The sequence below is a fragment of the Sorangium sp. So ce394 genome, assembly GCF_051474665.1.
GTDB lineage: Bacteria > Myxococcota_A > Polyangia > Polyangiales > Polyangiaceae > Sorangium > Sorangium cellulosum_D.
In genome coordinates this window covers 12,527,959-12,643,301 of sequence record NZ_CP150339.1, presented here as the reverse complement: position 1 = coordinate 12,643,301, position 115,343 = coordinate 12,527,959, and the positions used below count along the sequence as shown (strand labels likewise).

87 protein-coding genes and 3 pseudogenes (2 of these 90 only partly in view) are annotated in these 115,343 nt (G+C 72.5%); 54 read left to right on the top strand and 36 right to left on the bottom strand.

Features of this window, described 5'->3' with window-relative positions:
* A protein-coding gene (locus WMF33_RS46685; RefSeq protein WP_437334609.1) for a M16 family metallopeptidase crosses the window boundary here: on the bottom strand, positions 1 to 1,095 show its 5' portion. 558 nt of this gene lie to the left of the window's left edge; only the first 1,095 of its 1,653 coding nucleotides appear in the window; it begins with the start codon at positions 1,093 to 1,095; its stop codon lies beyond the left edge, outside the window.
* A gap of 4 nt (positions 1,096 to 1,099) precedes the next feature.
* A complete protein-coding gene (locus WMF33_RS46680) occupies positions 1,100 to 3,118 on the bottom strand; it encodes a M16 family metallopeptidase (RefSeq protein ID WP_437334608.1) in 2,019 nt (672 codons plus the stop codon).
* A gap of 175 nt (positions 3,119 to 3,293) precedes the next feature.
* Here WMF33_RS46680 and WMF33_RS46675 point away from each other — a divergent pair, with 175 nt between their 5' ends.
* The 3 genes from WMF33_RS46675 to WMF33_RS46665 all read left to right on the top strand — a co-directional run bounded on the left by WMF33_RS46675 (position 3,294) and on the right by WMF33_RS46665 (position 5,466).
* The gene (locus tag WMF33_RS46675) at positions 3,294 to 3,494 is read left to right on the top strand and encodes a DUF350 domain-containing protein (RefSeq protein ID WP_020741644.1); all 201 of its coding nucleotides are present in this window, start codon (positions 3,294 to 3,296) and stop codon (positions 3,492 to 3,494) included.
* Between the two features lie 16 nt (positions 3,495 to 3,510).
* Positions 3,511 to 4,824 (top strand): hypothetical protein, encoded by a 1,314-nt coding sequence (locus WMF33_RS46670; protein WP_437334607.1) that lies wholly within the window; start codon positions 3,511 to 3,513, stop codon positions 4,822 to 4,824.
* Between the two features lie 231 nt (positions 4,825 to 5,055).
* Positions 5,056 to 5,466 carry a response regulator gene (locus tag WMF33_RS46665; RefSeq protein WP_020741642.1) on the top strand — a complete coding sequence of 137 codons (411 nt, stop codon included), beginning with the start codon at positions 5,056 to 5,058 and terminating at the stop codon, positions 5,464 to 5,466.
* 247 nt (positions 5,467 to 5,713) lie between these two features.
* Here the strand turns inward: WMF33_RS46665 and WMF33_RS46660 are convergent, their stop codons facing one another.
* Positions 5,714 to 5,989 carry a hypothetical protein gene (locus WMF33_RS46660; protein WP_437334606.1) on the bottom strand — a complete coding sequence of 92 codons (276 nt, stop codon included), beginning with the start codon at positions 5,987 to 5,989 and terminating at the stop codon, positions 5,714 to 5,716.
* A 201-nt stretch (positions 5,990 to 6,190) separates the two neighbouring features.
* Between WMF33_RS46660 and WMF33_RS46655 the strand changes: the two genes are divergently transcribed.
* Complete coding sequence (locus WMF33_RS46655) at positions 6,191 to 6,751, top strand: hypothetical protein (protein ID WP_437334605.1); 561 nt, start codon at positions 6,191 to 6,193, stop codon at positions 6,749 to 6,751.
* Between the two features lie 114 nt (positions 6,752 to 6,865).
* On the opposite strand, the gene WMF33_RS46650 is transcribed toward WMF33_RS46655, so the two are convergent.
* Both WMF33_RS46650 and WMF33_RS46645 read right to left on the bottom strand, forming a co-directional pair.
* Positions 6,866 to 7,930: a hypothetical protein gene (locus WMF33_RS46650; protein ID WP_437334604.1), complete on the bottom strand. Its 1,065-nt coding sequence runs from the start codon at positions 7,928 to 7,930 to the stop codon at positions 6,866 to 6,868.
* A 342-nt stretch (positions 7,931 to 8,272) separates the two neighbouring features.
* A complete protein-coding gene (locus WMF33_RS46645) occupies positions 8,273 to 11,272 on the bottom strand; it encodes a trypsin-like serine protease (protein WP_437334603.1) in 3,000 nt (999 codons plus the stop codon).
* Positions 11,273 to 11,924: 652 nt separating this feature from the next.
* Here WMF33_RS46645 and WMF33_RS46640 point away from each other — a divergent pair.
* The 5 genes from WMF33_RS46640 to WMF33_RS46620 all read left to right on the top strand — a co-directional run bounded on the left by WMF33_RS46640 (position 11,925) and on the right by WMF33_RS46620 (position 20,961).
* Entirely contained in the window at positions 11,925 to 13,016 is a 1,092-nt protein-coding gene (locus WMF33_RS46640; protein ID WP_437334602.1) for a glycosyl hydrolase family 18 protein, read from the top strand.
* Between the two features lie 166 nt (positions 13,017 to 13,182).
* Entirely contained in the window at positions 13,183 to 13,782 is a 600-nt protein-coding gene (locus tag WMF33_RS46635) for a DUF4360 domain-containing protein (protein WP_437334601.1), read from the top strand.
* 314 nt (positions 13,783 to 14,096) lie between these two features.
* Positions 14,097 to 16,847: an AAA family ATPase gene (locus tag WMF33_RS46630; protein ID WP_437334600.1), complete on the top strand. Its 2,751-nt coding sequence runs from the start codon at positions 14,097 to 14,099 to the stop codon at positions 16,845 to 16,847.
* A gap of 105 nt (positions 16,848 to 16,952) precedes the next feature.
* The gene (locus WMF33_RS46625) at positions 16,953 to 19,208 is read left to right on the top strand and encodes a protein kinase domain-containing protein (protein ID WP_437334599.1); all 2,256 of its coding nucleotides are present in this window, start codon (positions 16,953 to 16,955) and stop codon (positions 19,206 to 19,208) included.
* Positions 19,209 to 19,296: 88 nt separating this feature from the next.
* Positions 19,297 to 20,961: an ABC transporter substrate-binding protein gene (locus tag WMF33_RS46620; RefSeq protein WP_437334598.1), complete on the top strand. Its 1,665-nt coding sequence runs from the start codon at positions 19,297 to 19,299 to the stop codon at positions 20,959 to 20,961.
* A gap of 114 nt (positions 20,962 to 21,075) precedes the next feature.
* On the opposite strand, the gene WMF33_RS46615 is transcribed toward WMF33_RS46620, so the two are convergent.
* Both WMF33_RS46615 and WMF33_RS46610 read right to left on the bottom strand, forming a co-directional pair.
* Positions 21,076 to 21,459: a nuclear transport factor 2 family protein gene (locus WMF33_RS46615; RefSeq protein ID WP_020741633.1), complete on the bottom strand. Its 384-nt coding sequence runs from the start codon at positions 21,457 to 21,459 to the stop codon at positions 21,076 to 21,078.
* A gap of 107 nt (positions 21,460 to 21,566) precedes the next feature.
* Positions 21,567 to 24,389 carry a hypothetical protein gene (locus WMF33_RS46610; RefSeq protein WP_437334597.1) on the bottom strand — a complete coding sequence of 941 codons (2,823 nt, stop codon included), beginning with the start codon at positions 24,387 to 24,389 and terminating at the stop codon, positions 21,567 to 21,569.
* Between the two features lie 259 nt (positions 24,390 to 24,648).
* On the opposite strand from WMF33_RS46610, the gene WMF33_RS46605 reads away from it, so the two are divergent.
* From WMF33_RS46605 to WMF33_RS46570, 8 genes are all read left to right on the top strand, one after another.
* The gene (locus tag WMF33_RS46605; protein ID WP_437334596.1) at positions 24,649 to 24,855 is read left to right on the top strand and encodes a hypothetical protein; all 207 of its coding nucleotides are present in this window, start codon (positions 24,649 to 24,651) and stop codon (positions 24,853 to 24,855) included.
* A gap of 66 nt (positions 24,856 to 24,921) precedes the next feature.
* Entirely contained in the window at positions 24,922 to 25,611 is a 690-nt protein-coding gene (locus tag WMF33_RS46600; protein ID WP_437334595.1) for a sterol desaturase family protein, read from the top strand.
* 48 nt (positions 25,612 to 25,659) lie between these two features.
* Complete coding sequence (locus WMF33_RS46595) at positions 25,660 to 26,823, top strand: hypothetical protein (protein ID WP_437334594.1); 1,164 nt, start codon at positions 25,660 to 25,662, stop codon at positions 26,821 to 26,823.
* Positions 26,824 to 27,065: 242 nt separating this feature from the next.
* The gene (locus WMF33_RS46590) at positions 27,066 to 28,733 is read left to right on the top strand and encodes an ATP-binding protein (protein ID WP_437334593.1); all 1,668 of its coding nucleotides are present in this window, start codon (positions 27,066 to 27,068) and stop codon (positions 28,731 to 28,733) included.
* On the top strand, positions 28,730 to 29,911 hold the full coding sequence (locus tag WMF33_RS46585) for a response regulator (RefSeq protein WP_437334592.1): 1,182 nt from the start codon (positions 28,730 to 28,732) through the stop codon (positions 29,909 to 29,911). The genes WMF33_RS46590 and WMF33_RS46585 overlap by 4 nt, the downstream gene beginning before the upstream one ends.
* A gap of 187 nt (positions 29,912 to 30,098) precedes the next feature.
* Entirely contained in the window at positions 30,099 to 31,115 is a 1,017-nt protein-coding gene (locus tag WMF33_RS46580) for a hypothetical protein (protein WP_437334591.1), read from the top strand.
* 227 nt (positions 31,116 to 31,342) lie between these two features.
* Positions 31,343 to 32,005 (top strand): superoxide dismutase family protein, encoded by a 663-nt coding sequence (locus WMF33_RS46575; RefSeq protein WP_437334590.1) that lies wholly within the window; start codon positions 31,343 to 31,345, stop codon positions 32,003 to 32,005.
* 753 nt (positions 32,006 to 32,758) lie between these two features.
* A complete protein-coding gene (locus tag WMF33_RS46570; RefSeq protein ID WP_437334589.1) occupies positions 32,759 to 33,529 on the top strand; it encodes a PAS domain-containing protein in 771 nt (256 codons plus the stop codon).
* Positions 33,530 to 33,575: 46 nt separating this feature from the next.
* On the opposite strand, the gene WMF33_RS46565 is transcribed toward WMF33_RS46570, so the two are convergent.
* The 5 genes from WMF33_RS46565 to WMF33_RS46545 form a co-directional block, all read right to left on the bottom strand.
* A complete protein-coding gene (locus WMF33_RS46565; RefSeq protein ID WP_437334588.1) occupies positions 33,576 to 35,522 on the bottom strand; it encodes a protein kinase domain-containing protein in 1,947 nt (648 codons plus the stop codon).
* 131 nt (positions 35,523 to 35,653) lie between these two features.
* Positions 35,654 to 39,193, bottom strand: a complete 3,540-nt coding sequence (locus tag WMF33_RS46560) for a protein kinase domain-containing protein (protein ID WP_437334587.1) — start codon at positions 39,191 to 39,193, stop codon at positions 35,654 to 35,656.
* A 67-nt stretch (positions 39,194 to 39,260) separates the two neighbouring features.
* Positions 39,261 to 44,219 (bottom strand): FIST N-terminal domain-containing protein, encoded by a 4,959-nt coding sequence (locus tag WMF33_RS46555; RefSeq protein ID WP_437334586.1) that lies wholly within the window; start codon positions 44,217 to 44,219, stop codon positions 39,261 to 39,263.
* 19 nt (positions 44,220 to 44,238) lie between these two features.
* Positions 44,239 to 45,492, bottom strand: a complete 1,254-nt coding sequence (locus WMF33_RS46550) for a PP2C family protein-serine/threonine phosphatase (RefSeq protein WP_437334585.1) — start codon at positions 45,490 to 45,492, stop codon at positions 44,239 to 44,241.
* 48 nt (positions 45,493 to 45,540) lie between these two features.
* On the bottom strand, positions 45,541 to 46,566 hold the full coding sequence (locus WMF33_RS46545; RefSeq protein WP_437334584.1) for a hypothetical protein: 1,026 nt from the start codon (positions 46,564 to 46,566) through the stop codon (positions 45,541 to 45,543).
* A gap of 506 nt (positions 46,567 to 47,072) precedes the next feature.
* Between WMF33_RS46545 and WMF33_RS46540 the strand changes: the two genes are divergently transcribed.
* Positions 47,073 to 48,482: a hypothetical protein gene (locus WMF33_RS46540; RefSeq protein ID WP_437334583.1), complete on the top strand. Its 1,410-nt coding sequence runs from the start codon at positions 47,073 to 47,075 to the stop codon at positions 48,480 to 48,482.
* Positions 48,483 to 48,501: 19 nt separating this feature from the next.
* On the opposite strand, the gene WMF33_RS46535 is transcribed toward WMF33_RS46540, so the two are convergent.
* The 5 genes and pseudogenes from WMF33_RS46535 to WMF33_RS46515 form a co-directional block, all read right to left on the bottom strand.
* Positions 48,502 to 49,725 carry a cellulase family glycosylhydrolase gene (locus WMF33_RS46535; protein WP_437334582.1) on the bottom strand — a complete coding sequence of 408 codons (1,224 nt, stop codon included), beginning with the start codon at positions 49,723 to 49,725 and terminating at the stop codon, positions 48,502 to 48,504.
* Positions 49,726 to 49,802: 77 nt separating this feature from the next.
* Positions 49,803 to 50,111 (bottom strand): annotated as a pseudogene (locus WMF33_RS46530) (ABC transporter substrate-binding protein); the annotation flags it as partial.
* A 383-nt stretch (positions 50,112 to 50,494) separates the two neighbouring features.
* Complete coding sequence (locus tag WMF33_RS46525; RefSeq protein WP_437334581.1) at positions 50,495 to 51,478, bottom strand: lamin tail domain-containing protein; 984 nt, start codon at positions 51,476 to 51,478, stop codon at positions 50,495 to 50,497.
* An 11-nt stretch (positions 51,479 to 51,489) separates the two neighbouring features.
* Positions 51,490 to 53,535, bottom strand: coding sequence for a PEP/pyruvate-binding domain-containing protein (locus WMF33_RS46520; protein WP_437334580.1), 2,046 nt, complete (start codon positions 53,533 to 53,535; stop codon positions 51,490 to 51,492).
* Between the two features lie 281 nt (positions 53,536 to 53,816).
* A complete protein-coding gene (locus tag WMF33_RS46515) occupies positions 53,817 to 54,101 on the bottom strand; it encodes a hypothetical protein (RefSeq protein WP_437334579.1) in 285 nt (94 codons plus the stop codon).
* Positions 54,102 to 54,603: 502 nt separating this feature from the next.
* Here WMF33_RS46515 and WMF33_RS46510 point away from each other — a divergent pair.
* The 5 genes from WMF33_RS46510 (at position 54,604) to WMF33_RS46490 (ending at position 59,960) form a co-directional block, all read left to right on the top strand.
* The gene (locus WMF33_RS46510; RefSeq protein WP_437334578.1) at positions 54,604 to 57,165 is read left to right on the top strand and encodes a transglutaminase-like domain-containing protein; all 2,562 of its coding nucleotides are present in this window, start codon (positions 54,604 to 54,606) and stop codon (positions 57,163 to 57,165) included.
* A gap of 172 nt (positions 57,166 to 57,337) precedes the next feature.
* On the top strand, positions 57,338 to 57,727 hold the full coding sequence (locus tag WMF33_RS46505; protein WP_437334577.1) for a hypothetical protein: 390 nt from the start codon (positions 57,338 to 57,340) through the stop codon (positions 57,725 to 57,727).
* A 455-nt stretch (positions 57,728 to 58,182) separates the two neighbouring features.
* Complete coding sequence (locus tag WMF33_RS46500; RefSeq protein ID WP_437334576.1) at positions 58,183 to 58,905, top strand: hypothetical protein; 723 nt, start codon at positions 58,183 to 58,185, stop codon at positions 58,903 to 58,905.
* A gap of 37 nt (positions 58,906 to 58,942) precedes the next feature.
* Entirely contained in the window at positions 58,943 to 59,458 is a 516-nt protein-coding gene (locus WMF33_RS46495) for a hypothetical protein (RefSeq protein ID WP_437334575.1), read from the top strand.
* A 4-nt stretch (positions 59,459 to 59,462) separates the two neighbouring features.
* Positions 59,463 to 59,960 (top strand): hypothetical protein, encoded by a 498-nt coding sequence (locus WMF33_RS46490; protein ID WP_020741611.1) that lies wholly within the window; start codon positions 59,463 to 59,465, stop codon positions 59,958 to 59,960.
* Between the two features lie 105 nt (positions 59,961 to 60,065).
* On the opposite strand, the gene WMF33_RS46485 is transcribed toward WMF33_RS46490, so the two are convergent.
* Positions 60,066 to 60,476: a peptidase inhibitor family I36 protein gene (locus WMF33_RS46485; protein ID WP_437334574.1), complete on the bottom strand. Its 411-nt coding sequence runs from the start codon at positions 60,474 to 60,476 to the stop codon at positions 60,066 to 60,068.
* A gap of 145 nt (positions 60,477 to 60,621) precedes the next feature.
* Here WMF33_RS46485 and WMF33_RS46480 point away from each other — a divergent pair.
* A pseudogene (locus tag WMF33_RS46480) lies at positions 60,622 to 60,822 on the top strand (HNH endonuclease); the annotation flags it as partial.
* Positions 60,823 to 60,856: 34 nt separating this feature from the next.
* Here WMF33_RS46480 and WMF33_RS46475 read toward each other — a convergent pair.
* Positions 60,857 to 61,447, bottom strand: coding sequence for a Uma2 family endonuclease (locus WMF33_RS46475; protein ID WP_437334573.1), 591 nt, complete (start codon positions 61,445 to 61,447; stop codon positions 60,857 to 60,859).
* A 223-nt stretch (positions 61,448 to 61,670) separates the two neighbouring features.
* On the opposite strand from WMF33_RS46475, the gene WMF33_RS46470 reads away from it, so the two are divergent.
* Entirely contained in the window at positions 61,671 to 61,925 is a 255-nt protein-coding gene (locus WMF33_RS46470; protein ID WP_437334572.1) for a hypothetical protein, read from the top strand.
* Complete coding sequence (locus WMF33_RS46465; protein WP_437334571.1) at positions 61,922 to 62,287, top strand: type II toxin-antitoxin system VapC family toxin; 366 nt, start codon at positions 61,922 to 61,924, stop codon at positions 62,285 to 62,287. Before WMF33_RS46470 ends, WMF33_RS46465 begins: the two co-directional genes overlap by 4 nt.
* A gap of 1,519 nt (positions 62,288 to 63,806) precedes the next feature.
* On the opposite strand, the gene WMF33_RS46460 is transcribed toward WMF33_RS46465, so the two are convergent.
* Positions 63,807 to 65,012 carry a glycosyltransferase gene (locus WMF33_RS46460; RefSeq protein ID WP_437339585.1) on the bottom strand — a complete coding sequence of 402 codons (1,206 nt, stop codon included), beginning with the start codon at positions 65,010 to 65,012 and terminating at the stop codon, positions 63,807 to 63,809.
* Positions 65,013 to 65,512: 500 nt separating this feature from the next.
* Positions 65,513 to 66,742, bottom strand: a complete 1,230-nt coding sequence (locus WMF33_RS46455) for a winged helix-turn-helix domain-containing protein (protein ID WP_437334570.1) — start codon at positions 66,740 to 66,742, stop codon at positions 65,513 to 65,515.
* Positions 66,743 to 67,155: 413 nt separating this feature from the next.
* Here WMF33_RS46455 and WMF33_RS46450 point away from each other — a divergent pair, with 413 nt between their 5' ends.
* A complete protein-coding gene (locus WMF33_RS46450; protein ID WP_437334569.1) occupies positions 67,156 to 68,352 on the top strand; it encodes an FAD-dependent monooxygenase in 1,197 nt (398 codons plus the stop codon).
* A 29-nt stretch (positions 68,353 to 68,381) separates the two neighbouring features.
* Here WMF33_RS46450 and WMF33_RS46445 read toward each other — a convergent pair.
* A pseudogene (locus WMF33_RS46445) lies at positions 68,382 to 69,457 on the bottom strand (NtaA/DmoA family FMN-dependent monooxygenase).
* Between the two features lie 147 nt (positions 69,458 to 69,604).
* On the opposite strand from WMF33_RS46445, the gene WMF33_RS46440 reads away from it, so the two are divergent.
* The 6 genes from WMF33_RS46440 to WMF33_RS46415 all read left to right on the top strand — a co-directional run bounded on the left by WMF33_RS46440 (position 69,605) and on the right by WMF33_RS46415 (position 76,844).
* The gene (locus WMF33_RS46440) at positions 69,605 to 69,871 is read left to right on the top strand and encodes a hypothetical protein (RefSeq protein WP_437339605.1); all 267 of its coding nucleotides are present in this window, start codon (positions 69,605 to 69,607) and stop codon (positions 69,869 to 69,871) included.
* Positions 69,861 to 70,427, top strand: coding sequence for a nucleotidyltransferase (locus tag WMF33_RS46435; RefSeq protein WP_437339584.1), 567 nt, complete (start codon positions 69,861 to 69,863; stop codon positions 70,425 to 70,427). Before WMF33_RS46440 ends, WMF33_RS46435 begins: the two co-directional genes overlap by 11 nt.
* A 276-nt stretch (positions 70,428 to 70,703) precedes the next feature.
* Positions 70,704 to 71,810, top strand: a complete 1,107-nt coding sequence (locus WMF33_RS46430) for a hypothetical protein (protein ID WP_437334568.1) — start codon at positions 70,704 to 70,706, stop codon at positions 71,808 to 71,810.
* Positions 71,811 to 72,062: 252 nt separating this feature from the next.
* On the top strand, positions 72,063 to 73,451 hold the full coding sequence (locus WMF33_RS46425; protein ID WP_061623990.1) for a DUF1552 domain-containing protein: 1,389 nt from the start codon (positions 72,063 to 72,065) through the stop codon (positions 73,449 to 73,451).
* Positions 73,448 to 75,076: a DUF1592 domain-containing protein gene (locus WMF33_RS46420; protein ID WP_437334567.1), complete on the top strand. Its 1,629-nt coding sequence runs from the start codon at positions 73,448 to 73,450 to the stop codon at positions 75,074 to 75,076. The genes WMF33_RS46425 and WMF33_RS46420 overlap by 4 nt, the downstream gene beginning before the upstream one ends.
* Before the next feature lie 79 nt (positions 75,077 to 75,155).
* A complete protein-coding gene (locus WMF33_RS46415; RefSeq protein WP_437334566.1) occupies positions 75,156 to 76,844 on the top strand; it encodes a DEAD/DEAH box helicase in 1,689 nt (562 codons plus the stop codon).
* 253 nt (positions 76,845 to 77,097) lie between these two features.
* Here the strand turns inward: WMF33_RS46415 and WMF33_RS46410 are convergent, their stop codons facing one another.
* Positions 77,098 to 78,252, bottom strand: coding sequence for a family 16 glycosylhydrolase (locus WMF33_RS46410; RefSeq protein ID WP_437334565.1), 1,155 nt, complete (start codon positions 78,250 to 78,252; stop codon positions 77,098 to 77,100).
* A 665-nt stretch (positions 78,253 to 78,917) separates the two neighbouring features.
* Between WMF33_RS46410 and WMF33_RS46405 the strand changes: the two genes are divergently transcribed.
* Positions 78,918 to 80,675: a DUF1592 domain-containing protein gene (locus WMF33_RS46405; protein ID WP_437334564.1), complete on the top strand. Its 1,758-nt coding sequence runs from the start codon at positions 78,918 to 78,920 to the stop codon at positions 80,673 to 80,675.
* Positions 80,672 to 82,036, top strand: a complete 1,365-nt coding sequence (locus WMF33_RS46400) for a DUF1552 domain-containing protein (RefSeq protein WP_437334563.1) — start codon at positions 80,672 to 80,674, stop codon at positions 82,034 to 82,036. The genes WMF33_RS46405 and WMF33_RS46400 overlap by 4 nt, the downstream gene beginning before the upstream one ends.
* Positions 82,037 to 82,048: 12 nt before the next feature.
* Here WMF33_RS46400 and WMF33_RS46395 read toward each other — a convergent pair whose 3' ends face one another.
* A complete protein-coding gene (locus tag WMF33_RS46395; RefSeq protein ID WP_437334562.1) occupies positions 82,049 to 82,603 on the bottom strand; it encodes a hypothetical protein in 555 nt (184 codons plus the stop codon).
* 227 nt (positions 82,604 to 82,830) lie between these two features.
* On the opposite strand from WMF33_RS46395, the gene WMF33_RS46390 reads away from it, so the two are divergent.
* Complete coding sequence (locus WMF33_RS46390; RefSeq protein WP_437334561.1) at positions 82,831 to 83,922, top strand: aldo/keto reductase; 1,092 nt, start codon at positions 82,831 to 82,833, stop codon at positions 83,920 to 83,922.
* A gap of 48 nt (positions 83,923 to 83,970) precedes the next feature.
* Here WMF33_RS46390 and WMF33_RS46385 read toward each other — a convergent pair whose 3' ends face one another.
* Positions 83,971 to 85,218, bottom strand: coding sequence for an MFS transporter (locus WMF33_RS46385; RefSeq protein WP_437339583.1), 1,248 nt, complete (start codon positions 85,216 to 85,218; stop codon positions 83,971 to 83,973).
* Between the two features lie 74 nt (positions 85,219 to 85,292).
* Between WMF33_RS46385 and WMF33_RS46380 the strand changes: the two genes are divergently transcribed.
* The 7 genes from WMF33_RS46380 to WMF33_RS46350 all read left to right on the top strand — a co-directional run bounded on the left by WMF33_RS46380 (position 85,293) and on the right by WMF33_RS46350 (position 91,277).
* Entirely contained in the window at positions 85,293 to 86,243 is a 951-nt protein-coding gene (locus tag WMF33_RS46380) for a LysR family transcriptional regulator (RefSeq protein WP_437334560.1), read from the top strand.
* A 129-nt stretch (positions 86,244 to 86,372) separates the two neighbouring features.
* The gene (locus WMF33_RS46375; RefSeq protein WP_437334559.1) at positions 86,373 to 86,969 is read left to right on the top strand and encodes a DUF4291 domain-containing protein; all 597 of its coding nucleotides are present in this window, start codon (positions 86,373 to 86,375) and stop codon (positions 86,967 to 86,969) included.
* Positions 86,966 to 87,142 (top strand): hypothetical protein, encoded by a 177-nt coding sequence (locus WMF33_RS46370; RefSeq protein WP_437334558.1) that lies wholly within the window; start codon positions 86,966 to 86,968, stop codon positions 87,140 to 87,142. The genes WMF33_RS46375 and WMF33_RS46370 overlap by 4 nt, the downstream gene beginning before the upstream one ends.
* A gap of 283 nt (positions 87,143 to 87,425) precedes the next feature.
* Positions 87,426 to 88,004: a hypothetical protein gene (locus tag WMF33_RS46365; RefSeq protein ID WP_437334557.1), complete on the top strand. Its 579-nt coding sequence runs from the start codon at positions 87,426 to 87,428 to the stop codon at positions 88,002 to 88,004.
* Between the two features lie 627 nt (positions 88,005 to 88,631).
* The gene (locus WMF33_RS46360) at positions 88,632 to 90,062 is read left to right on the top strand and encodes a non-reducing end alpha-L-arabinofuranosidase family hydrolase (RefSeq protein WP_437334556.1); all 1,431 of its coding nucleotides are present in this window, start codon (positions 88,632 to 88,634) and stop codon (positions 90,060 to 90,062) included.
* A gap of 252 nt (positions 90,063 to 90,314) precedes the next feature.
* A complete protein-coding gene (locus WMF33_RS46355; protein WP_437334555.1) occupies positions 90,315 to 90,605 on the top strand; it encodes a hypothetical protein in 291 nt (96 codons plus the stop codon).
* Between the two features lie 12 nt (positions 90,606 to 90,617).
* On the top strand, positions 90,618 to 91,277 hold the full coding sequence (locus tag WMF33_RS46350) for a GIY-YIG nuclease family protein (protein ID WP_437334554.1): 660 nt from the start codon (positions 90,618 to 90,620) through the stop codon (positions 91,275 to 91,277).
* A gap of 255 nt (positions 91,278 to 91,532) precedes the next feature.
* On the opposite strand, the gene WMF33_RS46345 is transcribed toward WMF33_RS46350, so the two are convergent.
* A complete protein-coding gene (locus WMF33_RS46345; protein WP_437334553.1) occupies positions 91,533 to 91,691 on the bottom strand; it encodes a hypothetical protein in 159 nt (52 codons plus the stop codon).
* A 65-nt stretch (positions 91,692 to 91,756) separates the two neighbouring features.
* On the opposite strand from WMF33_RS46345, the gene WMF33_RS46340 reads away from it, so the two are divergent.
* Positions 91,757 to 92,092 carry a hypothetical protein gene (locus tag WMF33_RS46340; protein ID WP_437334552.1) on the top strand — a complete coding sequence of 112 codons (336 nt, stop codon included), beginning with the start codon at positions 91,757 to 91,759 and terminating at the stop codon, positions 92,090 to 92,092.
* A 91-nt stretch (positions 92,093 to 92,183) separates the two neighbouring features.
* Here the strand turns inward: WMF33_RS46340 and WMF33_RS46335 are convergent, their stop codons facing one another.
* Positions 92,184 to 92,831 (bottom strand): TetR/AcrR family transcriptional regulator, encoded by a 648-nt coding sequence (locus tag WMF33_RS46335; RefSeq protein WP_437334551.1) that lies wholly within the window; start codon positions 92,829 to 92,831, stop codon positions 92,184 to 92,186.
* 130 nt (positions 92,832 to 92,961) lie between these two features.
* Here WMF33_RS46335 and WMF33_RS46330 point away from each other — a divergent pair, with 130 nt between their 5' ends.
* Entirely contained in the window at positions 92,962 to 93,732 is a 771-nt protein-coding gene (locus WMF33_RS46330) for an SDR family NAD(P)-dependent oxidoreductase (RefSeq protein WP_437334550.1), read from the top strand.
* A gap of 323 nt (positions 93,733 to 94,055) precedes the next feature.
* The gene (locus WMF33_RS46325; protein WP_437334549.1) at positions 94,056 to 94,481 is read left to right on the top strand and encodes a hypothetical protein; all 426 of its coding nucleotides are present in this window, start codon (positions 94,056 to 94,058) and stop codon (positions 94,479 to 94,481) included.
* Positions 94,482 to 94,590: 109 nt separating this feature from the next.
* Here WMF33_RS46325 and WMF33_RS46320 read toward each other — a convergent pair whose 3' ends face one another.
* The 7 genes from WMF33_RS46320 to WMF33_RS46290 form a co-directional block, all read right to left on the bottom strand.
* Positions 94,591 to 96,786, bottom strand: coding sequence for a hypothetical protein (locus WMF33_RS46320; RefSeq protein WP_437334548.1), 2,196 nt, complete (start codon positions 96,784 to 96,786; stop codon positions 94,591 to 94,593).
* A 9-nt stretch (positions 96,787 to 96,795) separates the two neighbouring features.
* Complete coding sequence (locus tag WMF33_RS46315) at positions 96,796 to 98,841, bottom strand: DCC1-like thiol-disulfide oxidoreductase family protein (protein WP_437334547.1); 2,046 nt, start codon at positions 98,839 to 98,841, stop codon at positions 96,796 to 96,798.
* Complete coding sequence (locus WMF33_RS46310) at positions 98,838 to 99,938, bottom strand: tryptophan 2,3-dioxygenase family protein (RefSeq protein ID WP_437334546.1); 1,101 nt, start codon at positions 99,936 to 99,938, stop codon at positions 98,838 to 98,840. Before WMF33_RS46310 ends, WMF33_RS46315 begins: the two co-directional genes overlap by 4 nt.
* Before the next feature lie 282 nt (positions 99,939 to 100,220).
* Positions 100,221 to 100,916, bottom strand: coding sequence for a hypothetical protein (locus WMF33_RS46305; RefSeq protein ID WP_437334545.1), 696 nt, complete (start codon positions 100,914 to 100,916; stop codon positions 100,221 to 100,223).
* Positions 100,917 to 100,980: 64 nt separating this feature from the next.
* Positions 100,981 to 101,595, bottom strand: a complete 615-nt coding sequence (locus tag WMF33_RS46300; protein ID WP_437334544.1) for a hypothetical protein — start codon at positions 101,593 to 101,595, stop codon at positions 100,981 to 100,983.
* 136 nt (positions 101,596 to 101,731) lie between these two features.
* Positions 101,732 to 102,064, bottom strand: coding sequence for a hypothetical protein (locus WMF33_RS46295; protein ID WP_437334543.1), 333 nt, complete (start codon positions 102,062 to 102,064; stop codon positions 101,732 to 101,734).
* 112 nt (positions 102,065 to 102,176) lie between these two features.
* The gene (locus WMF33_RS46290; protein WP_437334542.1) at positions 102,177 to 103,652 is read right to left on the bottom strand and encodes an MBOAT family O-acyltransferase; all 1,476 of its coding nucleotides are present in this window, start codon (positions 103,650 to 103,652) and stop codon (positions 102,177 to 102,179) included.
* Positions 103,653 to 103,828: 176 nt separating this feature from the next.
* On the opposite strand from WMF33_RS46290, the gene WMF33_RS46285 reads away from it, so the two are divergent.
* The 4 genes from WMF33_RS46285 to WMF33_RS46270 are packed head-to-tail and all read left to right on the top strand — an operon-like array spanning position 103,829 to position 106,626.
* A complete protein-coding gene (locus WMF33_RS46285) occupies positions 103,829 to 104,386 on the top strand; it encodes a hypothetical protein (protein ID WP_061626845.1) in 558 nt (185 codons plus the stop codon).
* 3 nt (positions 104,387 to 104,389) lie between these two features.
* A complete protein-coding gene (locus WMF33_RS46280; RefSeq protein ID WP_437334541.1) occupies positions 104,390 to 105,199 on the top strand; it encodes a polysaccharide deacetylase family protein in 810 nt (269 codons plus the stop codon).
* A gap of 46 nt (positions 105,200 to 105,245) precedes the next feature.
* Positions 105,246 to 105,989: a SirB1 family protein gene (locus WMF33_RS46275; RefSeq protein ID WP_437334540.1), complete on the top strand. Its 744-nt coding sequence runs from the start codon at positions 105,246 to 105,248 to the stop codon at positions 105,987 to 105,989.
* A gap of 52 nt (positions 105,990 to 106,041) precedes the next feature.
* On the top strand, positions 106,042 to 106,626 hold the full coding sequence (locus WMF33_RS46270; RefSeq protein WP_061626834.1) for a Uma2 family endonuclease: 585 nt from the start codon (positions 106,042 to 106,044) through the stop codon (positions 106,624 to 106,626).
* Positions 106,627 to 106,788: 162 nt separating this feature from the next.
* On the opposite strand, the gene WMF33_RS46265 is transcribed toward WMF33_RS46270, so the two are convergent.
* Positions 106,789 to 106,941 carry a hypothetical protein gene (locus tag WMF33_RS46265; protein ID WP_437334539.1) on the bottom strand — a complete coding sequence of 51 codons (153 nt, stop codon included), beginning with the start codon at positions 106,939 to 106,941 and terminating at the stop codon, positions 106,789 to 106,791.
* 100 nt (positions 106,942 to 107,041) lie between these two features.
* Here WMF33_RS46265 and WMF33_RS46260 point away from each other — a divergent pair, with 100 nt between their 5' ends.
* Complete coding sequence (locus WMF33_RS46260) at positions 107,042 to 107,440, top strand: hotdog domain-containing protein (protein WP_061626844.1); 399 nt, start codon at positions 107,042 to 107,044, stop codon at positions 107,438 to 107,440.
* Between the two features lie 8 nt (positions 107,441 to 107,448).
* Positions 107,449 to 108,429 (top strand): alpha/beta hydrolase family protein, encoded by a 981-nt coding sequence (locus WMF33_RS46255; RefSeq protein WP_437334538.1) that lies wholly within the window; start codon positions 107,449 to 107,451, stop codon positions 108,427 to 108,429.
* Between the two features lie 14 nt (positions 108,430 to 108,443).
* Here WMF33_RS46255 and WMF33_RS46250 read toward each other — a convergent pair whose 3' ends face one another.
* Complete coding sequence (locus WMF33_RS46250; RefSeq protein WP_437334537.1) at positions 108,444 to 109,988, bottom strand: ATP-binding protein; 1,545 nt, start codon at positions 109,986 to 109,988, stop codon at positions 108,444 to 108,446.
* A gap of 256 nt (positions 109,989 to 110,244) precedes the next feature.
* Between WMF33_RS46250 and WMF33_RS46245 the strand changes: the two genes are divergently transcribed.
* Positions 110,245 to 112,830 carry a PAS domain S-box protein gene (locus tag WMF33_RS46245; RefSeq protein WP_437334536.1) on the top strand — a complete coding sequence of 862 codons (2,586 nt, stop codon included), beginning with the start codon at positions 110,245 to 110,247 and terminating at the stop codon, positions 112,828 to 112,830.
* A 152-nt stretch (positions 112,831 to 112,982) separates the two neighbouring features.
* Positions 112,983 to 115,343, top strand: the 5' portion of a protein-coding gene (locus WMF33_RS46240) for a diguanylate cyclase (RefSeq protein WP_437334535.1). The gene runs 135 nt beyond the window's last position; 2,361 of the gene's 2,496 nt are visible here — the first part of the coding sequence; the start codon lies at positions 112,983 to 112,985; its stop codon lies beyond the right edge, outside the window.

Below are 115,343 nucleotides of genomic sequence, written 5' to 3'. Positions count from 1 at the left end.
GCGCGGCTCGAGGAGGTCCTGCGAGAAGCGCCCCGAGGGGCCGCCGAGCACCTCGCTCGCGACCGCGAGCGCAGGAAAGTCCTGGGCGCCGCGCTCGGGGCCGAGGACGCCGAGGAAGAGCTCGGTCTCCGCGCTCTTCGGGCGATCGACGACCGTGAGCTTGAGCGACCCCCGGGGCATGGGATCGGTGAACGAGAGCGCCGGCGGCTCGTCGGCCCTCCGGTCGGCGAACGCCTTCTCGACCGCGGCGCGCGCGGCCTCGGGCGTCGTGTCGCCCGCCACCACGACCACGGTGTTCTTCGGGACGTACCACGCCGTGTGGAACGCGCGGCAGTCGGCGGCGGTGATCTTCGCGAGCTCCGCCGTGGTCGCGCCGAACGAGGCGTACGGGTGCAGCTCGGTCGGGAGCGCGTAGAGGTCGCGGAAGAGGACCATCATCGCGCCCCAGCGGCCGTCCGCGTGCGCGCGGTCCCGCGCCGCCTCGGCCGCGCGGGCCTTCAGCTTGGCGAGCTCCGCGGCGTCGAGGCGCGGCCGCTGCACGACGAGCCCGAGCAGCTCGATCGCCTCGGCGAGGCGATCGCTGGTCGTGCGCAGGCGGATCACCGTGGCGTCGAGGCCGGTGTCCACCGACACGGAGGCGCCGAGCGACTCGAGCCGCGCGAGCAGCTCGCGGCCGGGGAGGTGGCCGGCGCCGCCGCGCAGCAGGAGCTGGCCGGTGAGCGCGGCGAGCCCCGTGCGCTCGCCGTCGGCCGCGGACCCGCCGTGGACGACGACCCGGACCTCCACGAGCGGCAGCGCGCGGTTCACCGCGGTGGCGACGCTCAGGCCGCTCGGGAGCTCGGCCCACGCGATCGGGGGCATGCGCGCGGGCCGCGCGGGGCCGGACGGCGGGGGCTGCTCCCGGCGCGCGGCCTCGGGGGGCGGCGCCTCCGCCGCCCCCTTGGCCGGCGCGGCCGCGTGCGCGGGCGGGCGCGGGGCGCGCGCGGCCGGAGCGCAGCCGCACGCCACCGCCGCGGCGAGCGCCGCGGCCCAGGAGAGATAGGGGCGCGCTGTCCGTCGGGCGCGCCGTCCGCGTCGGTGGATTCCCTCGCTCATGCCGTCACTTCTTCCTGGGCTTCGCCGTCTTCGCCGGCTTCTTCTTCGCCGCGGGCCGGGCCGCCGCGCCGCGCGCCTTCGCCGGGCCCTTGGCCAGCGTCGCCTTGTCCTGGCCCTTGCCCGGGGCGGCCGCGGCCCGCGGCGCGCCGGCCGACGCGCGCGGCGGCGGGGCGGCTCCCGGGATCCCGGGCGGGTAGGTCTCCACGATGGTCCGGCGCGTCGGGCCGAGGTGATCGCGCGCGGCGCGCTGCACGTCCTCCCGGGTCACGGCGAAGTAGCGGGCGAGCTCCCCGTTCAGGCGGCTCGCGTCCCCGAAGAGGAGCTCGTGCTCGGCGAGCGCCCGCGCCCGCGCGCTCGCGCCCGCGAGGCCCGACACGAACGCCGACTGGAGCTGCCGGCGCGCCCGCGAGAGCTCGGCCGCCGGCGGCCCCGCCGTCGCGAGCGTCCGGATCTCGCCCTCGATGAGCTTCTCGACGTCGCCGACGCGGGCGCCCTCGGCGAGCCGCACGTCGATGGAGAAGAGGTCGGGCCCGCGGTGGCGGTCGATCGCGACCCGCACCGACTGCGCGACCGCCTTGTCGCCGACGAGGAGCGCCTCGAGGCGCGAGCTCTCGCCGCCGCCGAGCACGAAGGCCGCGAGCGAGAGCGCGTGGTGATCCGGGTGCCCGAGCGGCGGCACGGCCCACCCGTAGAGGATGGCCGGAGCGCGGGCGGCGGCGTCCCTCACGACGCCGGTGCGCTGGCTCGTCTGCTCGGGGAACGGGACGTCCTTGAAGGGCGCGGCGGAGACGGCGGGGATGCCGTCGAAGTACCGGCGCACGAGCTCCATCGCCTCGCCGGGGTCGAAGCCGCCGGCGATCGCGAGCACCGCGCGGTTCGGGCCGTAGTGGGCGGCGTGGAAGTCGCGGGCCCAGGAGAGCTCGGCGCCGGCGAGGTCGTCCGCGTCGCCGAGCGCGGGGTGCTCGTGGGGCCAGTACCCCTGGAAGACGAGCTCGCGCAGCCGGATGCCGCTCTGGCCGTAGGCGGCGCCGAGGATCGCGCCGCGGCGCTCCTGCGCGTCCCTGCGCTGCGCCTCGAAGGCCTGCGCGCTCAGATCGAGCGACCTCATGCGATCGGCCTCGAGCCACAGGGCCAGCGCGAGCTCGTTCGCGGGCAGGGTCTCCGCGTAGGTGGTGCGGTCGACCTCCGTCTCGGCGTGGAGCTCGCCGCCGCGCTCGGCCACGAGGCGCAGGTGCTCGCCGGCGGCCACGTTGCGGCTGCCGCGGGCCATCAATCCCATCACGAGGCGCGCGACGCCGCTCCTGCCGTTCGGCTCGTCGCGCGAGCCGGCGTCGTAGGTGACGGCCACCGCGACCGTGGGCGAGCTCTCGTCGGGGCTCATCACGACGCGCAGGCCGTTCTGGAGGGTGGCGCGCTCGACGGGGATCGCGAGCTCGATCGGCGCGTCCGAAGGCGGCGCCGCGGCGCCCTTCGGCGAGGCCGCGGCGGCGCGCGGCGGGCGCGCGGGCGCGGGCTTGCTGGCGGGCGGTGTTGCGGCGATGGGCGCGGGCTTGCTGGCGGGCTTCGCCGCGGCGGGCTGCGCCGCGGCGGCGGGCGCGGGCTTGTCGGCGGGCTTCGCCGCGGCCGGCGCGGGCTTGTCGGCGGGCTTCGCCGCGGCCAGCGCGGGCTTGTCGGCGGGCGGCGCCGCGGCCGGCGCGGGCTTGTCGGCGGGCGGCGCCGCGGCCGGCGCGGGCTTGTCGGCGGGCGGCGCCGCGGCCGGCGCGGGCTTGTCGACGGGCTTCGCCGCGGCGGCGGGCGCGGGCTTGTCGGCGGGCTTCGCCGCGGCCGGCGCGGGCTTGTCGGCGGGCGGCGCCGCGGCGGCGGGCGCGGGCTTGTCGGCGGGCTTCGCCGCGGCCGGCGCGGGCTTGTCGGCGGGCGGCGCCGCGGCGGCGGGACACGGCGCGCCTGCGCTCAGCAGGCCGAGCGCCGCGAGCCCGGCCGTGAGGGCGCCGCGGAGCAGGGTTCGGCTCGCGGTCGTGGACACCGCAGGGCGATAGCACGTCGCCGGCCGGGCGCGCCCGCCGCGCGACGCGGCGACCGCGCTTCACGCTGCCGGCGGTCTCGCGTAGGCTCACGCCGCAGCTTCCGAGGTCGCGAGCGCGCGCCGCGCGCCGCCCCGCGCTCAGAGAGAACCGCCGATGCCCGACGCTCAAAACCTGATGAAAGCCGTAGTCGGAACGCTGATCTTCGTCGCCCTGGGGCTGCTCGTCTTCCTGCTGGCGTTCGTGCTGATCACGAAGCTGACCCCGTTCTCCATCCGCAAGGAGATCGAGGAGGACCAGAACACGGCGCTCGCGATCGTGATCGGCTCGGTGATCCTCGGCCTCGCCTGGATCATCTCCGCGGCCATCCACGGCTGACGCGCGGGTCTCGGCGTTGGCCACGGCCGGGCCCGACCTCCTCGGCGCGCTGCCGGCCGCGCCCGCCCCCGCGGCCCGCGGCGGCTTCCTGTGGGGCCGCGGCGTCGACCTCGCGGTCTTCGGCGGCTCCGCGGCGGTCGCGCTCGCCCTCGCGGCGCTCTCCTCGGGCGGCGCGCTCCCCGCGTGGGGCTTCCTGCTGTTCGTGGTCGGCGTCGACGTGGCCCACGTGCACACGACGCTCTTCCGCACCTACCTCGATCCCGAGGAGCTCCGCCGCCACCCCGCGCTCTACGCCGCCGTGCCGCTCGCCTGCTACGCCGCCGGCGTCGCGCTGCACCTCGCCTCCGAGCTCTCGTTCTGGCGCGCGCTCGCCTACGCCGCCGTGATCCACTTCGTGCGCCAGCAGATCGGGTGGGTCGCGATCTACCGCGCGCTCGCGGGCGAGCGCTCGCGCGTCGATCGCCTCCTCGACGACGCCCTCATCTACGCGGCGACGGGGTGGCCGCTCCTCTACTGGCACGCGCACCCGCCGCGCGCGTTCACGTGGTTCGTGGACGGCGACTTCGTGAGCTCGCCGCGGCTCGCGGCCGCGGTGGGCCCGCTCGGCGCCGTGTACGCCGCGCTCGCCGTCGCGTACGTCGCCCGCGCGGTCCACCGAGCCTGCGTCGCCCGCGCGCCGCTGAACCTCGGCAAGCACGTGGTCGTGGGCACGACCGCGGCGACCTGGTACGTCGGCATCGTCGCGACCGACAGCGACTTCCAGTTCACGGTCACGAACGTGATCGTCCACGGGGTGCCGTACATGGCGCTCGTGTTCGCGTACGCGCGGGAGCGGGCCCGCGAGGCGCCGCGCTCGCTGCTCGCGCGGGTCCTCGCCGGCGGGCTCCTCGCCTTCCTCGGGCTCGCGCTGGCGCTCGCGTTCGTCGAGGAGATGCTCTGGGATCGGCTGGTCTGGCACGACCGGCCGGAGCTCTTCGGCGGCGCCGTGGACGAGCCGCTCCTCGGCCCGCGCGCGCGGGCGCTGCTCGTGCCGCTGCTCGCGCTCCCGCAGGCGACCCATTACATGCTCGACGCGGTGATATGGCGCCGTCGCCACACGCGCCCCGCCCAGGCGCGCGCGCTCGGGTTCCGGTCCGGCTCGGCGGAGGGCGCGGGCGGCGGGGGCGAGCGCGGCGGGGGCAGCGAGGGCAGCGGGCGCGGCGGCGCCGGCGAAAGCGGCGGCAGCGGGCGCGGCGGCGCCGGCGAAAGCGGCGGCGCTGGCGGGCGCGGCGGCGCCGGCGAAAGCGGCGCGGCGGGCGCCGTGTCGCTCTCGGCGAGCCGAGAAGCTTGACCCGCGGCGCAACTCCCGTAACCCTCGGCGCTTCGCATGGCTTCGCTCGCGGCGCCCGCGCTCCCGCCACGCCCCTTGCCCTCCGATGGGGCGTGGAGCCGGAGCCGCCTCGCGCAGCCCGGGACCATGGATCCGGAGAAGATCCGAAGATGCTGAGACCATGCAATGCGTGCGCGGCCTGCGCCTGCTATCGCTTCGACATGCTCGCGCAGCCTGGGAGAGGTGACAGAAATGAGTGAACCACGGCCAACCGACGGGCCCGGCGCGCCGCGCCTGACGCCGATTCCCCCGAATCCGCGCGCCCCCGTCCTCCTGGTCGACGACGACGCCGAGCTCCGCGAGATGCTCCGCGAGATGCTCGAAGCCTCGGGCTACGATGTCTACTGCGCCAGCAACGGCAGGGAGGCGCTCGATCTGCTGCACGAGGCAGATCCGCCGCCCGGGCTCATCCTGCTCGATTTGATGATGCCGGTGATGACCGGCGAGGAGATGCTCGCCGCGTTGAAGCAGGTGCACGCGCTCGCGGCCATTCCGGTGACCATCGTCTCCGGCCACGACGGCCCGCCCGAGGGCACGGCCTACCTGAAGAAGCCTGTCGACTTCGGGGCGCTGCTCGCCATCGTCCAGAAGACCTGCGGCTAGCCCGCGCTGCAGCCGAGCGCACCCAGCAGTCGAGCACAGCAGCAGCCGAGCACACCAGCAGCCGAGCGCACCCAGCAGCCGAGCGCGCGCGGCGGTCACGCTTCCGCACAGCAGCCGAGCGCGCGCGGCGGTCTCAGCCCCGCGCGGCAGCCGAGCGCGCGTGGCGGCCACGCTCCCGCGCAGCGCCCAGTTCGCGCGGCGTCGTGGTCCGTGCAGCAGCCGAGCGCGGCGCCACGCCCGCGCACCCTCAGACGGCCCGTGAAGCGTCGCCGCGCAGGAGGGGCGCGACGCAGACCCGATCGCCGAGCAGCGCGGCATCGGCGCCGTCCCGCTCGCCGCGCAGCGCGGGCGGCGCCGGCGACCGCGGGCTCATCGCCGCGAAGGCGAGGAGGCCCACCACGGTCAGCAGCAGCGCGAGCGCGAACGCCGCTGCGAGGAACAAGATGCCGAGCGACGCGCGGTCCGTTCCGCCTTCGCCCGCGCCCTGCTCCGGGTCCTCGTCGCGTCGCTCCGGCTCATCCACGCTTCAGCCTCCAGTCCGTGGTTGTGCTTACCGCCTCGCGCCGGATGGCGCAACGGACGCAGCGAGCCCTGGCAGCTCTCACGCGTTCGCCCGGGGCAGCAGCGTCCCGGCGGACCTGATGGTCAGGACATTGTCTGTCCGGTGGACCTATCGCCGTCCGCCTCCGGCGGCGATAGGTTCGCCTCCTCGGAGGGCGTGCGAATGGCAGAGAGCCGCACCAGCGACGCTGTGGAGAAGAGCGGGCAGGCGAGCTCAGATCGCCTGTGGATCCTCGTCAACACAAGTCAGCGTGAGTCAGCGCCAGAACGCGTGAGCGGCCGACATCCGCGCGAAACCGTGGTGGTACGCGACGGCGACACTCTCCTTGTCAGCGTCGATGTCGGCAGGGGCTCGTCGCTCGCGGTGCCGTTCGACAAGGCAGAGCTCGCCTGTCCGGAGGCGACGCTCATCGTGCGGCTCGCGGCGAGCTCCACGCCGTGCGCCCGATGCGTCGACGAGCGCCTCGCCAGGGCGGCAGAGGAGCTCGGCGGGCTCGACGCGGAGAGCGTCTTCCGCGCGGTCCGCGCCGCGATCGCCGGCTGCGCGAACCGCGGGCACGGCGAGCGGCGCGGAGGCCAGGCCGACGCCGGCGGGGCTCCGCCCGAGAGCTCGGTGACGCGGTCGTGCGGCGCGCTCCGCCTGGCGCCGGCCAATGCGCCTCACGTGCCCGCGGGGGTGGCGCTCCCGGGCGACGGCGATATCGATGTCATTCTGATCATCTGAGGCCGGTCTGCTGAGCCCGTCACGACGGTGCGCTCAGCAGCGCCGCAGCAGTGAGCCCGCCACGGGCAGGCGGACCCCGCCATGGCGCGTGCCGCTGGGTGTGCGGGCCGGACATCACGGGGCGGGATCGCCGGGGCCGAGCTCCGAGATCGCCTGGCGCACGATGCCGCCCGGGACCCAGACCCAGACCTCGCGGGAGTCCACGTGAGCGATGTCCTGGATGTCGAAGAGCTCGGGGGGCGTCTTGAACGACCAGTGATGGGCGTCGGACAGGCGGTAGACGTGGATCACCTTCTCGCCGATCGCGTAGACGGCATAGAAGCCTTCCCCGGCGGCCGAGAGGGGGTATCCGATGATGGGGCCCGCCCGGCGCTTCTTCGGCGCGAGATCCGCCTTCGTCGCCGCGAAGGGGCTGGTCCAGAGGCTGGACGCCCCGTAGAGCCCGTCGTCGGAGTAGGGCTCCGCTTCCAGCCACACGAGCGTCTGCCCGTCGCTCTTGATGTCGGCGACGACCCGAGGCGGCTCCGCCCGGAGCAGCGGTTCGATGGTGTGGGTCCGGCGGTTCCAGATCCACCCCTCGGACGTACCGACCTCGAAGACCGCCAGGCCGAGCGCATGATCGCCGACTGGATACATCTGGCGGAACGATGGCGCGTCGTTGCCTGACTGGCGGCCGAACGTCTTGGCCTGGTTGCTGATCCTGTCGTAGATGTTGATCGTGCCGGGCCCGGGCCCCGAGAGCGCGAAGGTGTCGTCGCTCGTGTGGAGACCCTGGCTCAGCGCGTCGACCGGGATGGGTTGGCTCGCGGTGGCGAGCGCGTCGTAGCCGGAGACGAGGTAGGCCGCGGCGGGCGCCCCGACGCTCACCCTCATCGCGCCGAGCCAGACCCGCTCATGACCGACGCTGGGCACCGTCGGTATGCAGTACTCCGGTTGCGGGTCGGCCGCGGGCACGGTCGGCTCGAGGTCTCTGTAGCGCCACGCGGCGAGTGGTCTCCCGTCGGCGTCGTAGACGCCGGTCCGTCGCTCACCCCGGTGTTCGAAGTACAGCCCGACGCGGTAGCCGTCGCCCCATCGAACGACGCTCGGCGAGGCGGTTTTTGGATACTTGCCGGCGTCCCAGTCGACGACGAGCGACGTGCAGCCCGGAGCGTTCCCCGGGCACTGCTCCCAGCGCAAGTGCGGCAGCGCCTTGCTGGGCTCGTCGGCGACGTCGATCTGGCACCGGTCGAGCCAACCCGTGGCCCTCCAGGTGCTGTCCCCTGGATGTTCAGACGCATCAGGGGGAGCGCCCGGGCCAGCGTCACCCGGGACGCTGGCGCCGGTCGCCGCCTCGCCTGCAGTCCCGGACGCGTGCGTGCTGCCCTGGCTCGCGTCACCGGCCGCCGTATGTCCGCCGGTGCCGTCGAGGCTCGGAGGCTCCGGCGCGCCGCGAGAGCAGCTCGCCGAGAGGGCCGAGAGGGAGAAGAAGAGCGGCACGGCGCGCGCCGCGAGACTCGCAAGGAGGTCGTATCGCATGGCTCAGAAGACCGTGGGCATCTTGGTGCTCGAGGGCGTGACGAAGTCGGTCATCAGCGACACCTCGGTCGTAGAGATGCTGCTGTCCGGATGCAAGCGGGACACGGCCATGGTGTCCACACCCACGATCGGGGCGCCTTTGAGATAGATCGCCATCTCCTTGAGGCCGGCGAATCCGAGCTCGCCCGCGTTGACGGTGAACCGAGCGAACGCCGCCCGCGATGCCGTATTCCACGGGGAGGTGATGGGGGAGGTCGCGGCCAGGATCAGATCGCCCGCCTCGCCCGGGGCCAGCCAGTACTTCTGAAAGTCGTTCCACCACACAGGGAACTGTGCCAGCGTCTCGACCTCCTTTTGCGGCTGCCACCGCCTCAGCCTGAGGACGCCGCCGACCTTGTCGAGCAGGTAAACGGAGCGGTCTTCCAGGCGGTAGGTCGCGCTGATCACGGCGCCAGGCAGGGTGCTCCCTGGGATCGGGATCTCGGTCCAGAGCTCCGAGTCGACGTCGAACATCCAGGCCGAAGGGTTGGGCTGCGACGCGGGCTGGCCGTCGACGGTCCCGCCGATGACGAGGAGCCGGCGGGTGGTCGCCGAGAGCACGCGCGCCTCGTTGCCGTGCAGCACAGGCGCGTTCAACGGGATGGAGCTGCCCTGGCCAGCGGAATACGAGACGAGCGGCGGTCCGTCGAACTTGGTGCTGAAGACCTGAGCTACGAGCTCGCTTTCATCGGCGCCGTCGAGCGCGACGGCTCTCAGGAGCGTATCGCCGGGGATCTGGTCGCGGAGGAGCCGCCGGAACGGCTCGGCGACGGTGACAAGGTTGACGTCTCCGCTGGCGGCGTCGGCGTAGAGGCTCGTCGCGTCGGCGTTGAGGCCGGACACGAGCGCCAACCCCGTGGGCGTAGCGCGGTAGATCCGGGGCAGGTTGATCACGGGGTCATGGGACTGATACAGGTCGGTATAGCCCAAGGGGCACTCGGGGCAGAAATACTTGTCTTTCAGGTTGATGGCGTCGGGCGGGATGATCGGCCTGCTCGTGGCGACGAGCGAAGCGTTGCCGGAGAAATAGTAGTTGCCGAACTGGATGGCCTGGGTCTGGTTGTACCCGGCCACCGGGGAAAAGCTGGTCAGGTGGCTGAAGAGCACCCCCTGGACGCGGCGGCTATAGGTGGTCGTCTCCACGTGGTTGGCCCCGAGATCGAGGAAGTCCCAGTCGACGGTCCGCTTGATGTGCTCCGGATTGTGGTCGAACGGCAGAGTGTACGAGATGCCGAGGCTCTTTCCGTTCGCCCACCCGTTGTCGGCGGTGCTCGATCCGCTCGCCTTGGTGGAGAGATTGTGCCACTTGGGGTGCGAGGCGAACTCTGCGGACTCTCGTTTGCAGTCGGTCTGCGAGTCGAGATCGCAGGCGAGCCGCCCCGCCAGCGTGTCGGTGTCGTGCTCGCGGCAGTCGCACCACTTCAGTTTGAGTGTCCCGCTCGTGTTATTGGCGCCGACGTTGCCGATTACCGGCTTCAAGTTGATCCGGTTGCGCAACTCCCAGTGGCAGGGCTCCCACACGGGGCACTCGGTCTGGCCGTTCGGCACAGGAGGGATCTCGGCCGCGGGCAGCGAGCCGCCGTCGGTCAGGTCCGCCTTGGTGCAAGGTACGGGGTCGCACGCGTTCGGGCGGAACGTGTCCCTGTACAGCTGCAGATCGGCCGCGAGGGTAGGCGAGTCGGCGCGGATGATGGGCGGCTCGGTCGCCTCGGGATAAGAGACGGCGAGCTCCGCCTCGAAATTGCAGTTCGTCGCCGGCCCTACCCACTGATTGGTCACCTGGGTGGGGCACATGTCGCACGCGTTGCCGAGGCCGTCGCCATCCGCGTCATCGTTGGGATCGGTGGCCTGCTCCGGGTTGGCGATCGTCGGGCAGTTGTCGCAAACGTCGATGATGCCGTCGACGTCCGTGTCGGCCTCGTTGCAAAAGCCGAACCTGTCGCACTCGTCGACGAACCTCGCGCACTCACCGTCGAAGTTGCCCTTCGCGTCGATGATGCTGTTGCCGGCGGGGGTCACCGCGCCGAGCAGGAAGTCTCGCGCTTGGTTGCTGTCGAGCGCGGCGAAGACGTTCTCCATGACCCACGTGCCCGGCCATATCGACCCTAGCGTCTTGCCGCTGACCGCGCCGCACAGGCGGCCTTCGTCGTCGAGGAGAGCTCCGCCGGAGTCCCCGTTGTAGCTCCCGTCGAACTCGTCGCAAATGAAAGGCCAGTTGACCAGCGTCCAGATCGTCTCATCGTAGAAGAGGTCGCCGTAGTCCTCGTGCGAGCGGTCGTACTCCAGCGGATAGCGGCTGTACCTGCGGATGGGAGGGACATCGTCGCAGATGAGCAGATCGTCCGCCCCGCTCCCGAACCCCACGATTGTACCGTCGAAGCTCGAGCCGCACGCGTCCTCGTCCGGGAGGTGGAGAGGCTTCGCCAGCGTGCGCGGGACGCGCGTGTCCAGGCGAAACACGGCGATATCGCGCGACCGCTCGTCGTCGTCGAAGTTATCGTTCGGCACGGTGGACGCGACGAATACCGGGCCCGACACCGCCATGGTGTGCGCGAAGGAGGGCTGGCTGCTCAGGGGGTTCGTGCCCAATTCGACGACGAAGTTCTGATTTTTGGGGTTCCCGTTGTCGTCGATGAAGCAGTGCTTCGCCGATACCACCCAGAGCGGCGTGATCAGCGTCCCGCTGCAGAAGGGTCTGTCCTGCTCCGGGTTCGAACTCGGGACGGTCAGGCTCACGACGTAAGGATACTGGTTACCCGTGTCCGTGATGCCGTTTCCGACGGCGTACGCTGGACTGCTGAAGCACACGCCGAGCACCGCGAGCGTGCCGGCGAGTGAACTATTTCTAAATGCTGCTCTCACTGACTTCGATATTCCCTTCTCGGCAGCGGGGCGCTCCTCCTGCTCTGGTTCCAGACACCCTGCTTCGCAGGTAGAGCCATGCACGATGCGCCGAACTGCCATCGTGGGACGCAGGCGGCCCGTCGCCGGAGATCGTCTCGACGACGCCGGACAGCGACGGGCTGAGCTCTCGGTGGGAGCGATGATGAGTCCGCTTCCTCAACCGTCCGTCGTCAGCAAAAGCCGTGCCGGCCGTGGCTCCCCGGCGGCTTCAGCGGACCTGGCGAACCCGCTCCGGGGGCCGCGTGCCGCGGATGCCGGGAATATCGGCCAATGACGGCGCTTTCCATTGCGCGCGCGGGGCCAGGGCGCTGTCGGCGCCTCGGGGGTGACCGCGGCGCTCTTCGCGCCACGACCGTGACATGTCACGCTTCGACCGTGACATGTCACGCCGCGACCGTGACATGTCGCCGGGCGCGCGACGCCACCGCTCGAGCTCGGAGATGCGGCGCCAGCGCGGTGAACCTGGTTTCGTCCAGGCGGACCCCGCCATGGGGCTTGCACATGGTTCACCCGTTCGTAACCGCATCATCGCGCGGCGGACGAGCGAACGGGCAGAACAAGCCCTGATCAAATAATCTGAAGGGCTGGTCCCCGTCGCGCCATCAAGTCCATGAGCTGCCCGGATCCGGGAGGCGAGCTGTCCTGTGTGCTCTGGGCCGATGTGCGAAAGGGTTCTGCCATGCTGCATAATTCTATCTTCACTGCTACCAGGATGTCTTTTCTCCTTGTCGCCATCGCCACGGGCGGGATCGGATGCCTCGATTCCGGCTCGTCGCAGGGCGAGGCCGATGTAGGGCACAACGAATCTGCCGTGTGCGCTGACTATCCGGAATGGCACGAAGGTCAATGGTACGCGGAGGGCGCCATCGTGAATTACCAGGGGTCGGCCTACATCGCCGAGCACGACAATCCCGGCTATATCCCGACGGTCAGCACGTACTTCTGGGAGCCTTACTCCGCCTGCGCCGACACCCCCGAGCCCGGCGCGGTCGGCCCGCTCCCCGCGAAGGTCGTCGCCGGCTACTACCCCAACTGGACGCCGTCGCCCGTCCGCATCCGCGACATCAACAGCAATTACAACCTCATCTACCTCTTCGCCGCGCATCCCGTGGGAGGGCCGCCCGGCACCACCGGCGCCGTCACCTGGACGCCGCCGGGCGACGACAGGGGAGCGGCGACGCACCTCAAGGAGGACATCCAGTACGCCCGGACGACCCAGGATCGCAGGATCATCCTCTCCATCGGCGGCGCCGGCCAGGGCATGAGCTTCCCGGACCGAGGCAAGTCGCAGACGTTCGTCGACAGCGTGGTCGGCATCTACAACGACCTGGGTGGGTTCGACGGGATCGACTGGAACACCTTCGAGGCCAACCAGAACCCCGACACCGAGGAGATGATCTGGATCAGCCTGGAGCTGAAGCGGCGCTTCCCCGGCTTCATCATCACCGCGCCTCCGGCGCCCTGGAACCAGCGCGACAAGGATTTCTGCAAGGCGATGGTGGACGCCGGCGCCATGGACTACGCCGCCCCGCAGTACTACGACGGCCCCGACCTCGACCAGCAGTCCTACGTCGTGAACAACGTGGACCAGTGGGTCCGGCTGCTCGGTCCCACGCACGTCGTCGTGGGCTTCGGGATCTGGGACGAGCAGCACTACATGTCGATCGACGAGGCGATCCCCACGTGGAACGAGGTCGAGGGCAACCACCCGACGCTCCGCGGGGCGTTCGACTGGCAGATCCACATCGACGAGAGCCAGGGGTGGCCGTTCGCCGACCGCATCGGGCCTCTGGTCACGGACTGAAGCGACGCCGCGCGGCCCCGCGGGGGGAACGCACCGTCGCCGCCGCGACCCGGATGGCGCGCGGTTTGCGATGGGCCGAATTTTCCGGTCACCGTGAGAGGACGTTATGAGTCGATTCCAACTTACCAGCGAGCTTTTGAACCGTCATGTTCGGTCGTGCCTTGCGATGCTGATTTGTTCCTCCCTGTGCGTCGCGTGCGCCGACGCCTCCGACGAAGGCGAGATGGTGGAAGGCCAGCCGGCCGCCCTCGACGGCGGCGACGTGCCCGACCCGAGCCAGGTCTCGATCACGGCAACTGCCTCCGGCTGCGGAACCATGGATACGCAGATCGGGGCCCTCAACACGGAATACGCGCTCACGTTCGACGACGCTCGCGGGGGCCGCGACGACTTTGGCACGTACGACGTCGCTTGCGACGTCGAGTTCGCCTACACGTTTCCAGCGGGCTACACGTTCGATGCGCCGTCCCTGGATGTGTTTGGTGACGTGTATACCGAAGACGCAGCTGTCGTCACGGTTCAAGCAAGCCGATCACTGGCCGGCACGGCCAGCGTCTCCAAGACGTTCGAGAACATCGACACGGACGTCGAAGGGGTGTTCGAGCTGCTCTCCATCCCTGCCGGGGGACAAGCGGGCAGCGCCCCGTGCGGCGCCACCTCGGCGACGGTCAACGTGCAGCTCCGCGCCACGATCGGCGGCACGGGAAGAGCCTCCGTCGAGTTTAACTACATCGATGGGCTGATCCCCTGGCGCCGCTGTCAATGAACCGACCCAGGGCCTGCCGCGTGCGCCGGGTGGAGGCCGAGGTCCGGTACCACGCTCCGGGGGCGCGTAGAGCTCGGGGTGCCTGGCGCGTAGAACCTGGACGAGGGGTCGGCTGAGCGTCTCCGGCGAGCCGCCGACCTCCGTCGTGTCGCATGGGACAGGGCGGCGCGCGCCGGGCACAACCGCGGGCCGGCCCGAGCGGCGCCGCGCGAGCTCGTCCTGGCGGACGCCGGGGCGGGCAAGGGACCTCCGATCCGAAATTTGGCCCTCCCGCCCCCGGCATGCGAACCCGGGGCCTGGAGACCTCTGCAAGGATGACCAGCCCTCGCTCCCACGCCGAGCTCGTCACGCTGCGCAAGCTCGCGCAGGACCTCGCCGCCCAGCGCAAGGAGCGCCTGTCGAGCGTGCACCTCCTCGCCGCCATCGCCCTGAGCGGAGGCCCCGCCGCGGAGCTGCTCCGCGATCGGCGGCTCGACGACGAGGCCCTGCTCAAGGCGAGCCGATCGGTCGACGACGAGGGCCCCGACCCGATCGGCAGGGCCATGGGCGGCGCGCGCGACGTCGCCAAGCGCGCGACGGCCAAGGAGCCCGCGGCGCTCCACCTGCTGCTCGCGCTCCTGTCCGACCGCAGCTCCGCCGCGCACCGGGCCCTCACGCAGTCGGGCGTCGACCTCGCGCGCCTCAGGACCGCCGCGCTCCAGATCGCCCTCGGCGTGGTCCAGGCGCGGCGGACGCCCATCCGGGTGGTCCACGACGGCGGCGCGCCGGAGAAGCCGGCCGCGCCGGCCAAGACGGCGCCCGCGCGCCGCGCCCGCGGCGACGTCGAAGGTCCAGAGCGCACGCCGCGCCCCTCGGCCGAGCTGCGGCCGTCCAAGGCCACCGGCATCGCCGTGCCGGAGCTGCGGCCCTCCAAGGGCGCCGGCGTCGCCGTACCGGAGCTGCGGCCCTCGAAGGCTGCCGGCGTCGCCGTGCCGGAGCCGCGGCCCTCGAAGGGCGCCGGCCCCGGCGTCACCGTGCCGCTGTTCCCGCCGCCGCGCCGGCCCATCGCGGCCCCGAGCGCCGGCGAGGCCCCCCTCCCCGCCGAGCCGACCGCCCTCACGCCCGCGCCCCGGCGCGCCCTCGCGGCGGACGACGCGGCCGCCTCGCCCGTCCCGCCCTCCGTGGTGCGGTCGCTCGCAGGGCTCCCGGCCGCCGCGAGCTCCGTCGCGGCGCGCTTCACCCTCGACCGCGCGCGCTTCCCGGCCCTCGCCTCGCTCGGCCACAACCTCTCGCTCGCCGCGGCCCAGGGCGAGCTCGAGCCGATCGTCGGGCGCGAGCGCGAGATCGAGCAGGCGCTCGACGTCCTCGCCAAGCGCCACGCGAACAACCCCTGCCTCCTCGGCCCGGCGGGCGTGGGGAAGACCTCCGTCGCGCGCGGCATCGCGCACCGGCTCGCGTTCGAGGAGCGGGAGCCGCGCATCGTCGTCGAGCTCGTGCCGTCGGAGCTGCTCGCCGGCACGGGCGCGCGCGGCGCGCTGAGCGAGCGCCTGTCCGCGCTGCGGGCGGAGCTCCGCGAGGCCGGCGGGCGGGTCATCCTGTTCATCGACGGCATGTCGGAGCTCTTCGGCAGCGGCGCGCTCGACGAGGCGATGGCCGAGCTCAAGCTCGCGCTCGCCCGCGGCGAGCTCACCCTGATCGGCACCGCCACGCCCGAGGAGTACCGGAAGAGCATCGAGGTCGACCCGGCGCTCGCGCGGCGCTTCACCGTCGTCGAGATCGACGAGCCCGAGGAGGACGAGGCGTTCCTGCTGCTCCAGAGCGTCGCCGTCGGGCTCGGCGCGCACCACGGCCTCGCGTTCACCGACGAGGCGCTCGCCTCGGCCGTCGCCTGGTCGGTGCGCTACCTGCCCGGCCGCGCGCTGCCCGACAAGGCGCTCTCGATCCTCGACCTCGCGGGCGCCCGCACGCGCCGGCGCGCGCGCCCGCCCGAGAGCGCCCGCGCCGAGCTCCGCGACCCCGCGCGGCAGGTCGGGCCCGCCGAGGTCGCCGAGGTGGTCGCCGAGCTCGCCGACCTCCCGGTCGAGCGGCTGCTCGAGACCGACCGCGAGCGGATGCTCGCGCTGGAGACGCTGCTCGCCGACCGCGTCGTCGGCCACGGCGAGGCGCTCGCGCGCATCGCCCGGGTGCTGCGCCGGAACGCGGCCGGCCTGCGCGCGCGCCGGCCGATCGGCTCGTTCCTCCTGCTCGGCCCGACCGGCGTGGGCAAGACCGAGACGGCGAAGGCGATCGCCGAGGCGCTGTTCCACTCGCCGGACGCCATGACGCGGCTCGACTTCTCCGAGTACGCCGAGTCGCACGCGGTCGCGCGCCTGGTCGGCGCGCCGCCCGGCTACGTCGGCCACGAGGCGGGCGGCCAGCTCACCGAGGCGGTGCGGCGGCGGCCGTACCAGGTGGTGCTGCTCGACGAGATCGAGAAGGCGCACCGCGACGTGCTCGAGGCGTTCCTGCAGGTCTTCGACGAGGGCCGCCTGACCGACGGCCGAGGCCGGCGCGTCGACTTCACGAACACCGTCCTCGTGATGACCTCGAACCTCGGCGCGGCCGAGGCCGGCGCGCTCCGGTCCGAGCGCGCCGTCGGCTTCGCGCGCGCCTCCGGGGCCGTGTCGCCCGAGCGCCTCGGCGAGGCGATGCTCTCCGCCGCCCGCGCCGCGCTCCCGCCCGAGCTCTACAACCGCATCGACGAGGTCCTCTGCTTCTCGCCGCTCACGCGGGCGGACGTCGCCGAGATCACGCGCCGCCTGCTGGGCGGCCTGGAGCGCGAGCTCGAGGCGCGCGGCGTGGAGCTCGAGGTCGAGCCGGCGGCGATCGACGCGCTGCTCGACGCCGGCGGGTTCGACCCCGAGCTCGGCGCCCGGCCGATGAAGCGCACGATCGCGCGGCTCATCGAGGCGCCGCTGGCCGAGCTCATCCTGCGCGGCCAGCTGGAGGAGGGGTCCGCGGCGCTCATCGGCGTCGAGCAGGGCGAGATCGTGGTGGACGCGATCGCGCGGGCCGGCGAGCGGCGCTACGCCGCGTGCTCGAGCTGAAGCAGAGATCCGGCGGAGATCCGCGCGTCGAGGCGCCGCGCGGAGCACGCTCCGCGCGCGCGAAAGGGTCTCCTCCGGCCGATCGCTCGTGTAAGCTGCCCGTCAATGAGCAGCGCGGGAGGCGGCCCTCACCGACCGGGCTCGCTGCGGGGGATCCCGGGACCCGGTGAGATCGTCGGGGGCAAGTACCGCATCGAGCACGTCATCGGCCAGGGAGGCATGGGGGTCGTCGTCGCGGCGCGCCACACCACCCTGAAGCGGCGCGTGGCGCTGAAGTTCCTGCTCCCCGAGGAGAACCGCGACGCGCAGGACGTGACGCGCTTCCTCCGCGAGGCGCAGGCGGCGGCCGCCATCACGAGCCAGCACGTCGCCCACGTCATCGACGTCGGCACGACCGAGGCGGGCGTGCCGTACTTCGTCATGGAGCTCCTCCGCGGGATCAACCTCGCCGAGCTCATCGAGCAGCGCGGGCCGCTCTCGATCGAGGACGCCGTGGGCTACGTCCTCGAGGTGTGCGAGGCGATCGCCGAGGCGCACGCGCTCGGGATCGTCCACCGCGATCTGAAGCCGAGCAACATCTTCCTCGCCGAGCGGGAGGACGGCTCGAGCCAGATCAAGGTGATCGACTTCGGTATCTCGAAGACCCTGGACGCGGGCGCGCTCGGCGCGGACAGCAAGCTGACCGCGACGCGGATGATCCTCGGCTCTCCGCCGTACATGTCGCCCGAGCACGTCCGCAGCGCGCGGAACGTCGACACCCGGACCGACATCTGGGCCATCGGCGTGATCCTCTACGAGATGCTCACGGCCAGGCGGCCGTTCGAGGCCGAGGCGGCGTCCGCGATCTTCGCGAGCATCGTGGCCGATCCGCCCGCGCCGCCGCGCCGCCACCGCGCGGACATCCCGGACGAGCTGGAGCGCGTCATCCTGAGCTGCCTGGAGAAGCGCCCGTACCTGCGCCCTCAGACCGTCGCCGATCTCGCGCGGTCGCTCGCGCCCCTCGCGCCGGAGCGCGCCCGCGCGCCCCTGGAGCGGATCCTCTGCAGCGGCCCGGGCGTCCCGACCGCCCGGACGGCGCCCGCCGGAGCCCACGAGCCCGTCAACGTCGAGGGCCCCACGCTCACGATGGAGCTCGCCGAGCCACGGGGCGCGGCGTCCAGGAGCACCCCGCCCGCGGCGCCGCTGCCGGAGCCGCGGGCCGAGCCGGCGCGCGACGCGGCGGAGCCGGACCCGCCGCGGGGGGCCGCCGCGGGGGGCGCGCCGGCGCGGCGGTACGCGACGACGGTGAGCACGGCGAAGCTCTGGGAGAGCGCGACGCCAGCGCGGCGCGCGCCCGAGGACCGCGGCGGCGACGAGGACCGGGCGAGCGCGACGACGCGGAGCCGGCGCCCGTCCATGGGCGCGCGCCGCGCCCTCCTCGGGGCCGCCGCCGTCGCGCTCGCGGGGCTCGGCGTCCTCGCGCTCCGGAGGTCGGGGGAGCGCGAGCCGAACCCGAGGAGCGAGCCGCACCACCGGGAGCAGCAGCGCCAGCTCGTCAGCGAGGCGTGCAAGCAGAGCCGCGTACGCCTCCAGAGCGGCGCGGCGCTCGGCCCCCTGGAGGGCGTCGGCTGGGAGGTCGATCTCTGGCTCGCCCGCGGCGGCGGCGAGCCGGGCGCCGAGGAGCGCCCCTCGCCGGACGGCGCTGCAGAGGCGCCGTCGCGCTCGCGCGCCAGCGACGCCGCCCCGGCGCTCGGCGCGGACGCCCCGCCGCTCTCCGCCGCGTCCCTTGGCGACATCACGGCCGGCCGGCGGCTCACGCCCGCGCTCGACGCGGCGCTGAGCCGCGTGACCGATGGAACCGTCACGGTCAAGGAGGGCAGCCCCTCGAGCTCCCGCGCCTTCAGCCACATCACCGTGACCTTCGGCGACGGCTATGGCCGCGCCTTCTTCGACGCGCAGGTCCGGCCCAGGTTCATCGCCGTCGCCGAGCGCCTCTACCAGGCCGCCGGCGCGGAGCTCGGCGCGCTCTACGCCCGCTGCGCCGCGCTCGAGGTGGCGGACCTGGGCGTCTGGTTCCGCGGCCGCGACGCGAGCGGCGCCGCCGCCGCGCTGCTCTATCACATGGAGATCCGCGCAGAGCCGGCGCCGTCGGCGTTCGCCGCCCTCGCCCCGCTGCGGGTCCGCGCGCTCCGGGCCAGGGTGAGCGGCGCCGGGCTCGACGACAAGGCGCTCCAGGACCTCCTCGATCGGCTGGGCGCCGACGTCGCGCCGTCGCAGACGGGCACCGCCGTGACGTTCCCGGCCGAGGCGCCGCTCCGCGCGAGGATCGTCAGCCGCGAGCTCTCGGATGCGCTCACCGCCGCCGAGCGCCGCGCGCCCTGAGCTCCCGCGCCCGCGGCCTGCGCCGCCCGCGTCGAGGCCTCGCCCGGTGAGCCGGTACCCTCGACCGGGCTCGTGTATCATGCCGCGCATGGGGGAGCTCACGCGCGCAGGAGAGGAGCGGGGACGCGCGTCCTTCGGGCAGCGCGCCGGGCTCCTGTCCAGGGTCGCGCTGCGCGTCGGCGTGCTCTTCGTCGCCTTCCCGCTCGTCGTCGCCGGGGCGGCGTACCACCAGGCGCGGCAGGAGGAGGCGGCCGCGCTGGCGCGGCACGGGGACGCCATCGCCGACCTCCTCAACTACAGCGCGCGGGCGCTCCTGGAGCAGGGGGCGCCGCACGCGATGCAGCGCGTGCTGGCGAACTGCGCGCTCGTCACCAGCGTGCGCCGGGTGCGCCTCACCGACCTCTCCGGCAACATCCTCGCGAGCAGCTATCGTCCCGAGGTCGGGACGTCGAGCGCCTCTCCGCTGCTGCGCAGCTTCCTCGACGAGGGCGCCAGCCGGCCGATGGTCCAGCTGCTGGACGAGCGGAGCGAGCTGACGATCGTCCGGCCCATGTACCATAGCCCGGCGGGGGGCATCACCGCCCAGCACGTGGTCGGGGCCATCGAGCTCGTCATGCAGCGGCGGGACGTCGACGCGATCGCGACCGCCGCCGCGCTCCGGATGCTCGCGATCGCCGGCGCCGCGTCGCTCGGCCTGTTCGCGGCCGTGCTCCTCGTGCTGCGCGCCACGCTCGCGCGCCGCGCGAGCGCGCTCCTCGCCCCGGCGCGCTCGCGCGGCGGGGACAGCCTCCGGCGCCTCGCCTGCCTCGCCCTGCTCGCGCTCCTCGCGGCGGCGTGCAGCGAGCCTGCGCCCGCGCCGCTCCGCGTGGGGCTGCTCGTCTGGGTGGGATACTCGCCGCTCTACATCGCGGCCGAGCACAAGATGAACGCGCCCGTCGAGGCGGAGATCATCACCTTCAGCACCGGCGTGGACATGGAGCGCGCGTTCATCGACGGGAAGCTCGACATCGTCGCATCGACCTTGTTCGGCGCCCTCCGGCTGGCAGACCAGGGGATCGATCTGCAGACCGTCATGGCGCTCGACACCTCGGACGGCGCCGACGGCATCGTCGCCCGCGACGGGATCGCGAGCATGCGCGACCTGAAGGGCAAGCGCGTGGCGGCCGACCTGGCCACCATCAGCCATCTCGTGCTGATCCGGGCGCTCGACAGGTCGGGGATGTCGACGTCCGACGTCGAGATCGTCAACCTCACGCTCGAGCAGACCACCGACGCGCTCCGGACGGGGAACGTCGACGCCGCCGTCAGCTGGGAGCCCTTCCTTTCCCAGGCCGTCGCCGACGGGGCCAAAAAGATCTTCTCGAGCGCCGAGCTCCCGAACGAGATCACGGACGTGCTCCTCATGACCCGGGAGGCCACCGCGCGGCGCGGACGGGACACTGTCGCATTTCTGCGCGGATGGGACCGAGCGCTCGAGTTCTGGCGGGCCCGGCCCACGGAGGCGCTCGGCCTCATGGCGCGAGCCCAGGGGATGAAGGTCGATGAGTTCGAGAGCAGCATGACCGGCCTGAGCCTCCTCGACCTCGCGCGCAATCGGCAGCTCTTCGACCGATCCGCCGGGGGGCCGTCGCTCTGGGCCGCCTACGACGCGACGGCCCAGGCGATGAACAAGGCGAGGATGCTCGAGAACACCCCGGCTCCCGCGGAGGCGCGGCTGAACCCGGGGCTCGTCGCCGCCGCGCTCCAGAAGTGACGCCCTGGCGCCGCGCCCAGCGGTTCGATCCCGGCGGCGAGCCGGGCGGCCGCGGCCCGCGATCGCCCCCGCGCGCCATGGCATTCCGCGGCGCGCTCCCGCGGAAGCGAGGCGTTATGCCGCGCGCCCCAGCTGGAGCCCGAGCGCCCTCGGATCGAAGTACGCCTTGAACCGCTTGATGAGGCCGGCCGGGTGCTCGATGACGCTCACGCCCTCGTACGAGAACACCGCTCCATGGGCCAGCGTTCCGTGGCTCTTCCACTCGAGGAGAGAGGCCCTGTCGGACTCGGCGATGCACCGGAACTCGGATCGCACCTCGCCAAAGGTGTGGCGGTAGCCGCGCCAGAACTCGCGGGCTCCCTCCGGGCCGTGGAGCGGCCTCGAGATCGTCGGATTGCTGAGCTCGGCGTCGGGCGCGAACAGCCGCGCCATGGGCTCGACGTCGCCGCTCTCTTCGAGTCGGCGCAGGGCTTCGATGAATGCGCTCGCCTTGGACATGATGCCTCCTGCAGCGCGGGCGCTTGCAAGGGGCGGACCTCGGTCCGCTCGACGAGCGGCGACGCTGCCTCGATCGCCCGCTACGGCGGCGCTGCCTCGATCGCCCGCTACGGCGGCCCCGCCTCGATCGCCCGCCGGTACCGCTCCCGCCGGTGCGGCTCGCGCAGGATCTCGTAGGCCTCGTCGAGCACCTCGATGACCAGCCGCACGTCGTCGAGCAGGTCCACGGTCGCGGCGGTCAGCAGGGTCGACGGCTCGAACGCCTTCCGGAGCGCGAGGTACGCGCGGCGGATCTCGTAGTTCGTCGCGTCGCGCGGGATGCCCAGGATCGAGAAGTAGTCCCCGTCCTCCACCAGCGCGAGCCGCGCCCGGACGCGCTGCCGGATCGCCTCCTCGTCGAGCGGATCCTCGACCGGCGGGGGCGGCGCCTCGGTGATCGACGGCGGGATGAGGACGTCGAGCACCTCCAGGCAGACGAGCGCGTAGAGCACGCTGGCGTTCTCGGGCTCCGCCGCGTTCACGAGCTCGCCGACGCTCCGGCCGCGCGCGGTGCGCACGAGCTCCTCCTCCTCGCGCCGGAGCGCGCACTCGCCGAGCAGGTTGCGCCGGGCCCCGTCGTCGAGGCGCGCGCCGGGGCCGCCCAGGCGGCGCAGGGCGACCTCGGGGGCGATCACGCGGCGGATCGTCTCGACGAAGACCTCGGCGCCGGTCGCGCCGCCGAAGACGTTGGGCTCGGCCTTGAGGCGGCCCGGCGGCTCGGCCTCCAGATCGCACGTGCCGGCCTCGACGAGCACGACGTGGCCGATGACCCACTCGGCGTGCGCGCGCAGGACCGGCCAGAGGTCGTCCTGGCCGAGGTGGCCGTGCGCGATGAGCGCCGCGCCGGCGTGCCGGCCCGACGCGGGGAGCTTGCCCGCGAGCCGCGCGGCGACCTCGCGCTCGAGGTCGCCGCGCCCGACCAGGAACGCGAGCAGCGTCTCCTCCGGGACGCTCGAGCCGGCCGTGACGAGATCGCCCTCGTGCAGGACGATCCGCCGCGCGCCCTCCTCGGTCGCGATCGCGAGGGAGCCGGAGGCGCGGCTGCCCACCGCGCGGGCGAGCGCGCGCGGCGCGTCGCCCGGGCCGAGCACCGTGGTCGAGGAGGCGTCGCTCGAGATCGGCGCCTCCTCGACGATCTGCGGCGGCGGCGCGTGGCCGAGCGCGCCCGTGCTGACCGTGGCGGGCCCGGAGGGCACGGGCGGCATCGGCGGCGAGGGCGCGGGCGGCATCGGCGGCGAGGGCGCCGGCCCGCGGAAGGCCGCGCCGGAGATCGCCACGGAGGGCGGCGCCGGCAGCGGCATGCGGCCGAGCGCGCCCGGCGTGCTCGGCGGGATCGGCGGCAGGAGGCCGCGCCCGAGCGTCCCCGCGCCCAGCGTGGCGGGCCCGCCCGGGGGCGTCGGCGCGCGCGCCCCCGCGGCGGAGCGGACCTGCGCGGGCGGCAGCGGCTCGGGCTCGGCCCCGCCGCCCGGCGGCAGCAGCGCGGTCCTCACCTCGACCGAGGGCGGCGACACGAACGCGACGCCCGGCGGGGGCGGCGGCGGCGGGGGCGGCGGCGGAAAGCCGGGCGCGCGCGGGTCGCGGGCGCCGCGCGACCGGGTCGGCGGCGGCTCGGTGTAACGCTGGCGCACGCTCGGCTCGAGGCGCGCCGACGGGGCGCGCCAGTCGAGGTCCTCGCCGCGCGCGGCGGACGGCAGCGCGCGGTCCCACGCGGGCTCCTCGCGCGGCGCGGGCGAAGGCGCGGGCGAGCGCTCCCACGGGGACTCCGTGCGCGGCGGCGGCGACCCGAAGCCGTGGGGCCGGCCCGCCTCGCGCGGGGTCGGCGGCGCGGCGTCGCGCCCGCCGCTCCTGCGGGCCGGGGCGCCGTGGTCGCGCTCTTCCCTGCCCGGCAGGTCGATCGAGAGCGCCGCGAGCTCGAGCCCGGCGCGCTTCGTCGCGAACGGCGCGTCGAGCGACGGATCGGCGTGGAGCTCGCCGTCGCTCTCGTCCTCGCCCGGCTCGGCGAGCTCGGCGAGGAAGTCGCCGGGCCCGGTGTGCTCGGCGCGCGTGGCCGGCGGGTGCAGCGCGGCCGCGGCGCCGTGCGGATCGGAGCTGGTCCTCGGCTGCGACGCCGCGCCGGCGCCGAGCGGCGCCTGGCCCGCGCTCGCGCCGGTGTGCTGCTCGTCCTCCTCCGGATCGAGCGGCTCGTCGAGCGCCGAGAGCAGCTCCGGCGACAGCATCAGGTCGACGTCCTCCTCGGCCGCCGGGATGCTCGACGGGTGCGCCTTCGCCGTGACCCGCTGCTCGGCGGCGACGAGGATCTCCTCGAGCTCCGGGCTGATCCGCGCCGGCAGCAGCCGCGGGCCGACCGCGTCGCCGTCCTCCGGCGGCGGCAGCACCGAGCCGACGTCGAGGGGGTCGAGATCGCTGGCGAAGTCCGGGTTCGACGGGACCTCGCTGTCGACCGGGCTCGAGTAGCCCGACGGCATCCGCGCCGCGGCGGCATGATCCCCGCGGAAGCGCCCCGGCTCCGCGACCGCGCTCACGTGCGCGGCGAGCTCGGCGATGTCGACCGGACGCTCGAACACCTGCCCGAACAGCTGCGGATCGAGCTCGGCGGAGCGGACCGGATCGCCCACGAGGAGCACGGACGCGGCGACGCCGCCCGCCCGGAGGTAGAGGCGCTCGAGCGCCTCGATCGCGCCGGGCTCGTCGATGTCGACGATCACGACGCGCGGCGCGTCGCTCGCGAGGCGCGCCTCGAGCGCGTCGATCGGCGCCGCGATCACCTCGAAGCCCCGGGCCCGCAGCGCCGCGCCGATCGCCGCCCCTTCCGCCGAGGCGTCGGCCAGGAGGATGGCGCCCGCGCGCAGGCGCGCCTGCACGGCTTCGTGGTCGTCGCGGAGCTCGGACACGGCGGTCATCTCGTGGCGGCGGCCCAGCGGAGCAGCACCCAGGCCCCCGTATCGCCTGGACTCTCAACGGTCGCAGGCGGGCTGTCAAACGGGTTCGCGGCGCCTCGGGTGTTCCCGCCGCGCAGCGGCTCTTCCGCCGCAGATCGCCGGCGCGTGAGCGGGCGCTCGCGGCGCGTGGGCGGGCGCTCGCGGCGCGTGGCGCGCCCCGCCGAGCGCCGCGCGGGCCCCGCGGCGCGCGCAGCGTGGTAGACCTCGCCACATGGTGCTCGGCGCTTCCCCGAACGAGATCGCCCTGACGGCCTTCCTGCTCATCGTGGTGCTGCTCGCCGCGAAGATCGGCCGCATCGGCGAGGCCATCGGCGGGCTGTTCGAGCGGAACGCGCCCGCGGCGGACGGAGACGCGCCCGAGGACGGCGCGGAGCGTGCGGATCGTGCGGATCGTCAGGAAGAGCGCCAGGAAAGCTGAGCGCGCCACCGCGCCGGCGCCCCCGCCCGCGCTTGCGTTCTGTTTTTTTGAAATTCATAGTCTTCGATGGCTGTGAACGAGCCGGCTCCGCCGCGGCGGCCGCGGCCGCCGCGGCGCGCGGCGATCGCGGCGCGGATCCCGCGCGGGTACTCCCCGGCGCTCCACCTCGCGGCGCCCACGGCGCTCGGCGCGCTCGTGCTCGCGGCGGCGGTGTGGCTCCTCGACGCCGTCGAGGCCGTCGAGCTCCTCGCGGTGCCGGCGACGCTGCTGCTCGCCTTCGCCTTCGAGTGGTGGGCGCACCGGTCGGTGCTGCACCGCCGGGCGCCGCTGCTCGGCGTGCTCTGCGAGCGGCACGAGCGCGAGCACCACCTCGCCTTCACCGCCGACGACATGGCGCTGCGGAGCGCCCGCGAGCTCTGGCTGGTGCTGACGCCGCCCTACTCGGCGCTCCTGCTCCTCGCCCTGCTGCTGCCGCTCGCCGCGGGCGCGGCGCTCCTGTTCTCGCGCGACGCGGCGCTGCTCGGGCTCGCGACGGCGATGGCGTTCTTCGTCGGCTACGAGTGGCTGCACCTCGCGTATCACCTGCCGGCGGAGAGCCCGGTGTACCGCGTCCCGGGGCTCGCGCGGCTCCGCGAGCACCACCGGCGGCACCACGACCCGCGGCTCATGAAGCGCTGGAATTTCAACGTGACCGTGCCCGTGTTCGACATCGTCCACGGGACGCGCTGGTCTCCGCCGCCGCGCACCGGGGCGTAGGCGCCGCGCGCGGGGCGTCCGCCGCGCCCGTGTGCTAACGGGTCGCGCGTGCAGACGCGGACCAGAGACGGCCTCGTGCTCCTGCTCGTCGGGGTCCTGCTCGGCGGCGGGCTCGCCTGGCTGCTCGGCCGGCGGCGGGAGAGCCCCCCCGCCGCGCCCCGCGCGCTCGACGCCGTGCCGGCGGGCGCGCTGCTCGTCGCGACGCTCGATCTACCGGCGCTGCGCGCCTCTCCCGCGTTCGCCTCGTTCCTGCGCGAGGAGCGCGAGATCCCGGGGCTCGGCAAGGTGCGCGACGTGTGCGGCTTCGACCCGCTGGCCGGGCTCACCGAGGTCGCCATCGCCATCCCGGCGGCGGGCGAGGGCGGCGACTTCGGGCTCGTCGCGGCCGGCGCCGTCCAGGCAGAGGCGCTGCTCGCGTGCGCCTCGAAGGTCATCGAGGCCCGCGGCGGCAAGCCCGTCGTCGCCGGGCTCGGCAGCTTCCGCGCGGTGCGGGACTCGAGCGACGAGGGCCGCGGCGAGATCGCCGTGCGCCCCGGCGGGCCGATCCTGCTCGGCGGCGGCGCGTACCTGCGCGCCATGGTCGACGCCGCCGAGGGGCGCGCGGCGACGGTCGGCGCGAGCGGCGCGCACGACCACATCGCCCGCGCGGTCGGCGAGGGCGCGGCGCGCGTCACCGTGGTCCTCACGCCCGAGCAGCGCGCCGAGCTCGGGCGCGAGCTCGCGCTGAGCGGCGCCGGCCGGGCGCCCGCGGCGTCGATCGTCGCCGGCGGCGCCGCGGTCGCGCTCGGCCCCGAGATCGCCGTCCACGGCGCCGTCCTCTGCGACGCCGAGGCCCCCTGCGCCGAGCTCGGCGCGCAGCTGCGCGCCGCCCGCGACGCGCGCGCGGGCGACCTCGCGACGCGGCTCATCGGCCTCGGGGCCGTGCTCGAGCGCGTCGCGATCGCCGCCGACGGCAAGGCGCTCCACGCCCGCGTCAAGCTGTCGGCCGAGGAGGCCGGCGCCCTCGTCGAGCGGCTCGCCTCGCTGCGCGGCCTCCGCCAGCCGTCGCTCGCGCCGAGGGAGCCGCCCGCGCCGAGGGAGCCGCCCGCGCCGGCGGAGCCGCCCGCCCTCGGGGGCAGCGCCGCGCCGCGCGGGGACGCCGGCGCGCCGCCGCCCGACGCGATCCTCACGCCCCGTCGGCGGCCCGTGCCGGACGACGCCGGCGCGCCGTGACGCCGGCAACGCGTGCAGAGATGCACCCAGCGTGCAGGACAGCGACCGCCGCGCCGCGCTGCGGCGGGGCGGTTCCGTGGGCCGCCTGACGAGCGCGCCGCTTCCGTGGCGGCGCCGCGCGGCGCGGCCGAACGCCGGCCGCACGCGCTGTCCCGAACTCCTGTACGCTGATCGCTGCCTTCGGGCGGGATCGGCGCTCCGGCCCATCCCGCCGTCCAGCAGGTGGGTGGGGGGCTTATCGCATGCAGCTGGTCGGGATCTCCGCCTCGGTGGTCGTCGGGACCCTCCTTGTGGTCGTCCTCTGGGCGCTCCGCCGGCGGCTCCTCGCCTGCGAGCGCGCCCTCGAGCGCAAGGAGCAGGAGCTCGCGGTCAGCCGCGCCGCGGAGCAACGGCTCGGCGAGGAGCTCGTCGAGGCGCGGCGGGCCGAGGAGGAGGCGCGCAGGGCGCGGGCGGAGGCCGAGGCGGCGAGCCGGGCGAAGAGCACGTTCCTCGCCAACATGAGCCACGAGCTCAGGACGCCGCTCAACTCGATCCTCGGCTTCGCGCAGCTCATGGAGCGCGACCTCTCGCTCGGCCACCGCCACCGCGAGAACCTCATGGTCATCTGCAAGAGCGGCGAGCACCTGCTCGGCCTCGTGAACGACATCCTCGAGATGGCGAAGATCGAGGCCGGCCGGATGACGCTCGTCGACGCCGACTTCGACCTCCACGCCCTGCTCTCGGGGCTGTCGGAGATGTTCTCGGTCGAGGCGCAGAAGCGGGGGCTCACGCTCGCGATCGAGCGGGAGCAGGACGTGCCGCAGCACGTCCACGGCGACGAGGGGAAGCTCCGGCAGGTGCTGATCAACCTGCTCGGCAACGCGCTCAAGTTCACGCCCCGGGGGTCGGTGACGCTGCGCGCCTGGGCGCGGCGCTCTACAGGCGTGCGTGAGGGCGGCGCGCACGACGGCGCGGCGGCGGCGCGGGTGCGGGTGTCGTTCGAGGTGGTCGACACCGGCCGGGGCATGGTCAAGGAGGAGATCGAGGAGCTCTTCGAGGCGTTCGGGCAGACCGCGACCGGGCGGAGGTCCGGCGAGGGCACCGGCCTCGGGCTGCACATCAGCCGGCGCATCGTGCGGATGATGGGGGGCGACATGCAGGTCGAGAGCCAGCCCGGCCGCGGGACGACGCTCCGCTTCGACGTGCGCCTCACGCTGGCCGACGCGGGCGACGCGCGACCGGGCGGCGCTGCGCCGCGCGCGCGGCGGGTCGTGGGGCTCTCGCCGGGGCAGCCGAGGTACCGCGTGCTCGTGGTCGACGACCGGTGGGACGTGCGCCACTGCCTGCTCAAGCTGCTCGACTCGGTGGGCGTCGAGGTGCGCAGCGCGACCAACGGCCTCGGCGCGGTGGCGCAGTGGGAGACGTGGTCGCCGCACCTCGTCCTGCTCGACCTCCGGATGCCGCTGCTCGACGGCTACGAGGCGGCGACCCGCATCAAGTCGAGCCCGCGCGGGCGGGAGACCGTCGTCGTCGCGATGACCGCGAGCGCGTTCGAGCAGAACCGGTCGCTCGCGGCGGAGGCCGGGTGCGACGATTTCCTGAGCAAGCCGTTCCGCGACGCCGAGATCTTCAACCTCCTGACGAAGCACCTCGGCGCCCGCTTCGAGCTCGAGGAGGGCCCCGCGGAGCGGCGGCCGGCGGGGCCGCCGGCGGTCGACCTCGCGCGCGCGGCGGCGGGGCTGCCCGCGTCGCTGCGCAAGGACCTCCGGCGGGCGGCGACGCGGCTCGACGCCAAGGCCGTGCAGGCGGCGATCGACCGGTTCCGGCCGGAGGACGCGGAGCTCGCGGGCGCGGTGGCCGAGCTCGCGCGGGGGTATCGCTTCGACAGCATCTTGGCGCTATCGAGCGCCGACGAGGAGGAGCCGTCATGACGGACACGGACGCAAAGCCGCTCGCTCGCGGGGCGGCCTCGGGCGCGCGGCCGGAGCGCGCCCGGGAGGAGCCCGCGAACATCCTGATCGTGGACGACATGCCGGCGAACCTGTCGCTCCTCACCTCGATGCTGACGGCGCAGGGGTACGAGGTGCGGGCGGCGATCAGCGGCGCGATGGCGCTGATGTCGGCGTCGGCGGTGCCGCCGGACCTCATCCTGCTCGACGTGAGCATGCCCCACATGGACGGCTACGAGGTGTGCCGGCGGCTCAAGGCGGACGCGCGGACGGCGGACATCCCGGTCATCTTCCTGAGCGCGATGACCGGCATCGGCGACAAGGTGATGGCGTTCGACGCGGGCGGCGTCGACTACGTGACGAAGCCGTTCGAGCTGCGCGAGGTGCTGGCGCGGGTGGGGACGCAGCTGCTCCTGCACCGGCAGCGCCGGGAGCTCGAGCGGCAGCGCAAGGAGCTCGAGGAGCGCTACGCGCAGGTGCGCCAGATGCACGCGGCGCTGCGCGGGTACCTCTCGGACCGGGCGTGGGAGAGCATCGAGGAGAGCGTGTCGTCGAACCGGCCGAGCGCGCCGGCGCGCGAGGTGCTGACGGTGCTGGTCAGCGACATCGAGGAGTTCGTGCGGCTCTCGGAGCAGGAGGAGCCGGGGCCGCTGCTCGCGGATCTCAGCCTGTACATGGCGACGGTGGCGCAGGTCGTCTACGACCATGAGGGCGAGGTCGACAAGTACGTGGGCGACGGCATGCTCGCGTTCTTCCGGAGCGCGCCGGACGCGCTCGCGGCGGCGCAGCGGATCCAGCGGAGCATCGCGGCCTTCAACGAACACCAGCGCTCGCGGGGCCGGCCCGCCTTCCCGACGCGGCTCGGGCTCGCGACAGGGCCGGTCCTGCTCGCGAGCATCGGGTCGAGCGGCAGGCGGGAGTTCACGATCATCGGCGATCGTGTGAACACCGCGTTTCGGATTCAGGCACAGGCGAAGGCCGGTGGCCTGCTGATGGATGAGGCGACGTTCGCCGCGACCGGGAGCCCGACAGGGGCGATGCCCGCGCTCGTCCGGATCCGGGGCAAGCAGGGAGAGGAGAAGCTCTATGCGATGGCGCCGGAGGCGATCTTGGTGAACGTTAACATGGGGCGAATCGGCGGCGAGGCCGACGGCGCCTGAGGGCTCTCGCGCGCTGGGAGCCGCGCAAAGGCCGGTGATTCAAGGGGTAATTCTGGCGTCACCCGCGTCACCGCGCTCGCCGCGCCACGCGGGATCGAGCCCGTGGATCGCGCGATCTGCCAAAAGCGTTCGTTCTTGAACCACGCGACGCGCTCGTGCAATAGTCGCCGCGGAGGACAGAACCGACATGAAGCTTCGACATGGCATTATCTTGCTGGGCCTGCTCGTGACGTCTGGAGTGGGCGCAGGCGCGTGCTCGGATGACGATGGCAACGGGACGACGGCGACGACCTCGACCGGCAGCGGCACGGGCGGCGGCGCGACAGGCACGGGCGGCGGCGGTACGGGCACGGGCGGCGGCGGAACCGGCAGCGCCACGACGGGCACCGGCGGCGCTGGCGCGGGCGGTGAGGGCGGCGGCGGCTCGGCCTGTGCCGACGGGGCGCTGATCTGCGATGACTTCGAGTCGTACGAGGCCCAGGGCGCGCCCGGCAGCAAGTGGACGGTCTACACGGCGATGGATGGCTCGGCCGTCACGGTCGACACGGCCATGGCGTACAGCGGCACCAAGTCCGTCAAGGTGACCACGCCCGAGAGCTCGGGAGAGAACAACTACAAGTCCGCGATGATCCAGTTCAAGGACGCGGCGGCCCTGCCCGTCGACGGGAACGTCATCCATGGACGCATGATGTTCTTCCTCGAGGCCGCGCCTGACACGGACGTGCACTGGACCATCATCGACGGCGCGGGCACCGTTCCGGGCAAGGATTTCAATGGGATGCCCTACACGGCCGTGTACCGCTACGGCGGCCAGCATCCGAGCGCGAGCGGCAGCCAGCTCATGGCGAACTACGATACGCCCGGGCAGTGGACCAATCCCCCGACCGGGCCGGCGACGGACTGCTGGCACCACGCCGAGGGGAAGGTGGTCCCGGTGGGCAAGTGGACGTGCGTCGAGTTCACGTTCGACGGGCCGAAGAACGAGATGCGCTTCTCGATGGACGGCACGGAGATCCCCGAGCTCACGATGTCCGGGACCGGCCAGGGCTGCGCCAACGGCGTGGAGAACTACGAGTGGACCGCGCCGGAGTTCACCAGCATCGGCCTGGGCTGGGAGTCCTACCAGAGCGACGCGCCCCGCGCGATGTGGATCGATGACGTCGTGATCGGCACCGCGCCCATCGGCTGCCCGGCCGAGAAGTGAGCTCGAGCTCGCGCCGCTGAGCTCGGAGGCGCGGAGGTGGACTCCGCGCCTCGTTCATTGCAGCGTCGGGGCCGGCGTCGGGCGGGCCCTGAATCCTCGGGTCTCCGCGGGGCCAGGGCGCCGGCGGCGGCGGACGATTGTTGGGCTCGCCGATTGATCGCTCGCCGGGTCCGGCCTACGAGACGGCGGAGGTCCAACGCCTCACGAACCTGGAGGTCTCCGCTGTGATGAAACCGGCCCATCGTCTCTCGCTGCTCGCCTCGTTCGTCCTGGTCGCTGCCGCTTGCGGCGGCTCGCCCGAGCCGGCCCCTGCGGTCCCCGACGTGCCCGCCCAGCCGCAGCCCGCGCCGGAGGCGACCCCGGCGCCCGCGCCCGAGCCGGCGGCCCCCGAGGCCGCGGCCACCCCGGAGGGTGGCGGCGAGGCGCCTGCGCCCGCGGCGCCTGCGACCGTCGAGGTGCCCATCGAGGCGCGGAGCAAGTCGAAGCTGAAGGGCTCCGCGACCTTCACCGAGGTCGAGGGCGGCGTGAAGGTCGCCGTCCAGGTCTCGGGCGCGCCCAAGGGCAAGATCGCCGTGCACGTGCACGAGACCGGCGATTGCAGCGCGCCGGACGCGAAGAGCGCGGGCGCGCACTACAACCCCGAGAACCACCAGCACGGCCTGCCGGACGCGTCGGCGCGCCACCTCGGCGATCTCGGCAACATCGAGGTCAAGGCCGACGGGACCGGGACCCACGAGATCGTCGCCAAGGGGGCGAACCTCAAGCAGGGCGCGCCGAACTCCTTCCTCGGGCGCGCCATCATCGTCCACGAGAAGCAGGACGATGGCAGCCAGCCTGCCGGGAACGCGGGTGGGCGCATCGGTTGCGGCGTCATCGGGCAGAGCAAGTGAGCGGCCGCCGCGGCGCGCTCAGGATGCGTTGAGCCCACCTCGCCCGAAGCCGAGGGGCCAAGGACGCCGCGAGGACTGCCGGTATGCCGTTCCTCTCTGGCGGCTTGGTGCGTTAGAGCGGTCAGCCCTCTTCCTTCTCCCGTCGCCCCTCTCCCGTCTGCCCTCTCCCGTCTGCCCTCTCCCGTCTGCCCTCTCCCGTCTGCCCTCTCCCGTGCTCGTCGTCCGTGCGCGTGCGCGTGCGCGATTTCCCGGAGTCAGCGCGCACGCGCACGCACGCGGGAGGTAAGACGGAAGACGGAAGACGGTTCCGGGCAGCGGCCGCTCAAACAATGTGAGTACGGCGACGTGAGCACGGGCGCGCCTCTGTTCCACAAACGACGCTCACATGGCCTGCCGAGCATGGCGTCGCACGCTGACGCACACGGCGCCTGGTCTTGATCCCCTGTGTTCTCCGGCGGGCTCGGCAGGGGCAGACAGGCTCGGACCACGCGACGTCCGCAGAGGGCGATACGGCCGCGATCGAACGGCTGTTCGCGTCCTGGCTCACAGGGGCGAGCTTGTTGTGGAGCGAGGCGCACCCATGCTACGCCTCGATCCGGTGCGGACCGTGCACGGCACGGAGGGGGCATTCCAATGATGAAGGGTCAGGATGACCGAGACGAGCTGAGCAGTCTGCGTCAACGCGTCGCCGAGCTGGAGCTCGCGGAGAAAGCCTGGCGCGAGCGCGACCTCGTTCATCTGTCGCTCCTCGACATGCTCCCTCAAAGCATCTACCGGAGCGATCTGGACGGGCGGTGTGTCTTCGCGAACCGCGCGCTCCTCGCGTCGGTGGGGATGTCCATGGAGCAGCTTCGCGGAAAAACGCCGTTCGATATCTACCCGCGCGAGCTGGCCGAGAAGTACAAGCAAGATGACGCCCATTTGTTGAAGACCGGTCAGGCCTTCGAGACGATCGAGGAGCACAGGGTGCCTACGACCGGAGAGATGATCTACGTCAAGGTGATCAAGGCGCCGGTGCGCGACCTGCGCGGCGAGATCGTGGGGATCCAGGGTATCTTCTGGGACGTCACGTCAGAGCACATCGCACGGCAGCTCTCGGATGAGAGAGAAGCGCATGCGGCGGCCGTGCGAGAGCTCAGCACCCCGTTGATCCCGATCGCCGACAAGATCGTCGTCATGCCGCTCATCGGCACCATCGATAGCACCCGCGCGAACCAGGTGCTCGACACGCTCCTCGACGGCGTCGTCGCGAGGCAGGCGTCCGTCGCGATCCTGGACATCACCGGCGTTCGCGACGTCGACTCGAGCGTGGCAGATTCCCTCGTCCGCGCCGCTCGGGCGGTCGGCCTCGTCGGCGCGAAGGTCGTGCTCACGGGGATCAAGCCGTCGGTGGCGCAGACCCTCGTGGAGCTGGGCATCGATCTGGGATCGATCGTGACATCTGGCACGCTCCAGAGCGGCATTCGTTATGCGTTGCAGCAGATGCACCCCGCGTCGGCCCCGTCGCCGGGGCCTTTGCGTTGAGCTCTCTCCGGACTCCCGGCGGGTGGAACTAGTCCTCTCCTCTGCGTCATCGAGGAGGAGCGCTGACCGGTATCCCCTGTTGCCGCGGGGACGACCCCGGAACCGGAAGGCTCCGGCTCGCGGGAAGCCCCGGCACCGCCGCGGCGCGCCCCGAGGGGTCGCGAGCCATGCGCCCGATCGGATCCCGGAGCGCCCCGCGCTGGAGGTCCGCCACCGGCCCGGACGGAGGTGGCAGGGGCGCCGAGGACGCCACGGGGGACGGGAGGGCCTGACCCGCAGCATCGGCGCCGCGCGCCTCGTGCGCAGGGGCGACCGCGGGCGTCGCACCGGAAGCGCGAGGGCCCGGCGGCGGCTCCCCGGGATGAGCGCCGCTCACGAGCAGCGCGGCGACGATCACCGCCGCCAGCGCCGCCACGACGAAGCTCGCCCGGGAGGGCGAGCGCAACCGCCGCTCCCACGTCGCCGAGGAGTCCCTGCCGCGCGCGCTCGCATCGACGAGCGCCATCTCGACATCCTCGTCGACGTCGACCCGCGTCCTGGCCGAAGCGGTGACCGCCTCGCTCGGCGCCACGGGGCCGGCCGCCTGCGCGCACGACGCGGCCGGCATAGGGGCCGCCTCGCCCGGCACCGCGGCCGCCTCGCCCGGCACCGCGGCCGCCTCGCCCGCCGCCGCGACCGCCGCCTCGCCCTCCGCCGCCAGCGTCGCCTCCGCCCGCGCGCGCGGCGTGTCCGGCAGGGTGGCGACCTCGCTCTGCTCCACCGGATCGACCTCTTCCCCCGGCGCCGACGGCGGCGGCACCGGCGAAGACCGCCCCCCCGCGGGCAGCGCGAACGCCGCGCCGCTCGAAGGCGGACCGGAGCCCGTGGCCGCGGATATTGGGCCGCGCTCCCCCGCGCCCTCTCCGTCCACGCCCGCCCGCGCGCCGGACGTCGAGTCGCGCAGGCCCCCGCGGAGGACGCGCTGGATGCGCTCGACGAGCGGCTCCGCCGCGGGCGGCGCGAACGGGCGGAGCGCCAGCGTGAGCTCCGCCAGATCGGGCCAGCGCCGGTCGCGATCCCGCTCGAGGCACCGCATGATGATCGGATCGATCTCCGGCGTGAGCCCGCGGCGGACCTGCGACGGCAGCGGCGGCACGAACTTGCCGCCGAGCACCAGCGAGACCGTCTGCACCGAGCGGGCGTGCATCGGATACCGGCCCGTGAGCAGGACATACAGCAGCGACCCCACCGCCCAGATGTCCGCGCGCGCGTCGACGTCGCGCTGCCCGCGCATCTGCTCCGGAGGCATGTAGTGCGGCGTCCCGAGCATCTGACCCGTGCTCGTCCGCATCTCGGAGACGCCCAGCGACGCCGCCTCCGACACCTTGGAGATCCCGAAGTCGAGCACCTTGATGCACGGCGCGTTCTCGCGGGTATGCGTCAAGAAGAGGTTGGCCGGCTTCACGTCGCGGTGCACGAGCCCCAGCGCGTGCGCCTCCGCGAGCGCGTCGCAGGCCTGGATCACGTAGAGCGTCGCCTCCTCGACCGGCAGCGGGCCCCGCTTCTTGCGGATGACCCGGAGATCGCGGCCGTCGAGGAACTCCATCACCATGAAGGGCAGCCCGCTCGGAAGCCGCCCGACGTCGTGCACCTTGACCGCATGCTCGCTCTTCAGCCGCGCCGCGATCCGCGCCTCCCGGAGGAAACGCTCGCACATCTCCGGATCGGCCGCGGTGGCCGGGAGCAGCAGCTTGATCGCCCGCAGCTCGCCGAGATCCATGTGGGTCGCGGCGATCACCGCGCCCATCGCGCCCTTGTCCAGCAGGCGATCCACGCGGTACTTGCCGGCGATCAGCGTCCCGATCTCCAGCCCTTGGATCTCTTCCAGGCCGCGCATGTCCGAAGCCTCCGACCGAGAACGCCGCGCCGCAATGCCCAGCATACCGCAGTCGATGCGCGGCGCGGCGACCGACGAGCCGACGGCCTCGAATTCAGCGACGCCATAGAGCGACACCGCCGCCGCGGAGCGCCGGGAGCGGCTCCGCCGCCGCGGAGCGCCGGCATTTCACGCCCGCGCCGCCGCCGATTCGCCGCGACGCCGCCGATTCGCCGCGACGCCATTGCGGCGCTCGTCGCAATGGCCGCTCAGCCGCCCTTCCGCGCCCCGCTCGCGCTCTTGATCGCGATCGTCCGCCGCGCGCCCCCCGACTCGACCGTGACCTCGACCGCGGCGCCCTCCGGCAGGCTCGACAGCGAATAACGCAACGCGTCAAAGCTGGCGAGCGGCCGGCCGTTGACGGCGACCACCACGTCGCCGACGCGGACGCCCGCGGCCTGGGCGGGGCTGCGCTCGTCCACGGCCACGACGACGGCGTCGCCGCTCGTCTTCAGCTCGCCTTCGAGCAGGGGAAAGACGGGCACCGCCGTCATGCCGAACGCGCTCGCCGTGCGCCGGTAGCTCTGCACCGCCGCGTCGAAGCTCTCCTTGCGCATGCGGTAGCGCGCCACGGCCATCACGGCGCCGTCGCGCTCCTGGAAGCGCGCGTCGACGCGCTCGGGGGTGGCGAACGCGCCGACCTGCTTCAGGTAACGGTTCGCCTCGGCCTCCGCCATGCCGGGCCGCCGCGCGCCGCCGCCGCGCGCCTCGAGGAAGGCGTACGCCTGCGACCCCGCGAGCGCGGGCACGACGTTGCTCGCGAGCCGGGAGATCGCGTCGGCGCGCGCGACCGACAGCGCCGCCTCGCGGGTCTCGCCGGCGCCCTCGCCGACCACGAAGATCGCGTCGCCCTCGGCGGCGAACGGCTGCTGCATCCAGGCAGGCACCTCGTCGGCCGGCGGCGCCGGGCGCCACCTCGCGCTCGCCGCGGGCGCCGCGCTCGGGCCGGCGACCGGGCGCGGGCGGCCCCAGCCCAGGTACGCGTAGCCCACGCTGAGGACCAGCAGCGCCGCCGCCGCCCCGACCGCCGCGAACGCCCAGCGCGACCCGGGCCCGCCGGCCGCGGCAGCGGGCCGCGCCCGCCGGCGCGCCGTCGCCGCCTCCGAAGACGGTACCCCGGACGCGCCCGACGCCGGCCCCCTCGACGCTGGCACCCCGGACGCCCCGGAAGCCGGCGCCCTGGCCGCGGACGCGGACGCCGGCGCCTTCGCCGCCTGCGCCCCCGCCGCCCCGGAAGCCGGCGCTCCCGCCGGCGCTCCCGACGCCCCCGCCGCCAGCGCCCCCGGAGCCAGCGCCCCCGCCGCCCCGGAACCCAGCGCCCCCGCCGCCGCCGCGCCCGCCCCCGCCGCGCCCGCCCCCGCCGCGCCCGCCACCGCCGCCGCCCCCGCTGCCGCCGGCGCCATCCCCGCGGAGCGCCTCGTCGCGGCCGGCCCGGGCGCGCCGGAGGGCGCTCGCGCCGGCTCCAGCGCGGCGCCGAGCCGCTTCAGCACCGGCAGGAGCGCCGCGAACGAGAGCGGCGCGTTGCACCGCTTGCACGGCATGTACGGCTCCCGGTCCTCGAGCGCCGCCTGGGCCGCCTCCCGCACGTCGAGCAGCGTCTGCCGGGGCGCGCTGCACCGCGCGCAGGCGCCGTCGACGAGCGCCGAGACCACCGCCGCCCCGAGCGGGGGGCTCGCCGCGGCGAGGTGCTCGAGCAGCGCGACCGGACAGCCCTCGATCTGGATCGACGTCACCTCGTCGCCCAGCGCGCGCAGCGAGAGCGTGAGCGCCTGCGCCCCCTCGGGCGTCACCCCCGCCGCCGCCGTGAGATCGAGGACGAGATCCCCCTCGATCCCGTCGAGCGCGCGCTTCCACCGGACGTGCGCGTCGAGCCTCCCGCGCACGCGGATGCGCGTCCCGCGCTCGTCCACCGTCTTCTCGATCGCCTCGTGGGTCCCGGCGTCGAGCCGCGCGAGCTCGTCGAGCGCGGCCCGCACGTCCTCGGGCAGCTGGATCCCCGCGTGCGCGGCCGCGAACGCGAAGTAGCTCTCGGCGTCGTCGTCGAACACCGCCGCCCCGCCGCAGCGCGGGCAAGGGCTCGCGGGCGGATCGTGCGCCCTGACGACGTGCGCGTCCCGGTCGCAGTCGAACAGCCGCTCGAACGTGGCGCCGCAGCGCTCGCACCGGTACGGGCCGTAGAACGACACGATGCGCCCGTCGCCGAAGAAGCGGCGGATCATGCTGACCTGGTTCACGATCGGCTCGGTGCAGCGGCCGACGTAGATCTCGGGCGCGCTCCGCGACACCTCGGCCAGCATCGCCATCCACTCGCGCACGCCGAACGACGTGACCCGCTGCACCCCGCCCAGGTCGAAGAGCACGCGGCCAGCGATGCCCCGCGCGACCGCGAGGCCATGGAGCTCCTCGGTCATCCGCCCCGACATCGAGACGATGAGCAGGCCGCCCAGCCGGCGCTTGGTCACCGTGAGGGCCCGGGGCCCGTGCGCCCCCTCGGGCTCGACCCCGGGGCCGGCGTCCACGAGCGACGGGAGCCTCCTCGAGCGCGGCGGCGGCGGATCCGGGTCGTGCGCGGCCTCGATCCGCGACGCTGATGAGAAGAGCGGCGCCGACAGCTTCGTCGCGACCCCGCCGGGGCGCTCGACGCTGAGCGCGCCCTGCGGCGCCCCGCCCGCGACGTCGAGATCGCCCGCGGACGAGTCGTCGCTCTGGGTCGACTCCTGCTTCTGGACGATGTGCGACAGGAGCTCCGTCTCCGAGGCGAGCGCGCCCCGCCACGCCTCCACCCGCTGGCCGAACAGCTCCGCCATGAACGACGACAGCGCGAGCGACGAGGTGGCGAGCCGCTCCTCCCGGGCGAACGCCTCGAGGTCGATCTGGAGGTCCCGCGCCGTCGCGTACCGCCTCTCCCGGTCCCGCTCCATGCACTTGAGCACGATCCGCTCGAGCTCCGGCGGGTAGTCGTCGCACACCTGGCTCGGCGGCATCACCGGATCCTCGACGATCGCCCGCATCAGCTCGAACTCGGTGGCGCCGCGCCGGAACAGCCGGCTGCCCGTCGACATCTCGTAGAGCAGGATGCCCACCGAGTAGATGTCGCTCCGGCGATCGAGCTTCTCGCTCGTGCACTGCTCGGGCGACATGTACGGGACCTTGCCCTTGAGCGCGCCGTCGCGCGTCTCGTTGACGCGGTTCGCCGCCTTCGCGATCCCGAAGTCGAGGATCTTCACGGCCCCGTCGTACGTGACGAACACGTTGTGCGGGGACACGTCGCGGTGGACGATGTCGAGCGGCTTGCCGTCGAAGCCGACCTTCTCGTGCGCGTAGTGGAGCCCGGCCGCGACCGAGGCGGCGATGGTGATCGCGTGCTCGACCGGCATCCGCCGGTTCGCCGACCGGAGCGACTTCTTGATCGTCCTGAGGTCCTCGCCATGGAGGTACTCCATGGCGATCACGGGCACGCCGTCGACCTCCTCGATGTCGTACATCTGGACCAGGTTGGGGTGGTCCAGGGTGGCGGCGATGCGCGCCTCGTCGAGGAACATCCGCACGAACTCGGGGCTGTCGACGAGGTGCGGGAGGATCCGCTTGACGACGCAGATCTTCCTCACGCCCGAGATGCCCGCGACGGAGGCCACCCAGATCTCGGCCATCCCGCCCATGCCGATCTTCTTGAGCAGGCGGTACCTGCCGAGCGCGGTAGGGCGGCGCGACGCGGCGCTCAGGGGGCCCGCGGCGGGGCGCTCGGTCATGCGCTCGCCTCCGCCGTGCGGGCCGGCACCGTCACTTCGGAGGGAGCGCGGCGGGCGATCAGGGTGCTCATCGAGGGCCTTCGGCGTGGGGCTTCGCGAAGCTGACGCTGCGGCGCTCACCGCGCGACTCGATCTGGAGGGCCATCGTACCACCGGGCGGGGTGCGCGCCCACGCGTCCGCCGCGGCCTTGCCGAAGGCCTCGACCGAGTGGACCGGGCGCTCGTCGACCGAGAGGACGACGTCCCCCGCGGCGATGCCCGGCTCCGCGCCGCGCTGCGGGCTTTCCACCGCGACGACGACGAGCTCGCCGGAGCTGCGCGCGCTCGCCTCGAGCAGCGGGAAGAAGCGCGCGACGGTGAGCCCCTGGAACGTGGCCGTCTGGCGGTAGGTCGCCGCGGCCGCCTCGAAGCTCGGCCGCGTCAGCCGGTAGCGCGCGAAGGCGAGGACGCGGCCGCCCTCGCGCCGCACCACGGCGTCGACGCGCTCGGGCGTCGCGAGCGACCCGACCTGGGCGAGGAACCGCCGGGCGACGCGCTCGACGACCTCCGCGCGCTGCTCCGGCCGCGCCTCGTCGACCTCGCGCGGGTGCGCGGCGAGCAGGTGGGCCACGGGGGAGCTCGCGAGCTCGGCGGCGAGGCCGGACGCGAGGCGCTCGATCGCGCTGCTGCGCGCCTCCGCGAGCGCGTCCGCGTCGCTGGCCGCGGGGCCGCCGCGGCCGACGACGAAGACGCTGTCGCCCTCGAGGACGAACGGCCGCTCCACCCACGCGGGCGGGAGATCGTCGATGGCAGACCAGCCCGCCCGCGCCCGGGCGCTGGCCGAGGGCGCCGACGCGCGTGCGTCCGCCGCGCGCGCCGCCGGGGCCGCGGGATCTACCGAGGCCGCGGGCGCTGCCGAGGCCGCGGGCGCCCGGGCGGGGGCCGGCGGCGCCTCGGCGGGGCGCGCGCCGCCGCGCCAGACCGCGAAGCCGGCGGCCACGATCGCCACCCCGGCGAGCAGCGCGACGAAGGCCGCGCTGGCGCCCGCGCCGGGCTGCGCCGCCGCGGGGGCGGCCGGCCGCGGCGGCGAGGCGCTCGCCGGCGGCGGGGCGCCCGGCGGCGGCGAGGCGCTCGCCGGCGGCGGGGCCGAGGGCGGGCGCGTCGCGCGGGCGCCGAGCAGCGAGAGCAGCGCGCGGGCGCCGTCGTCGAAGGCGAGCGGCGTGTTGCAGCGCTTGCAGGCGACGCGCGGATCGTGGCCGCCGCGGAGCAGGACATCGTGCTTGTCGACCTCGACGAGCGCGGCGCGGACCGCGCCGCAGGACGCGCAGCGGCCCTCGACGACCGCGGAGGCGAGCCGCGCGAGCTCGGGCCACGAGGGGCTCGCCATGCGCTCGGCGAGCAGCCGGGGACAGCCCTCGATGCGGACCGCCTCGACGGCGCCGTCGAGCTTGCGGAGCGCCGACTCGAAGCGCGCCGCGCCGTCGGCGGTGACCCCGGGGGCGCTGCTCAGGTCGAAGACGACCTGCCCCTCGAGGCCGTCGATGATGCGGCTCCAGCGGAGCGAGGCGGTCAGCTTGCTCCCCACCTTGACCCGCGTGACGCGCCCCTCGACGGACTTCTCCACCGCGTCGCCGGCGGCCGGCTCGTCGCCCTTCTCGAGCTCGAGGAGGATCTCCCGCACCTCCGGCGGGACGGCGCCGGCGCCGTGCTGGGCGACGAACCCGAAGTAGGTCGCCGCGTCGTCGTCGAAGGCGCCGGCGCCGCGGCAGCGCGGGCACACCGCCTCGGGGGGCTTGCCCTCGGCGAGCGGGGCCGCGTCGTGGGCGCAGTCGACGAGCCGCTCGAACTGGGCGCCGCACGACTCGCAGCAGTAGGGCGCGTAGAACGAGACGACCTGCCCGCTCCCGGCGAACCTGCGGATCATGCTGAGCTGGTTGACGACCGGCTCGGAGCAGCGCGCGAGGTAGAGGGCGCGGAGGCGGGGCTGCGCCGCCTGGATCATCTGGAGCCACTCGCGCACGCCGAACGACGTGATCCGCTCGACGCCGGCGAGGTCGAGCAGGACCTTGCCGTCGAGCTCCCGGGCGAGCGCCGCGCCCTTGAACGACTCGGTCATGCGTCCGGCGAGCCGGACGACGAGGACGTCGCCGATCCTCTGCCGGTCGAACGCGAGGCTGTCGAGGCGGCCGGCCGCGCCGGCGGGCGGCACGATCCGCGCCGGCGCGGCGCGCGGCGACCAGGAGGAGGGCGACGGTCGGTCCACCGTGGTGGGCAGGCGCCCCGACGAGACCGGCCCCGAACGCGGCCCGGCGAGCAGCGGCCCCGAACGCGGCCCGGCGAGCAGCGGCCCCGACGGCGGCCCCGGGATGCGCGGGCGCGCCGTCCGCTGGCCGTTCGGCGGCACGCGGACGGTCGGCCGCGCCTCATCGCCGGTCGACCGCGCCTCCTCGACGAGCGGCCGCGCCTCCTCGACGAGCGGCCGCGCCGGCCGGCCGGGCGGCCGCGCCTCCTCGCCGCCGTCGCCCGCCGCGCGCAGCGTCCCCGGCGCGGCGCCGTGGCTCCGCGGCACCGGGGTGAGGGCCTCGGAGAGGACGGTGAGGGTCATGGTCTGGTTGTGCAGGTCGCAGTGGCCGGCGGCGTACGGCGAGATCTCCCCGTACGAGTAGAACCCCGTCACCTGCGTGCCCCGCGGCAGCACGTCCAGCACCGCCTCGACCTCCTCCTCGGTCCGGTCGCCGAGCACGATCCGCCGCCCCACGCAGCTGATCGCGATCGCGAGCGCCCCCTCGCCCGCCGCCGCCGCCTCGCTCGCCGCACGCGCCGCCTGCTCCGCGCCCCCGATCAGCCGCTCGAAGTCCGCCTTCATCAGCTGCACGAGGTGGCCTTCCGGCACGTCCCCCGCGAACGTCATCGACTGCTGCTCGTGGTCCACCGCAAGCACCGTGCGGACCAAAAACTTCTCGTCCCGCGCCGTCGCACGCAGCGCCAGCGGGAACAGCAGCGCCGACGCAGGCAGCTCCGCCGCCTTGTCCCCGAGGTACTCCTTGTACAGCGACAGCGCCGGCTTGCCGTCGACCTCGTACAGCACGTTCCCCGCCGAGCGCGTCACCACCCGCTCCGGCCCGAACTTGTCCCATCCCCCCTTGGACCCGTGCTGGATCACCACGTGCTCGCCGTACAGCCCCACCGCCGCCACGAGCCCGCTGCGCACCGTGTCCCCGACGCACACCCACGTCCGCTGGAACCGCGTCCCGTCCCCCGACAGCCCCCCGGTCACCACCACCGACTCGGGCAGCACCGCGTTCAGCCCCGCCACGAGCTGGCTGCCGTTCACCCCGAGCCCCTCCGACAGCACGAGCACTCCGCGCAGCCCCGGCCGGTCCAGCTTGCGCGCAAGCGCCTGCCCCGCCGCGAACGACCCCGACGCGCTCGCCACCTCCACCTGCGCCGCCGACAGCGTCGTGCGCTCGAACCGCGCCACCGCCACCGACAGCGTCCCGTCCCGCACCGCCGTGCCCGCGATCTCCCCCGCGCTCGAGCACCCCACCATGTGCGACCGCGGGTACGCACGCCGCAGCTCACGGATCGCCCCCGGGTCGTCGAGGAACTCGGGCGCGCCGAACACAAGCACCAGCGTCCGGTCGCTGTCGAGCGCGGGCAGCGCCCGCACCGACCACTTGCCCGTCGCGCGCGAGAACGAGAACGTCGCGAGCCGCATCCCGAGCGCCGCGCTCGACGCCGTGGACGGCGCGTCGAAATGGGTGTCGGAGGCGATCTCGAGCTCCTCGAACTCCGCCATCCCGCCCGCAGGCTGCGCCACGACGCGGGCCGCCACGGCCGGCGTCCCCTTCGCGGCGCGCGGCCTCCGCTCCCGCGGGCCCTCGCTCCGGACGAGCAGCGGGGTGAGGGCCTCGGAGAGGACGGTGAGGGTCATGGTCTGGTTGTGCAGGTCGCAGTGGCCGGCGGCGTACGGCGAGATCTCCCCGTACGAGTAAAACCCCGTCACCTGCGTGCCCCGCGGCAGCACGTCCAGCACCGCCTCGACCTCCTCCTCGGTCCGGTCGCCGAGCACGATCCGCCGCCCCACGCAGCTGATCGCGATCGCGAGCGCCCCCTCGCCCGCCGCCGCCGCCTCGCTCGCCGCCCGCGCCGCCTGCTCCGCGCCCCCGATCAGCCGCTCGAAGTCCGCCTTCATCAGCTGCACGAGGTGGCCTTCCGGCACGTCCCCCGCGAACGTCATCGACTGCTGCTCGTGGTCCACCGCAAGCACCGTGCGGACCAAAAACTTCTCGTCCCGCGCCGTCGCACGCAGCGCCAGCGGGAACAGCAGCGCCGACGCAGGCAGCTCCGCCGCCTTGTCCCCGAGGTACTCCTTGTACAGCGACAGCGCCGGCTTGCCGTCGACCTCGTACAGCACGTTCCCCGCCGAGCGCGTCACCACCCGCTCCGGCCCGAACTTGTCCCATCCCCCCTTGGACCCGTGCTGGATCACCACGTGCTCGCCGTACAGCCCCACCGCCGCCACGAGCCCGCTGCGCACCGTGTCCCCGACGCACACCCACGTCCGCTGAAACCGCGTCCCGTCCCCGGACAGCCCCCCGGTCACCACCACCGACTCGGGCAGCACCGCGTTCAGCCCCGCCACGAGCTGGCTGCCGTTCACCCCGAGCCCCTCCGACAGCACCAGCACTCCGCGCAGCCCCGGCCGGTCCAGCTTGCGCGCAAGCGCCTGCCCCGCCGCGAACGACCCCGACGCGCTCGCCACCTCCACCTGCGCCGCCGACAGCGTCGTGCGCTCGAACCGCGCCACCGCCACCGACAGCGTCCCGTCCCGCACCGCCGTGCCCGCGATCTCCCCCGCGCTCGAGCACCCCACCATGTGCGACCGCGGGTACGCACGCCGCAGCTCACGGATCGCCCCCGGGTCGTCGAGGAACTCGGGCGCGCCGAACACAAGCACCAGCGTCCGGTCGCTGTCGAGCACGGGCAGCACCCGCACCGACCACTTCTGGGTGTCCCGATCGTAGTGGAACGTCTCGAGGATCATGGGGCTCGTCGCCCCCAGGCTACAGCACGCGGGCCACGACGAGCGTCATGTCGTCGTCGAGGGATCGCTCGCCGCGGAACCTCGAGACCGCCGCGACGATCGCGTCCCGCGCCTCCTCGGGCGCGTACGTGGCGACGCTCTGGAACAGCGCGCGCAGCCGCTTCTCGGTGAACTGCTCGCTCGACGCGTTCTCGCACTCGGTCACGCCGTCGGTGAACCAGAGGAGGGCGTCGCCGCCCTCCAGGTGCACGGTGCTCGACGCGTACTCGGCCGAGCTCGCCGCCCCGAGCGGCGAGCCCTGCGCGGCGAGCTGGCGGACGGTGTTGTTCCTCACGAGGTACGGGAACGGGTGGCCGGCGTTCGCGAGGGTCAGCGTGCGCGCCTCCGGATCGAAGATGCACGCCGCGCAGGTCATCAGGTACTTCTGCTTCCCCGCCTCGAAGATCGAGCAGTTCATGAGCCGGAGCAGCTGCGCGGCGCTGAGCTCCTCCCGCCCGAACGTGCGCGCGACGTCGCACGCGGCCTTCGCCGCCCCGGTGATGATCGCCGAGGAGATGCCGTGCCCGGTCACGTCGCCGATGACCGTGAGCAGCTTGCCGTCCGGCAGGTCGTGGAACGTCCACCAGTCCCCGCCGCACTCCGCCGCGGGCTGGAAGTGGCTGGCGAGCCGCAGCGAGCGCCGCTCGATCACGTCGTCGCTCGGCACGAGCATCTGCTGGACGGCGCGCGCGACCTCGAGCTGCTTCTTCAGCGACGCCCGCTCGGCGGTGTCGTGGAGCAGCTGCACCAGCCGGTCGCCGAGCGCGACGAGCTGGACGCGGACCTCGTGGATCGCCTCGTCCGCGTCGCTCGCCGGGGGCGCGCCCGGGGCCTCGCCGCCCGGCGCCGCGCCGCTCAGGGAGAGGAGATCGCTCAGCTTGGCCGCGAAGCGCCGCTTCGCCATCGAGATGGTCGAGTCGACGTCGAGCGGCCGCGCCGGCTCGACCTGCGAGCTCGCGGCGTCGTGGAAGATGGTCAGCGCGTCGCCGATCGCGATGACGACGCTGCGGAGGCGGTCCCGCTCCGCCTGCAGCTTGCGGTGGAGCGCGCCCATCTCGTTCGTGGAGAGGTCGAGCGACCGGGTGAGCAGGCTCCGGTCGTCGGCGACGTGGCGGTAGTGCTCGCTGATGCGCGCGACGACCTTCTGCCAGGTCTCCCGGTCGGGCGGCTCGCTCAGGTCCTCCAGGCCGAGGCGCCGGAGCTGCCGCGCGAGGAGCGGATCGATCTCAGCCATGGCGTCCGCCTCGGCGGGGCTCTTTGGGGCGCGCGGCGGGCCGGCGCGCTACCACCCGGTCGGCTCCAGCGTCTCCGCCGCCGGGGTGGTGGAGCGCTCGAAGAAGTGGACGGACGCCGGCAGGGAGCGGAACTCGCGCGGGTTCACGTCGAGGTCCCAGAACGACGTGACCAGGGTCGAGGAGGTGGGCGAGACGTCGATGACCAGCACCGCGCCGGCCGCGTAGATCTTGAGCATGCCGAGGCCGGCGCCGCCGCGCGAGGTGTCGAGCACGGCGGCGCGCGCCGCGTCCGCGCCCCGGGCGCTCAGGCCGCGCGTGATGCCCTCGAAGACGTGGTGGCGCCGGAGGCCGCCGAACGGATCGTGGGCCTGGAGCGCGAGGTGGGCGCCGTCGGTGCCGAGCCGCAGCGTGGGGATCTCGTTCTCCTCGAGCACGATGTCGGACCGCCGGTCGTGCGTGTAGCGCGGGCGGCCGCGGCCATCGACGGGCGCGTCGTACATCGCGTTCATGAGCAGCTCGTGGGCGAGCGCGGCGAGCCGCTCGGCGACGCGCGCGGGGGCGCCGGCGCGCTCGGCCCAGTGCGCCACCTCGCCGACGGTGCGGTCCCGGTCCTCGCTGGTGCGGGGGCGCCATTTCACGATGGTGGCGCCCCAGGAGAGCAGGTCGGCGAGGCGGGGCGGGAGCGCGAGCGGCTTGAGGATGCGGCGGACGGCGAGCGAGATCTCCCACGGCCGGGGCATCGACGCGAAGCTCGGCCAGCCGACGATGCTCGAGAGCCGCGGCTCCTTGAGGGCGGCGCGGAGGACGGCGTCGGTGCTGCCGGAGGTCCACACGACGAGGTGCAGGCTCGGGTAGCGCTCGGCCGCCCACTCGAGCGCGAGGTCGAGGTCGGCGGCGTCGCAGCCGAGCAGCAGGGGCCGCTCGGACAGCCGCGCGCGCAGCTCGTCCGGATCGCCGGCGACGGGCACGTCCTGCATGCCGGCCGCGGCAGACATGACGCGCGCGATCCGCTGGCCGACGACCCGGTTCCGCTCGAGCACGGCGATGGTCGCTTTCGGGGCTGAATCGCTCAAGGGGGGCACCGCGGGGTGGCCCTGGCAACGGGGGCTGCCAGGGGAGGAGCACGGGGATTACACCACGGATCCCGGGCGCGGAGAGAGGCCGGTCAGGGGCGCCATCGGCCGAGCGGCGCCTCGCCGCAGCTCCCGCCGGCGATCGCCGGGCGGCGGCGCACCGACGTAAGCCACCTTTCTTTCAGACCACGAGGCCGTCGAGGTCGACCCGATCACGGGCCCTTGTGTGCGAGGCGCAAGGCGCGCCATCGCCCGCGGCGTCGTCGCGAGGAGCGGATCTCCGCAACTCCGCGCTCGCCATGGACAGGAATCAGCCGCCATGAACAGGAATGAGCGCCCATGGGCGCGACCGGATCTCGGACGCTCGACGCCTGTCGCCGCCAGCGATCTGCGCGTGAGCCGCTCGCCCGATGAGACGATCATGCAATCTCTTACTTGCCCAGCAACGCAGGCACACATCACGTTTGGATTCACCGCATGACGCGAGGAGTTCGAAAGGGCTTGCCATGATGACACATCTCACCACGGTGTTCGTGCTCGTCGGAGCGGCGATTCCGCTCGGCGTGGCCGCGCTCTCTTGCAGCTCGGCCGACCGGAGCGAAGGAACGGAGCACATCGCCTCCGCCGAGGACGCTCTGCCCCGCGGCGCGCGGTTCAGCGACTTCGACGCCCTCACGGAGCGAAACACGGACCAGCTGCTCCGGCAGGGCCGGGATATCTTTCGATTCGACACCTTCGGCGACGAGCAGTTCTGGGGCGGCAAGCTCCGGTTGCACGAGAGCATCGCCAACGTGACGCCGGCGCAGGCGCTGGCGCTCGGGCTCAAGGTCGACGCGGACGCGCTCCCGCCGACGCTGCGGGGCCAGATCGAGCGCGGCCAGGTGGACCTCCGCGACCCCGCCGTCACGCGGACCCTCTTGCGGCTCAACGCGATCCTCGGAGTGACGGGCTTCTTCGACCGCCGCGGCGAGCTCGCCTCGATCGGCCTCCAGTGCGCCTTCTGCCACTCCACGGTCAACGACTCCGTGGCGCCGGGCATCGGCGCGCGCCTCGACGGCTGGGCCAACCGCGACCTGAACGTCGGCGCCATCATCGCTTCGGCCCCGACGTTGCGGCCGCTCGTCGACCTGCTGCCGAGGGTGCCCGCGGGCATCACCGAGGAGGGCGTGAGGAGGGTCCTCCTCAGCTGGGGGCCGGGCAAGTACGACGCCGAGCTGCTCCTCGATGGCAAGGCGTTCCGGCCTGACGGGAGGTCCGGGGCGACCATGCTCCCCAACGCCTTCGACATGGGTGGAATCAACGAGCACACCTGGACCGGCAACTGGGGCTCGGTCCCCTACTGGAACGCGTACGTCGCCGTGACCCAGATGCATGGAAGGGGGAATTTCTTCGATCCACGGCTCAGCGACCCCGAGAAGTACCCGAACGCGGCGGCCACCGGGATCTGGAACGTGATCGTCAAACCCGAGGACGATCTCGTCACGCCGAAGCTCCCCGCGCTGCACTTCTACCAGCTCGCGCTCCCGGCGCCGAGGCCGGTGCCCGGCGTCGATTTCCACGAGGAGGCCGCCGAGCGCGGCAAGAGGCTGTTCGTCGGCAAGGCGAAGTGCACGGGCTGCCACAACAAGCCGCTCTGGACCGACGCCGGCTGGAACCTGCACACGCCCGAAGAGATGAGGATCGACGGTTTTCAGGCGGACCGAGCGCCCGGCAACTCGTACAAGACGATGAACCTGGCGGCGCTCTTCGTCCGGGAGCGAGGGCTGTTCATGAAGCGGGAGAACAAGGGCCGCTTCTACCACGATGGCCGCTTCGCGACGCTGCTGGACGTCGTGCGCAGCTACGACCATCGATTCGCGCTCGGGCTCGATCCCAACGAGAAGCGCGAGCTCGTGGAATACCTCAAGTCGCTCTGATCGGTCCGGCGAGGGAGCGCTACTTGCACGCCCCGGTCTCGATGGAGTGCGGGCGCACCGAGGTGTTCTGGATGCTGTTCGCGTCGGTCACCGCGACCTCGCGGCCCCAGCCGGTGAGCCCCGCGAACGTCCCGTCGGTCGTCATGTCGAACGGCCCGTCGTCCTTGCAGTCGTTGTTCTTCACGGCGCCCCACGACCAGGCGAGCCACCCCACCTCGAGCTCGACGCTCTTGGCGAGGAGCGTCTTGTAATCGAACGGGTGCTGGCCGCACTCGTACACGGCGTGCTGCGCGAACTCCCCGACCATCAGAGGCAGGTCCAGCGCCACGGACTCGTTCAGCTCCTTCGTGATCGTGGCCCCGCTCCCGTCCGTCCACCACATGTGCACGCTGAGCATGATGTTCGGATCGTGCGCGACGAGGGCTGGGCCGACGGCCTGGAGCTGGTCGATGTTCTGCCCCCACTTGGAGGCGTCGATGATGAGCGGCACCGTGATGCCGGCCTCGCGCATCCTCGTGATGGCCTGCTTGTAGCCCGCCTCCCACGCCGCGTTGTCCACCTGGTCCCCGACCTCGTTGCCGATGTTGACGAGCAGGTCCTGCTCGTGCTTCTTGATCACGGCGACGGTCTCCGGTTCGGTCCAGTAGTCGACGAGGCTCGGCAGGCCATCCCAGTTGCCCGTGGCGTCGTGCAGCTCGACGATCGGGATGAGCTTCTGCGCGAGCGCGTTCGTGATGGCCGTATCGAGGCCCGCCGCGGTGTTTTCGGTATTCCACACGATCCGCACCGTGTTGGCGCCCGTCTTCGCGATCTCCGCGAACTCCGGCAGTCCGTCGGGGCCCGACGGCAGCCACACGACCATCTCGTTGATGCCTCGGAGCAGCACCTTCTCGCCGCAGCGGTCGTAGAGGAAGCGGCCGCGCACCGAGAACCCCGTCGACGGCTCGCCCCCTCCCCCGCCCCCGGCGCCCGTGCCCGACGTGGCGCCGCTGCTCGTCGAGGCGCCGTCGCTCGTCGACGCGCCGTCGCTCGTCGACGCGCCGCTGCTCGTCGCGGCGCCACCGCCGCCGCCGGACGTGGCGGCCCCCCCGCCCGAGCCCGTCGCGCCCCCGCCCGAGCCCGTCGCGTCCTGCCCGGAGCCCTGCGGATCGCCCGAGCCGTCGCCGCACCCCACGGAGAGGCCGAGCGCCACGAGGGCGGCTCCGGCCCAACCAGCCATCGACCGATGATTCACGTAGATCATGTCATTCCTTCCTCTCTCCTGACTGCGCCTCTCGACCCAGCGGGCCGACCGGCGACGAGCCTGCGACGGCCCTCGCGTCATCTCGGCCGGAGCTCGGTGAGGACGAGCAGGTACTCCGGCGGGTTGTTCGGCGTCAGCTTGGCGTACGGGTTCTCCTTGGTCGGGAACCCGGTGAAGCGCTTCGTGTTGTATTCACCCCAGGACGGGTTCTTGAAGAGCGGGATCACCGGCGCGGCCTGCACGAAGATCGTCTGCAGCGCGTCGAGGATGCGCTTCTGCTCGGCCGGGTCGATCGCGGACTCGAACTCACGGAACAGCGGGTCGGCCTCCTTCGCGCCGAAGCGATGCCAGTTGCGTGCGGAGACCTCGCCCACGGGCGCCGCGAGCCGCCCCGGCGCCCTCCTTGTCCTTGGAAGAGCAGCCCGCGGCGGCGCCGGCGGACAGCATCAGCGCCGGCAGGAAGAAGATGCGACGCGGCATCAGTCCAGCCTTCATGACAAGCCTCTCCGCGCGGGTGACCCCGGGTTCCCCGCGACGATTCGTTTCCGTGACAGCGCGCGGCGCGGTGACGCGGCAACCAAGAAAGGAAGTGGGATCGTACGAGACCCCGGATGCCGCGCCCGACGTTGCTCGGATCGCTGTACCGGTTAAGTGGCCGGATGTCAACGGAGAGGCCCGGGCGGTCGTCGCGCGCTCCGTCGCCGGCGTGCGGCGCGGGGCGCCTTTCGCTGGAGGCCGGGCCGCGCGGGGTGAGATCGCGGAAGCGCGCTCAGTCTTCTGCCGGCGGCTCGCCGGGCGTCGGCTGGCCGACGACGTAGTCGCCCGCGGCCCATTGGTAAGCCAGGCTCACGTCGGGCGCCTGCGCGCCGAGCACGAGGCCGCCGTCGCTCGAGCCGTCGGCGGCGGTCAGCACGAGCTCGCCGCCCCTCGGATCGAGCGCAAAGCTCGTGTGGAGCTCGCCCTGGTCGGTGTCGCCGTCGGCAAACAGCACGAGCAGGCCGTGGCGCGGAAGGGTGACGGGGGGCAGCGGCCACTTGCCGCGCTCGGTGAAGTCGTCGGACAGCGTCCAGCCCGTCAGATCGACGTCCCCCGAGGATGGATTGAACAGCTCGATCCACGGCTCGTGCTCGCCGGCGTCGTCCGCCAGCGTTGTCGTGTTGTCGAGCATGACCTCCGAGATCGACACGGGCATCGGCGTCGGGCACGCCGGACAGAACGCCGGGCTGCCGGTCGCGATCAACGGGGCGGCGTCGACCAGCGCGGTGCCGTCGGCGGCGAACGCGCTCAACGTGGCCGGAGCGCCGAGATTCATGGCGAGCTCATAGCGCTCCTCGCCGGCGTCGGCGCGCGCGACGTCCGTCCAGTTATGATGGGTGTTGACGTACTCGAGCTTGTTCGGCTCGGTCACGCACGTCGCCTCACCGTCGAGCGATACGCTGAACCCATCCAGCCGAAACAACGACGATTCGCCGACGCCGGCCTCTTCCCAGGTGCGCCTGAGCTGGATGACGATCTGCCCGTCGCTGGCCTCGAAGCGCAGCACGTGGGTGGCGTAGAAGCTGCCGCCGGGACGCTCGCCGCACAGCTCGTCGCTCGCGCCCGGCCCCGCGCCGCCGTCGCCGCCTCCGCCACCGGCGCCGCCCCCGCCGCCCCCGCCGCCCCCCGGGCGCGCTCCGTCGCCTGGATCGGAGCTCGAGCAGCCGGCGCACACGAGCAAGGTCGCGAGGCCGTACAGGGTCATTTTCGAGGTCATGTCTGCCTCCATCAGGGTGTGTAGGGTCTGGCTTGTTTGATCACGGTCCGCCCGTCCATCGTGACGTCGACCTCCAGATCGAGCGACAGCGGGGCGAGCGTCGGATACACGCTGGCCGCGAAGTGGTCATGCACCACGAACAGCAGCCCCGCGAGCTCGTCGAGCGCTGCGTCGGACCAGAGCCGAGCCCCGTCCGCGGCCAGCGAGGACGGCGACACCAGCGTGATCTCGCTCGGCGATCCGGCGGCAGGACGCCGGAACGTCAGGATCTCAGGGCTGGCGGTGGGGTCCGACGGCTCGACGACGCCGACCTCGCCCACCTGGCTGACGACGCGCACCAGAGGCTCCGGCGCGTCGGGCTCGAGCCCCGTGATCACGACGGCTTCCAGGCGCTCCCCGACGAACGCGGGGTGGACCGCGACGCCCATGAACACCTTGGTATGATCGATGCCGTAGTACGCGCGATCGTCGAACGCGCGTTCGTTCCACAGGCTGGCCCAGACCCGGCGCACCGCGAGCAGCGCGCTCTTCTCTTCGGTCAAGTCCTCTTCCAGGTCCTCGATGATCGGCAGGAGATGGCTCCGATCGGGGTGCTCGGCGAGCTCGATCCGGCGCCGCGCGAGCTCGCCGCGCAGGTACGCCTCGTGCTCCGCGCTCAAGCACGCCGACGGCCCGAGCGCGTCGGCGTCGAGGTCGTCGGCCAGGCAGCCGCTGCGCGAGTCGTACAGACCTGCTCCCGACAGGCCCGGCAGGTCCTCGGCGTTGGTGCTGCTGCGAAAGCGCAGCCTGGTGACCAGCCCGGCGGGGCCGTACGCCTGGCGAACCGCGGCCTCGAGCGCCGCGCCGAGCTCGGGCAGGTGCTCGGCGGCGCGCATGCGGGCCCTGAGCTCCGACAGGCGGCTCTTCTTGTAGGCGGCGTCGGTGAACACCCGTGGATCGGCGAGCAGCGCCGTCACGTCGGCGTCGAGCCCGCGCCGCTGCATGAAGTCGGCGTAGGCGCGGAACGGGATCGCAAAACCGTCGACGCGGTTCGGTTCGGGCAGGATCCGGGACAGCTCTCCGAGGTTCGCGGCCTTGGTGCCGAACGCCGCGACGTCCGCCGCGCCGAGCGAGCCGAGGGCTGCGGGCGTGGCGACCTCCAGATCCGCGGCCGGATCGCCGAGCGGCGGCCGGCGCTTGCTCCAGAAGGCCTCGGCGTCTTCCAGACGCGCGGGCTCGATCTCCACGTGCGCGCCGCGCGCCGTGAGGTGGACCAGCCCATCCGCGAGCGCGCGGAGCACGCTGTTGTCGAGCGCGCCCGGCGCCGCGGCGCTCGGGATCCCCTTCTCGCGCAGGCGCAGGTTCAGGTGGCTGGCCAGGCTCTGCGGCTGCCGGGTGACGAGGCCGGCGACGAGCCCCAGATCGCTCGGCGCCGCGTCGATCACGAGCACGTCGCGCGGTCCGACGCCGGCCGCGGCGGCGCCGTCCACGATGTTCAGGTAGCCGTACGCCTCGCCCTCGCTGTAGGTCTCGGCGGACAGCCCGCCGAGCAGCGCGCTCGGGTCGACGAGCGCGACGCCTCCCGCGGCGAGCTCGTCGGAGATGGCCCGCACGGCCGCGCTCTGGGCAGCGCCATCCGGCGTGAACACCAGGAAGCTCTCCGCGAACGGGCTGCAGCCTTTGAGCCGTCGGTCGGCTTGCACGATGTCGTCGACGGTCAACATCTCGTCGGGCCCGGTCTCGCTGTACACCGTGTACGCGAGCACGCCGGCCGCGCCGGTCCGGGGATGGGGCGTGGCCGGATAGAGCTTCAGGCCGCCGCCCCACATCGCGCGGCTGGCGCGGCGCAGCACCATGTCCGCGTAGCGTTCCGGCGCGAGCGACGCGTACTCCGGCAGCGTACGGAGGAACTGCAGATGGTAGGCGTACTTGTCGGTATCCTGAAACAGGCACTCCGCGCCGGCGAAGATCGCCGGCGGCTCGCGGCCGTCGACGACCATCAGGTACTTCACCTCCGCGCCGTCGCCTGCCAGGGACGTGTAATCGTCGCGCGTGGCGAGCTCCGTGCGAAAGTCCACCTCGGTCCGGGGTCGCCCGCCCGTGCCGGGCTTGACGTCCGAGGCATCGCCACACGCCGTCAGCGCAGCTGTCGAAAGCAAGGCCGCACAAGGCGCCAAAATCCAGGCTCGCATCGATTGGGTTCTCCCGCGCCGAAGCTGGCCGGAGTCGAGCAAGCGTGATGCCAGCCTGGCGGCCGTGCCGGTTGCGGCCGGGAGCGGCGCTCGACGGCTGCGAGAGCGACATTCGCGTCGCGAGGTGTGCCGCGGCCGAGCTGGCACAGCGCTCGCTGCGACGTCGCTCATGGCGATGGGTGGCCGCAGCTGCACTCACCGCTGCCTTCAGGATAGAACATGGCGCTGCAGCGCGGGCATGGCTCGGGGTCCCCCACGGGGCGGTAGGGCTCCCAGCCCATGCGCAGGTGGTGGACGGCCGCGGCCTCTTCGTAGGTGGCCGCTTCGATCTTCCACAACGAGATCTCCACATCCGGCATGGGTGTGCCGTCGGCGAAGCGTGGCGGGTCCTCACCACGGACGAGCGCCACCTCGCTCCGCTCCGGGTTTGACCATACCGTCCAAGTGCTCATGAGCCTGCCGGCGACCGCCTCTTCCGCGGGTGGGTGCGCTGCGCACATTCGATCGGACCTCGCCGCCCGCGCATCGTGACGAGGGAGCGTATCTGGTGCCTCCCCCGCCGTGTCAAGGAGACCGCGGGAGGAGCGTGCCGGCGCTTCGCTGATCGCGCGAGCGCGCGGCGGACGCACACCAGCGCCGCGGGGATCACGCCCGAAAGACGTCATGGCGACGAGATGCACAGCATGCATGATATACATGCAGCATTCGATTTGGAAAATGTATTTACAATGATCCAGATGTCTGCCGACATCTACGCTGGGCGCCGCGTGTCCGCGGGCGGGCCGGCTCGCCGCGATGGGCCAATCACGCCATGCGCGCGCGCCCTCTCTCCACCCCGCGCGCGGGCTCAGCATCTCCGAGAAAGGCAGTATGTTGGACAACACCATTTCGTCGACGCACGCCACACCTCGTCGCGCTCGGGGCGCCGCCCGTCACGGCCATGCTCTGGCCCTCTTGCTCCTCGGCGCCCTCGGCCCCGCCGTCGGGTGCTCCGATGACGAGCTCGCGCTCGAGAACGAGCTCGCGCTCGAGACCCCGGTCGAGGCCGCCGCTCAGGAGCTCACGAGCATCCCCACGATCCCGGACGAAGCTCTCCAGAAGACCCTGGCGCCGATCCGCGCCCTCGAGGTCCCTGGCAGGGTCTACATGAAATCCGTCGAGGAGACGTTCGCCGGCTCGGGGACCTTCTCGCAGGTCGTCCACGTCTATCAACCGGACGCGAACGGAGAGACGATCCGGTTCGAGCTCGCCGCGAAGACGAGCACGGGACAGGTGGACACGAGCCATGGGTTCCAGTCCGTCAAGGTCACCTCGCGCCCAGGCGAGTCGGACGAGATCCAGCAAACGCAGCCGAACAGCAGCGGCCAGCGCGTGTACGACGTCCCCGGCTCACGCCAGGGCTGGTATCGCTTCGAGCTCACCTACGTCGCCCCGAACGCGGGCCGCACCCTGAGCTTCAGGGCCTACGACGCCTCCGGGAACTCCTTGAAGATCGTGTGGGTCGACCCCCCGAGCGCCGCCGCGCAGGTCCGCGCCAAGGTCGCGGTCGACGCCTCGGCGTCCCCGGTGTTCCTCAAGGGAGGCGCCTACCGGAACACCGATCCCAGCCAGTTCGCCTATGCCGACAACGTGAAGGTGAACGGCAACCTGCTCTATCGCCGCGGGTTCGATCAGGGCCAGTACAACTTCCCGCTCGGGCAGCTGAACGCGGCGGAGCATACGCTCGAGTTCTCGCTGGCGGCCAGCGCCTACAATCCTGCCAAGTTCTGGTTCGGGGTCAGCGAGAAGAGCTTCGCGCGGGCGGCCGCCAAGGCGAGCTGGGACCGGGTCCAGTTCCTCTACCAGGGCGCGATGCGCACGGGCGACTACGACGCCTGGAGCGAGGGCGTGGCCTTCGCGCAGGGCGCCACGGTCGTGAACGGGGTCCGCCCGCCGCCCGTCCGCCGCGGCACGACGTTCTCGGTGGCCGTCGAGGACTCGAGCCTCAACGGGACCCAGAACGCGACGGTGCGGATCATCTCGGACGCCACGGGCGCCGAGGTGTCCTGGGCCAAGTCCCTGCCGACCGAGGGCGACTACCGGGGAGGGATCTTCGCGAACGGCGCGTTCTCCAGCCGGAACCGCGAGCACTGGCGGGTCACCGTCCCGAGCGACGCGCCCGTCGGACGCTACTACGCGCGCGCCTTCACCCCCTGGGGCGCCCGCATCGGGCAGGACGTCGTGTTCTACGTGATCCACAACCCCTACCCGCTCGTCGCCAGCGGCGCCATCTCCAAGGCCGAGCTCGAGACGTACGGCTACGACGAGGACGAGGACGGCGTCAACCTGAACGGCGGGTACGGCAGCGATCAAGACAACATCCGCGACCACTTCACGGTGCTCTACGAGTGGTCGCCGCCGTACGACGTGCAGAGGAAGCTCACCGGGGCGTTCCGCCGGACGACGGACGAGTCGAAGTTCTCGTTCCTGGATCACGCGGTGGCCGCGGCGCAGGGGACCACGAGCGAGCTCGAGACCATGCGCCGGCTGTATCGCCTCGTCACGCAGCGTTACCGGTACAGCCAGCCGACCAACCAGGGCGACGTGTCGAACATCTTCCTGAGCGACGGGCTGGATCCCGCCGAATCGCTCCAGTACGCGAAGCCGAACTCGCAGCTCAGCTGGGAGGACGGAATCGGCGGCGTCCAGTGCTACGACTACGCGCCGGTCCTGGCGTCCATCGCCCGCAGCGCGGGTGTCCTCTCTCGGGTCGTGTCCAGCGACGGCAACCTCGGCGGCTGGGGCAACCATTTCTTCACGGAGGCGTACATCCCGGGCGTGCCCCATCACGGCGGCAAGACGCAGAACAGCAGCTCGGCCCCGAACAGCGACACCGTTCCGTGGTACGTCTTCGACGCCACGAATCCGGATGCGTCCGGCAGCGTCCCGTATCAATACCTGTGGGAGCGCTACTCGGAGGCGATCGCGCCGCAGGCGCAGTACGGTAAGGCGACGTTCGTGCTCTCGGGATACAAGCCCCGCGGCACGACGACGAACACCGTCACCTGGGATCCGCTGGGCCCCACGGACGACATCGGCGCGGACGACGTCCTCTCCCTGCAGGCCGCGTACGAGTCCGGGCCCGACTTCTGGCTGACGCAGAGCGGCGTCACGGGCATCCTCGGGCGCGGCGAGAAGGACGTCTATCGCATCAGCAAGGCGACCACCGGGGCAAGGGCGGTCTCCGTCAGCACGGTGCCGGGCGGCGGGAACACCCTGCAGCCGGTGCTCTGCGTGGGGCCTTACGTCGATCCCAACGGCCCGCCCGCCGAGAGCGAGCCCGGGATGGCGCCCAGGTGGCCGGTGTCCGTGCCGACGCGCTGCGCGGACCGGGCGACGACCTACCCGCTTCCCGAGGGGGAGTCGTACGTGGTCGTCTTCCACGACCACGGTCAGCCGGATGACGCGTATCCCGACTCGGAGGACAGGCTGAAGCTGGGAGATTCGGTCCAGTACGTGCTGGAGCTCCAGTACTGAACCTACCGAAACCCCTCCCGCCAGGGCGCTCCGCCAGGGCGGGAGGGTCCCCTCCGAGCCGAGGAGCTCGACCGACCGGGCCGCGCTGAGATCGTCGAAGGAGAACGAGCGCTTCAAGGTAACGCGGTGGTTACCAACCTTTGGTCATCGATTCGATGAAGGGAGTTGTGCCATGGGTCACATTGTCAAACGACTGGCGGGCCTGAGCGTCGCGGCGGTGTTCTTGGCCGGGTGCGGCGAGGCGGGAGAGAGCGCCGGCGAGATCACCGTGGAGGATCTGGGGGAAGGCGTCCTGCGGCTGCACGGGATCGAGGAGTCCAGCGTGAGCTCGGAGATCCCCGACGGAACACCTGGCGAAGCAGCCGGCGACGCAGGCGTCTCCGCCAGGGCGCGCGACTGTGTGTACGTGGAGTGGTGCAATGAGCCGGGCAGGCGCGGCACGATTTGCCGAGCGCGGCCGGAATGCGGCTGCAGCGGCGTGATCGAATGCAATGAGGAGGTGCGCGCCATCTGCGGCGGCTTCGTCGATCCCGCCTACTTCCTGTGTCCGGGTCAGCCCTGATCCGATCCCAGGGCGTTGACCCAACGAGACCGCGCCGTGCGCTGCCAGACGGCGCCCGTCGTGCAAGGCGGCGTCACGGCCTTCCTCGCCCGCAGCGAGCAAGGACGTGGATCGCATCAGGAAGGCGACCACGGGGGCAAGGGCGGTCTCCGTCAGGACGCTGCCGGGTGGCGGGCCCCTCGTGCAGCCGGTGCGCTGCGTGGGCCCCACGTCGCTCTCAGCGGCCCCGCCCGTCGTGAGCGAGCCCGGTTGGCCGCGCTGGCGGGCGCCGCCGGGGTGTGCGGTCGCGGGCGGCCGGCTGCCGCTGCCGGGCCAGGGCGCGGGCGCTCGGGTGGATCGCCGCGAGCGCGGGGCGCCGTCCATGCTACCGCAGGGGCGAGGTTCCATGGCGCGCGCCGGGCTCATCAGCGCCTGCTTGACAGAATCCGCCTGCGGCCCCAGACAGATCTTCTCAGATGATGACGAAGACCACCCTGCCCGTCGTGCTCTTGACCGCCCTCGCCGTCGCAACCACCGGTTGCGATAGCGGCGGCAGCCGCGGGCCGTCCAAGGAGCGGTGGGCGACCACCGAGAACACCACCGTCGACCTCGACCTCGACAAGGTCAACGAGGCCTACAAGACGGCCGAGGGCCCCGAGGACTTCGAGCGGCGCGTCAACGAGCTCTACCAGGGGAGCGAGGTCATCAGCGTCGCCGTGAAGGACGTGGACGCCAAGACGCAGGTCGTCACCGGCTTCTTCGACAAGAACGGCGATGGCGGCGTGCAGGACCCCGAGAAGGTGTTCACGATCCGCCGGGACGTCTCGGGCGAGGGCGCCGCGCAGATGCAGACGTCCGGGTTCGGTCCCTACGCTTACTACAGCTCGCCGGTGATGAGCCTGGCCTCGGGCATGCTCCTCGGCGCCATGGTGTCGTCGGCGCTGCGCCCGAATTACGTGCCGGTGTACACGCAGCCGTACACCACGCCGCCGGGCCGCGCGCCCGATCTGCGGTCCCACCGCGACGCGTACCGCGCCTCGAACCCGTCCGCGGTCGACCACAGCAAGTCGTCGCAGACGGGCCGGCGCTACAACAACACGGGCAGCAGCCGCTTCGGCAGCGGCAAGTCGAGCGCCGGCTCGCGCTTCGGCGTCCGCCGCGGCGAGCGTGGCCGCAGGCCCGAGCGCCTCGTCGCGTAGCAGCGGCCGCTCGTCCGCCGTCTGCCCGCCCGCCGCGATGCAGCCCCTGCGCAGCATCTCCGAGCTCCCGTTCCGCTGCCGTCCCGCGCTGGAGCTGCTGAACCTCGAGCAGCACCGCGACGCGCCGGACGTGGAGTCCACGCAGTTCGGCTGGTGCCGGGTCGAGGCGCTCTTGCTGGATGGCCGCGCGGATCGGGGGCCGCTGCGGGTGACCGACGCGCTCGTCGTGGCGGTCCACGCCGCGGAGGAGCCGGAGGAGCTGGCCGACGACGTGGAGCTGGAGTTCTTCGTCGAGGAGGTCGCCAAGGACTACTCGGTGACCGTGCTTCTGTCGGCGTTCCTCGAGCGCTGGCTGCCCGCGGCGTACTCCGGCGAGCGCGCCATCGTGCTCGCCATGTGCAACCCCCACGCCGCGCGCATCCGGCGGCCGGAGGCGGCGGGGCGCGCCCCCGTGTATTACGCCCACGGCGACGTCGACGCGTGGCTCGACACCGACCCAGACGGGCGCCGGCACATCCGCCTCGAGGCGGAGGCCTGGCGCATCGCGGAGTGAGACCATGTTCGAAGGACGCAGACAGCCGATCGTGTCACGCGAGCAGAAGCTGGTCTATGCCGGCATCTACGTGCTGAAGAAGATGGACCTGAAGCCCGCGGACGGAGGCATGGAGTTCCCCATCGTGCTGCCGCCCGAGCTGAGCCCGCTGGAGGACGTCCTGCAGGAGCTCGTCAACGCGGACCTCGTCGAGGTGAATCGCCGCAAGGCGCGGTTCGAGGTCACCAAGAAGGGGCTGGCGTACCTCGGCGAGATCATCGACGAGGCGGAGGCGCTGGTCGACGAGTTCGACGACGAGTCGCTCGAGGACGCGGTGGCCGAGCTCCGCCGGCGGAACGTGGACGTGCTGCGGGCCCGGTTTCTGTGGGGCTGGTACGACGGCGAGCTGGACGATCTGGTGCTCTTCCAGCAGCGCCGGGGGGCGACGCCGGTGGAGCCGTGGTGGGCGGACTACCTGATGAGCGACGCGTTTTACGAGGCGCTGAAGAGCGATTACGAGTGAGCGAGGGGGCGGCCGTCCGGGCCGGCGCCGCCTGGTGAATGGGCGCGTCGCGGCGGTGCTGCGCGGTTCGCCGTCAGCGCCGCGGGTCGAGCCGGATCATCGGCCTCAGAAGACGTAGACGCTCTTGGGGATGAACGGCAGCGGGCTCAAGCCGCTCTCCCCGTATACGGGGTACGGGTAGCCGAGGCAGTCCTCGTTCGTGAAGATCGCGGCGGCGACGCCGTTGGTGTTGTAGGCCGAGTGTGCCCTTCCCTCCCAGCCGTGCTCCGGGAGGTTGACGCACGTGCCCACCTGCGGGTTCAGCGCCCGGACGTTGAAGATCTCCCCGCCGTAGCCCTCCTCCTCGAAGAGGCAGAGGACGCCGTCGAACGGGCAGGGAACGGGGTCCGCCGAGGCCACCTCGGGAACCAGCAGGCCGGCCCCCGCGAGGACGCCGACGCCCACCAGGGCGCGCAAGCCCAGGGAGCGGGACGGCGTGAAACGGCGGAGGTTCTGAACGAGATCGAGTAAGCGCATGTGGTTTCCTCCTCCTGCCCACCCATGGGCAGGTACTGCGGAGGCACCAAGCGCCGGAGGCGATTCACGCATTCCCGGGTTCGACGATTGTTAACAGATTTTAACATGAGCGACACGCGGGCTCGCATGTCCCTGCAAATCTTCCATGTTGGAGGACGGATTGGGCGGACGGCTCGTCGATGCGCGATGGCACATGGAGCGGGCACAGCCGTGCGGGCCGCCGCCCGTTGGCCGGTGTGGATACTGCGGCGTTTCCGAAACGTCAGTGAGGGGCGAGCTGGAGATTGATGACTTCCACCCGCTGGCAGCGGGTGGCTCCGATGAGATCGAGAACCTCGTCTACGCGTGTACCGCGTGCGACCGGTTCACTATCGGATCGTTCATCGGGTCCAGATCGCCGCCAGATCGAGCTCCACGGCATCGAAGGGCTCGGCCCTCACCTTCGCGTCCTCTTCGTAGGTCTCGAGCAGCACCCACCGCCCGCCCTCGAGTCGGTACACCTCGAGCGTCCGCAGCAAGGGGCTGAGCAGCCACACGTGCCCCACGCCTTCGCGCCGGTAGATCCGCATCTTCTTGCTCCGGTCGACGCGCTCGGTACGCGGCGAGATCACCTCGCAGACCCAGTCCGGAGCGACGTCGTAGTGCGCCGGCGTGTCCGCGTCCCCGAGGGCGTCCGGCATGCGCTCCCGCTTCCACCCTGCGAGATCGGGGACCACCTTGTCGGGCCGCGGCCCGAGGTGGAGCTCCGGCGCATTCAGGAGCACCCAGCCGCCAGGCCCGCCATCGCCGAGGTCGAAGGCGCTGCCGAGCTTCATCGTGAGGCGCGATGCGCTCCGCGTGTGGGGGCGGCCGGGCCGCGGAAAGGTGAAGAGCTCCCCATCGAGGATCTCTGCCACTTGCTCGGGCGGCACCGCCTCGAAGGCGGTCTCGACCTCCGGTGCGTTGCGGGGCGGCAGCACGCCGGTGCTCATGGCCGACCCTACCACGACGGCGCGGCTGCGGCCGGGGCGAGCGCCTGTTCCGGCGCCGCCCGAGGTCGGGCGCCTGGCTCACGATGCCAGGGCCCTGGGGAGGGCAAGGACGCCGGTGCGCAGGCGGTCGCCGGAGGCGGCACGTGGGTGCGGGTCGACCGAGGCACGCCTCCGACGGACCGCCGACTTTCTCGGGAGCTGCGGGGATGGCATCCTGCCGGGCATGACCGTCGAGCAGATCGTCGCCGCCATCCGTGCCCTCCCTGTCCCCGATCGGCTTCGTGTGATCGAGCTCGTCGCGCACGAGGCTGCGAGCGACGTCCCTGCTACAGATCAGCCAGCTCGCCGCGAGGGCGTCACCTTGACCGAGCGGCACGGTCTCCTGCTCGTCGATGCCGACGCCACCCTGCCGGCCGATGTGTTCGACCATCGCCTCGATCGCGACGCACGGGCGGACGGGATCCTGGGAGGCTCATGAAGATCGCCTTCGATACGAGCGTGCTCGTCGCCGGACTGCACCGGGCGCATCCGCTCCACGGTCGCGCCGTCGTCTGGATCGACGCTGTGGCCGAGGGACGGGTAAGCGGCCTCGCCACCTGGCACGCCCTCGCGGAGCTCTGGTCGGTGCTCACCCGCCTGCCGCAGCCGGCGCGAGCCAGCCCGGAGCAGGCCTTGCAAGTCGTCCGTCGGGTTCGGAGTGTGTTCGACGTCCGCCCTGTGAATCCATCCGTGTACGACGAGGCGATGCAGCGGTGCACCGATCGCCAGCTCTCTTCCGGCGTCCTGTTCGATGCCCTGCACCTCGTGGCTGCCGAGCATGCCGGCGCAATGCGCTCGTGACGTTCAATGGATCGGATTTTCTCCGGTTGGCTGCTTCGACCTCGCCGCGCATCGTGATCCGTCCGGATCCACCCGAGGTCACTCTTTGACTTCTGACAGGGCTTCGACAGGCGTGAGCTCCGTCCGCGCGAACACGCGTTTCTAGCCTGGCGACCTGCTCGACCTGCGCGTGGGCGCTCCGCTCGTGGTGAAGCGACGCGTCCCCGGCTACGAGGCGGAGTGCCCCGACCGGCCGTCCTATCGCCGGCACAGCGTCCCGCAGCACACTCGCAAGGTGTAGGGCGGATGAAGCGTCGCAATCCGCTACTCGGGAATGCGCTACGCTCGCTGCCGGCGGCGCTGCTCCCCGTCGCGGCAATCCCTTCCCCTTCGTGCGGGACCGTGATAGATCGATCGCATCGTCAACGTGCTGGCAACGTGAAGGCGACATGGAAACCTTGCCGAGATTGCGTACACGCAACGTTTTTGTGCCCGGCGGACAGCCCCACCATACGTACGTAAGTAGGAACGAATATGGCCTTGAGGACGAGATACGCGCCAGCACCGATAATCTGTGCAAACTAGTTACAGTCACGGGTCCGACAAAGTCCGGGAAGTCCGTTCTCGCTAAGCGCGTCTTTCCTGGGAACACCGCCGCATGGATCGACGGCGGCTCCGTAGCAACCGAAGACGATCTGTGGACACAGGTCATCGCACAGCTCGCGGCGGCGACGAGCACTGCAAGCACTGAAGAAATCGCGAAAAGACGACTGCCGGAGGAATTGATATCGGCGGCGAGATTGGCGTAAAATTAATCGGCACTCCGCGAGCTATTGATCGATTTGCCCCAAGCCCATGAAGTCTCACGTGTTCTGGAGCACATGAGCACTATTCAAGCCGATCAAGAGGCGTCAGCGCCTGTGCTCGATTGGGACAAGCGGAACCGGCGCCTGCATGTCACAGACCCCTACTTCGCATTCTTTCTAAAATGGGGCGCTGACGTGTTTGCCACTGAGTACGTCGCTCCAGGCGCTTCGGGGAATCGATCAAATTCTCCACCCTCGTCCACACGGGCGAATTCGAGGGATCAGAAGCCTGCAACGCGGTGTAATCGGAGTCCAACTGACACGCATGCGCTCGCCAGAGCTCATTCGAATCGCATAAAATCACACAACAAAGAATCGGGCGCGAATGTTCCCGTGTCGGAGCACACGCTGAACGCAAATGAACGTGCTGTACTCGACTGTCTCTCGGCGGCAAGTGGTCCTTTGACTCTGCTCGTTCTCGCAGAGCAGGCATTCCCGGGACTCCCACCCGAGAAGGCCAATTCGTGGGTTCGCAACTCAGTTCGCAAGCCGCTTCGAATGGGCCTGATCGATCGGACCGGAAGCGGGGAGTACGCGTTGAGCAAAGCTCCTAAGCGCTGACGGCCCTGCAATCAACCGGAGCCAGTTGTTCGCCAAGGGGCTACACATGGCGACGCTTCGCGCCGCGGGAGGGTCCCACGCGGTTAGCCCGAGCTACTTGCCCTATGCTCCGATCAGCCCAACGCGGCCGCCCGCTCGATGAAACCGGCGGCGACGGCCGCGCCATCCACCGCCACGGCGCCCGCGATCGCGCCCGCGCGAGCAGCGACCCCCTCATCGAGCGCGCCCCCCAGCGCCGCCCGGAGCGACTCCGCGCTCAGCGCCCCAAGGTCCACGGACGTCCCTATCCCGAGCGCCCGCACGCGCGACGCCCAATACGGCTGATCCGCGAACATCGGCACGATCACCTGCGGCACCCCCGCGCGCGCCGCCGTCGTGGTCGTCCCCGCCCCGCCGTGGTGCACCACCGCGGCGACCCTCGGGAACAGCGCCTGCTGGTTGACGTCGCCGATCGCGATGCAGTCGGCGGCGTCGTCGGCCAGACCGAGCTCGGCCCACCCCTGCGACAGCACGACGCGGCGCCCCGCGGCCCGCACGGCCTCGATGACGCTCCGGCCGGTCTGCGGGTCCACAGGCATGCTGCCGAAGCCGACGTAGACGGGCGGCTCGCCCGCGGCGAGGAACGCTTCCAGCTCGGGGACGAGCGGCGTCTTGTCGGGAAGGATCCAGGCTCCCGTCTGCGCGACCTCCAGGCCGGGCGTCGTCGGCAGCGGCCCGAGGACCGGGTCCGCCGCGAGCCACGGAGCCTTGCCCAGAATGTGGCTGAAGGCATCGCTCAGCCGACTCAGCCCCAGCCGCTCCCGATGGTCGTTGAGCCGCTCGAGGACCCGCTCGTTCCAGCTCCGCGCTTCGTCCTGCCAGCCTCGGAGGTTCGACTCCGGGTCGCCCCCGGGCACCCCGCCGGGCGCATGATCCGGCGACGGCAGGGCCACCGGCGCGTACAGGGCGACCACCGACGGGATGCCCAGCCGTTCCGCGATGGACCGCGCGGCGTACTGGTGCGCTCCGCCGGCCACGATCGCGTCGCATCCCTCGGCGGCCGCCGCGGTCGCGTCGAACTGGTCCTTCACGAGGTGCGCGACAAGCGCGCGGACCTGCTCCGGCGTCGGTATCGCGGCCTGCGCACCGGCGGCCCCGCTCGGCGCACGCATCGCGATGCCGATCGGGCTCGCCGTGAAGCCCATTCCAGCCACCCAGTCGACGAAGTTCGGCGGAACGCACAGCCGCACGTCGTGCCCCCGGCGCCGCATCTCGACGGCCAGAGCCACCACGGGTTGCACGTCACCGCGCGTCCCCACTCCCGTCAGCAGTACCCGCATCGTCTCTCTCCCTTTCACCACGCGCGCCGCGTGGATGACGGAGGACGAAATGGCACCGCCCGTACGATTTTTCATCGTATTATCGCCCGAGCTCCGGTATACATGCTGAAGCGGGAGGCGGGGAAAGACGCCCGCGACGCGGATCATCCGTTCAGGCCGAAACGGCCGGTGGATCTCGCGCGAACCAGCACGCTTCCCCTCGTGGACGCGCTCTCGTGGGCTTCATGCACGGCGAGGGCGTCGAGGACCGTGGTAGGTTCTTCGAGTGGGCGTTGATTTCACCGCATTGCTCGATCACTCGCTCTCCTGGGACGAGCTCTATCGCCTTCCGGAGCTGTTGGATGCGCGGGCTCCGACCTCTTGTTCGACGGCGGCTCCTTTGGAGAGGTGCTGCGCTGGTTCGCCGAACGGATCGGCCTTCCAGCGTCGGGTCCACAGGAGCTGGCTGGCGCGGAGGAAGAGACGAGCGAGATGGGGTACCTCGTCGAGCGTGTGTCCGGCTAGCGCTTCCTGCGGGACGCCGAGGCGCCCGACAGGGCCTTCGTCAGCCGCTCCGCCAGGTCGCCCTTCGGCTCCACCCGCACGTGCTCCAGCCCCAGCCACCCGGCCATGGTCCGCAGCTCGCCCGCCAGCCGCTCCGGCGTCTCTGCGCCCGCCCCGGGCTCGGCGTGGCTCGCCTGCACGATCAGCACGCCCGCCTTGCGATCGGCCTTCAGGTCCACCCGCGCCGTGATCGCGTCGCCCTCGAGGAACGGCAGCACGTAGTAGCCGTGGGTCCGCTTCGCCGCGGGGGTGTAGATCTCGAGCCGCACCCGCACGCCGAACATCCGCTCGGTGCGCTCGCGAAACCAGATCAGGTTGTCGAAGGGCGAGAGCAGGGCGCAAACCTCGATCCGCCTCGGCCGCCGGGCGGCGGGATCGAGGAACGCCGGCTCCCGCCAGCCCATCACGCCCACGGGGATCAGCTCACCGGCTTCGACGAGCTCGGCGACCCGCGCCTTCGCCTCGGCGACCCCCATGCGGAAATAGTCCCGCAGGTCCCGCTCGGTCGCCACGCCCATGGCCCGGGCGGCGATGCGGATCAGCGCGCGCTGGGCGTCGTCGCGCGCGGGTGTCGGCGCCTCGAGCACCGCCCTCGGCAGCACCTTCTCCGGCAGGCCGTACACCCTCTCGAAGGTCCCCCGCCGCGTGGCGGTCGTCAGCTCGCCGCTCCAGAACAGGCACTCGGCCGCCCGCTTGGCGTCGCTCCAGCCCCACCAGCCGCCCGCCCCCTTCGCGCCGACCTCGAGCTCGGAGGCGGCCAGCGGCCCGCGCTCGCGGATCTGCTCCAGCGCCCGGTCCACCACCGGCCGGTGCTCGAGCAGGAAGCGCGCCACGCCCTTCCAGACGCCCACCCCGTCGCGCGCGTCGGCCATCCGCCAGCGCAGCAGCGGTTGGGCGGCGAGCGGCAGCAGCGAGGCCTCATGCGCCCAGTACTCGAACAGCGGCCGCTTCCGCGCCCAGGCGAGCTCCTCCAGCATCGGCCGCGGATAGGCCCCCAGCCGCGAGAAGGCCGGCAGGTAATGGGTGCGCGAGACCACGTTGACGCTGTCGATCTGCACCACGCCAAGCCGCTCGATCAGCCGGGTCAGATGCTGCTTCGTCGCCGCCGGCCCGGGCCGCTCCGCCCGGAAGCCCTGCGCCGCAAGCGCGATGCGCCGTGCCTCCGCCGCCGACAGGGTGTCCTTCATCCGCGCCTTCCGTCCGTTCGGGCCCGCACCATAGAGCCTGAGCAAAGAAAATACAATGTTGCGGCGCCGCCTCGACACAAACGCCGCCCGTCGTGGAGGGTGGTGATATCGTAGCTATACTTGCGTCTCGACGTGCCTCCAGTGCACGCGGTGAAAGGTTGAAGGTCATCGAGCAGCTCGTCGAGGGACCGCGACGCCTCGACGCCCAGCCGCTGATGGTGCGCCCTAGCGCCGTGATCCACCGTGCCGCAGCCAGCGCCTCGAGGACCGCCGCGCGAGGTCTTGTCGTCCACGACTGGGTGGAAGATCCGGGCGCTCTCGACATTTCGCGGATTCATGCAATGTCTAGCGCCTGGCTGGCGGAGCCGCCCCACCGCCTCACGGCGATCGTAAAAGATAGGAGCGAATGATCCGTGGAACATCGAACTGTTCTGATCGCGGGCGCGAGCATCGCCGGCCCCGCGCTCGCCTTCTGGCTCGCGCGCTACGGCTTCCGACCCGTCGTCGTGGAGCGCGCCGGCGCGCTCCGGCTCGGCGGGCAGAACATCGACGTCCAGGGCGCGGCGCGGGAGGTCGTGCGCCGCATGGGCATCGAAGGCGACATCCGAGCCGCCAACACGGGGGAGCAGGGGCTCCGCTTCGTCGACGAGCACAACGTGACCAAGGCCGAGTTCCCCGCGGCGAGCTCGGACGGCGGCGGGTTTACCCAGGAGCTCGAGATCCTTCGCGGCGACCTCGCCAGGATCCTCTACGACCGCACCCGAGACTCCACGGAATATATCTTTGGTGACCAGATCACGGGCCTCCGCGACCACGGCGACCGGGTGACGGTCTCCTTCGAGCACGGCGCCGAGCGCGACGTCGACCTCGTGGTCGCCGCCGACGGCATCCGCTCACGAACCCGTACGCTCATCGTCGGCGATGAGCCCACGATCCGCCCGCTCGGCCTCTATGGCAGCTACTTCACGATCCCCCGCGGAGCGTCCGACAGCGCCTGGGCTCGCTGGTACCACGCGCCCGGCAGCCGATCGATCATCCTGCGTCCCGACAACGTGGGCACCACCCGGGCGTCGCTGTGGTTCCTGTCGCCCGCGCGCGGCCATGAGAGGTTGAGCGCCGCCGAGCAAAAGGCGCTCATCGCGCGCGTCTTCGCCGACGCCGGCTGGGAATCGCCGCGGGTGCTCGCCGCGCTGGCCGACGCCGAGGACGTCTACTTCGACGGCGTCAGCCAGGTCATGGCGCCGCGCTGGTCACACGGTCGGGCCGCGCTCGTGGGCGACGCTGCGTACTGTCCGTCGCCGGTCAGCGGAATGGGCGCGAGCCTCTCGCTCGTCGGCGCTTACGTGCTCGCGGGAGAGCTGTCGCGGCACTCCGACCATCGAGGCGCCTTCGCGGCCTATGAAAAGCGCATGCGCCCCTATGTCGACCTGGCCCAGAAGCTCCCACCAGGCGTCCCCTGGATCGCGCACCCGAAATCGAGGCTCGGCGTTTCGCTCCTCCACGCGGCCCTTCGCGTTGCGTCCAGCCCCCTCTTGCGGCGACGCGAGGGCTGGCTCGTCTCCTCGCCGGCCGACAAGATCGCGCTCCCCGACTACGCGAACGGCGGCTGAGCGCAGCGTTCGGCGCTGCCGGCGCTCGCTCAGGCGGCGCCGGCGGCGCGCCGGACGAACCGGTTCTCGGGGCGCGGTAGCCCCAGGTTCTCGCGCAGCGTGCGGCCCTCGTACTCGGTGCGGAAGAGGTCCCGGCGGCGCAGCTCGGGGAGCACCAGGTCGATGAAATCGGTGAGCCCGCCGGGCAGGTGGGGCGGCATCACGTTGAAGCCGTCGGCCGCGTCGTTCAGCAGCCACTCCTCCATCAGGTCGGCGATGGTCTCCGGCGTGCCCACGAGCTGCTTATGGCCGCGCGCCCCGGCGATGCGCAGGTAGAGCTGACGGAGGGTGAGGTTCTCGCGCCGGGCGAGATCGAGGAGCAGGGCCTGACGGCTCTTGCCGCCGTTGCTGGCCGGGAGCTCCGGTATCGGCCCGTCGACGGGGTACTTCGAGAGGTCGAATCCGCCGATCATCCCCGACACCAGCGAGAGCCCCACCGTCGGGTGGACCAGGTCCTGGAGCGCGTCGAACTTCGCCTGCGCCTCGGCCTGGGTGCGCCCGACGACCGGGAACAGGCCGGGCATGATCTTCAGGTGCTCGGGGCTGCGCCCGTACTTGGCCAGGCGCCCCTTCACGTCCGCGTAGAAGGCCCGGGCTTCCGCCAGGGTCTGCTGCGCGGTGAAGATCACCTCCGCCGTGCGCGCCGCCAGCTTCTTGCCCGGCTCCGACGAGCCCGCCTGCACCCGGACCGGGTGCCCCTGTGGCGGGCGCGCCACGTTGAGCGGCCCGCGCACCGAGAAGTGCTTTCCCTTATGGCTCAGCGTGTGCAGCTTGTATGCTCCGTGACCGCCGAGAGCGCGGACAGGAGGGTGATGGGCTCGAAGGACGCGGCGCGGGCGCTCCGGGACAGGGACTCGAGATCGGAGGCGCCTCCCCACACGGCCGCGCTGTCGGCGAGGAAGACGGCATCGAGCTTGGCCGCCTCGGCGGCCTGGGCGACGCGCTTGTAGTGCTTGAAGCTGTGACCGCCGTCCGCCTGCGCGTCGGGGTGCCGCCAGGCGGCGACGTGGTGGCCGGTGGCGGGGATGAACGCGCCGAGTCGAAGCTGCTTGCGGGGTGAGCTCATGAGAAGGGTCCTGAGGCTGGGTCGTGAGAGGGGCGCGGCTGTCGCAGATCCCTGCGCTCGCCGCCTCATGGAGCGCCCAGGGCGCGCCGTGGTCTGAGACACGGGTCGACGTACCCGCCGCGCCGCGGTCGTGGTAACCTGGTCACGATGCGCAACGCTGACGAGCTCCGGCGGTTCGCTCGCCAGGGCTGGGTGGCCGCCCAGCGCGACAAGGAGCTCTACTGGCGCGACTGGAAGCGGCAGCACGGCCCTGCCGCTGGGATCCGGATCGCCGATGAGCTCCGCAAACAAGTCCTCGCGCAAAAGCCCGGCTGGCCGGGCGAAGAAGAGCGCCGCGAAGACCTCGCCACGCACCTCCGCGTCCTCGAGGCCCTCGACCGCGTCCCGCCCCGCCCCCGTCGCCCTGCTCGCTGACCTCGCCGCGGCGCTGCGGAGGCGCCGGCTGCGCTGGTACGTCTTCGGCGCGCAGGCCGCCGTGGCCTATGGCCGGCCCCGCATGACCGCCGACGTCGACGTCACCGTCGACCTCGCGCAGACCAGCACGCTCGCCCTCGTGGACGACCTCGCGCGCGCGGGCTTCGACCTCCGGATCGACCTCGGCGAGGACTTCCTCCGCGAAGCCCGCCTGCTCCCGCTCGTGCACCGCCCGACCTGCATGCCCATCGACGTGGTGGTCGCGGCGTCGAGCCTGCACCTCGAGTTCCTGGCGCGCCGCAGGTTGATCGACCTCGGCGGCCTGAGCGTGCCGATGATCAGCCCGGAAGACCTGATCGTCACCAAGGTCCTGGCCGGCCGCCCCAAGGACCTCGAGGACGTGCGCGGCGTGCTGCTCGAGCAGCGCGACCTCGACCTGGATCGCATCCGCGATCTCCTCGGCGGGCTCGAGGCCGCCCTCGGCGAGGACAGGTTGCTCCGCCGCCTCGATCGTCTGGTCCGCAAAGCACGCACCTCCGTCGTGCGCCGGCCATGAGATGAGCGGGGGCAGGTCGAGCGGCTCGGCGGCGACGACGCCGCGGAGAGAGCGCCGATCGGGTTGGGCTCCGCGGGAGTGAGCCGACGCGAGAGGACCGCCCAGGACCGGCGGCACAGGCTGACACCACCGTCATGCGCGGCGCGCGCGGAGCCCGCGAGAACCTCGCGGCGGTCGGGCGATCCGCGGCCGGCACGGCGACTGCACACCGGCACGTGTGTCCGCACGCGCCCTTGCGGAGCTGACCCGCGCCGGGTCGCTCGAGGAGGAACTTCGATGCCTTGTTCTCGTTTCGCCGCGTTGACCCTCGCCGTCATGGGAGGCCTGAGCGCTCTCTGTATCTCCCGTCCGAGCGCCGCCTGCTCGCCTCCGCCGGACGGGCGCTATGCGTCCTCGGTCCCGCGCGCCGTGCCGCTCGACGGGGTCATCGTGGCCCGGGTCAGCTGCTACTACAACTGCCCGGAGACCGCGCCCGTGCTCGTGGTCACGGACAAGGAAACAGGCGAGGTCCTGGCCGGCGCCCAGGAGGAGGTCGCCGACGTGCCCGCGAGCGAGGGCGAGAGCTTGCTCGCCTTTCGCCCCGCGGCCCCGCTCGTCGACGGCCACACCTACCAGGTCACGGTCGAGCAACAGAGCATCGGCGCCGACGTCTGGGAGACCCAGGCCAGCGCCGCGGTCGATATGGACGCGGGCGCCATCCCCGTCCAGGCCAGCGTCGTCGTGGAGGAGCGCTGGCACGGCGAGACGAGCTGCTGTATCGACGATGGGTGGACCTGCGGTCCGGAAGAGATGTGCGTGGCCAAGGAGGTGGAGCGTTACGCCGAAATCATCCTCGATGTGAGCGGGGGGGTGGACCACGGCGTGGGCCAGTACGTGCAGACCTTTACCTTCTCGAGCCCCGACGGGGAGGAGCTCGGCCAGAAGACCGTCTGGGGAGGGTTCCTCGTCCAGTCGTACGACGTCGCGTCCACGGAGTACTGCTACCAGGTCACGTACAGGAGCCTCGTCGACGGCACGACGATCGAGAAGGAGCGCACGTGCGTCCCGCACGGCGACGCGGGCGCGACGGGCATCTTCCCGGCCGACGCGGCGACCATCGGCGAGGAAATCGAGGGGTGCGCGGCTCCGCCCGAGGGCTTCGAGGAGGCCTGGTGCAGCGCGAGGGCGGCGACGTGCGAGAGGCACCCCAGCGAATGCGCCGAAGATGACGTGAGCTCCTGCGACGATCCCGGCGCCGGCGGAGACCCCCCGGAGGGCGATCACGTCAGCGTCGGCTGCTCGGCGAGCGCGGGCCGCGGCGCCGCGTACGGCTGGGCGCTGCCCGCGATCGGGCTCGCGCTGTCCCTCGCGGGCCGCGTTCGGCGGCGTCGCGACCGCCGCTGACCCATCCGAAGCGCACGTATCCGTCGCTCCGCCCGGCGCCCCACTCCCCGCCTGGCCGCATAGCGCAAGAGAATGTATTTTACATCACCGAGCAACACAGCACAAGATATCGACGTTCAATGGAGTTGCTTCGCGCGCCGACCGTGAGATAATTCTCACGCCAAACTTCCTTTCTTACCGGCGCAGCAACAAAACGACGGTACGACGACCATCCACGGGGCTTTCTTGCTTTGCCCGAATGGAGACGACGAGATGCGTTCTCTTGCCAAGAAACACCATAAGAGCGACCTCGCGCTGGGGCGCCGCGTCTTCTTGAAGGCGCTCGGCGCCGGAATCGCGGCGCCGCTCGCCTTCCGGATGAGCAACCTGGCGCTGGCCGAGCCGAGCGCGGCGCCGGTCCGGCTGTTCATCTACTTCGTCCCCCATGGCATGCCCATGGAGTATGCCGAGCCGTACGGCTCCCCGGGCGCGGACTTCCTGAAGGGCTCGACGGTCCTGTCGGCGCTCGCGCCCTTCGGGAAATACGTCAATGTCTGCCGCGGGCTCGGCATCAACGGCTTCAACAACCACGAGGCGGTCGCCGGCGTGCTCACCGGCGTGAAGGACGGCGCGGGGGCCGACTCGATCGACCATACCATCGCGCAGGCGCTCGGCGTCGAGGCCTACAACCTCGGGGCCAACCCGTACCCGAGGAACCAGGACGGGACGGGGTTCGACAAGAACTCCTACCTGATCAAGCACGGGGGTGTCTGGGTGCGCCCCATCGAGGACCCCGCGGCCGCGGCCGCGGAGATGCTCGGGGCCGTCGGCGGGGGGCAGCAGGGCGGAGGCGCCCCGGCGACGGACGAGGTGGCCTTTCGCAACGAGGCGCTCGGGCTCACCGAGCGGCAGCTCGAGAAGATGCAGCGCGCGCTCTCGGGCCTCACGAGCGAGCAGCGCAAGCTCGGGGTGCACCTCGAGTCGGTGCGCTCGCTCAAGGCCGCGGCCGACAGGCCGGTCGTGAACGCCTGCAGCGAGCGGCCGGCGCTGCCCGCGCTCGACGCGCTCTCGGGCAAGAGCGTCTTCGAGCAGGCGAACCTGCGGAGCGTCATCGACGCGCACCTCGAGGTCGCCGCCAACGCGATGGTGTGCGGCACGGCGCGCGTCGTCACGATGCAGAACCTGTGGGTCAACTGCGATCTCCCCATGAGCTTCACCGGCGGCCCCGGCAGCGCGAGCAACTACCACGGGGCGACGTCCCACTCCCGGGAGCCGCCCGGTCGCAAGGAGTTCGCTTCGGTCCAGGGCTGGTTCTTCGCGCGGCTCGCGGAGAAGCTGCTCGCCGTCCTCGACCAGCCCGACCCGCTCGATCCCGGTAACACCGTCCTCCACAACTCGCTCATCTACGTGTGCAGCGAGATCGGCGACGGCGCCGATCACAACTCCGACGTCCACGACGTCTACCTCGGGAACCAGATCGTCCACTCCTACCTTCCGGCGATCCTGATCGGCAACGCCGGCGGCCGCATCGCGAGCCGCGGCGTCGTCGACGTCGACACCGACCACGTCAACATGCTGGCCACGCTCGGCGATGCCATGGGCGTTTCCATCAAGCAGATCGGCGCGCACAGCGCGCAGCCGATCCAGGAGCTGAAGTCATGATCCGCTGGCAAACGTGGGTGCTCGCCGGGGTCGCGTCATCGCTCCTCGCGTGCGTCGGTGACGCGGGCGGGGGCGACCCCGAGAAGGACCCTCCCATCGACGGCGACTCGTGCGAGCAGGCGCAGGTCGGCGCTCCGGTGCTGCGGCGGCTCTCCGCGCTGGAGCTGGAGAACAGCCTCCGCGACATCTTCCCCGAGCTCGGCGCGGCGGCGTGGTCGGGCGTCCGGCTGGGCACCGACCCGACATCGAAGCTCGGCTTCACCAATGACGCCGAGGCCCTGCAGGTCGGCGTCCAGACCGCGAAGGAGCTGCTGGGCACGGCGGAGGACGTCGCCGACATCGTGACCGCCCAGGGCGCGCTGGCCACCTCGCTCCCGTGCGCGGCGACGCAGCCTGGCCCCGAGTGCGCCGCCGAGTTCGTCGCCCGGCACGGGCTGCGGCTGTTCCGCCGACCGGTGAGCGAGGAGGAGAAGAGCGAGCTCCTGGCGCTCCACGCCTCGGTGAGCGGGAAGTCCGATTTCCGCGTCGGCCTCAAGTGGACGCTGGTCTCCATGATCCAGTCGCCCCACGCGTTCTATCGATCGGAGATCGGCGCCCCGAACGGCGGCCGCTACGAGCTGTCCCAGCACGAGCTCGCGACGGCGCTCGCCTACAACTACACGGGCACGACGCCCACGCCCGAGCTGCTCGACAAGGCGGCGCGCGGGGAGCTCGGCTCGCCGGAGGCGCTCGTCGACGAGGCGCGCGCGCTCCTCAGCTCGCCGCGCGGCCACGAGGCGATGAGCCGCTTCCTGCAGCAGTGGCTCAGCTACGGCAAGGTGAACGGGATCGCGAAGGAGAATCTCCCCGACTTCAGCACCTATGGGGCCCTCATGCAGGAAGAGACACGCCTCTTCCTCGAGGAGGTCCTCTACACCCGCGGCGCCGGCGTGACCGAGCTCTTGACCGCGCCGTACACCTTCCTCAACGACGAGCTCTCGACGTTCTACAGGTACGGCAACGTCACAGGCTCGGCCTTCCAGCGCGTGGATCGGCCCGCGGAGTGGAGCGTCGGGCTGCTCGCCCAGGGCTCCATCCTCGCGGGGAACTCGCGCATGGACGGCTCGTCGCCGACCCACCGCGGACTGCTCGTCTTCGAGCGGCTCCTCTGCGGCGACGTCCCCCCGCCGCCGGCGAACATCCCGGCGATCACCAAGCCCGATCCGGGGAAGACGACGACGCGCGCGCGCTACGAGGAGATCCACATCTCGGCCGAGGCCTGCAACGGGTGCCACGCGTCGTTCGACCCGACGGGCTTCGCGCTCGAGCATTTCGACGAGACGGGGCGCTACCGCGCCGACGAGGGCGGCCTTCCCATCGACGACTCGGGCTACATCGCCGTCGAGGGCGAGAAGCGGCCTGTCGCCGGCGCGACGGGCCTGGCCGAGACGCTCGCCGGCTCGCCCGAGGTGACCGCGTGCGTGAGCAAGCTCGGAGCGGCCTACGCCTACGGCGGGGCGCTCGGGGCCGAGTGCGCCATCGGCGAGGCCCAGCAGGGCCTCGTGAACGGGCAGATCGGCCTCGTCGAGTACTTCGCGCAGCTCGCGGGCACCGAGCACATGCGCGCCCGCGTCCGCCGGGAGTAGCCTGCGCGGCGGGCCTGCGCCGTGAAGGGCGCGGGCAGGGGCCCCGGGCTATGCTGGCGCGACGCCAGCGCGAGAGCTCATGACCAGCGCCCCCCTCACCACCCCCTCAGCGCCGATGGGCCCCGGCGCGCCCGCCCTGCGCCCGTACCAGCGCGCCGCCGTCGACGCCGTCCTCGCGGCCCGCAGGCGCGGCGTCCGACGCATGGTCGTGTGCCTCCCCACCGGCGCTGGGAAGACCGTCATCTTCTCCCATCTCGCCCGCCTCGCCAGGCGGCAGGTCCTCGTCCTCGCCCACCGCGAAGAGCTCCTCTTCCAGGCCAAGGACAAGATCGAGCGCGCCCTCGGCGGGCAGGCCGCGGTCGCCGTCGAGCAGGGCGAGCTCCGCGCCTCGGCGGACGCGCGGGTCATCGTCTGTTCGATACGCTCTCTCCACGAGAAGCGGCTCGAGCAGGTCACCCGCGGCCGCGATATCGGCCTCGTGATCTACGACGAATGCCACCACGCCCCCGCCGAGGACAACCGCCGCGTCCTCCGCCAGCTCGGCGCCTTCGACCCCGCGTGGACAGGCACCCTCCTCGGGTTCACCGCGACGACGGCCCGCGGCGACGGCAAAGGGCTCGACGACGTCTTCGAGGCGATCGTCTACAGCCGCACCCTCCCCGAGATGATCGCGGACGGCTACCTCGCCCCCCTCACCGGCTACCGCGTCGCCACCGCCACGGACCTCTCCCGCCTCGACGGGGGCGGCCTCGACTTCGCCGCGGACGAGCTCGAGGAGGCCGTCGACCTGGAGGAGCGCAACGCGCTCGTCGCCCGCTCCATTCAAGAGCTCGCGCGCGACCGGCGCACCATCGCGTTCTGCGTCACGGTCGCGCACGCCAGGAACCTCTCGAAGGCGCTCAACCACCTCGGCGTCCGGGCCGCCTACGTCCACGGCGACATGCCCTCCGACCTCCGCGGCCGGATCCTCGCCGATTTCCGGGAAGAGCGCGTCCAGGTGCTCACCAACGTCGCTGTCCTCACCGAGGGCTTCGACGACCCCGGCGTCTCCTGCGTCGCGATGGCCCGCCCCACCCGCTCGGAGGGGCTCTATGCCCAGTGCGTCGGGCGCGGCACCCGCCTCCATCCAGGCAAGAAGGATTGCCTCGTCCTCGATTTCGTCGACCTCTCCTCTCTCCAGCTGTGCACGCTCCCCTCGCTCTTCGGCATGCCCCGCGACCTCGATCTCGAGGGCAGGGACGCCGCCGAGGCGAGCCGCTTTTACCGGCAGGTGGCCTTCGACTACCCGGGGTTCGAGGTCGAGGCGGGCCGCATCACGCTGCGCGAGATCCAGGAGCGCGCCGCGCGCTTCGATCCCCTGAGCCTCCGCGTCGATCCCGAGGTGCTGGCCATCTCGCGCAACGCGTGGGTGTCGCTCGGCCGCTTCGGGCTCGCGCTCCATTTCGAGAGGAAGCCCGGCGCGATCAGCGAGGTCGCCGTCCTCGCCCGCGGCGGTCGCGGGAAGCGGTGGCATGTCCTGCTGGATGGCAAGCTGGTCGAGCGCTTCTCGACCCTCGAGGAGGCGGTGTCCGCGGTCGATTACGAGGTCGCGCGCCGCGGCCCCGCGGCCGGGGCCTCGGCGCGCCACGACGCGCCATGGCGCCGGGGAAAGCCCCCGGTGCCCCTGCCGGCCGAGCCGCCGAGGGGCCATCCCCCGCCGAGCACCATGGAACAGGCCATGATCCTGGCGGTGTGGGCGAGGGTCACCGCGCCGCGCGAGGAGCGATGAGCCGATCGATCCGCCTGCCGCCCGAGGTGACGGGCGGCAGTGGCAGGCTGGCGCAGATCGCGTCTTTTCTCCAGCGAGGTGAGCAGGTGTTCTTCTGTTGATCGCCAGAAGCCACCGCGAGCCCGCGAGCCCCGCAGCGATCGCTTCATCGCGGCGGCCGTAGGGCTTCCGCTGCGGAGGGACAGCAGCTGCTGCCGCCGGGAGCGCGGCCGGCGGCGGGCGACGCCGCCTCAGCCGCTCGGCTGGCCCGAGATCAGCCGCGGTTCCGGCGCCGTCGCATCGCCAGGGCGGAGAGCCCCACGGCGAGCGCCGCGGCCCACGAGCTCGCCGGGGCGCTGGCCCCGGCGGCGACGACCCCGCAACCTCCGTCGGAGGATCCGTCGTCCGGCGTTGTCCCGCCGCCTGCGCCTCCCACGCCCGGCGCGCCGCCGCCCGTGCTGCCAGAGGTGGCCGTCGTCCCCGCCCCGCCCGCGCCGCTCCCGGAGGAGGTGGCCGTCGTCCCCGCCCCGCCCGCGCCGCCGCCGGAGGAGGCGGTCGTCGTCCCCGCCCCGCCCTCGCCGCCGCCGGAGGAGGCGGTCGTCGTCCCCGCCCCGCCCTCGCCGCCGCCCGCGCCGGTGCCAGGCTCGGTGCCCTCGTCGCGGGGCACGGTTCCATTGAATCCGGTCTGCCCCTCCCGTGTCAGCGACAGCACCAGCGTGCCGTCCTTCACCGTCACGTTCTGCGGGACGAAGTCCACGCGGTTACCGTCGAACGTCCAGTCCGCTTTGCCCCATCGCCCGCTGTCCACGGAGTCGAAATCGTCCTGCCACGCGAGCTCGAAGGCTCCGTTGTTGTAGCGATAGTACTTGATCCAGTTGACGAACTGGTGCTGCGGGAGGACGGAATCGTCGAACGCCCCGACCCACTCGACGGCCTCGGAGGACCACAAGTTGAAGCGCAGGGACTGGGGATTCGTCAGCGCGGTCACCTGCGCGCCCGTCGACCTCTTAATCTCCGTCCCGTCGATGCTCCAGGCGACGTAGGTCGGCGTCCACTCCAGCGCGTAGGTGTGATAGCCGTCGGCGAGGGAGAAGCCCGCGTTGTGGACCGCCTCCGACGTCACCCTCGTGCCCATGCCGGTGATGATGTTGGACTGCCAGCTCCGGGCGTTGTCCTTCCCGAAGACCTCGATATCGATCTCCTCCCAGAAGGCGCCGGACATCTCGGACCCGTCCTTGTAGGTGAAGAAGGTCGACAGGATGCCGCTCCCGCGCGCCATGCGCATGCGCACCTCGATACGACCATGAAGGTAGCCCTGGGTCGTGTAGAGCTCTCCTCCCTTGTAAGGCTTCGCGACCGCGGTCGAGCTCACCGCGAGCGCCAGCGAGGCGGCGGCGATCATCGGACCTGCACGGAATTTCATAAGCATGGTGGAACCTCCGCGAGAACGTTAACATGAGCCGGATCCGCGGGGGAGCTGGCGCCGTGGCCGTGGCCCGTGCTAGGGTAGGCCCGCCACAGGAGCTTTCCTGTCACCGCGTCGAGCGCGACCACACTGCCGCTTAACCGCGTAACCGCGTAACCGCGTAACCGCGTAACGAACAGCACGGATATCCGTCGTCCACCGCGAAGAGCTCCTCGCGGCCAGCGACAGGTATCCGAGCTGGAACGACGATGGCCGCTCTGCTTCTTCATCCGTACGCGAGCCCGTCCGTCGTGCGGCGGCATCCAGGCGCTGACACCGGGCCGCCCGGGTCCGGCGATCCAGGAGCCGCCGGCGAGGGGTGAACGGCGATTCGTTACTACATATTACTATCGCGGCGATGTCCGGCGCCGCGCGAGGCATCGCGCGCAGTTGCCGTGGAGATTCAAAAGGCGCAGCGATAGTAGAGAAATTGGATGAGCGAGTGAGTTTTTGGCGCACAAAAGTGTTCGCGATCGGTCCGTGGCGTGTGCCTGACCGAACGAGCTCTGGTACGTTTCTCCTCTCGTCGCTGTCGCGTCGCAGCGGCGTGAACCCGTGCCGGCGTCGACCCTTGGGGTCGGCGCTCGCACCGACTCGTGCCTTTCTTCGGACGCGGCGTGGAGGAGACGGTGAACCCCGAGCAACACACGCATCGCTTTCCTTTCGAGCTCACCGGCTCACGACTCAGGCGCGCTGCGCCGCTCTTGCTCGCGCTCGTCGCGGCCTGCAACGGCCAGATCGGCGGGCCCGGTGGTGAGGACACGGGGCCCGGCCCGGGCGCTGGGAGCGGCGGCGTGGGCGAGCCCGAGGGCGGCCAGCCCCCGGAGGACGTGCTGGCCTCGCCCTTCTGCCAGACGCCGCAGCCCGGCGCGGCGCCGCTCCGCCGCCTCAGCAACGACGAATACACGAACACGCTGAAGGATCTCTTCGCCGGCGTCCCGGGCGTGGCCTCCACCATCGACGCGGCGGTCGCCACGTTCCCGAACGAGCCCGAGTCGCTCGGCTTCCGCAACAACGCGGCCTTCTTGACCGTCGGCTCGCTCGTCGCGCAGAAGTACCTCGACGCCGCGGAGCAGATCGCCGCCGTCGCGGCCAAGGCGCCGGGCCTGGTCTCCTGCGATCCGGCGGCGCTCGGTGAGCTCGAGTGCGCGCGCGACTTCATCCGCACCTTCGGCGCCAGGGCGTACCGGAGGCCGCTCACCGAGGCGGAGGTCCAGAGCTACGAGGAGCGCTTCACCGCCGGCGCGGACGGGTACACCTTCCAGGACGGCATCGAGTGGGTCGTCTTCAGCATGCTTCAGTCGCCGAACGTGCTCTACCGCGTCGAGCTCGGGAAGGAGAGCGCGGGGGACGTCACCGAGCCCACGCCGTACGAGATGGCCTCGCGGCTCTCGTACCTGCTCTGGCAGTCGCAGCCGGACGAGGAGCTCGCGCGCGCCGCGGCCGCCGACGAGCTCGCGACGCCCGACCAGATCGAGGCCCAGGTGCGGCGCATGCTCGCCGATCCCAAGGCCGAGCGCCTGTTCGAGTACTTCGACCAGTGGCTCGACATCGACCTGCTGAGCGGCATGACCCGCGATCCCGCGGTGTATCCGGGCCTCGTGTCCGGCCTGCCCGCCCTGCTGCAAGAGGAGACGCGCGCCTTCGTGATGAGCGTGTTCGCGGACCCGGGCGGCTCGTTCGGCGAGCTCCTCACCGCCGACCACAGCTTCGTGAACGGCGCGCTCGCGCGGCACTACGGCGTGGACGGGGTGAGCGGCGACGACTTCGTGAGGGTCGACATGCCCGGCCGCTCGGGCGTGCTCACCCAGGGAATGCTGCTCACGCGCGACAAGGCGACGCGCACCTCCATCGTCCGGCGCGGCCTCAAGGTGCGCACCGATCTCCTGTGCGGGCTCGTGCCCGCTCCGCCCAACGACGTGCAGCTCGACCTCGAGGGCCTCGGCGAGGGGCTCTCGCAGCGCGAGCGCCTCGAGCGCCACCGCACCGATCCGACCTGCGCGGGGTGCCACCAGATGATGGATCCGATCGGCGTGGTGTTCGAGTCGTTCGACGCCGTGGGCCGCTCCCGCACCACGGACGAGGACGGCAAGCCGGTCGACACCTCCAGCACCATCGCGTACACGCGCGACATCGACGGCCCGGTGGCGAACGCCGCCGAGCTGGGTCAGCGCCTCGCGGGGAGCGAGGAGGCGCGGGCCTGCTACGTGCTGCAGAACTTCCGCTTCTTCTACGGTCGCGACCGGACCGACGCCGATCGCTGCTCGATGGCGTCGCTCTCGGTCGCCTTCCAGGAGAGCGGCTACAGCCTGTCCGAGCTCGTGGTCGCGCTCACGCGCACCGACGCCTTCCGCTACCGCCCCGTGATCCACCCGGAGAGACCATGAAACCGCTGAGCCGCCGAACCTTCCTGCGTGGCGCGTCCGGAGTCGCGCTCGCGCTTCCGTTCCTCGACGCCATGCGGACGAGCCGCGCGCGAGCCCAGCCGGCGCAGTCCCCGCGGCGCATCATGTTCGTCTTCCAGGCGAACGGCGACGAGACGGCGAAGCGCTTCAGCGCCGCCGGCGAGACGAGCTTCGAGCTCGGCGAGTTCCTCTCCCCGCTCGAGCCGTACCGCGAGGATCTCGTGTTCCTCAACAACCTGCACAAGCGCTTCTACGACCTGCCGGAGGACGCGCGGGCCGACAACCACCAGCAGGGCGGCAGCTCGCTCGCGCCGTGGAAGTCCGGCACCGGGTCGTTCCCGATCGGCGGCACCGAGAGCACCATCGGTTACGTGGAGGGGCCGAGCGCCGACCACGCGATCGGCGGCCGCGTGCTGGAAGCCGACGAGCGCGTCGCGCACCGGCACCTCGTCTTTCGCGTCGGAGACAAGTGGAACGACATCTGGAACACGCATTCTCACGCGGGGCCCGCGGGCCAGCAGACCCCGATCCCGCCGGAGACCGACCCGTACGCGGCCTACGCCCGCATCTTCGCCTTCACGGCCGACGACCAGGCCGCGCAGCAAGAGGTGCTGAGGCGCCTGGCGAAGCGGCAATCGGCGCTCGATCTGGTGCGCGAGGAGGGCAACTCCCTGCTCACCCGGCTCGGCGCCGAGGACCGCGTCAAGATAGAGCAGCACCTCGAGTCGATCCGCGACGTCGAGCGCGCGCTCCAGACCGGCAACGGCGCGGCCGCGTGCGTGCAGACGCCGCTCGGCGAGAAGCTCAACCCCTACCACGACGACAACCACGCGATCATCGGCGAGCTGTTCTTCAAGATCAGCGCCCTGGCGTTCGCCTGCGATCTGACGCGCGTGGTGAACTTCAACTGGAGCGGCAACACCAGCAATCGTGTCTACTCGAACCTGGGCCTCAGCGAGGGGCACCACGACATCTCGCACAACAGCGACCCCGCCGCGTTCGCCGACATCCGCAAGATCCACAAGCACCTCTGGCAACAGAACACCAAGCTCTACGAGATCTTGAAGGGGACGAGCGACGGCGACGGCACGCTCTGGGATCACACGCTCGTCGTGCACTGGAACGAGCTCGGGCAGGGCGACACCCACAGCATCGAGGACAGCCTGGTCGTCCTCGCGGGCAAGGCGCACGACCACTTCCGGCGCGGGCGGCTGCTCGACTTCAGGGGCAAGCGCTCCTTCGCCGACATGCTCGTGAGCTGCTTCCACTACATGGGCTTCGACGACATGACGAGCTTCGGCGAGGGTGTGCTGAACACCGGGGGCGCCCTGCCGCTCACCTGAGCAGGGGACGTGTCATCCGGGGCGGCGCTTCTTCGCCGGTGCCTTCTTCGCCGCTGCCTTCTTCGTCGGCGCCTTCTTCGCCGCCGCCTTCTTCGTCGGCGTCTTCTTCGTTGCCGCCGCCTTCTTCGCCGGCGCCTCGCCCCGCTTTCGCCGCTCTCCCGGTACCTTTCCGATGCGCGGATCCCCTGCCCGGATGAGCGCGCACGCGCGCAGGGCGGCCTCCTCGAAATCGGGCGCGTTCGCCGGGAGCACCTGCCAGCCCGTCACGTCGCGCCCGAGCACCGCGATGCTCCGCATGTTGGGGAACTCCGCGCGCAGGGCTGCGTGGTGCTCCTCCGACGTGGCGAGCCAGACGCCGTTGTCCTGCGGCGGCGCGGGCTTGTCGCGCAGGGCGAAGACGATCTTGTCCTCCACATAGACCGCCACGCAGCCGAACATCGGCCGCGTCTCGGGCCCGAGCGCGGCCAGCGCCTCGAGCACGAACTCGTGCGGTACCGGCTTGCGCCTCCTCGCGGCGAACACGTCGTCCGCCGGCGCAGCTCGACCGCTCCTGCTGGGCTTGCTCATGGCGACAAGGATAGACGAAGACGGCGGCCACCCTCGCGCGCAAGCGTCCTCGTGATCCCCCTGCGGGATCCTCGACGACATGGCCGCGCTGCTCCTTGACAAACGGAACAACGTTCCGTATTGATCCGGGTAGAAACGGAACAATGTTCCGTCTAGCTCAACCAAGACCCTCATGCGCAACCGCGACTCTGCGGATCTGCGAGCGGGGAAGCCCACGGAGAGAGCCCATGCCCCTGAATCACTACGTCACCCTCGGCCGCTCAGGCCTCCGCGTCAGCCCCTTCTGCCTGGGCGCGATGACGTTCGGCGAAGACCTCGGCCCCGGCTTCGGCTCGAGCGTGAAGGAGTCGGAGCAGATCATCGACCGGTACCTCGATCTCGGCGGCAACTTCATCGACACCGCGAACTTCTACACGCGCGGCCACTCCGAGAAGATCATCGGCGACCACCTGGCGCACGACCGGGAGAAGCGCGACCGGGTGGTCATCGCCACCAAGTTCAGCGGCAACCTCTACCCCGGCGACCCCAACGGCGGCGGTTCCAACCGAAAGGCGATCGTCGCGGCCTGCGAGCAGTCGCTGCGCCGCCTGCGCACCGATTACATCGACCTCTACTACCTGCACATCTGGGACAAGCACACGCCCATCGAGGAGACCGTCGCCGCGATGCACGACCTCGTGCAGTCGGGGAAGGTCCGCTATCTCGGCATCTCGGATACCCCGGCATGGAAGGTCGCGCAGGCGCAGCTGCTCGCGCAGTTCCGCGGGTGGGCGCCGTTCATCGCGCTGCAGATCGAGTACTCGCTCGCCGAGCGCACCGTCGAGGGTGAGCTCATCCCCATGGCGCGGGAGCTGGGGCTGGGCGTCGTGCCGTGGTCGCCGCTGGCGAGCGGTCGGCTGAGCGGGAAGTACACCCGGGAGAACGCGGGCAAGGTGACCGGAGGCCGGGCCGCCATCGTCGCCGGACGGGTGCAGGAGAAGGACTACGCGATCGTCGATGCGCTCGCCCGCATCGCCAAGGAGCTGGACACCACGGTTCCCCGCGTGGCGCTGGCGTGGGTGCGCTCGCAGCCCGGCGTGGCGTCGACCATCATCGGAGGACGGACCCTCGCGCACATCGAGGACAACGTGCAGGCGCTCGATGTGACGCTGACGGCCGAGCAGGTCGCGGCGCTCGACGCGGTCTCCGCGCCGCAGCTGCCGTTCCCCATCCCCTTTCTGCGGCTCGCGCCGGGGGTCTACGGCGGCGGGACCACGATCAATGGGGAGGCGTCGCAGCCTTCGCCCATCATGCCGCAGCGCCGCGGCGAGCACTACTGAGCTGCTCCACGCGCAGGCCGGGTATCGGGGGTCGACCTTCGCGAGCGGTCACGCGCGCGGCGCCCGGCGCGCCGCCGGCCAGAGCCGGACGAGGAGCCCGCCGGCCGCCGTCGACGAGGCGAGCGCCGTCACCGCGAGCCAGCCCCACTGAGCGAAGAGCGCGCCGCCCAGCGCGGCGCCGAGGGCCATGCCGACGAACATGCCGACGAAGAGCACGGCGTTGAGGCGGCTGCGCGCGCCGGGCTCGATGCCATAGACGATGGTCTGGTGCGCCACCAGCGCGGCCTGGATGCCGAAATCGAAGGCGACGGCGCTGGCGCCGAGCAGCCACAGCCGCCCGTGGGCCGACAGCCAGGGCGACAGCGCCATGGCGGCGAACGCCACGACCGCGAGGGCGGCGCCCATGCGCGTCACCAGCTCGGGCCCGCGGCGGTCGGCGATGCGGCCGGCCAGCGGCGCCGCCACCGCGCCCGCCGCGCCGGCCAGGCCGAAGGCCCCCGCCGCCGCGCTGCCGAGGTGGAACGGCGCGCCGTGCAGCATCACGGCGAGCGTGGACCAGAACGCGCTGAACCCCACCGCCAGCAGCCCCTGGGCCAGCGCCGCGCGGCGCAAGGCGCCGTGGCGCCTCCACAGCTCGGCCAGGGAGCCGAGCAGCGCGGCGTAGCTCAGCCGCGTGGTCGGCTGAAAGCGCGGCAGCCCGCGCCACATCGCCGCGCCGAGCAGGGCGATGCTCGCCGCGGCGGCGACGAACACCGCGCGCCAGCCGAAATGCTCCGCCACGAAGCCGCTGACCACGCGGGACAGCAGGATGCCCAGCAGCAGGCCGGTCATGACGGTGCCGACCACCTTGCCGCGGTCCGCCTCGGGGGCCAGCGTCGCGGCCGCGGGCACGATGTCCTGCGCCAGGGTCGCGGTCAGGCCGGTGATCAGGCTGGCGACCAGCAGCGCGCCGATGCCGTGAGCGGCGCCGCCGAGCAGCAGCGCGGCCGCCAGCACGGCCGCCTTGGCCAGGATGATGCGACGCCGATCGTAACGGTCGCCGAGCGGCGCAAGCAGCAGGATGCCCAGCGCATAGCCCAGCTGCGCCAGCGTGGGCACGAGGCCGAGCGCGCGGCCTCCCGCGCCGAGGTCGGCCCCCAGCACGCCGAGCATCGGCTGGCTGTAGTAGAGCGAGGCCGCGGCCAGGCCCGCTCCGGTGGCGAGCAGCAGCACAAGGGCGGCGGGCAGGGGCGCCGCGGACGCGGCGGGCGCCGGCTGGAGGGCAGGGGTTGTATGCGTCAGCGGAATGGCTTGCATGGTGCACGCAGGTTGTGGAGCGCCGCTCCGGCGCTGTAGTGGCGTGGGGCGCACGACGGTTATACGCTCGACGTATGACCAGGCCGGCGCCGCCCTCCCCACCGTCGATGGACCGCGTCGCCCTGTTGCAGACGTTCGTGCGGATCGTCGAGGCAGGGAGCCTGTCGGCCGCGGCCGCCCAGCTGGGGACGACGCAGCCCACCGTGAGCCGCCGCCTGCAGGCGCTGGAGCGATCGCTGGGCCTGCCGCTGCTGCAGCGCTCCACGCACACGATGAAGCTGACCGAGGACGGCGAGCGCTGCTTCGAGCGGGCCAAGGCGCTGCTGGCGAGCCTGGACGCGCTCGAGTCGGACCTGCGGGGCGACCGCGACCAGCCCGACGGGACGCTGCGCGTGGTCGTGCCGCACGCGTTCGGCCAGCACCAGCTGGTCCAGCCGCTGGCCGACTACCTGCGCCGCTACCCGCGCGTCTCGGTCGAGTGGCTGCTGCGCGACGGGCCGCCAAACTTCATCGCCGACGGCATCGACTGCGCGATCCTGGTCGGCGCGGTGGCCGATCCGGCGGTGGTGGCGATCCGCCTGGCCGAGGTGCCGCGCATCGTGGCCGCCGCGCCCTCGGTGCTGGGCCGGGTCGCGCCGCCGGATCATCCATCGGCGCTGGCCGACCTGCCCTGGCTCTCGCTGCGCACGTATTACCGCGACACGATCGCGCTGACCCACGCGTCGGGCGGCGAGCGGATCGAGCTCGCGATCCGCCCGCGCATGAGCACCGACAGCCTGTACGCCCTGCGCAGCGCCGCGCTGATGGGCCTCGGCGTCTGCGTGAGCTCGTCCTGGCTGGTCGCCGACGACCTGGCGGCGCGGCGGCTTCTGCACCTCGCGCCGGCGTGGCAGGCGGATCCGCTGCCCGTCTACCTGGTCTATCCCCAGGCGCGCTTCTATCCGGCCCGGCTGCGGCGCTTCATCGAGGCGATGCGGGCGTCCGTGCCGGCGGTGGTCGACGGCGCGGCGGCCCGGCGCGGCTGACCGCGCGGCGCGCGGCATGGGCCCGCCTCGAGCGGGCGCCCGCTCGCGCGGCGGTCGAGGCCGCGTGGCGATTCACGACCCCGCAGGGTAGTCTGCCCTCCGGTCACGGCGATCGCGAGAGTGGACCGCATGCCGAAGCTTCACGAGATCCGAGCGGACTACGACGCGGAGACCATCGTCGTGTACCAGGCCTACGCGCCGGCGATCGCCGAGCCCGCGCTCGCCGCCCAGCGGTTCGTCGCTCCGTTCTCGTTCGGTCGCATGACGTGGATCAAGCCGTCGTTCCTCTGGCTCATGCACCGCAGCAACTGGGGGCGAAAGCCCGGTCAGGAGCGGATCCTCGCCGTCCGCGTCCGGCGGACCGGCTGGGAGCGGGCGCTCTCCCTCGCCGTCCTCACCTCCCCGGAAGCGACGGTGTTCCGCGCGCCGGACGCGTGGAGCAGGGCGTTCGCCGAAGCCAAGGTGCACGTCCAGTGGGACACCGAGCGCAACCTCCGAGGCGGCCCGTTGCCTTATTACAGCATCCAGGTCGGCATCGGCCGCGACCTCATCCGCGAGTACGCAGAGAGCTGGGTCGCCGCCATCGAGGACAGGACCCCCCTGGTCCGGAAGATGTACCAGCAGATGCAGGCCGGCCGCGCGGACAGCGCGGCGAAGCTGCTGCCTCGCGAGAGGCGCTACGCCGTCGACGGGACGATCGCCGAGCGGCTGCTCATCGACCCATGACGAGACAGGGCTGGACTCCGCCGGTCGGGTCGGCGCAAGCGCGGGCGCTCGCCCATGTCGCTGCGCTCAGCGCTGGGGAGAGCGCCGACCCGACGTTGCGCGTGACCTTGAGCTTCCATCCGGACCGGCTCCACCGCGGCGTCCCCGAGCTGCGGGCGCTCGCGGCGTCCTGACGGCCGCCGTCCTCTGGCAGCGGCGGATCGAGGCACGCTGGAGCAAGCCTGGTCGCGGTCGGACGCGCAGCAAGCGCACGGCGCGCGCGAACAACAAAGGAGCAGAATTCTTCCAATACATTGGCGTGAAGTCCAACGCTCGAGAGGCGCTGCTGCATGTTGCGCTCCGGGCGCCCCCGCCGACGAGGCGAGGGCGATGAACCACGAATCAGGAGAGGGAGCGGCATTCTCGTGACGGGCGTTCCGATAACGCGCGTCGGCAGCTCCCGAGGGAGGAGAGAGCATGGCATCGAGAGCGAAGAGGATCCTGGTCATCGGCAAGAGGGCCGATATCCTCGAGCGGAGCGTGGCGGCGCTGAACCAGCAGGGGCACTCGGCGGTCGGCACGTCGAGCGAGTCGGCGGACGCGGAGTTCCACGCCGGCGACTTCGACCTCATCACCATCGGCGGCGGCGTGGACGCCGCCACCCGGGCGCGCCTCCACGCGCGCTTCAAGGAGCAGAACAAGGACGTGATGGTGCTGAACGTGTACGCCCCGATCGCCGGCCAGCAGATCGCATGGGCGCTCAGGCGATCTTCCGTCGAGGGGGAGCTCGGGCGCGCCTTCTCGGTGACCGAGGGCGCGGGCGCCTTCGTCGCGCGCGCGACGATCGAGCGCGCCTGCGCGCTGCGCCTCGAGATCTACAGCTACCCCGGCGCCGCCCTGGAGCCGGAGATCGCGCGCATCGTCGACACCTCGGTTACCCCGGGGACGCACGAGTTCAGGCTCGAGGGGGAGCTCGTGCGCAACGGGTTCATGGCGGTGCTGACCTTGAACGGCGAGGAGCACCACCTGCACCGCCTGCAGCAGCGCCTGGGCTGAGCCGCGCGGCGCGGCCGATGGCGCGGTGCGCGGCCGAGGCCCGACCTCGATTCGCGCGCGCGAACGGCCATAGCGGTTCACGACCCCGTAGGGCGTCTCCCGTCAGCCCGCGGCGATCGCGAAGAGCGGACCTGGAGCTTCATGTGCGCGCTCACCTTCAGGGCTCCCACCTCGGGTCCCGATGTCGACGCGCTCGTCGGGCCAGGGACGCAGCGCGCGGGCGGATGGAATCCATCCATGCTCGAGTCTTTCATCCACATTCAGAATGGATGGCCGCGGGTCGGTGAATTGGCGTTGACATCGATCATGTGAACGCTCACATTGGGGCGCGGTAGCATTCTTTTCCTTTGTTCCCGCAGGCTGGCTGCGGTGTGACGGCGGTCACGGCCACGAGCCCCGACACGCGCTCGCACCTCTTCAGCATCGCCTCGGCTCCATGCCGCGTGTGGTCATCGACACAGGCATCGTGTGGCGGCTGCTCGACGGCGAAACCTTGCAGTTCGGCCGCTCCGGCCCTGGAGACCCCTTATGCGCATCACCTATTTGCTTAGCTGCATCTCCGCCTCTGTCGCGTTCTGTTCGCTCGGCTGCATCTCCGGGCTCTCCGACCACGAAGACAGCGAATCGGTGGACTCCGGGTTGAAGAGCCCGGACGGCACCCTGGAGGCGGACCTCGCGCTGCAATCGCAGTGGGGAACCGGGTACTGCGCGAACGTCACTGTAAAGAACACGGGCGACAGCGCGGTCACCTCCTGGGGGGTCGTCGTCGGGCTCAACGGCTCGACGCTGGGCAACGCGTGGAACGCGCGCGTCACCGCGTCGGGCGGGCAGATCCAGGCGGCCAACGAGAACTACAACGGTACGCTGGGTCCGGGCGCCTCGGCCACGTGGGGGTTCTGCGCCAACGGCACCGGGAAGCCGACGATCGCGTCGGTGAGCGGCGGCGGAGGCTCGGGCGCCAGCGCGAGCGCCTCCTCGAGCAGCAGCTCGAGCTCGTCCGCGAGCTCCTCGGCGAGCAGCGGCGCCGGATCGGGCGGGGCCGGCGGCGCGGGCGGCGGCGGTGGCGCGGGCGGGTCCACGAGCACCGGCGGCGGCGCGGGGGGCGGCGGCGGCGCGGGGGGCAGCACGGGCTCTGGCTGCGGCGTGCCCACGAGCTTCGAATGGACGGCGTCGCCCCCGCTGATCACGCCGCCGAGCGGCTCCGTGTCGATCAAGGACCCGACCGTTCTCTTCCATGACGGCAAGTGGCACGTGTACGCGACGCACTACGCCGGCGGCTACAACATGACGTATCTGAACTTCACCGACTGGAACCAGGCCGGGGCGGCGCCGAAGACGAACCTGAGCACCAACCGCAACCTGACCGGCTACAAGTGCGCCCCGCAGCTCTTCTATTTTTCGCCGCAGAAGCTGTGGTACCTCGTCTACCAGACACAGCCGCCTGCCTACTCGACAAGCACGAACCCGAGCGACGTCAGGTCCTGGTCGGCGCCGAAGACGTTCATCGCGAGGGAGCCCGCCATCGTCACCGAGAACAAGGGCTCGGGCACGTGGATCGACTTCTGGGTGATCTGCGACGACGCGAATTGCTACTTGTTCTTCTCGGACGACAACGGGCATCTCTATCGGAGCCAGACCAGCAAGTCGAGCTTCCCGAACGGCTTCGGCACGCCGGTCATCGCCCTGAGCGACTCCAGGTTCGCCTTGTTCGAGGCCGCCAACGTCTACAAGATCAAGGGCAGCAACAAGTACATGCTGATCCACGAGGCCATCGGCGATGGCCGGTATTTCCGCTCCTGGACGGCGGACAGGCTCGACGGGGCGTGGACGCCGCTCGCGACCACGCAGGCCAACCCCTTCGCGGGGAAGAGCAACGTCACCGGCGCCGGCTGGTCGAACGACGGGATCAGCCACGGCGAGATGCTCCGCGACAACCCCGACGAGACGATGACGATCGACACGTGCAACATGCGATACCTGTTCCAGGGCCGCACTCGGGCCGGGAGCAGCTACGACCTGAACGAGTACAGCCTCGGGTTGCTCACGGCCGTGCCGTGAGCGCGGGTGCGCGCAGGGCAAGGGGGGGCAGCTCGGCAGCGACGACGACTTCGGCGCCCTCGCCGAGCTCGACGTGAGCCTCGGCCGCCATCGCGCTGGCGAGCGCTATCCGGACGACGCGTCTCGACCGAACGCGGAGCGCGCTCCGCCCGGCCCACCCCTATGCCGGGTGACGAGCCAGGGTCGCCCGAGGTACACTGCGCCCGATGCGGCTCGCCATCGGCCTGTCACGAGCCGAAGCTGGGAGGACGAGTGGACGAGAACGTTAAGGAGTTCCTCGGCATCGGGAAGCATGACTTCTGGTACTATCCGGGCCTGGCCATGGCGATCGGATCGTTCTGGGTCTCCAGCCCAGCTGCAGTCGTCGCCCTGCTCGTGATTTCGACCGGGCTTCTGGTGGTCTTCCTGGTAAAATCCACGCCACGCTACCTCGGGTCGCGCGAGCTCCACCGCGGCACCCGCGTCTTCGGTCTCGTCGGGAACGTCTTCCTGGTTCTGATGCAGATCGCCATCGTGGTCTTCCGCGTCCTCCGGCTCTCGTAGCCTTCTGCAGTCATGAATCCTGGCTACGTCTACATTCTCGTCAATCCATCGATGCCGGGCCTGATCAAGATTGGACGAACCCTACGAGACACACGCGCGCGCGCACGAGAGCTCTGCACGACTGGTGTACCGATGCCCTTCCAGGTTGCATTTGAGCTGTTTTCAGAACAGCATGAGGAGCTCGAAGAGGCTGCCCATGCGAAACTCGCAGATTTTCGCGTAACTACCTCGCGTGAGTTCTTTCGATATCCGCTAGACAAGGCCATCGCTCTTCTGCTCGAACTAAACAGACCAACTAAGAATCCAGAGTCAAATTTCGTAGCAGAGGACATTACCGAAGCGTTACAAACAAAGTACCCACAGCACCTGCGTCCCGGCATCGTGGCGGTTCGCATTGTGCAGGTACCAGGCCGTGTGTGGCTCGAGATCACCGAAGAAAGGGAGGTCTCGGGCTATCTCAAAGACCAGTCAATAAAGCGATCCGATCTGGCTTTTATTGTCGAGGACGAACATCCATTCTTCCGGCCCGAGGACGACGTTCGCGCGAACTCGCGCAAGTTCGTTGAAGATTACGACCCCTATTCGATCATTATGACCACCGATCTCTTCCACGATGAAGCGTGTAGAAAAATTGCTTCTCTACACAAGCCACACAAGAGGTCCGAGACCTAGTTTCGGTTCTGGCGACGGCCGCCAGAGTCAGACGTGCGAGAGGCACCAGCAGGAGGCGCCACCGTCGAGTAGGGCCCCTGGATCGCCCAGGGGCCCTCTCAGAGACCGGACTTGTGGACGCGAGCCGGTGCCGCCGATCGAGAGCGTCGCCGTGGTCCTGTCGGGCCGCAGGCGGCGCTTGCCGGCATCGGGCGAGCGCCGCATCGCCTGGCCGGGGCGGCCGTTCAGCGGCGCGCGCTTCCGCGTCGACGCCGTCTACCAGCGCACCGTCGCCGAGCTGCGGGCGCGCGGCAGCGTGCTCTGGCTGGTGTTCGCACCGCTCGCGCGCGACGCGACCGCGGCGGCGCTGCGGGAGGTCGTCGCCGAGATCCACGCGAGGGCGGCGACGGCCGAGGAGCGGGCCGAGCTGTACACGGCGCTCCTCGTGATGGCGACCGTCGATCCCTGGGGGCATTACTCTGCACAAGGAGCTGGTCAAGATGGTGGAGGACAAGGAAGAGGGGCTGCTCCGGCGCACGCCGATCACCGGGGAGATGATCATCGAGGCCGAGCAACGAGGAGAGCTGCGCGGCGAGCAACGCGGCGAGCTGCGCGGCGAGCTGCGCGGCGAGCAACGCGGCAAACAGCAGGCGATCCTCGAGCTGCTCGGCCGCCTCTTCGCGCGGCGGATCGGCCGGCGGCCGACGGCCGACGAAGAGCGCATGATCCTCGAGCGAGCCCATGCGGTCGGCCCCGGCGAGGTCGAGGACGCCTTGCTCGATCTCGAGGGCGAGGCGCTTGTCCGCTGGCTCGCGGAGCCGATCCGCCCCTCGTGAGCTCCGAGCGCGTTCTGCGGGCCCATGAGCCCGCAGAACGCGACCTGCCATCATCCCTCGAGCGACCGCCTCACACGGCCCGCCACGCCGCTCACCGACGGCGGCGAGGTGCGCCGTTGGCCGGGGGACTTCCACGCTCCTTCGGCGCGAGCGTGGCCAGCGCCGCGCACGCGAGGTCGGGCAGCGTCGCCTTCATCCACGCGGGGTCCACGGCGCCGGGCGCCGCGAAGTAGGCGCGGCAGGCCTGGTGCGCCGGGCCGAGCAGCACGACGTCGACCATCACCTCGGACGAGCGCGCCCCGGCCAGGACGCCGAGCTCCGCGAGGTGCGCCGTCATCTCCGCCTTGAGCCGCGCCTTCGTCTCCCGCAGCGCCGCGCGGTGATGCCCGTCGAGCTCCAGCGCGAGCGCCTGGTACATGAAGCGCGCCTCGGCCTCGTGGTCGAGCACCCACGTCAGGTGCGCCGAGACCAGCGCCCGCACCGCCGAGCGCGCCGTCCTGGCAGCGCGCACGCGCGCGGTGACGTCCCCCAGCAGCCGCTCGAAGGTCCGCTCGAGCAGCGCCGCCACCAGCGCCGGGAAGTCCTCGAAGAGGTGGTACACGCTCGATGGGCTCGCCCCCGCCTCCTTGCGGACGTCCTCGATGCCGGTGCGCAAGAGGCCCCGCTGCTCGAAGCAGCGCAGCGCCGCGTCGAGCAGCGCTTCCCGGCGCGCCACGCCGCTCTGTCGCGCCACGGCCATGACCCCTCCCTACCGCAGCCCCGCGCCGCTGACCAGCGGCCCACCGCGGGCCTAAGTGGAAGTTTCTTCCAAATTTATCATGGAAGTTTCTTCCAGTTCGGTTACCTTCTCGTCGAAAGCGAGGTGGCACATGAAGCTGGGGCTGGAGAACAGGGCCGCGCTGGTGACCGGCGGCTCGCAGGGGATCGGCAAGGAGGTGGCGTTGCAGCTCGCGGCCGAGGGGGCCCGCGTGGCGCTCACCTACCGGAGCGAGCGTGAGAAGGCCGCGGAGGTCGTCCAGGCGATCGAGCGGCGAGGCGGCGAGGCGCTCGCGCTGGAGCTCGACCTCGGGTCGATCGAGTCGGTCAAGGCGGCGGTCGCGGCCACCGTGGCGCGCTTCGGGCAGATCGATGTCCTCGTCAACAACGCGGTCCGCTGGAGCGAGCGCCTGCCCTGGGAGGCGCCGCGGTTCGAAGACATCCCGCTCGAGGAGTGGCTGGGCACCATCCACGACAACGTCGACGGCGCCTTCGCCGCCATCCAGGCCGCGGTGCCTTCCATGCGCGCCCGCGGCTGGGGCCGGATCGTCAACGTCTCCTCGGGCGTGGCGCTCGACGGCGTGGTGGGCGCCGGTCCTTACGCCGCCGCCAAGTCGGCGCTCCACGGGCTCACCGCGGTGCTGGCGCGCGAGCTCGGGCCGCACGGGATCTTGACCAACGTGGTGGTGCCAGGCCTGACCGTGACCGACCGGGTGAGCGCGCGGGCGTCGCCGGACATGCTGGCGCAGCGCGGGAAGGCGTATCCCGTGGGGCGGCTCCTGGGGCCCGAGGAGGTCGCGTCCACCATCGTCTTCCTGTGCTCGGCCGCGAACACCGCGGTCACCGGGGAGATCATCCGCGCGAGCGGCGGCCGGCCGATGTGACGGGGGACTGGCGGGCTCCTCGCTGAGTCGTGATCAAATTTGAACATGAAGGCGGGAAGGCGGGAAGAATACCTTAATGATCTTCCCGCCTTCCCGCCTTCATGTGGACTCTCTCTGGGCAAAGTTGACCACTACCTCGAGGCGAGCACACGGAATACCGGAAGGTCAGGACGCCCTCTTCATCGGAAAAACCGCGCTGGACGCCGCGGGAAGGGGCTCGACGTGCTCCGGGGCGACGTTAAACAACCCGTGCGGGCCGGGTGCTCGGGGCGGGACGACACGCCGCGATCCGAGCCCATGACCTGCGAGAGTCGGAGGGCGAGGTGACGGCATCCATCGGTATCAGCAGGGCGCTCCTCGGCGGATTCCTGGCAATCTCCTCGACGAGCGGCAGCGCCGCGCAGGAGCCCGCGGGCATCGGCGGCGAGGGGGAGACCGCGGGCGCGTCGGACAACCCGGAGAGCGAGGCCGCCGACGAGGCCAGGCGGGGCTCGATCAGGGTCATCGAGGCGACCTATGGGGCCAACTGCGGCACCTCGGCAGGGAACCAGACGTACAACCTGGCCCGCGCCTGCAACGGCCTCACCTACTGCCAGTACGCGGTCGACCACCGTGTCATCGGAGATCCCGCGTACGGCTGCGCCAAGGAGTACTACGCCCGCTGGCAGTGCGGGCGCGGCGACGTGCGCAGCACGGCGGTCCCCGCCGAAGCGTCGGGCCGGACCGTGACGCTCCAGTGCCAGCGGTGACCGCCCTGCGACCGTCCGGGTGATCCGTCGCCCCGCCTCCCGGGAATCGCGCGCTTCCGACGGCGCGGGGCGGCTCGCCGCCGCCCCCTCGCCTCCTCGCGACGCGGGCTCAATTCCCCGCGCTCTGCTCCTTCGGCGCCGGCGGCAGCGGCGGCAGCCCCGGACGCGGCCGATACCCCGGCTTCCGGTACGACAGGATCGGGATCGCCTCGTTCTTGTACGGCGCGCTCTCCCCCGGCTTCGGGCACTGATCCCGCACCCAGTAGACGTCGAACGCGACGATCTGGTCGTCCGGCCGCCCGGTGCGCTCGTGGTACGCGAGCAGGTAGTCCTGGAGGCCGGGCTTGCGGAACGGCTTGTTCCGGTCGAGCCGGATCCGGTTGAAATAGTCCTGCCGGATCTGCCCGAGCCCGAGCCCCCGCGCGTCGGAGAGGTCGAGATCGGGCGGGAGCCCCGTGAACGGATCCACGTGCCGCCCATCGACGGTGATCGCGTCGACGCTGATCGACCCGTCCTCGGTGATCGGGTTCGGGGCGAACATCCCCCACCCCTGGAGCAGGCGCGGATACACGATCGTCGCCTGCACGATCTTCGGCTGAGCGTGCTTGAGGACGGCAGGCACGCTCTTGTTCTCGTTGATGGCCTGGCTCACGGCGCAGAGCCCGAGGTACGCGACCAGCGCCTCCCGCGCGATCACCCGGCCGCGGGCGACCTTCTCCGCGAGCGGCGACGGGCTCCCCGCCGCCAGCGCCCTCGCGCGCGCCGGCCGCGTCAGCCCGAAGAACCTGGCGACGGCGTCGCGCCGCCGCGACACGGCCGCGAGCAGCGCGCCGGGCGCGCCGAGGCAGAGCGCCCAGACCAGCGGGCGGGCAAAGCGACCGCCGGGGAGCGCCTGCAGGATCTCGCGCAGCGCCGCGGCGCCCCGGAACACGCGGCCATCCGACGGATCGCGCGCCTCGAAGAGCTCCGGCCGCGCCTCTACTCCCCCCACCGCCTCGCCTCCCCCCGCGGCCTCCGCCTCCGCCAAGGCCGGCGCGCGCGCCTCCTCGAACCGGAGCAGCTCGAGGTGATCGAGCCGGACCAGGAGCCGCATCATCGCGAAGGCGAGCGGCGAGCCCGCGTCGTAGACGACGACCCGGGGCGCCGCGCGGCGGCGATACCAGCGCCCGAGCGCGTCCCAGTGCTGCGACGTCGGCAGCAGGAACGACCAGCCGATCATGAACCACGAGAAGGGGCCGAGGCGCATCATCACGCCGAACGAGCCGTGCAAGGCCCACATCCCGACCATCGCCAGCGCGCGCGTGAAGCGGCGGCCGTAGGGCGAGAGGATCCACATCACGAGCAGCGCCTCGACCACCAGGACGCCCCAGGTGAGCCCCCGCTTCGCCCAGTAAGGGATGTACTCCCGCGCGACGACCGCGAGCCCCGTCACCATGCGGTCGAGGTGCAGCACGTAATGCACCGTCTCGCCGCGACGCCAGATGAGGCCTGACTTGTTGACGACGTTGAAATAGTAGATGGTCGCCAGGTTGACGATCGCGAGGAGCACGATCCCCGAGACGTACGGGCGCACGGCCCACGCGGGGCGGCTCCGGTCCGCGAGATCCGCGGCCGTCCGCTCCTGCCGCTCGCGGTAGGAGCGGATCAGCGCGTCGACCGAGAAGCGCCTGCCGGTCGGCATGAACATCGCCCAGCAGGTGATGAGGTTCACGACGACATAGCCGCCGTTCTCGATCATGACGACCCGGTTGTCCCTGCTCGTCACGAGCAGGAAGGAGAGGATCGAGAACAGCCGCGTGTGCCAGCCGACGAAGAAGCAGAGGAAGCAGAAGAGCGAGAGCGCGAACGCGACGTGGACCTCTTCGATCGACGAGAACGCGTGATAGAGGCTGAAGTTGAATCCGCTGCTCGGGTGAAAGAGGTGGTAGTGGTTGGTGAGCACCCCGTCGTTGCTGTAGATCCAGCGCGCCTCGGCCCAGTGGCGCACGCAGTCGCTCGCCAGGAGGAAGCCGAGCACCAGCCTGAACAGGCCGAGCGTGCGGACGTCGATGGTGCAGTAATGCTCCTTGATCCAGCGCCCCGCGCGCCGGAGGCGCTCCCGCGCAGGCGGCCTCGGGGCGCCGGCTGCGGCCCGGGGCGGCGCGCCGTCGCCGGGTGACGCGCCCTCGCCGGGCGACGCGCCCTCGCCGGGCGACGCGCCCTCGCCGGGCGACGCGCTCTCCTCCGGCGCCTCCTCGCCGGCACGCGCGCTCTCCTTCGGCGCGCCGCGATCGGCGGCGGTCGGATCCTCGTCAGGCTCACGCATGCGAGCGCCTCAGTTCGGCTTGATCGGTCGGGCGAGGCCCGGCGCGAGGGGCGGCATGCGCTCGCCGAGCTTCCCCATGCCCCCCCGCGAGTGCGAGAACAGCTTCTCCCGCTCGAAGGCTGTGGGCGCGGGCTCGCCGGGCGCGGGGGTCGGCGCCGAGACCCAGTACGCGTCGTAGCCCGTCAGCGCCATCTCGCGCCCGCCCTCCTCCGAGAGCGGCCCGCCCTTCGCGAGGTAGTCGCGGAAGGCGCGCTGGAAATCGGACCACTCCGGCCGCCGGACGCGATCGAGGTAGTCGGACCAGAGCTGGCCGAGCCTCGCCCCGGGGTGCCCGTCCGGCTGCAGCCGCGGCTCCTCGCCGGTCAGCGGATCGATCGGCTGCTGCGCGCGCGTCTGGCCGTCGATCACCAGGAGCGCGTTGACCCGCGGCGGCTCGGGCGCCATCACGTCCCACCGCGCCAGCATGCGCGGCCACGACGCCACGCCGGCGAGCACCGGCCCCTGCGGGATGGCGGCCGCGCCGGGCAACGGGTTCTCCTTCGCCGTCTGCGCCAGCATCGCGGCGAGCACCACCAGCACCGCCGCCTCGCGCAGCGACCCCAGCGCGAGGCGCGCCACCCGCACCGCCGGCGCGGGGCTCGGCGGCGCGGCGCCCTCGTCGTCGCCGTCCGCGTGGCTCTCGTCGAACAGCGGGATCCCGCACGCCTGCTTGCCGAGGAGCGCGCTGATGTGGTGCCGGCGCGTCGCGACCACCTCGTAGAGCGCGTCGAGGAGGTGCGAGACGCCCGGCAGCTTGAGCGGCCAGGCGAGCCAGCCGAACGGCAGCGCCAGGAGCGCCTCGGTCACCGCCCCGCCCTGCGTGTGCACGCGCCCGTTCCGGTCGATCGCGAGCACCGTCCGCTCGACGAGCTCCGGCGTGACCTCCTTCGGCATCGGCACGCGCTCCGTGGCGCCCGTCTGGTTGCGGACGTAGAGCTCGTCGAGCGCGCCGTTGCCCTGGAAGGCCACGTGCCCGCGCAGATCGAGCCGCTTGATCAGGCGGCACAGCGTGAGGCACAGGCCGCAGTCGGCGTCGTACACGAGCGTGCGCGCCCGCCGCTCGTTCCAGGAGCGCTCGTACGCGTCCCAGAGCTCGCCGGGGATCACGAGCGGCGCCGCGGCGGCGAGCCCCCAGCCGAACAGCCCGAGATCGAAGAAGACGCCGAGGATCAGCCCGTGCACCGCCATCAGCGCGGCGGCGGCCCCGCGCGTCCAGCGGAAGAGCGCGGGGACGACGATGAGCGCCGGGATCGCGAGCTGCATGGCCCACGTGCCGAAGGTGAGCCCGCGCAGCGTGCCGAGCGGGAGGGCGTCGCGGAGCCAGGTGCCCGCGTCGCTCGCCAGGCGCTCGGCGTGGAGCGCGTAGTAGAACGCCGTGCCGTCGCGCCACGCCTCGCCGCGCTGCTGGAGCGCCGTACACAGGTAGATGAGCGCGAGCTGCAGCAGCACCGCCAGCGCGGCGAGCGACGTCGGCGACCACCCGGGCAGGCGCTCGGCCTCGATCTCGGCGTCCGAGGTCCGCGACCGGTCGTTCAGCTCCGTGTCGCGCTTCTCGTCCCGGAGCGCCAGCGAGGCGCGGAGGCTGTCGAGCGAGAGGCGGCTCCCGCAGGGCAGGAAGGCGGTGAACGCGAGCAGCGCGATCGCCGCGTAGTTGCCGGCGTTCTCGAGCAGGATGTTCCTCGACGTCAGGCTCACCAGCACGACGAGCGCGAGGACGTGAAAGACGCGCGTCCGGTAGCCGAGGAGGAACAGGGCGTAGACGACGAGCGCGAGCGCGAAGGCGAAGTGCGCCTCCCCCACCGTCGAGACGGCGTGGAACAGGCTGAAGACCTGCTGCTTGCCGCGGAGGTTGAAGAGGTGGTTGTGGTTCGGGAGGACGCCCTCGTTCGAGTAGAAGTCCCGCACCCACCGCCACCGCGCGAACAGGTCGGCGATGAGGACCAGCCCGAAGGTGATGCGAAACAACCCGAGCGAGCGGGCGTCGATGCGCAAGAAATGATCGCGAAGTGATTTCACGGAGAGTCCTCGACCCGGAATCCGTAATCCGATGCATGCTCGAGCTCGGGGACGCTCGGCTGTCGCAAGAGCAGGGACCGCACGGTCCAGAGATCGCCGAAGACGCGGTAGCGCAGCGCGGTCTGGTCGAGGTAGTCGACCCCCGCGGAGCCACCGGTGCCCGTGCGCCGGCCGATCACCCGCTCGACCATCCGCGCGTGGCGCTGCCGCCAGATGAGCATGGCCTGCTCCATCTCCAGGATGCGGTCGAGCACCTCGCGCGGCCACGCGAGCCGGGGCAGATCGCGGTAGCTCTCGATGAAGACGATCGCCGCGCGGACGGCCCGCCGCTTCTCGCGCGTGGCCGCGTCGGCGCCCGGGTCGTCCTCGGCGAGCAGGAACGCCTCGGCGTTCGCGTTCTCGGCCTCGTACCGCGCGCGGAGCCGCTCGACGTCCGCCGGGGAGAGCGCCTTGTCGATCGCGATCTGCACCCGGCGCTCGTTCTCGGCGCGCATCGAGCGCATGTAGTTGCGCAGGAAGCGCAGGACCGCCTCCGGCTCGCTCGAGCCGTCGATCGGCGTCCGCGACAGCCACTCGTACAGGTAGTGCTTGAGGCTCGGCCCGCTCGCGAGCCGCGCCTCGAGCCGGCGCGTCGCGGACGACGGCGACCCGTCGGCGGCCTTGAGCGCCTCCTTGTAGCTGCCCTCCCGGCCGAGCGGGATCCGGAGCGCGTCGTCGAGCCCCAGCAGGACCTCGATCTCCCGCAGCTGCGCCGACTGGAAGCCGCTCGCGGGGATGAGGCGATCCCGGAAATCCAAGTAATCCCGCGTCGTTAGCGTCTCCATCACCCGGAAGTGCTGGATCGCCTGCTCGAAGATGGTGACGACCCGCCGGAACGAGCGGGCCGCGGAGGCGAGCTTCTGATCGGGCACCGGGTTCTGGCGGAAGAGCTCGCGCGCCGAGGTGAGCTCGCGGAGGATGAGCTTGAACCAGAGCTCGTAGATCTGGTGGACGACGATGAACAGGGCCTCGTCGTTGCTGACCTTCTGCTCGTCGTCGTCGAATCCACCCTGGAGGGCGAGCAGCTCCTCGACGTGGATATAATCCCAGTAGTTCATGTCGGTGGCGATCGCGAGACGGGCCGCCGGGGGAGCTCGCGCGGTGCGCCGGCGCCTCGAGCGGCGCCGGGAGTCTACTTCCCGCGACCCCGGAAACGGAAGTGCGCCGGCGCCGCGCGCACGGAAAGCGCGCCCGGTCCGGAGGGCGGTTTCACGGGCCCGCCGCGCCTTCCACCGGCGGGCGGCGCCGCGCGCTCACGGCGCGCGTTCCACCCGCGGCGCGCTCACGGCGCGTTTTCCACCCCGCGGCGCGCTACGGCGCGTTTTCCACCCCGCGGCGCGCTACGGCGCGCCAGGCGCGCCAGGCGGCGGGCCGACGTCGACGGCCGGCGCGCGCCGCAGGCCGTCGGGGCCGACGTCGACGGGCGGCGCGTAGCTCTTGAGCTCGGCCCGCTCGTAGCTCGCGCCGCTCGCCGCCTCGATCGCCACCACGCCGACGTCCGGGCAGAACGTCGACACGAAGCGCGCCGGCCTGTCGCCGAGGCGCTCCTCGACCGTCTGCACGCACCCCGTGAACCGGCCCGCGGGCACCTCGATCGCGGCGTCGACCGCGGCGATGCGGGCGCGGCCGCCGTGCTCGCCGGTCCACGTCGTGCCGGGCGCGATCGGCTCCTTGAGCACGAAGACGCCCGTATCGCTGCGGATCACGCCCTCGGGGGTGAACGCGAAGCGCTTCACCCCGGAGGGGAACCGGAGCTCGCCGCGGCGCTCGTCCGCGCGGTGCACGCGCGCGACGAGGAGGCCCTGCTCGCCGCGCTCGCTCATCGTCGCGTAGTGGTAGATGTGCCCGTCGACGAGCGGGAAGTAGCGCTCGGCCCGCGTGCCCGAGGAGGCGCCCTGCTGCCCGTCGGGCGCCGCGTTCCACGCCGCGGGCCGGGCCGGGCCGGGCGCGCCCCCGCAGCCGAGCAGCGCGAGCGCGAGCGCGGCGAGCCGCGGCGCGCGGGGGCGGCCGGGGGTGCGCTCGCTCGCGGGGGTCACCGCGCTGCCTCGTCGGTCGCCACGGGCGGGGTCGTCACGGGCGGGGCCGTCAAGGGCGGCGTCGTCACGGGGAACCGTGGCTGTGGGACCAGTACCAGAGCGACAGGATCGCGAGCAGCGCCGCGGCCGCGACGAGCAGGGCGACGGCGAGCGGGTCGGGCTCGATCCGGCGCAGCAGCGCCCGCGCGGCGCGGCGGATCTCGTCGCGCTCGCGCTCGTGCTGCTCGGCCAGGTCCTTCGCGGACTTCGCCTCGTCGCGAGCTCGATAGGGGTGGTCCTCCTCCGGAGGCTCGCGGCTGGGCTTGCTGCGCTCGATCTCGTCCGCCAAGAGCCGCCTCGCGCCGGCCCGGACCAGCGCGTAGTCGCCGCGCTCGAACGCCTGCTCGAGGCGCTCGATCTCGGGATGGCGAGGGCGCCCCGGCGCGGCGTCGCCGGGGGGCGGCGCCTCCTTCTCGTCGCGCCGCTTGGCGCGCTTCTTCGTCCGGCGCCGCGGCTCGGCGCCGGCCGGCTCGCGCGACGGGGAGGTCGCGTCCGGCCCGGCGGGCGCAGGCCGGTCCGCGGCGGCCGGCTCGGGCCCGCCGTCCTCCGCCGGCTCGCGCCCGCCGCCCTCCGCCGGCTCGGACCGTCCGGCGGCGGCCGGCTCCGGACCGTCGATGTCGGCCGGCGCCCTGTCCGTCACGTGCAGCTCTCGGTGGTGATGAAGGCCATGGCCGAACCCCTGGGCGGATGGTCGAGACGCGGCAGGCTACCTCGAACCCGGGCCCACGTGCCCCCAAAAAGCCCGGAAAACCCAGGATCGGCCGCCGCGGCGCCGCCTACTGCAGGCCCCGGCCCCGGTCGACGTCCAGGGGCTCGGGCCGGTCTCTCCAGGGGACGGCCGCCTCGCCCTCGCCGCTCACCACGCAGCGGAGCGCCTCGCACGCGGCCCGGTAGTACGCCTTGCGGCCGCAGCCGACGGCCTTGAACTGGCCGCCGAGCTGCTCCTCGACGCGGACGTCCTTGTCGGGACAGTCGAGGTCGGAGGTGGCGCGCGCCCGGACCATCGGCATCGCGTTCGACGGCACGTTGGCCACGCTGCACGCGGGCGAGAGCGCGCCGGCCAGGAGGGCGGCGAAGGGGACGAGGGTGGCGGCACGGGACGGGCGCACGGCACGAGCGTAATGCACCGATCCTCCTGAGATCCCCAGAAATGAACGGCGGCGCGGCCATCCCGGCGCCCGGGCTCCGTGGTCGAGCCCTCCCGCCTGCCCGACGGCCGGATCAGAACTGGAAGTACACGAACGGCACCGCGGCCGCGCTCGCCGCCTCGTGCAGCGAGACCGCGACCAGGAACAGCAGCGCGCCCTGGAGCGGCGCCGGCGCCGCGATGAAGGCGCCGCGGGCGCGCTCGTAGAGGCGCTCGGGCGCGTAGTGGGACAGGAGCGCGACCGCGAGGAGCCCGACGAGCACCGGCGGCAGGTTCGGGTGGAACGTCGTCAGCGTGCCGAGCTGCCGCAGGATGAGCACGGCCTGCGAGAAGGTCGGCACGCGGAAGAAGATCCACGCGAGGCAGACGTAGTGGAACGTCAGCAGCACGCACAGCGCGCGGATCGGGAAGCCGGCCAGGGACGAGCGCGCGGCCCGCCCCGCGCCCTTGCCCTCCGCCCCCGAGCGCCGGCGCTTCACGGCGCGCTGGAAGGCGCGCGTCACGGCGAGGCCGAGGCCGTGGAGGAAGCCCCAGAAGACGAAGTTCCACGACGCGCCGTGCCAGAGGCCGCCGAGCAGCATCGTGATCATCAGGTTGCGGTACGTCGCGAGCTCCGAGCCGCGGTTGCCGCCGAGCGGGATGTACAGGTAGTCGCGCAGCCACGTGGAGAGCGAGATGTGCCAGCGGCGCCAGAAGTCGGCGAGGTTCTGCGCCTTGTACGGCGCGTCGAAGTTCTTCGGGAACCGCACGCCGAGCAGCAGCGCCGAGCCGATGGCGATGTCGGTGTAGCCGGAGAAGTCGCAGTAGATCTGCGCGGCGTAGCCGTAGACGCCCGCGAGGACCTCCAGCGCCGAGTAGTTCTCCGGGCGCTCGAAGACGCGGTCGACGAGGTTTAGCGCGAGCTGATCCGAGAGGACGACCTTCTTCACGAGGCCGATCGCGACGAGGAACAGCCCCTCGCCGCCCTCCTCGCGGGTGAGGCTCGGGGCGCGCTCGAACTGCGGGAGCAGGTCGCGCGGGCGCACGATGGGGCCGGCGACGAGGTGCGGGAAGAAGGCGACGAAGAGCAGGTAGCGGAGGTAGCTCCTGTGGGGCGGGAGCTCGCCCCGGTAGACGTCGATGACGTAGCTCATCGACTCGAACGTGAAGAACGAGATGCCCACCGGCGGCAGGAGCACCCGGAACGCGTGCCCGACGCTCGCCGGCTCGCCCGTGAGCAACGCGCGCAGCGCGGCCGCGTTCTCGAGGGCGAAGTTCCAGTACTTGAAGAAGCCGAGGAACCCGAGGTTCAGCGCCACGGTGGCGATGAGCATCGCGCGCCGCGCCCGGGGCCTCGTCTCGCGGGCGATCGCGCGGGCGAGCAGGAAGTCGACGGTGGACGAGGCGAAGATGAGCGGCAGGTAGCGCCAGTCCCAGGCCGCGTAGAACCCGTAGCTCACGAGGAGCAGGAACACGACGCGCGCGCGGATGCCGGCGAACCGCACGAGCGCCCACGATCCGACGAAGACGGCGGCGAAGAACTCGGCGTAGCGGAGGGTGTTGAAGAGCACGGCCGGTCGGAGCCCGGGTCAGGCTTGCGGCGAGGGGGGCGACGGCCGGCAGGGCCGAACGCGCGGGCTACCCGGGCGGTGGGCGCCGTCTACCACGGCGCGCGCCGCGCGGCGCGGCTGGTGGCAGCGCGGCGCCATGTTGAACGGCGCCCCTCGTCGTGCCAAGGATGGAGCAGATGCTGGGTCGCCTGATCCTCGGGATTGTGAAGGGGCTCATCGTGGGGGGCTTGCTCGGGTTCGGGCTGGCGAAGCTCGGCTACGCGGCGCCCATCGCGATCGTCGCCTACCTGGCCGCGGCGCTCGCCGGGGTCCTCGTGGGGCTCGTCGCCGGCAAGCCCATCTGGGCCAAGGACGCGAAGATCGAGGCGGGGATGAAGGCCTTCGTGGGCGCGCTGCTCGGCGCGGGCCTGATGTACGCCGCGCGGCGCTGGCTGACCATGGAGGTGCCGGCGCCGCTCGGCGAGCTCGGCGGCGCGAACCTGTCGCTCGGCGAGGCCGCGGGGAGCGGCGGGACGTTCGGCGGCCTCGCGATCACGTCGCTCGCGGCGATCGCCGCCCTGCTCGGCGGCTTCTACGAGGCCGACAACGACCCCTCGGACGAGGAGAAGCCGGGCGCGAAGCCGGCGGTGAAGGCCGCGGCCGGGGGCAACAAGCGCATCGCGGCGTCCGCCGCGGCGGACGAGCTCGACGACGATCTCGAGGTCGAGCCCGAGAAGAAGCGCGCGAAGAAGTAGGCCGTGCCGGTCGCGCGGGCGCTCCTCTACGCGGCATCGCTCGGCGCGCTCGCGCTGGTCGCGCGATCCTTGCTCGTCGCGCCGGTGCCCTTCGCGGTCGCCGGCGCGGCGATCGTCGGGTACCTCGCGCTCGTGCTGTGCGGGGTCTTCTTCCTCGGGCTCGGCATGTTCGTGGACGTGGTGAAGCGCGGCCCGCCCGGCGCGCGGGGCGTCGCGCTGACGTTCGACGACGGGCCCAGCCCGGAGCACACGCCGCGGGTCCTCGATCTCCTCGACAAGGCGGGCGCGAAGGCGACGTTCTTCGTGATCGGCCGCAAGGCCGAGGCCCACCCGGAGCTCGTCCGCGAGATCGCGGCGCGGGGCCACGCCGTCGCGCTGCACAGCCACGCGCACGACCGGCTGTTCTCGCTGCGCTCGGCCCGCGCCGTCGAGCGCGATCTCCGGCGGGGCCTCGACGTCCTCGAGCGGATCACCGGCGCCCGCCCGACGCTGTTCAGGCCGCCGGTCGGCCACACGAGCCCGCGCATCGCCCGGGCGGTCGACGCGCTCGACCTCGACGTAATCGGCTGGTCGGCGCGGGGGTTCGACGGGCTCGCCGGGGCGAGCCCCGAGCGGGTGGCGGCCCGGGTCATCCCGGGGCTCCGCGACGGGGCCATCGTGCTGCTGCACGACGCGGCCGAGCGCGACGACCACGCGCCCGCGGGGGTCGCGGCGCTCCCGCGGATCCTCGCGGCGATGGGCCAGCGCAACCTGGTCGGGGTCCGCGTCGACGCGTGGCTCGACGAAGGCGGCCGGGACGACGCCCTGGCCTAGACCATTTCTCGCAGGTGGCGCTACGCTCCGTCCGATGGCTGCGCCGGTGAGTCTGACGCTCTTTGCGCATATCGCGGCGAGGCCGGAGGACGAGCTCGACCTCGCCGAGGCGGCGCTCCTCATCGACGACGCCGCGTACCCGGGCCTCGACATCCCGCACTACCTCCGCATGCTCGACCAGCTCGGCGGCGAGGCGCGCCGGGCGATCGAGCGCCCCCTGCGCGCCCCGGAGGCGACGCCCGGCAGCGGCCCGATCGAGCAGCTGCTCCGCTGGTTCTACGGCGACCTCGGGTTCCACGGGAACGCGGGCGACTACTACGACCCGAAGAACAGCTACCTGCACGAGGTCCTGGATCGCCGGACGGGCATCCCCATCACGCTGGCGGTCGTGCTCCTCGAGGTGTGCCAGCGCGCCGGCCTGGAGGCGCAGGGCGTGTCGTTCCCGGGGCACTTCCTGGTGAGGACGCCGGTCCGCGGCGGCGTGCTGCTCATCGATCCGTTCGAGGGCCGGCTGCTCGGCCGGGACGACCTGCGCGCGCTGCACACCCGCGCGACCGGCGCCACGCGCGATCCGGACCCGCGGCTCCTCGTGCCGGCGCAGAAGCGGCAGATCCTCGTGCGCATGCTGAACAACCTGCGCTCGATCTACACGAGCCGCTCGGACGCGGCGCGGCTGCGCAGCGTGCTCGAGCGGATGCAGGTGCTCGCGCCGACCGACGAGCTGCGCAAGGAGCTCGACCAGCTCGGCGGGGAGCGGCCGTGGCCGCCGCTGGGGCGCGGGCTGAACTGACATCGCCCGATCGCCGCTCGCGCGCTGCGCGCGATCGGATACCCTCGCTGGCATGGGTCAACCTGCCGCGGCCCCCCTGACCTTCGAGGAGCTCTACCAGCGCATCCGCGCCCTGCCCGAGCACCTGACGGGCGAGATCCTGGAGCCCGGCGTCCTCCGCACGATGTCGCGGCCCGGGAAGCGCCACCGCCGCGCGGCCAGGCTCTGCCTGCACGGCCTCGTCCCGTTCGACGCGAACGTCGGTGGGGCCGGCTGGTGGATCGAGCCCGAGACCGAGATCCGCTTCCCTGGCGGCCGGCTCGTCGTGCCGGACCTGTGTGGATTCCGCGTCGAGCGGGTCCCCGAGCTGCCGGACGAGAACCCGCTGACGATCCTTCCCGACTGGTGCTGCGAGGTCCTGTCGCCGGGGACCGCCCGCGACGACGTGGCGGTGAAGCTGCCGCTCTACGCGCGCGCCGGCGTTGGCTGGAGCTGGATCGTGGACCCGATGCGCCGGCTGGTCGAGGTGTTCGAGACGGTCGGCGGAAGGCCGGCGCTCACGGCGACGGCGCAGGACGACGAGCGCGTCGTGCTGCCTCCGTTCCACGGAGAGCTCGCGGTCGCCTCGTGGTGGCTTCCGGGTGCCGTCGAGGAGTAGCGGCCTCCCGCCGGCGAGGTCTCGAGCGACAAACGGGTTGAAGCCGCTCGAAAGAGCAGAAATTCGAGCCGCCAAGGCGCCAAGGTCTTGTTCTTTTCTTGGCGTCCTTGGCGGTGCATTCTCGGTCGATCGGCGTGATCGGTGCTTTAGCAACGACAGCCCTCACGTCGAAGCTTCAATCGATGGCACGAGGGCGGCGCGCAGCTGGATCATCTGCTGCGACCCCCAGGCGCGCAGGGCGGAGAGGGCTTTCTCCTCATCATCGACGCTGCCAGCATGGTAGACGGCGATCCGCGAGGCGCTCCCGGCTGACATCGCCGAGCGAGCCTTCGATGCTGTACTTGCGGTCATGGATACGATTGAAGAGGGATACGATTGAAGAGGGCTCGGCTCCACGAGGCAGGAGGATGACGGGATGAAGCGCGAGCGTGCCTTTCAGGTCGGCGACGTGTCGGCGGTCGAGCGCCGCTTCACGGACGAGGACGTCGTCGAGTTCCAGCGCGTCTCCGGCGACGCCGGCCGCCATCACGCGCAGCCGGACGCGCAGGGCAGGCGCGTCGTGCACGGCCTGCTCACGGCGACGCTCCCCACCCGGCTCGGCGGCGAGATCGACTTCCTCGCCCGGGAGATGCAGTTCGAGTTCCTGCGGCCCGTCTTCACCGGGGACACGATCCGCTGCGAGGCGACCATCACCGACGTCGCGCGCGAGCCGGGGCGCGTGCGCCTCGCGATGCGCGGCGGCTGCTGGAACCAGGACGGGAAAGAGGTGATGCGCTTCCAGGCCCGGGGCGTGGTGCTCGACGGAGGAGCGTGAGGGCGGCGGTGCGCGCGCGATCCGTTCACTGGCTCGACCACGCCCACGCCGTCCTGTCCCGCCGCCGCCGGCTGTTCGCGGCCGGCTGGGGCGACGAGGGCGTCCTCGAGCGGGTCCCGACCATCGCGCGGTTCTCGGAGCCCCCGCGCGCCGCGGCGGTCGCCTGGGGTCGGCCGCGGGCGGACGGGCCCGTCGACGTGACCGACGGCTCCTTCGCCGCCGCGCTCCCGGGCCTGCCGCCCTGCGCGGGCACGGCCTTCGTGCGCCGCATCGCGCCCAGGGCGCCCGAGCGGGGGCGCCGCCGGCCGGTCTACGTCGCGCTGGCGGCCTCCGGCGACGAGGGCTTCGCCGCGCGGACGCGGCTCTTCCGGCCGCTCGCCGCCCGCGAGGGCATCGAGGTCATCCTCCTCGAGAACGCGATGTACGGCCTCCGCCGGCCCCCCGGGCAGCGCGCCACCGCGATCCGCACCGTGGCCGAGCACCTCCTGATGAACCTCTCCACCGTCGAGGAGACGCGCGCGCTCGTCGAGCACCTCGCCCGCGAGGGATACGAGCGCATCGGCGTCGTCGGCTTCAGCATGGGCGGGACGTCGGCGGCGCTCGCCGCGGCGGTGACGGCGCGCCCGCTCGCGGTCGCGGTCTTCGGCGCGGGCCGCAGCGCCGTGCCGGTGTTCACCGAGGGGATGCTGTCCGTCAGCGTCGAGTTCGAGGCGCTGGGCGGGCCCGCGGCGGCGCGGGCGCGGCTCGGCGTCCTCTTCGGCGCCGCCGACCTCGACCGCCACCCGGCGCCGCGGCGGCTCGACGCGACCGTCCTCGTCGGCGGGCGCCGCGACGGGTACGTGTTCGCCGAGCAGGTCGAGGCGCTCCACGCGCACTGGAGGTCGAGCGAGCTCCGGTGGCTCGACACCGGGCACGCCGGCGCGGTCGTCTACCAGGCCGAGGCGCTCCGGCGCGCCGCCGTCGACGCGATGGCGCGGCTCGGCGCGTAGCGCGCGCGAAGCCCTCACCCCGCGGCGCCCGGCAGCTGCACCACGAACCGCGCCCCGCCCTCGGCCCCGGCCTCGACCCCGATCGCGCCGCCCGCCGCCTCGACGAGCCCGCGGCACACCGCGAGCCCGAGCCCCGTCCCCTCGCCGACCTCCTTCGTCGTGATGAACGGCTCGAACAGCGTCTCGCGGACCGCCTCGGCGATCCCCGGCCCGTTGTCCTCGACCTCGATCCGCGCGCCCCCGCCCGCGGCCCGCGACGCGCGCACCCAGACGCGCCCGCCGGCGCGCGGCACCGCGTCGGCCGCGTTCAGGAGGAGGTTCAGCAGCACCTGCACCAGGCGGCCGTGCGACAGCTGGACGGGCGGCACGTCGGGCGCGACGTCCCGCACGAGCTCGACCGCGCGGAACGCCTTCTGCGGCGAGACCAGCGAGACGACGTCCTCGAGCGCCTCGGCGACCGAGCCGGAGGGCTCCTCCCCGGCGCCCTCCGCGCCGCGCGCCGCCGGCCGCGCGAAGTCGAGCAGGTCGCGCAAGATCTTGTGGATGCGCTCGGTCTCGCGCTTCATCCGCTCGAGGAACTCGCGCTCCTCGTCGGGCGTGAGCCCCCCGACGAGCAGGAGCTCCTGGAAGCCGAGGATCGCCGCGATGGGGTTGCCGATCTCGTGCGCGAGCCCCGCCGCGAGCCGCCCCACGGACGCGAGCCGCTCGGAGCGGACCAGCCGCTCCTGCGCGCTCTTCAGGTCCGCCGCGTAGCGCTCGACCTCGGCGATCTTCGCCCGCAGCGACTCCTCGTCGGCCCGGAGGCGGGCCGTCATGTGCGCGAGGCTCGCCCCGAGCTCCGCGAGCTCCCGCGCGCCGGCGCGCGGCGCCTCGAGGTCGCGCGCCCCGCCGGCCACGCGGCGGGCGGCCTCCGACAGCGCGTCGACCGGCCGCACCACGAGGCGCGTCATCGCGATGTACGCGAACACGAGCAGCGCCAGCGCCACGATCCCCGTGTAGAGCGCCACGATCCGGACGAGCGGCGCGGCCGGCACCGTCGACGGGTCGGTCGGCACCAGCACGGCCACGGAGCCGACCTGCGGCGGCCGCGCGGGCGCCGCGTCGGGCTCCGCGTCCGCGTCGGGCTCCGCGTCCGCGCGCGGCGCCGGCTCGCGCGCGTGCTCCGGGACGACGACCAGGACCGCGCCGCCCCGCGCGGTGCGCACGGTCCTCAGCACCTCCGCGCCCGCCTCCACCGAGGCCGGCAGCGCCGCCGCCGCGTCCGGCTCCCCGGCGCGGTCGACGAGCGCGCCCGCCGCGTCGTAGACGCCGATCGCCGACGCGCCGTCGGGCCCGAGCTGCGCCTCGAGCAGCGGCGAGAGCTCCGGCGCCGACCGGCTCGCCCGCGCCGCGGCGACGTGCCCGGCGATCGCGCGGCCGATCGCGCGGGCGCTCGACGCGCGCGCGCCGACCATCGTGGCCCGGGTGAGGTTCGCGACGGCGAAGAAGAGCGGCACGAACGCCAGCACGAGCAGCGCGCCGAGCGCGAACAAGAGCTGAAGCCGGATCCCGAGCCGCACGGCGTGTCCCTGCCCCTTCGGCGCCATCCTCGCCCAGGTCGCCCCCGATCGCACGGGGCAGGCGGCGGATCCGCCACCCGCGCGCCGCCAGGCGAGCCGGCGCGGCGCGGATCGAGGGAGCTGGGCCGCCGATCGCCGCCCGCCGCGCCGAAGCCCCGGCGGAGGATCGGCCGTGCGCGCCGAGGGGAGCCGATCCGCGCAGGCGCGAGAGCGGGAGACCCACCGGCGCGCTGCGGCAGCCATGCTAGCCTGACATGTGGGCTGTCCGGCGAGCGACGCGCAGGGCCAGACGAGGAGCGCACCGGGCTCAGGCCGACAGGGCCCGGCGCGCGCCGAGGACGAGCGGGACACGCCGGCCGAGGGCGAGCGGGACACGCCGGCCGAGGGCGCGTGGGCGCCGGCGCTCCTCGGCGCGCTGGACGCGCTGATCTGGGAGGTCTCCGGCGAGGCGCTCGAGCTGCCTTTGGTGCGCGCGCCGGCGAGGGAGCTGTTCGGGCACGCCGCCGAGCGCTGGGCGGCCGATGACGGCCTCTTCTGGCGGCACCAGCACCCGGAGGACCGGTCGCGGCTGCTCGCCGTGGCGCGCAAGGTCCTCGCGGAGGGGTCGACCGAGCGCGTCGAGCACCGCTTCTTCGCCGCCGACGGCCGCACGGTGTGGCTGAGCAGCGAGCTCGTCCGCCGCGTGGCCCCCGCCGGCGGGGGGCCCGTCGCCCGCGGCCTCTCCGTCGACGTCACGCGGGCCAGGGTCGCGGAGGAGGCGCTCCGCGAGAGCGAGGAGCGGGCGCAGGCGCTGCTCGAGTCGACCGAGCAAGGGATCTACGGGCTCGATCGCGCGTGCCGGTGCACGTTCGCCAACCGGGCCTGCGTGCGGCTGCTCGGGTACCGCGACGAGGCGGAGCTCGTCGGCCGCGCCATGCACCAGCTCGTCCACCACACGCGCGAGGGCGGCGCGCCGCTGCCCGAGTCGGACTGCCGGATCTGCCGCACGGTCCGGGCCGGGGAGGCCGCGCACCTCGCCGGCGAGCTGCTCTTCCGCGCCGACGGGACCAGCTTCCCCGTCGAGTACTGGTCCCGCCCCGTCCGCCGGCAAGGCGAGGTCGTCGGCGCCATCGTCACGTTCGTGGACATCACCGAGCGCAAGCGGAGCGAGCAGCTGCTCTCCGCGCAGGCGCTCATGGGCGCGCTCCGGGCCGAGGTGAGCGCGGCGCTGTCCCTCCCCGGGACGATGCGCGAGCTCCTGCAGCGCTGCGCCGAGGCGATCCGGGGGCACCTCGACGCGGCGTTCGCCCGCATCTGGCTGCTCGACGAGCGCGCGCAGGTCCTGGACCTCCGCGCGAGCGCGGGGATGTACACGCACCTCGACGGCCCCCACAGCCGCATCCCCGTGGGCAGCTACAAGATCGGCCGCATCGCGAAGGAGCTCCGGCCGCACCTCACGAACGACGTCCTCCGCGATCCCCAGGTGAGCGAGAAGGGCTGGGCGCGGCGCGAGGGCATGGTGTCGTTCGCCGGCTACCCCCTGCTCGTCGAGGATCGGCTCATCGGCGTGATGGCGATGTTCGCGCGGCGGCCCCTGCACGAGCAGGTGCTCGACGCGCTCGGGACGATCGCCGTCACGGTGGCCCACGGGATCGAGCGCAAGCGCGCCGAGGACGCGCTCCGGGAGAGCGAGGCGAGGCGCGCCGCCGAGCACGCGGTCCTGCGGCGCATCATCGGGCAGAGCGGCGACGGGATCGTGATGGTGGACGAGCACGGCGTCGTCCGCCTGATGAACCCGGAGGCCGAGCGGCAGCTCGGGCCGGCCACGGAGCTCACGATCGACGCGTGGGCGCGCGCGACGGGCGCCGCCCCGCCGGACGGCGCCCCGGCGCCCGCGGCGGAGACGCCGCTCCACCGCGCCCTGCGCGGCGAGAAGGTGGAGAGCGTCTGCTGGCAGGTCCAGCGGCCGGACGGCTCGGCGCGCGTGCTCTCCGCGAGCGCGTCGCCGCTGCGCCGCGCGGACGGCGCGCCCGCGGGCGCGGTGATGAACACCCGCGACGAGACCGAGCGGCTCCGGCTGGAGCAGGATCGCGAGCGGCTCCTGCGGAGCCTCGAGGAGGCGGTCGAGGTGCGCGACGAGTTCCTCTCCATCGCGTCGCACGAGCTCAAGACGCCGCTCACGGCGCTCCTCCTCCAGGTGGAGAGCCTGCGCCGGGCGCTCCGCCTCGGTCACGCCTCCCAGGACGCGGCGCGGCTCGACGCCAAGCTCTCGACCATGCACCGGAGCGTCTTCCGGCTGAGCGACCTCGTGAACGAGCTGCTCGACGTCTCCCGGATCTCGGCCCGGGGCCTGCCGCTCCACGTCGAGGAGTTCGACCTCGGCGCGCTGCTCCGCGAGAGCGTCGAGCGGTTCGAGGAGGGGCCGCGCCGGGGCTCGTCGATCCGGCTGCTCGGGGGCGAGGAGGTCCTCGTGCGCTGGGATCGCGCCCGCATGGAGCAGGTGATCACGAACCTCCTGTCGAACGCCGTGAAATACGGCGCCGGCGCGCCCATCGACGTGCACGTGGAGGCCGACGCCGAGCGGGTCCGGTTCGCCGTGCAGGACCGCGGCATCGGCATCGCGCCCGGCGACCAGGCGCGCATCTTCGAGCGGTTCCAGCGCGCGGCGTCGGTGATGCACTACGGCGGGTTCGGCCTCGGCCTGTGGATCGTGCGGCTCATCGTGGAGCAGCACGGGGGCGCCGTGCGGGTGGAGAGCGCGCCGGGGCGCGGCGCGACCTTCTCGGTCGAGCTGCCGCGCGCCGTCGGCGGCGCGGGCGCCCCGCCGGAGGGCGGCTCGCCGCCGGCGCCCGCCGCGAGGTAGGACGCGCGCTCGTCCTCGCCGCGCGCGGCCGCGAGCCGCGGCGCATCGAGGCGGCGCCCGGCTTGTCGCATCCTCACCCACCTCACCGGCCGGTCGCGCGCAGCCGAGAACTGGGCCCGGAGGATCGACCTCTGGTAGCGGCATGCGAGCCCATGGCCAACCTGGTGCTCGCCGTGCTCACCGCCCGCCGTATCGCGCGCAACGCGGCGCCGCTCGCCTGCGCGCTGGCCCTCGGGGGGCTCGTCGTCCTCGACGCGGCCGAGCCCCTGCCGAAGCTCGCCGCCGTCGTGGCGCTGATCGTGCTGGTCGCGGCGCTCGTCCAGCGGGCGCGGCGGCGCGCGGCCGCCATCGAGGCGAGCGCGCTGCTCGACCTCGAGGTCGGCGCCCTCCTCGTCGTCGCGACGTTCGCCGCGGTCCTCCGCCTCGACGGATCGCTCGACGGCGACGCCCACGCCGCCCTCTACGTCGTCATCGCCCTCGTGAGCGCGTTCGCCCGCCCCGGCGCGTCGCTCCTCGTCGCGCTCGCCGCCGCGGCCCTCGAGCTCGCCGTCCGCTCGGCCATGGCCAAGCGCGGCGCGCCGATCGCGTGGGGCGCCGCCGCGCCGCACATCGGCTTCATGGCGGTCTTCTCGGTGCTGAACGCGGCCATCCTCCGCGCCGAGATCAGCCGCGTCCGGAAGGCCTCCAACACCCGGCTGAAGGCCGAGATCGAGCGGCTCCGCGACGACGCGCGCAGCTATCGCCTGCTCTCCGCCCCGGCCCAGGCGCGCGGCGCCGCCCAGAAGGGCGACGACGAGCGGCTCGCCCGCTCCGGCGTCGAGGAGATCCACCAGTCGGTGCTCTTCGCGCTCCGCCTCCTGCGCGAGTCGCTCGATCTCTACACCGCGATGCTCCTCTGGCAGAACGACGCCGGCACGCACCTGCGCATCAGCGAGCTCGCGAGCGACGCCCCGAACCTCTCCGAGGGCCCGTTCCTCTCGGGCGACGGCGTCTTCGGCGCGGCGATCACGCAGCGCGCGCCCGTCGTCATCGGCGGCCTCAAGCCCGGCTACAAGCTCCCCTACTACGTCGGCCCCTCGCCGGTGCGCGCCGTGTGCGCGCTGCCGGTGTTCGAGCACGGCCAGCTCCGCGGCGTGCTCGTCGTCGATCGCGTCGAGGACCAGCCGTTCTCGCCGCGGGAGCTCGAGCTCATCGACGAGGCGTGCCGCTACGCCGTGCGCGCCATCCAGAACGAGCGCGTCTTCGTCCAGCTTGAGCGCGCCAAGGTCGAGCAGGGCAAGCTCTACCGCGCCGCCGAGGCGCTCGGCGCCGCCACGACCGAGCCGGGCGTCATCGAGGCGGGGGTCACGAGCGCCCGCGAGATCACGTCGGTCGATTTCGCGGCGGTCACGCTCTACGACGAGGCCCAGAAGGTCCACGAGATCCGCGCCGTGAGCGGCGATGGGGTCGCCGAGCTGACCGGGCAGCGGTTCCGCCACAACGCCGGGCTCGTCTCGATGGTGCTCCAGAACCGCCACCCGCTGCCGTACCGCGGCGAGTACGACGAGAAGCGGCAGGTCGTCTTCACCCGCCGCGTCACGCCGCCGTCGATGCCGTCGATCATCGTGCTCCCGCTCGTCGTCCACGACCGGCCGCTCGGCACGCTGGTCCTCGGCTCGCGGCGGCGCGCGGCCTTCACCGACTCGGTGCGCAGCACGCTCGAGGTCCTCGCGAGCCACATGGCCGTGTCGCTCTCGAACGCGCGGATGATGCGGCGCCTCGAGGAGCTCGCGACCATGGACGGGCTCACCGGGCTGCTCAACAAGCGGGCGATGCTCGAGGTGGCCGACCAGAAGATCACGGCGGCGCGCCGGTTCTCGCGGCGGCTCTCGGTGCTCGTGACCGACATCGACCACTTCAAGAAGGTGAACGACACGTACGGCCACGACGTGGGCGACGTGATCATCAAGGGGCTCGGCGACGTGCTCCGGCGCGCCAAGCGCACGACCGACGCGGTCGCGCGCTTCGGCGGCGAGGAGTTCGTGGTGATCTGCGAGGAGACGGACGCGCGCGGCGCGATGCTGCTGGCCGAGCGCGTGCGCGAGGAGCTCGGCCGGACGACGTTCCACGCGGCCGGGAGCAGCGGCCCGGTGCAGTGCCAGGTCACCTGCTCGATCGGGATCGCCACGTACCCCGAGGCGGGCAGCACGTGGGAGGAGCTCTTCAAGGCCGCGGACGAGTCGCTGTACGTCTCGAAGCGGTCGGGCCGGAACCGCTCGACGGCGTGGTCGCCGTCGATGCGGTCCGGCAGCGGCCACCCGCCCGCGCTGGAGGCGAGCGCGCCGGCCAAGCCCGCGTCGGAGCCGCCCGCGCCGGCGAGGCCCGCGTCGGAGCCGCCCGCGCCGTCGAGGTCCGCGCCGCCCGCGGCGGCCCGGCCCGCGTCGGCGAGGCCCGCGGCGGCGGCGCCCGCGCCGCAGCGCAGGCCGCCCGCGGCGAGCGGCGGCCCGGCGCCCGCGGGGCACGACGGCGCGCCG

Bases quoted from the DNA above. Each gene is read 5' to 3' on its own strand.
- WMF33_RS46675 (WP_020741644.1), top strand. From the start codon at position 3,294: ATGAAAGCCGTAGTCGGAACGCTGATCTTCGTCGCCCTGGGGCTGCTC.
- WMF33_RS46665 (WP_020741642.1), top strand. From the start codon at position 5,056: ATGAGTGAACCACGGCCAACCGACGGGCCCGGCGCGCCGCGCCTGACG.
- WMF33_RS46655 (WP_437334605.1), top strand. From the start codon at position 6,191: ATGGCAGAGAGCCGCACCAGCGACGCTGTGGAGAAGAGCGGGCAGGCG.
- WMF33_RS46645 (WP_437334603.1), bottom strand. From the start codon at position 11,272: ATGGCAGTTCGGCGCATCGTGCATGGCTCTACCTGCGAAGCAGGGTGT.
- WMF33_RS46640 (WP_437334602.1), top strand. From the start codon at position 11,925: ATGTCTTTTCTCCTTGTCGCCATCGCCACGGGCGGGATCGGATGCCTC.
- WMF33_RS46635 (WP_437334601.1), top strand. From the start codon at position 13,183: ATGCTGATTTGTTCCTCCCTGTGCGTCGCGTGCGCCGACGCCTCCGAC.
- WMF33_RS46630 (WP_437334600.1), top strand. From the start codon at position 14,097: ATGACCAGCCCTCGCTCCCACGCCGAGCTCGTCACGCTGCGCAAGCTC.
- WMF33_RS46625 (WP_437334599.1), top strand. From the start codon at position 16,953: ATGAGCAGCGCGGGAGGCGGCCCTCACCGACCGGGCTCGCTGCGGGGG.
- WMF33_RS46620 (WP_437334598.1), top strand. From the start codon at position 19,297: ATGGGGGAGCTCACGCGCGCAGGAGAGGAGCGGGGACGCGCGTCCTTC.
- WMF33_RS46615 (WP_020741633.1), bottom strand. From the start codon at position 21,459: ATGTCCAAGGCGAGCGCATTCATCGAAGCCCTGCGCCGACTCGAAGAG.
- WMF33_RS46605 (WP_437334596.1), top strand. From the start codon at position 24,649: ATGGTGCTCGGCGCTTCCCCGAACGAGATCGCCCTGACGGCCTTCCTG.
- WMF33_RS46600 (WP_437334595.1), top strand. From the start codon at position 24,922: ATGGCTGTGAACGAGCCGGCTCCGCCGCGGCGGCCGCGGCCGCCGCGG.
- WMF33_RS46590 (WP_437334593.1), top strand. From the start codon at position 27,066: ATGCAGCTGGTCGGGATCTCCGCCTCGGTGGTCGTCGGGACCCTCCTT.
- WMF33_RS46585 (WP_437334592.1), top strand. From the start codon at position 28,730: ATGACGGACACGGACGCAAAGCCGCTCGCTCGCGGGGCGGCCTCGGGC.
- WMF33_RS46580 (WP_437334591.1), top strand. From the start codon at position 30,099: ATGAAGCTTCGACATGGCATTATCTTGCTGGGCCTGCTCGTGACGTCT.
- WMF33_RS46575 (WP_437334590.1), top strand. From the start codon at position 31,343: ATGAAACCGGCCCATCGTCTCTCGCTGCTCGCCTCGTTCGTCCTGGTC.
- WMF33_RS46570 (WP_437334589.1), top strand. From the start codon at position 32,759: ATGCTCCCTCAAAGCATCTACCGGAGCGATCTGGACGGGCGGTGTGTC.
- WMF33_RS46560 (WP_437334587.1), bottom strand. From the start codon at position 39,193: ATGACCGAGCGCCCCGCCGCGGGCCCCCTGAGCGCCGCGTCGCGCCGC.
- WMF33_RS46555 (WP_437334586.1), bottom strand. From the start codon at position 44,219: ATGATCCTCGAGACGTTCCACTACGATCGGGACACCCAGAAGTGGTCG.
- WMF33_RS46550 (WP_437334585.1), bottom strand. From the start codon at position 45,492: ATGGCTGAGATCGATCCGCTCCTCGCGCGGCAGCTCCGGCGCCTCGGC.
- WMF33_RS46540 (WP_437334583.1), top strand. From the start codon at position 47,073: ATGATGACACATCTCACCACGGTGTTCGTGCTCGTCGGAGCGGCGATT.
- WMF33_RS46535 (WP_437334582.1), bottom strand. From the start codon at position 49,725: ATGATCTACGTGAATCATCGGTCGATGGCTGGTTGGGCCGGAGCCGCC.
- WMF33_RS46525 (WP_437334581.1), bottom strand. From the start codon at position 51,478: ATGACCTCGAAAATGACCCTGTACGGCCTCGCGACCTTGCTCGTGTGC.
- WMF33_RS46515 (WP_437334579.1), bottom strand. From the start codon at position 54,101: ATGAGCACTTGGACGGTATGGTCAAACCCGGAGCGGAGCGAGGTGGCG.
- WMF33_RS46505 (WP_437334577.1), top strand. From the start codon at position 57,338: ATGGGTCACATTGTCAAACGACTGGCGGGCCTGAGCGTCGCGGCGGTG.
- WMF33_RS46500 (WP_437334576.1), top strand. From the start codon at position 58,183: ATGATGACGAAGACCACCCTGCCCGTCGTGCTCTTGACCGCCCTCGCC.
- WMF33_RS46495 (WP_437334575.1), top strand. From the start codon at position 58,943: ATGCAGCCCCTGCGCAGCATCTCCGAGCTCCCGTTCCGCTGCCGTCCC.
- WMF33_RS46490 (WP_020741611.1), top strand. From the start codon at position 59,463: ATGTTCGAAGGACGCAGACAGCCGATCGTGTCACGCGAGCAGAAGCTG.
- WMF33_RS46485 (WP_437334574.1), bottom strand. From the start codon at position 60,476: ATGCGCTTACTCGATCTCGTTCAGAACCTCCGCCGTTTCACGCCGTCC.
- WMF33_RS46475 (WP_437334573.1), bottom strand. From the start codon at position 61,447: ATGAGCACCGGCGTGCTGCCGCCCCGCAACGCACCGGAGGTCGAGACC.
- WMF33_RS46470 (WP_437334572.1), top strand. From the start codon at position 61,671: ATGACCGTCGAGCAGATCGTCGCCGCCATCCGTGCCCTCCCTGTCCCC.
- WMF33_RS46465 (WP_437334571.1), top strand. From the start codon at position 61,922: ATGAAGATCGCCTTCGATACGAGCGTGCTCGTCGCCGGACTGCACCGG.
- WMF33_RS46460 (WP_437339585.1), bottom strand. From the start codon at position 65,012: ATGCGGGTACTGCTGACGGGAGTGGGGACGCGCGGTGACGTGCAACCC.
- WMF33_RS46455 (WP_437334570.1), bottom strand. From the start codon at position 66,742: ATGAAGGACACCCTGTCGGCGGCGGAGGCACGGCGCATCGCGCTTGCG.
- WMF33_RS46440 (WP_437339605.1), top strand. From the start codon at position 69,605: ATGCGCAACGCTGACGAGCTCCGGCGGTTCGCTCGCCAGGGCTGGGTG.
- WMF33_RS46430 (WP_437334568.1), top strand. From the start codon at position 70,704: ATGCCTTGTTCTCGTTTCGCCGCGTTGACCCTCGCCGTCATGGGAGGC.
- WMF33_RS46425 (WP_061623990.1), top strand. From the start codon at position 72,063: ATGCGTTCTCTTGCCAAGAAACACCATAAGAGCGACCTCGCGCTGGGG.
- WMF33_RS46420 (WP_437334567.1), top strand. From the start codon at position 73,448: ATGATCCGCTGGCAAACGTGGGTGCTCGCCGGGGTCGCGTCATCGCTC.
- WMF33_RS46415 (WP_437334566.1), top strand. From the start codon at position 75,156: ATGACCAGCGCCCCCCTCACCACCCCCTCAGCGCCGATGGGCCCCGGC.
- WMF33_RS46410 (WP_437334565.1), bottom strand. From the start codon at position 78,252: ATGCTTATGAAATTCCGTGCAGGTCCGATGATCGCCGCCGCCTCGCTG.
- WMF33_RS46400 (WP_437334563.1), top strand. From the start codon at position 80,672: ATGAAACCGCTGAGCCGCCGAACCTTCCTGCGTGGCGCGTCCGGAGTC.
- WMF33_RS46395 (WP_437334562.1), bottom strand. From the start codon at position 82,603: ATGAGCAAGCCCAGCAGGAGCGGTCGAGCTGCGCCGGCGGACGACGTG.
- WMF33_RS46390 (WP_437334561.1), top strand. From the start codon at position 82,831: ATGCCCCTGAATCACTACGTCACCCTCGGCCGCTCAGGCCTCCGCGTC.
- WMF33_RS46385 (WP_437339583.1), bottom strand. From the start codon at position 85,218: ATGCAAGCCATTCCGCTGACGCATACAACCCCTGCCCTCCAGCCGGCG.
- WMF33_RS46380 (WP_437334560.1), top strand. From the start codon at position 85,293: ATGACCAGGCCGGCGCCGCCCTCCCCACCGTCGATGGACCGCGTCGCC.
- WMF33_RS46375 (WP_437334559.1), top strand. From the start codon at position 86,373: ATGCCGAAGCTTCACGAGATCCGAGCGGACTACGACGCGGAGACCATC.
- WMF33_RS46370 (WP_437334558.1), top strand. From the start codon at position 86,966: ATGACGAGACAGGGCTGGACTCCGCCGGTCGGGTCGGCGCAAGCGCGG.
- WMF33_RS46365 (WP_437334557.1), top strand. From the start codon at position 87,426: ATGGCATCGAGAGCGAAGAGGATCCTGGTCATCGGCAAGAGGGCCGAT.
- WMF33_RS46350 (WP_437334554.1), top strand. From the start codon at position 90,618: ATGAATCCTGGCTACGTCTACATTCTCGTCAATCCATCGATGCCGGGC.
- WMF33_RS46340 (WP_437334552.1), top strand. From the start codon at position 91,757: ATGGTGGAGGACAAGGAAGAGGGGCTGCTCCGGCGCACGCCGATCACC.
- WMF33_RS46335 (WP_437334551.1), bottom strand. From the start codon at position 92,831: ATGGCCGTGGCGCGACAGAGCGGCGTGGCGCGCCGGGAAGCGCTGCTC.
- WMF33_RS46330 (WP_437334550.1), top strand. From the start codon at position 92,962: ATGAAGCTGGGGCTGGAGAACAGGGCCGCGCTGGTGACCGGCGGCTCG.
- WMF33_RS46320 (WP_437334548.1), bottom strand. From the start codon at position 96,786: ATGCGTGAGCCTGACGAGGATCCGACCGCCGCCGATCGCGGCGCGCCG.
- WMF33_RS46310 (WP_437334546.1), bottom strand. From the start codon at position 99,938: ATGAACTACTGGGATTATATCCACGTCGAGGAGCTGCTCGCCCTCCAG.
- WMF33_RS46285 (WP_061626845.1), top strand. From the start codon at position 103,829: ATGCTGGGTCGCCTGATCCTCGGGATTGTGAAGGGGCTCATCGTGGGG.
- WMF33_RS46270 (WP_061626834.1), top strand. From the start codon at position 106,042: ATGGGTCAACCTGCCGCGGCCCCCCTGACCTTCGAGGAGCTCTACCAG.
- WMF33_RS46265 (WP_437334539.1), bottom strand. From the start codon at position 106,941: ATGTCAGCCGGGAGCGCCTCGCGGATCGCCGTCTACCATGCTGGCAGC.
- WMF33_RS46260 (WP_061626844.1), top strand. From the start codon at position 107,042: ATGAAGCGCGAGCGTGCCTTTCAGGTCGGCGACGTGTCGGCGGTCGAG.